Annotated in this window: 112 protein-coding genes, 2 tRNA genes and 1 pseudogene; 64 read left to right on the forward strand and 51 right to left on the reverse strand. The window is 66.3% G+C overall.

What is annotated here, in order from left to right; genetic code table 11:
• The first annotated feature begins 122 nt into the window (after positions 1–122).
• Entirely contained in the window at positions 123–332 is a 210-nt protein-coding gene (locus ACIA76_RS17130) for a GNAT family N-acetyltransferase (protein ID WP_397153061.1), read from the forward strand.
• On the opposite strand, the gene ACIA76_RS17135 is transcribed toward ACIA76_RS17130, so the two are convergent.
• From ACIA76_RS17135 to ACIA76_RS17145, 3 genes are all read right to left on the reverse strand, one after another.
• A complete protein-coding gene (locus tag ACIA76_RS17135) occupies positions 307–1,521 on the reverse strand; it encodes an amidohydrolase family protein (protein ID WP_397152768.1) in 1,215 nt (404 codons plus the stop codon). The two genes, ACIA76_RS17130 and ACIA76_RS17135, sit on opposite strands and share 26 nt — an antisense overlap.
• A gap of 19 nt (positions 1,522–1,540) precedes the next feature.
• Positions 1,541–2,704 (reverse strand): MAB_1171c family putative transporter, encoded by a 1,164-nt coding sequence (locus tag ACIA76_RS17140; protein ID WP_397152769.1) that lies wholly within the window; start codon positions 2,702–2,704, stop codon positions 1,541–1,543.
• A gap of 598 nt (positions 2,705–3,302) precedes the next feature.
• Positions 3,303–3,749: an XRE family transcriptional regulator gene (locus tag ACIA76_RS17145; protein ID WP_397152770.1), complete on the reverse strand. Its 447-nt coding sequence runs from the start codon at positions 3,747–3,749 to the stop codon at positions 3,303–3,305.
• A gap of 653 nt (positions 3,750–4,402) precedes the next feature.
• Between ACIA76_RS17145 and ACIA76_RS17150 the strand changes: the two genes are divergently transcribed.
• From ACIA76_RS17150 to ACIA76_RS17160, 3 genes and pseudogenes are all read left to right on the forward strand, one after another.
• The gene (locus tag ACIA76_RS17150) at positions 4,403–5,602 is read left to right on the forward strand and encodes a cytochrome P450 (protein ID WP_397152771.1); all 1,200 of its coding nucleotides are present in this window, start codon (positions 4,403–4,405) and stop codon (positions 5,600–5,602) included.
• 209 nt (positions 5,603–5,811) lie between these two features.
• Positions 5,812–6,120: pseudogene (locus ACIA76_RS17155) on the forward strand (transporter substrate-binding protein); the annotation flags it as partial.
• A 34-nt stretch (positions 6,121–6,154) separates the two neighbouring features.
• Positions 6,155–6,412: a hypothetical protein gene (locus ACIA76_RS17160; protein ID WP_397152772.1), complete on the forward strand. Its 258-nt coding sequence runs from the start codon at positions 6,155–6,157 to the stop codon at positions 6,410–6,412.
• A 5-nt stretch (positions 6,413–6,417) separates the two neighbouring features.
• Here ACIA76_RS17160 and ACIA76_RS17165 read toward each other — a convergent pair whose 3' ends face one another.
• Positions 6,418–7,092, reverse strand: coding sequence for a hypothetical protein (locus tag ACIA76_RS17165; RefSeq protein WP_397152773.1), 675 nt, complete (start codon positions 7,090–7,092; stop codon positions 6,418–6,420).
• A gap of 229 nt (positions 7,093–7,321) precedes the next feature.
• Here ACIA76_RS17165 and ACIA76_RS17170 point away from each other — a divergent pair, with 229 nt between their 5' ends.
• Together ACIA76_RS17170 and ACIA76_RS17175 are read left to right on the forward strand one after the other, a co-directional pair.
• A complete protein-coding gene (locus ACIA76_RS17170; protein ID WP_397152774.1) occupies positions 7,322–9,508 on the forward strand; it encodes an MMPL family transporter in 2,187 nt (728 codons plus the stop codon).
• Positions 9,441–10,466, forward strand: a complete 1,026-nt coding sequence (locus tag ACIA76_RS17175; RefSeq protein WP_397152775.1) for a polyprenyl synthetase family protein — start codon at positions 9,441–9,443, stop codon at positions 10,464–10,466. Before ACIA76_RS17170 ends, ACIA76_RS17175 begins: the two co-directional genes overlap by 68 nt.
• A gap of 93 nt (positions 10,467–10,559) precedes the next feature.
• Here the strand turns inward: ACIA76_RS17175 and ACIA76_RS17180 are convergent, their stop codons facing one another.
• Positions 10,560–11,219 (reverse strand): hypothetical protein, encoded by a 660-nt coding sequence (locus tag ACIA76_RS17180; protein WP_397152776.1) that lies wholly within the window; start codon positions 11,217–11,219, stop codon positions 10,560–10,562.
• Positions 11,220–11,997: 778 nt separating this feature from the next.
• Here ACIA76_RS17180 and ACIA76_RS17185 point away from each other — a divergent pair.
• Entirely contained in the window at positions 11,998–12,201 is a 204-nt protein-coding gene (locus tag ACIA76_RS17185) for a hypothetical protein (RefSeq protein WP_397152777.1), read from the forward strand.
• Between the two features lie 57 nt (positions 12,202–12,258).
• Here ACIA76_RS17185 and ACIA76_RS17190 read toward each other — a convergent pair whose 3' ends face one another.
• Both ACIA76_RS17190 and ACIA76_RS17195 read right to left on the reverse strand, forming a co-directional pair.
• Positions 12,259–12,729: a cupin domain-containing protein gene (locus ACIA76_RS17190; protein WP_397152778.1), complete on the reverse strand. Its 471-nt coding sequence runs from the start codon at positions 12,727–12,729 to the stop codon at positions 12,259–12,261.
• A complete protein-coding gene (locus tag ACIA76_RS17195) occupies positions 12,729–14,195 on the reverse strand; it encodes a diguanylate cyclase domain-containing protein (RefSeq protein WP_397152779.1) in 1,467 nt (488 codons plus the stop codon). Before ACIA76_RS17195 ends, ACIA76_RS17190 begins: the two co-directional genes overlap by 1 nt.
• 253 nt (positions 14,196–14,448) lie before the next feature.
• Here ACIA76_RS17195 and ACIA76_RS17200 point away from each other — a divergent pair, with 253 nt between their 5' ends.
• The 7 genes from ACIA76_RS17200 to ACIA76_RS17230 all read left to right on the forward strand — a co-directional run bounded on the left by ACIA76_RS17200 (position 14,449) and on the right by ACIA76_RS17230 (position 21,599).
• Entirely contained in the window at positions 14,449–15,627 is a 1,179-nt protein-coding gene (locus ACIA76_RS17200; RefSeq protein WP_397153062.1) for an ROK family transcriptional regulator, read from the forward strand.
• Between the two features lie 18 nt (positions 15,628–15,645).
• Positions 15,646–16,986, forward strand: a complete 1,341-nt coding sequence (locus ACIA76_RS17205) for an extracellular solute-binding protein (protein ID WP_397152780.1) — start codon at positions 15,646–15,648, stop codon at positions 16,984–16,986.
• A 59-nt stretch (positions 16,987–17,045) separates the two neighbouring features.
• Complete coding sequence (locus tag ACIA76_RS17210) at positions 17,046–17,933, forward strand: carbohydrate ABC transporter permease (protein ID WP_397152781.1); 888 nt, start codon at positions 17,046–17,048, stop codon at positions 17,931–17,933.
• A 3-nt stretch (positions 17,934–17,936) separates the two neighbouring features.
• A complete protein-coding gene (locus ACIA76_RS17215; RefSeq protein WP_397152782.1) occupies positions 17,937–18,827 on the forward strand; it encodes a carbohydrate ABC transporter permease in 891 nt (296 codons plus the stop codon).
• Positions 18,827–20,116, forward strand: coding sequence for a 6-phospho-beta-glucosidase (locus ACIA76_RS17220; protein WP_397152783.1), 1,290 nt, complete (start codon positions 18,827–18,829; stop codon positions 20,114–20,116). The genes ACIA76_RS17215 and ACIA76_RS17220 overlap by 1 nt, the downstream gene beginning before the upstream one ends.
• Positions 20,113–21,117: an N-acetylglucosamine kinase gene (locus ACIA76_RS17225; protein WP_397152784.1), complete on the forward strand. Its 1,005-nt coding sequence runs from the start codon at positions 20,113–20,115 to the stop codon at positions 21,115–21,117. Before ACIA76_RS17220 ends, ACIA76_RS17225 begins: the two co-directional genes overlap by 4 nt.
• 239 nt (positions 21,118–21,356) lie before the next feature.
• Complete coding sequence (locus tag ACIA76_RS17230; protein ID WP_397152785.1) at positions 21,357–21,599, forward strand: hypothetical protein; 243 nt, start codon at positions 21,357–21,359, stop codon at positions 21,597–21,599.
• Position 21,600: 1 nt separating this feature from the next.
• Here ACIA76_RS17230 and ACIA76_RS17235 read toward each other — a convergent pair whose 3' ends face one another.
• Complete coding sequence (locus tag ACIA76_RS17235) at positions 21,601–22,803, reverse strand: Ig-like domain-containing protein (protein ID WP_397152786.1); 1,203 nt, start codon at positions 22,801–22,803, stop codon at positions 21,601–21,603.
• 287 nt (positions 22,804–23,090) lie between these two features.
• Here ACIA76_RS17235 and ACIA76_RS17240 point away from each other — a divergent pair.
• A tRNA-Lys gene (locus tag ACIA76_RS17240) sits at positions 23,091–23,163 on the forward strand.
• 280 nt (positions 23,164–23,443) lie between these two features.
• Here ACIA76_RS17240 and add read toward each other — a convergent pair.
• The 6 genes from add to ACIA76_RS17270 all read right to left on the reverse strand — a co-directional run bounded on the left by add (position 23,444) and on the right by ACIA76_RS17270 (position 29,018).
• A complete protein-coding gene (gene add, locus ACIA76_RS17245) occupies positions 23,444–24,433 on the reverse strand; it encodes an adenosine deaminase (protein ID WP_397152787.1) in 990 nt (329 codons plus the stop codon).
• The gene (locus ACIA76_RS17250) at positions 24,426–25,193 is read right to left on the reverse strand and encodes an isopentenyl transferase family protein (RefSeq protein WP_397152788.1); all 768 of its coding nucleotides are present in this window, start codon (positions 25,191–25,193) and stop codon (positions 24,426–24,428) included. Before ACIA76_RS17250 ends, add begins: the two co-directional genes overlap by 8 nt.
• Positions 25,194–25,554: 361 nt before the next feature.
• Positions 25,555–26,655, reverse strand: coding sequence for an amidohydrolase family protein (locus tag ACIA76_RS17255; RefSeq protein ID WP_397152789.1), 1,101 nt, complete (start codon positions 26,653–26,655; stop codon positions 25,555–25,557).
• A gap of 151 nt (positions 26,656–26,806) precedes the next feature.
• Positions 26,807–27,223 carry an ester cyclase gene (locus tag ACIA76_RS17260; RefSeq protein ID WP_397152790.1) on the reverse strand — a complete coding sequence of 139 codons (417 nt, stop codon included), beginning with the start codon at positions 27,221–27,223 and terminating at the stop codon, positions 26,807–26,809.
• A 125-nt stretch (positions 27,224–27,348) separates the two neighbouring features.
• Positions 27,349–28,116 (reverse strand): alpha/beta fold hydrolase, encoded by a 768-nt coding sequence (locus ACIA76_RS17265; RefSeq protein WP_397152791.1) that lies wholly within the window; start codon positions 28,114–28,116, stop codon positions 27,349–27,351.
• Between the two features lie 155 nt (positions 28,117–28,271).
• Positions 28,272–29,018: an SDR family NAD(P)-dependent oxidoreductase gene (locus ACIA76_RS17270; protein ID WP_397152792.1), complete on the reverse strand. Its 747-nt coding sequence runs from the start codon at positions 29,016–29,018 to the stop codon at positions 28,272–28,274.
• Positions 29,019–29,212: 194 nt separating this feature from the next.
• Here ACIA76_RS17270 and ACIA76_RS17275 point away from each other — a divergent pair, with 194 nt between their 5' ends.
• Complete coding sequence (locus ACIA76_RS17275; RefSeq protein ID WP_397152793.1) at positions 29,213–30,058, forward strand: helix-turn-helix domain-containing protein; 846 nt, start codon at positions 29,213–29,215, stop codon at positions 30,056–30,058.
• 154 nt (positions 30,059–30,212) lie between these two features.
• Here the strand turns inward: ACIA76_RS17275 and ACIA76_RS17280 are convergent, their stop codons facing one another.
• Entirely contained in the window at positions 30,213–30,497 is a 285-nt protein-coding gene (locus ACIA76_RS17280) for a TetR/AcrR family transcriptional regulator C-terminal domain-containing protein (RefSeq protein ID WP_397153063.1), read from the reverse strand.
• 273 nt (positions 30,498–30,770) lie between these two features.
• Here ACIA76_RS17280 and pepN point away from each other — a divergent pair, with 273 nt between their 5' ends.
• From pepN to ACIA76_RS17295, 3 genes are all read left to right on the forward strand, one after another.
• Positions 30,771–33,380, forward strand: a complete 2,610-nt coding sequence (pepN, locus tag ACIA76_RS17285) for an aminopeptidase N (protein WP_397152794.1) — start codon at positions 30,771–30,773, stop codon at positions 33,378–33,380.
• Between the two features lie 71 nt (positions 33,381–33,451).
• Positions 33,452–34,324, forward strand: a complete 873-nt coding sequence (locus tag ACIA76_RS17290; protein WP_397152795.1) for a helix-turn-helix domain-containing protein — start codon at positions 33,452–33,454, stop codon at positions 34,322–34,324.
• 77 nt (positions 34,325–34,401) lie between these two features.
• Entirely contained in the window at positions 34,402–35,520 is a 1,119-nt protein-coding gene (locus tag ACIA76_RS17295; protein WP_397152796.1) for a serine hydrolase domain-containing protein, read from the forward strand.
• Between the two features lie 353 nt (positions 35,521–35,873).
• Here the strand turns inward: ACIA76_RS17295 and ACIA76_RS17300 are convergent, their stop codons facing one another.
• Both ACIA76_RS17300 and ACIA76_RS17305 read right to left on the reverse strand, forming a co-directional pair.
• Complete coding sequence (locus ACIA76_RS17300) at positions 35,874–36,233, reverse strand: hypothetical protein (protein WP_397152797.1); 360 nt, start codon at positions 36,231–36,233, stop codon at positions 35,874–35,876.
• Between the two features lie 56 nt (positions 36,234–36,289).
• A complete protein-coding gene (locus ACIA76_RS17305; RefSeq protein ID WP_397152798.1) occupies positions 36,290–37,654 on the reverse strand; it encodes a hypothetical protein in 1,365 nt (454 codons plus the stop codon).
• Positions 37,655–37,707: 53 nt separating this feature from the next.
• On the opposite strand from ACIA76_RS17305, the gene ACIA76_RS17310 reads away from it, so the two are divergent.
• The gene (locus ACIA76_RS17310) at positions 37,708–38,343 is read left to right on the forward strand and encodes a TetR/AcrR family transcriptional regulator (protein WP_397152799.1); all 636 of its coding nucleotides are present in this window, start codon (positions 37,708–37,710) and stop codon (positions 38,341–38,343) included.
• Complete coding sequence (locus ACIA76_RS17315) at positions 38,340–39,005, forward strand: VC0807 family protein (protein WP_397152800.1); 666 nt, start codon at positions 38,340–38,342, stop codon at positions 39,003–39,005. The genes ACIA76_RS17310 and ACIA76_RS17315 overlap by 4 nt, the downstream gene beginning before the upstream one ends.
• 5 nt (positions 39,006–39,010) lie before the next feature.
• Here the strand turns inward: ACIA76_RS17315 and ACIA76_RS17320 are convergent, their stop codons facing one another.
• Positions 39,011–39,820 (reverse strand): SAM-dependent methyltransferase, encoded by an 810-nt coding sequence (locus tag ACIA76_RS17320; protein ID WP_397152801.1) that lies wholly within the window; start codon positions 39,818–39,820, stop codon positions 39,011–39,013.
• Between the two features lie 155 nt (positions 39,821–39,975).
• Positions 39,976–40,239 (reverse strand): hypothetical protein, encoded by a 264-nt coding sequence (locus ACIA76_RS17325; RefSeq protein ID WP_397152802.1) that lies wholly within the window; start codon positions 40,237–40,239, stop codon positions 39,976–39,978.
• 67 nt (positions 40,240–40,306) lie between these two features.
• On the opposite strand from ACIA76_RS17325, the gene ACIA76_RS17330 reads away from it, so the two are divergent.
• The gene (locus ACIA76_RS17330) at positions 40,307–40,960 is read left to right on the forward strand and encodes a TetR/AcrR family transcriptional regulator (RefSeq protein WP_397152803.1); all 654 of its coding nucleotides are present in this window, start codon (positions 40,307–40,309) and stop codon (positions 40,958–40,960) included.
• On the opposite strand, the gene ACIA76_RS17335 is transcribed toward ACIA76_RS17330, so the two are convergent.
• The 5 genes from ACIA76_RS17335 to ACIA76_RS17355 form a co-directional block, all read right to left on the reverse strand.
• The gene (locus tag ACIA76_RS17335; RefSeq protein WP_397153064.1) at positions 40,938–41,843 is read right to left on the reverse strand and encodes a metallophosphoesterase family protein; all 906 of its coding nucleotides are present in this window, start codon (positions 41,841–41,843) and stop codon (positions 40,938–40,940) included. The genes ACIA76_RS17330 and ACIA76_RS17335 overlap by 23 nt on opposite strands.
• 14 nt (positions 41,844–41,857) lie before the next feature.
• Positions 41,858–42,325: a cupredoxin family copper-binding protein gene (locus tag ACIA76_RS17340; RefSeq protein ID WP_397152804.1), complete on the reverse strand. Its 468-nt coding sequence runs from the start codon at positions 42,323–42,325 to the stop codon at positions 41,858–41,860.
• A gap of 71 nt (positions 42,326–42,396) precedes the next feature.
• Complete coding sequence (locus tag ACIA76_RS17345) at positions 42,397–43,092, reverse strand: ubiquinol-cytochrome c reductase iron-sulfur subunit (RefSeq protein ID WP_397152805.1); 696 nt, start codon at positions 43,090–43,092, stop codon at positions 42,397–42,399.
• Positions 43,085–43,648: an RNA polymerase sigma factor gene (locus ACIA76_RS17350; RefSeq protein ID WP_397152806.1), complete on the reverse strand. Its 564-nt coding sequence runs from the start codon at positions 43,646–43,648 to the stop codon at positions 43,085–43,087. The genes ACIA76_RS17345 and ACIA76_RS17350 overlap by 8 nt, the downstream gene beginning before the upstream one ends.
• A gap of 92 nt (positions 43,649–43,740) precedes the next feature.
• On the reverse strand, positions 43,741–44,115 hold the full coding sequence (locus ACIA76_RS17355) for a cupin domain-containing protein (RefSeq protein WP_397152807.1): 375 nt from the start codon (positions 44,113–44,115) through the stop codon (positions 43,741–43,743).
• Between the two features lie 81 nt (positions 44,116–44,196).
• On the opposite strand from ACIA76_RS17355, the gene ACIA76_RS17360 reads away from it, so the two are divergent.
• The 5 genes from ACIA76_RS17360 to ACIA76_RS17380 all read left to right on the forward strand — a co-directional run bounded on the left by ACIA76_RS17360 (position 44,197) and on the right by ACIA76_RS17380 (position 47,967).
• Positions 44,197–44,643, forward strand: a complete 447-nt coding sequence (locus ACIA76_RS17360) for a MarR family winged helix-turn-helix transcriptional regulator (protein WP_397152808.1) — start codon at positions 44,197–44,199, stop codon at positions 44,641–44,643.
• Positions 44,644–44,752: 109 nt separating this feature from the next.
• A complete protein-coding gene (locus tag ACIA76_RS17365) occupies positions 44,753–45,913 on the forward strand; it encodes a sensor histidine kinase (protein ID WP_397152809.1) in 1,161 nt (386 codons plus the stop codon).
• Positions 45,910–46,578: a response regulator gene (locus tag ACIA76_RS17370; RefSeq protein WP_397152810.1), complete on the forward strand. Its 669-nt coding sequence runs from the start codon at positions 45,910–45,912 to the stop codon at positions 46,576–46,578. The genes ACIA76_RS17365 and ACIA76_RS17370 overlap by 4 nt, the downstream gene beginning before the upstream one ends.
• On the forward strand, positions 46,575–46,922 hold the full coding sequence (locus ACIA76_RS17375) for a hypothetical protein (RefSeq protein WP_397152811.1): 348 nt from the start codon (positions 46,575–46,577) through the stop codon (positions 46,920–46,922). Before ACIA76_RS17370 ends, ACIA76_RS17375 begins: the two co-directional genes overlap by 4 nt.
• 19 nt (positions 46,923–46,941) lie before the next feature.
• Positions 46,942–47,967, forward strand: a complete 1,026-nt coding sequence (locus ACIA76_RS17380) for a crotonase/enoyl-CoA hydratase family protein (RefSeq protein ID WP_397152812.1) — start codon at positions 46,942–46,944, stop codon at positions 47,965–47,967.
• 174 nt (positions 47,968–48,141) lie between these two features.
• On the opposite strand, the gene ACIA76_RS17385 is transcribed toward ACIA76_RS17380, so the two are convergent.
• Complete coding sequence (locus ACIA76_RS17385; RefSeq protein ID WP_397152813.1) at positions 48,142–48,603, reverse strand: MarR family winged helix-turn-helix transcriptional regulator; 462 nt, start codon at positions 48,601–48,603, stop codon at positions 48,142–48,144.
• A 61-nt stretch (positions 48,604–48,664) separates the two neighbouring features.
• Here ACIA76_RS17385 and ACIA76_RS17390 point away from each other — a divergent pair, with 61 nt between their 5' ends.
• Positions 48,665–49,630, forward strand: coding sequence for a pirin family protein (locus tag ACIA76_RS17390; protein WP_397152814.1), 966 nt, complete (start codon positions 48,665–48,667; stop codon positions 49,628–49,630).
• A gap of 150 nt (positions 49,631–49,780) precedes the next feature.
• Positions 49,781–50,095 (forward strand): excalibur calcium-binding domain-containing protein, encoded by a 315-nt coding sequence (locus ACIA76_RS17395; protein ID WP_397152815.1) that lies wholly within the window; start codon positions 49,781–49,783, stop codon positions 50,093–50,095.
• Positions 50,096–50,162: 67 nt separating this feature from the next.
• Here the strand turns inward: ACIA76_RS17395 and ACIA76_RS17400 are convergent, their stop codons facing one another.
• Entirely contained in the window at positions 50,163–50,387 is a 225-nt protein-coding gene (locus tag ACIA76_RS17400; protein WP_397152816.1) for a DUF3618 domain-containing protein, read from the reverse strand.
• Positions 50,388–50,486: 99 nt separating this feature from the next.
• Here ACIA76_RS17400 and bcp point away from each other — a divergent pair, with 99 nt between their 5' ends.
• A complete protein-coding gene (gene bcp, locus ACIA76_RS17405) occupies positions 50,487–50,960 on the forward strand; it encodes a thioredoxin-dependent thiol peroxidase (protein ID WP_397152817.1) in 474 nt (157 codons plus the stop codon).
• Positions 50,961–51,043: 83 nt separating this feature from the next.
• Here bcp and ACIA76_RS17410 read toward each other — a convergent pair whose 3' ends face one another.
• Entirely contained in the window at positions 51,044–52,342 is a 1,299-nt protein-coding gene (locus tag ACIA76_RS17410) for a hypothetical protein (RefSeq protein WP_397152818.1), read from the reverse strand.
• A gap of 272 nt (positions 52,343–52,614) precedes the next feature.
• Here ACIA76_RS17410 and ACIA76_RS17415 point away from each other — a divergent pair, with 272 nt between their 5' ends.
• On the forward strand, positions 52,615–53,244 hold the full coding sequence (locus ACIA76_RS17415; protein WP_397153065.1) for a TetR family transcriptional regulator: 630 nt from the start codon (positions 52,615–52,617) through the stop codon (positions 53,242–53,244).
• On the opposite strand, the gene ACIA76_RS17420 is transcribed toward ACIA76_RS17415, so the two are convergent.
• Both ACIA76_RS17420 and ACIA76_RS17425 read right to left on the reverse strand, forming a co-directional pair.
• Positions 53,241–53,666, reverse strand: coding sequence for a holo-ACP synthase (locus tag ACIA76_RS17420; protein ID WP_397152819.1), 426 nt, complete (start codon positions 53,664–53,666; stop codon positions 53,241–53,243). The two genes, ACIA76_RS17415 and ACIA76_RS17420, sit on opposite strands and share 4 nt — an antisense overlap.
• A 175-nt stretch (positions 53,667–53,841) precedes the next feature.
• Positions 53,842–63,141: a fatty acid synthase subunit beta domain-containing protein gene (locus ACIA76_RS17425; protein ID WP_397152820.1), complete on the reverse strand. Its 9,300-nt coding sequence runs from the start codon at positions 63,139–63,141 to the stop codon at positions 53,842–53,844.
• 388 nt (positions 63,142–63,529) lie between these two features.
• On the opposite strand from ACIA76_RS17425, the gene ACIA76_RS17430 reads away from it, so the two are divergent.
• Both ACIA76_RS17430 and ACIA76_RS17435 read left to right on the forward strand, forming a co-directional pair.
• Positions 63,530–63,611, forward strand: a tRNA-Leu gene (locus tag ACIA76_RS17430).
• 340 nt (positions 63,612–63,951) lie between these two features.
• Complete coding sequence (locus ACIA76_RS17435; protein ID WP_397152821.1) at positions 63,952–65,286, forward strand: DUF2254 domain-containing protein; 1,335 nt, start codon at positions 63,952–63,954, stop codon at positions 65,284–65,286.
• A gap of 142 nt (positions 65,287–65,428) precedes the next feature.
• Here the strand turns inward: ACIA76_RS17435 and ACIA76_RS17440 are convergent, their stop codons facing one another.
• Together ACIA76_RS17440 and ACIA76_RS17445 are read right to left on the reverse strand one after the other, a co-directional pair.
• Positions 65,429–66,163, reverse strand: coding sequence for a glycosyltransferase (locus tag ACIA76_RS17440; RefSeq protein ID WP_397152822.1), 735 nt, complete (start codon positions 66,161–66,163; stop codon positions 65,429–65,431).
• The gene (locus ACIA76_RS17445; RefSeq protein WP_397152823.1) at positions 66,160–66,825 is read right to left on the reverse strand and encodes a LicD family protein; all 666 of its coding nucleotides are present in this window, start codon (positions 66,823–66,825) and stop codon (positions 66,160–66,162) included. The genes ACIA76_RS17440 and ACIA76_RS17445 overlap by 4 nt, the downstream gene beginning before the upstream one ends.
• Positions 66,826–67,043: 218 nt before the next feature.
• On the opposite strand from ACIA76_RS17445, the gene ACIA76_RS17450 reads away from it, so the two are divergent.
• Genes ACIA76_RS17450 through ACIA76_RS17470 form a run of 5 tightly spaced genes read left to right on the forward strand, consistent with a single transcriptional unit; the run spans position 67,044 to position 71,877 of the window.
• The gene (locus ACIA76_RS17450) at positions 67,044–68,078 is read left to right on the forward strand and encodes an NTP transferase domain-containing protein (protein WP_397152824.1); all 1,035 of its coding nucleotides are present in this window, start codon (positions 67,044–67,046) and stop codon (positions 68,076–68,078) included.
• A gap of 33 nt (positions 68,079–68,111) precedes the next feature.
• On the forward strand, positions 68,112–68,834 hold the full coding sequence (locus ACIA76_RS17455; protein WP_397152825.1) for a pyridoxal phosphate-dependent aminotransferase: 723 nt from the start codon (positions 68,112–68,114) through the stop codon (positions 68,832–68,834).
• A gap of 37 nt (positions 68,835–68,871) precedes the next feature.
• A complete protein-coding gene (locus ACIA76_RS17460; protein ID WP_397152826.1) occupies positions 68,872–69,618 on the forward strand; it encodes a lysophospholipid acyltransferase family protein in 747 nt (248 codons plus the stop codon).
• Positions 69,615–70,358 carry a PIG-L deacetylase family protein gene (locus tag ACIA76_RS17465; protein WP_397152827.1) on the forward strand — a complete coding sequence of 248 codons (744 nt, stop codon included), beginning with the start codon at positions 69,615–69,617 and terminating at the stop codon, positions 70,356–70,358. Before ACIA76_RS17460 ends, ACIA76_RS17465 begins: the two co-directional genes overlap by 4 nt.
• Positions 70,348–71,877 carry a CocE/NonD family hydrolase gene (locus ACIA76_RS17470; RefSeq protein ID WP_397152828.1) on the forward strand — a complete coding sequence of 510 codons (1,530 nt, stop codon included), beginning with the start codon at positions 70,348–70,350 and terminating at the stop codon, positions 71,875–71,877. Before ACIA76_RS17465 ends, ACIA76_RS17470 begins: the two co-directional genes overlap by 11 nt.
• Here the strand turns inward: ACIA76_RS17470 and ACIA76_RS17475 are convergent.
• Together ACIA76_RS17475 and ACIA76_RS17480 are read right to left on the reverse strand one after the other, a co-directional pair.
• The gene (locus ACIA76_RS17475) at positions 71,861–72,730 is read right to left on the reverse strand and encodes a hypothetical protein (RefSeq protein WP_397152829.1); all 870 of its coding nucleotides are present in this window, start codon (positions 72,728–72,730) and stop codon (positions 71,861–71,863) included. The two genes, ACIA76_RS17470 and ACIA76_RS17475, sit on opposite strands and share 17 nt — an antisense overlap.
• The gene (locus ACIA76_RS17480; protein ID WP_397152830.1) at positions 72,727–73,848 is read right to left on the reverse strand and encodes a glycosyltransferase family 4 protein; all 1,122 of its coding nucleotides are present in this window, start codon (positions 73,846–73,848) and stop codon (positions 72,727–72,729) included. Before ACIA76_RS17480 ends, ACIA76_RS17475 begins: the two co-directional genes overlap by 4 nt.
• Before the next feature lie 115 nt (positions 73,849–73,963).
• Between ACIA76_RS17480 and ACIA76_RS17485 the strand changes: the two genes are divergently transcribed.
• The gene (locus tag ACIA76_RS17485; RefSeq protein ID WP_397153066.1) at positions 73,964–74,833 is read left to right on the forward strand and encodes an alpha/beta fold hydrolase; all 870 of its coding nucleotides are present in this window, start codon (positions 73,964–73,966) and stop codon (positions 74,831–74,833) included.
• A 94-nt stretch (positions 74,834–74,927) separates the two neighbouring features.
• On the opposite strand, the gene ACIA76_RS17490 is transcribed toward ACIA76_RS17485, so the two are convergent.
• The gene (locus ACIA76_RS17490; protein ID WP_397152831.1) at positions 74,928–75,413 is read right to left on the reverse strand and encodes a MarR family winged helix-turn-helix transcriptional regulator; all 486 of its coding nucleotides are present in this window, start codon (positions 75,411–75,413) and stop codon (positions 74,928–74,930) included.
• A gap of 193 nt (positions 75,414–75,606) precedes the next feature.
• Between ACIA76_RS17490 and ACIA76_RS17495 the strand changes: the two genes are divergently transcribed.
• Positions 75,607–76,500, forward strand: a complete 894-nt coding sequence (locus ACIA76_RS17495; protein ID WP_397152832.1) for a M24 family metallopeptidase — start codon at positions 75,607–75,609, stop codon at positions 76,498–76,500.
• A gap of 14 nt (positions 76,501–76,514) precedes the next feature.
• Here ACIA76_RS17495 and ACIA76_RS17500 read toward each other — a convergent pair whose 3' ends face one another.
• Positions 76,515–77,102 carry a TetR/AcrR family transcriptional regulator gene (locus tag ACIA76_RS17500; protein WP_397152833.1) on the reverse strand — a complete coding sequence of 196 codons (588 nt, stop codon included), beginning with the start codon at positions 77,100–77,102 and terminating at the stop codon, positions 76,515–76,517.
• Positions 77,103–77,203: 101 nt separating this feature from the next.
• On the opposite strand from ACIA76_RS17500, the gene ACIA76_RS17505 reads away from it, so the two are divergent.
• Positions 77,204–78,433, forward strand: a complete 1,230-nt coding sequence (locus tag ACIA76_RS17505; protein WP_397152834.1) for a lipase family protein — start codon at positions 77,204–77,206, stop codon at positions 78,431–78,433.
• 29 nt (positions 78,434–78,462) lie between these two features.
• Here ACIA76_RS17505 and ACIA76_RS17510 read toward each other — a convergent pair whose 3' ends face one another.
• Positions 78,463–79,248 carry a DUF998 domain-containing protein gene (locus ACIA76_RS17510; protein WP_397152835.1) on the reverse strand — a complete coding sequence of 262 codons (786 nt, stop codon included), beginning with the start codon at positions 79,246–79,248 and terminating at the stop codon, positions 78,463–78,465.
• A gap of 144 nt (positions 79,249–79,392) precedes the next feature.
• On the opposite strand from ACIA76_RS17510, the gene ACIA76_RS17515 reads away from it, so the two are divergent.
• The 5 genes from ACIA76_RS17515 to ACIA76_RS17535 all read left to right on the forward strand — a co-directional run bounded on the left by ACIA76_RS17515 (position 79,393) and on the right by ACIA76_RS17535 (position 81,242).
• Positions 79,393–79,848 (forward strand): hypothetical protein, encoded by a 456-nt coding sequence (locus ACIA76_RS17515; protein ID WP_397152836.1) that lies wholly within the window; start codon positions 79,393–79,395, stop codon positions 79,846–79,848.
• 107 nt (positions 79,849–79,955) lie between these two features.
• On the forward strand, positions 79,956–80,111 hold the full coding sequence (locus ACIA76_RS17520) for a DUF6131 family protein (RefSeq protein ID WP_397152837.1): 156 nt from the start codon (positions 79,956–79,958) through the stop codon (positions 80,109–80,111).
• 68 nt (positions 80,112–80,179) lie between these two features.
• Complete coding sequence (locus tag ACIA76_RS17525) at positions 80,180–80,395, forward strand: hypothetical protein (protein ID WP_397152838.1); 216 nt, start codon at positions 80,180–80,182, stop codon at positions 80,393–80,395.
• A gap of 34 nt (positions 80,396–80,429) precedes the next feature.
• Positions 80,430–80,690 (forward strand): hypothetical protein, encoded by a 261-nt coding sequence (locus ACIA76_RS17530; RefSeq protein ID WP_397152839.1) that lies wholly within the window; start codon positions 80,430–80,432, stop codon positions 80,688–80,690.
• A gap of 30 nt (positions 80,691–80,720) precedes the next feature.
• Positions 80,721–81,242, forward strand: a complete 522-nt coding sequence (locus ACIA76_RS17535) for a DUF5994 family protein (RefSeq protein ID WP_397152840.1) — start codon at positions 80,721–80,723, stop codon at positions 81,240–81,242.
• 31 nt (positions 81,243–81,273) lie between these two features.
• Here ACIA76_RS17535 and ACIA76_RS17540 read toward each other — a convergent pair whose 3' ends face one another.
• A complete protein-coding gene (locus tag ACIA76_RS17540) occupies positions 81,274–82,557 on the reverse strand; it encodes an NRAMP family divalent metal transporter (protein ID WP_397152841.1) in 1,284 nt (427 codons plus the stop codon).
• Between the two features lie 138 nt (positions 82,558–82,695).
• On the opposite strand from ACIA76_RS17540, the gene ACIA76_RS17545 reads away from it, so the two are divergent.
• Positions 82,696–82,818, forward strand: a complete 123-nt coding sequence (locus ACIA76_RS17545; protein WP_397152842.1) for a hypothetical protein — start codon at positions 82,696–82,698, stop codon at positions 82,816–82,818.
• Between the two features lie 102 nt (positions 82,819–82,920).
• On the opposite strand, the gene ACIA76_RS17550 is transcribed toward ACIA76_RS17545, so the two are convergent.
• Positions 82,921–83,487 (reverse strand): hypothetical protein, encoded by a 567-nt coding sequence (locus tag ACIA76_RS17550; RefSeq protein WP_397152843.1) that lies wholly within the window; start codon positions 83,485–83,487, stop codon positions 82,921–82,923.
• Positions 83,488–83,683: 196 nt separating this feature from the next.
• Here ACIA76_RS17550 and ACIA76_RS17555 point away from each other — a divergent pair, with 196 nt between their 5' ends.
• On the forward strand, positions 83,684–84,058 hold the full coding sequence (locus ACIA76_RS17555) for a Clp protease N-terminal domain-containing protein (RefSeq protein ID WP_397152844.1): 375 nt from the start codon (positions 83,684–83,686) through the stop codon (positions 84,056–84,058).
• Between the two features lie 12 nt (positions 84,059–84,070).
• On the opposite strand, the gene ACIA76_RS17560 is transcribed toward ACIA76_RS17555, so the two are convergent.
• The gene (locus ACIA76_RS17560; RefSeq protein ID WP_397152845.1) at positions 84,071–84,283 is read right to left on the reverse strand and encodes an SAM-dependent methyltransferase; all 213 of its coding nucleotides are present in this window, start codon (positions 84,281–84,283) and stop codon (positions 84,071–84,073) included.
• Positions 84,284–84,585: 302 nt separating this feature from the next.
• On the opposite strand from ACIA76_RS17560, the gene ACIA76_RS17565 reads away from it, so the two are divergent.
• Positions 84,586–85,329 (forward strand): RNA polymerase sigma factor SigF, encoded by a 744-nt coding sequence (locus ACIA76_RS17565; RefSeq protein WP_397153067.1) that lies wholly within the window; start codon positions 84,586–84,588, stop codon positions 85,327–85,329.
• Positions 85,330–85,348: 19 nt separating this feature from the next.
• On the opposite strand, the gene ACIA76_RS17570 is transcribed toward ACIA76_RS17565, so the two are convergent.
• Entirely contained in the window at positions 85,349–85,582 is a 234-nt protein-coding gene (locus ACIA76_RS17570) for an RNA polymerase sigma factor (RefSeq protein WP_397153068.1), read from the reverse strand.
• 275 nt (positions 85,583–85,857) lie between these two features.
• On the opposite strand from ACIA76_RS17570, the gene ACIA76_RS17575 reads away from it, so the two are divergent.
• Entirely contained in the window at positions 85,858–86,499 is a 642-nt protein-coding gene (locus tag ACIA76_RS17575) for a TetR/AcrR family transcriptional regulator (RefSeq protein ID WP_397152846.1), read from the forward strand.
• Between the two features lie 38 nt (positions 86,500–86,537).
• Positions 86,538–87,575: an oxygenase MpaB family protein gene (locus ACIA76_RS17580; RefSeq protein ID WP_397152847.1), complete on the forward strand. Its 1,038-nt coding sequence runs from the start codon at positions 86,538–86,540 to the stop codon at positions 87,573–87,575.
• Position 87,576: 1 nt separating this feature from the next.
• Here the strand turns inward: ACIA76_RS17580 and ACIA76_RS17585 are convergent, their stop codons facing one another.
• The 3 genes from ACIA76_RS17585 to ACIA76_RS17595 form a co-directional block, all read right to left on the reverse strand.
• On the reverse strand, positions 87,577–88,452 hold the full coding sequence (locus ACIA76_RS17585) for a slipin family protein (RefSeq protein ID WP_397152848.1): 876 nt from the start codon (positions 88,450–88,452) through the stop codon (positions 87,577–87,579).
• 9 nt (positions 88,453–88,461) lie between these two features.
• Entirely contained in the window at positions 88,462–89,700 is a 1,239-nt protein-coding gene (locus ACIA76_RS17590) for a fatty acid desaturase family protein (protein WP_397152849.1), read from the reverse strand.
• Positions 89,701–90,126: 426 nt separating this feature from the next.
• Complete coding sequence (locus ACIA76_RS17595) at positions 90,127–90,861, reverse strand: TetR/AcrR family transcriptional regulator C-terminal domain-containing protein (RefSeq protein WP_397152850.1); 735 nt, start codon at positions 90,859–90,861, stop codon at positions 90,127–90,129.
• Between the two features lie 272 nt (positions 90,862–91,133).
• Here ACIA76_RS17595 and ACIA76_RS17600 point away from each other — a divergent pair, with 272 nt between their 5' ends.
• Entirely contained in the window at positions 91,134–91,499 is a 366-nt protein-coding gene (locus ACIA76_RS17600; protein ID WP_397152851.1) for a DUF5994 family protein, read from the forward strand.
• Positions 91,500–91,592: 93 nt separating this feature from the next.
• On the opposite strand, the gene ACIA76_RS17605 is transcribed toward ACIA76_RS17600, so the two are convergent.
• From ACIA76_RS17605 to ACIA76_RS17615, 3 genes are all read right to left on the reverse strand, one after another.
• Positions 91,593–92,036 (reverse strand): Hsp20/alpha crystallin family protein, encoded by a 444-nt coding sequence (locus tag ACIA76_RS17605; protein ID WP_397152852.1) that lies wholly within the window; start codon positions 92,034–92,036, stop codon positions 91,593–91,595.
• 113 nt (positions 92,037–92,149) lie between these two features.
• Positions 92,150–92,290 (reverse strand): DUF6307 family protein, encoded by a 141-nt coding sequence (locus ACIA76_RS17610; protein WP_397152853.1) that lies wholly within the window; start codon positions 92,288–92,290, stop codon positions 92,150–92,152.
• Between the two features lie 15 nt (positions 92,291–92,305).
• Positions 92,306–92,473, reverse strand: a complete 168-nt coding sequence (locus ACIA76_RS17615) for an RGCVC family protein (protein WP_397152854.1) — start codon at positions 92,471–92,473, stop codon at positions 92,306–92,308.
• Positions 92,474–92,663: 190 nt separating this feature from the next.
• Between ACIA76_RS17615 and ACIA76_RS17620 the strand changes: the two genes are divergently transcribed.
• The 4 genes from ACIA76_RS17620 (at position 92,664) to ACIA76_RS17635 (ending at position 95,153) form a co-directional block, all read left to right on the forward strand.
• Positions 92,664–92,879 (forward strand): hypothetical protein, encoded by a 216-nt coding sequence (locus tag ACIA76_RS17620; RefSeq protein ID WP_397152855.1) that lies wholly within the window; start codon positions 92,664–92,666, stop codon positions 92,877–92,879.
• Between the two features lie 124 nt (positions 92,880–93,003).
• A complete protein-coding gene (locus ACIA76_RS17625; RefSeq protein ID WP_397152856.1) occupies positions 93,004–93,402 on the forward strand; it encodes a DUF5994 family protein in 399 nt (132 codons plus the stop codon).
• A 187-nt stretch (positions 93,403–93,589) separates the two neighbouring features.
• Positions 93,590–94,318: a GAF and ANTAR domain-containing protein gene (locus ACIA76_RS17630; RefSeq protein ID WP_397152857.1), complete on the forward strand. Its 729-nt coding sequence runs from the start codon at positions 93,590–93,592 to the stop codon at positions 94,316–94,318.
• A gap of 70 nt (positions 94,319–94,388) precedes the next feature.
• Positions 94,389–95,153, forward strand: coding sequence for a GAF and ANTAR domain-containing protein (locus ACIA76_RS17635; protein ID WP_397152858.1), 765 nt, complete (start codon positions 94,389–94,391; stop codon positions 95,151–95,153).
• Between the two features lie 100 nt (positions 95,154–95,253).
• On the opposite strand, the gene ACIA76_RS17640 is transcribed toward ACIA76_RS17635, so the two are convergent.
• The 3 genes from ACIA76_RS17640 to ACIA76_RS17650 form a co-directional block, all read right to left on the reverse strand.
• The gene (locus ACIA76_RS17640) at positions 95,254–95,970 is read right to left on the reverse strand and encodes a hypothetical protein (protein WP_397152859.1); all 717 of its coding nucleotides are present in this window, start codon (positions 95,968–95,970) and stop codon (positions 95,254–95,256) included.
• A 340-nt stretch (positions 95,971–96,310) separates the two neighbouring features.
• Complete coding sequence (locus ACIA76_RS17645) at positions 96,311–98,275, reverse strand: potassium transporter Kup (protein WP_397152860.1); 1,965 nt, start codon at positions 98,273–98,275, stop codon at positions 96,311–96,313.
• Positions 98,276–98,391: 116 nt separating this feature from the next.
• Complete coding sequence (locus tag ACIA76_RS17650) at positions 98,392–98,640, reverse strand: hypothetical protein (RefSeq protein ID WP_397152861.1); 249 nt, start codon at positions 98,638–98,640, stop codon at positions 98,392–98,394.
• A 31-nt stretch (positions 98,641–98,671) separates the two neighbouring features.
• On the opposite strand from ACIA76_RS17650, the gene ACIA76_RS17655 reads away from it, so the two are divergent.
• Positions 98,672–100,012 (forward strand): magnesium transporter MgtE N-terminal domain-containing protein, encoded by a 1,341-nt coding sequence (locus ACIA76_RS17655; RefSeq protein ID WP_397152862.1) that lies wholly within the window; start codon positions 98,672–98,674, stop codon positions 100,010–100,012.
• Positions 100,013–100,131: 119 nt separating this feature from the next.
• The gene (locus ACIA76_RS17660; RefSeq protein ID WP_397153069.1) at positions 100,132–101,739 is read left to right on the forward strand and encodes an NRAMP family divalent metal transporter; all 1,608 of its coding nucleotides are present in this window, start codon (positions 100,132–100,134) and stop codon (positions 101,737–101,739) included.
• On the opposite strand, the gene ACIA76_RS17665 is transcribed toward ACIA76_RS17660, so the two are convergent.
• Entirely contained in the window at positions 101,721–101,945 is a 225-nt protein-coding gene (locus ACIA76_RS17665; RefSeq protein ID WP_397152863.1) for a hypothetical protein, read from the reverse strand. The genes ACIA76_RS17660 and ACIA76_RS17665 overlap by 19 nt on opposite strands.
• A 208-nt stretch (positions 101,946–102,153) precedes the next feature.
• On the opposite strand from ACIA76_RS17665, the gene ACIA76_RS17670 reads away from it, so the two are divergent.
• The 5 genes from ACIA76_RS17670 to ACIA76_RS17690 all read left to right on the forward strand — a co-directional run bounded on the left by ACIA76_RS17670 (position 102,154) and on the right by ACIA76_RS17690 (position 104,559).
• Positions 102,154–102,528, forward strand: a complete 375-nt coding sequence (locus ACIA76_RS17670; protein WP_397152864.1) for a hypothetical protein — start codon at positions 102,154–102,156, stop codon at positions 102,526–102,528.
• A gap of 93 nt (positions 102,529–102,621) precedes the next feature.
• Entirely contained in the window at positions 102,622–102,918 is a 297-nt protein-coding gene (locus ACIA76_RS17675) for a hypothetical protein (protein WP_397152865.1), read from the forward strand.
• The gene (locus ACIA76_RS17680; RefSeq protein ID WP_397152866.1) at positions 102,915–103,583 is read left to right on the forward strand and encodes a hypothetical protein; all 669 of its coding nucleotides are present in this window, start codon (positions 102,915–102,917) and stop codon (positions 103,581–103,583) included. The genes ACIA76_RS17675 and ACIA76_RS17680 overlap by 4 nt, the downstream gene beginning before the upstream one ends.
• The gene (locus ACIA76_RS17685; RefSeq protein ID WP_397152867.1) at positions 103,568–104,035 is read left to right on the forward strand and encodes a hypothetical protein; all 468 of its coding nucleotides are present in this window, start codon (positions 103,568–103,570) and stop codon (positions 104,033–104,035) included. Before ACIA76_RS17680 ends, ACIA76_RS17685 begins: the two co-directional genes overlap by 16 nt.
• 98 nt (positions 104,036–104,133) lie before the next feature.
• Positions 104,134–104,559 carry a hypothetical protein gene (locus ACIA76_RS17690; RefSeq protein WP_397152868.1) on the forward strand — a complete coding sequence of 142 codons (426 nt, stop codon included), beginning with the start codon at positions 104,134–104,136 and terminating at the stop codon, positions 104,557–104,559.
• Between the two features lie 84 nt (positions 104,560–104,643).
• Here the strand turns inward: ACIA76_RS17690 and ACIA76_RS17695 are convergent, their stop codons facing one another.
• Complete coding sequence (locus tag ACIA76_RS17695; protein ID WP_397152869.1) at positions 104,644–105,387, reverse strand: hypothetical protein; 744 nt, start codon at positions 105,385–105,387, stop codon at positions 104,644–104,646.
• 651 nt (positions 105,388–106,038) lie between these two features.
• Between ACIA76_RS17695 and ACIA76_RS17700 the strand changes: the two genes are divergently transcribed.
• On the forward strand, positions 106,039–115,278 hold the full coding sequence (locus ACIA76_RS17700; protein ID WP_397152870.1) for an amino acid adenylation domain-containing protein: 9,240 nt from the start codon (positions 106,039–106,041) through the stop codon (positions 115,276–115,278).
• Positions 115,279–115,343: the final 65 nt, after the last annotated feature.

Raw genomic sequence — 115,343 nt, forward strand, 5'->3', positions numbered from 1 at the left:
GGTGCCCCGGCCCGCACCCCGCCCCACCTGGCCGTGCATTACCCCCCCCCCCCCCCCCCCCCCCCCCCCCCCCCCCCCCCCCCCCCCCCCCCCCCCCCCCCCGCGACCAGCAATTCCTCCACATCCGCCGGGACTTCGATCGCCGCCACCCGCACGCTTCGCCGCACTGGTACCTGTGCCACTTGGCGGTGCTCCCCGACCACCGGCACCAGGGCATCGGTACCGCGCACGCTGCTGCGCCCACTGCGACGAAACCGGGCAGGCCGCGCATCGGGGCACTCCGGACCCACACGGCCGTTGTCCGGATTACGCGTGGGAGCGGTTTGAGATGATGCGTCCTGCGCAGATTACTGCGTTGACATCGAGTAGGTCCGACAATCGGGCCATCGGGTCTCCATTGATGGAGATAATGTCGGCGTCGTACCCGGGGGCTATCAGGCCTTTACGGTCCCCTACCCCGCATGCTTGGGCTGCGCGGCTGGTCGCGACCGCTAGGGCCTCGGTATTACTGAATCCCAGTTGGCTGCCGAAGTGGATTATGCCGTGCGCTAGACAGCTGTGAGTTTTGCGTGGGTGAACGCCACCGTCTGAACAGCACAGCACGGGTACGCCCTCTTGGTGCATTCGGGCGTAGACGGTGGTTCGTTTGTCCAGACGTCGAGTATCGGCTGTTTCCAGCGAGGTTTCCGGGGGAAGCCACGCCTCTGTGGCGCCAATGTAGATCTGTTTCTGTGCCAGTAACTCGACAGTGTTCCAGTCGGGGACGCAATCGTTCTCGGTGTAGAACGAGGCGTGTTCCACGCCGTCCACACCCGCTGCGACCGCATCGGCGATTCCCTGTGGTCCGTGGGCGTGGGCGGTGATTTTCATTCCCGCGTCGTGGGCTGCATCGACTGCGGTTTTGAGTTCAGCGAGGGAATACTGCGATTCGTGCGGTCCCCATCCCGGTGTGATAACGCCTCCGGTAGCCATAATCTTGACGACGTCAACGCCGCGACGAGCACGTTCAGCTATCGCGGCGCGGATGCCAGATGTTCCCTGGCTTTCCCCGCCCAGAAACCAGCAATGACCTTGGCGCGGAGTGATGGGAGGTCCCGCCGCCAGCACCTCTGGACCGCGCCCCTGCCGGTAGTCATCGCGGAGTTGTAGAGATAGATAGTCCTTGTCGCCCAGGTCTCGAACAGTGGTAATCCCGGCCTGGAGGGCTTGGTTAGCGTGGGTTCGCATGAGGTCTACCAACCCGCCCTGCGCATGCGCCAAGCTTGTCTTATTTTTTTGGTGTGGATCAAATGCCAGGTGCGTATGTGTATCAATCATTCCTGGCATCAACGTGCTCGAGCCGAGATCGACCAATGGTACGGACGAGGCGGGATGCGCCCCAGAGAAATCCACACTGAGGATCTGCTGACCTCTGAGGTATACGACCGGAAAGCCTGAATGTTTGGAATTCCCATCAAATAGGCGCTCCGCACGTAGTGCCCAGTTCATTACTTCTTGCACGTAGGACTCCATTTTTGTCATGCCGGGTTGGAATAGCGCCTCAGGATTTCTCTGTGGAGTTTCCCGGTAGGCGTCGGAGCGCCATGAGATAGTCATCTGTCAGTGTGATCAGGTTGCGAATGTCGCTATGTCGTAGCCGGGTATCGCTATTTTCTTCCGAATCGGCAGGACCATCGGCATCAAGCTTGGACAGCCTTTGCCCACATGCGGCCAGCAGGGCACGGTAACGAGGGGTGGATTGATTGAGCGCAGTGGGAAGTTGAAGTGCTAGAAGCCCGTCCTGAATTTCGATTACCCGACGGTATAAGCGGTACCGAATATCAGTCACATTGAAACTGTCTGCAACCCTACGCTGGGGGGCGGTGAGGGCAATTCCTGGAGTGGTGTCAACCAGGGCGCGCCATAGCGGGTACAGCCTGTGATGCGCTCGGACGCTGATCAGCCAATCGTAGGCTTGTTCGATCGAGGGGCCCCACGAGGGGATCGTCAAGCCGACCACTGTAAGGATAGTTCCGGTCAAGGCGCCGATCGGAACAATCAACTCCCATTGGAGTGGATTGAAATCCAACATTACGAGAAAAACAGCACTTCCTCGATCAAAGATGTTGATCAGATACACTGCGGATCCGGCGCCCATGAGGCGAAGTCCCGAACGTATCCACCGATCGGATGCACGCCGAGAAAACGTGAGAGCCAGACGAATAATTTCCGTTGAAGCGATCAACAGCGCGCCCACATAGATCAGAGAATAAACAGCGACCTCAGGTCTGTGGGCCTCCTGGATGATGTAATGCGGGGACCGTGGCCGATTGCTATCGAAGGCGATCAGCCATAGGCCTACCATGGCGGCGGCAACGAGACCGATGACCAGAAGCCGGTGGCGAGCGATCCTGCGCGCTTGCTTCGGCTCGTACACCCAGAGTACGAGAGTTATCAGCACTGCTCCGCTGAAGAAAATCCCCTCGAACAAGTGGATCAGCAGTGCCCCCAGATTGGGGACTCCAGAATAATCGTCAACCAACTTGGCGACACGTGGCACAGCGAGCGTGTACCCCAAAGCTTTGCTGACAAAGACAGATAAGAGGGTCCAGGAAGCCGTGTCGTTTCTACCGCGATGAACCTGTAGATCACGAAGCTTATAGAGCGCCGCCAGGTAACACAGCGCTGCACATATCGGAAAAACAACGTTCTTAAACTCGATCACAAAACCTCCAGGAGGCGGTCAATTATCGGCGCCCCAGGGATCTCGATATCCGCGCTACAGCCTCTGGTTCCGAGGAGCGGTCTATAACCGCAGGCATAGAAGCGATTCTCAAGAGGATGAAGGATGCAATCATTTCTGCTTCTCGTTCTTCCAATGAGCTGTATTGGGTACGCCCCAGTACTTTCTGAACTATCTTTGGATCCAGGTTGGGTAGCAGAACCCGAGAGAGGTCTTGACTGAAAGTGGGGGCGGATTTGTGTTCGCACAGAATATGGCCGATTTCGTGCGCGATGATATGCTCCTGATGCAGCCGAGTAGTTTGTTGCTGATAAACAATGTAATCAGCGTTTTCTACTGAGACCCAGAGCCCGCACGGTCCATCTTTCGACAACATCAGAGGAAGCAAATTTATGGGACGGTTCCGACGGCGACTGAGGCTACGACACAGGTCTTCGACCGAAAAAGGCGCCGGAATATCGAGACTTTGAACAAGCTTCTCACAGCGTCGGCGTAGCCGTTTTCCCTCCACCGTATCTCCAAAGCTCATATCGTCAAGGCCAGTCCACGTTGTGATGATCATGCGCTGCCTACCCCTGGTTTACTCGGGGTCATCACTCAATAGTTTCGAAGGAAGTCCTTCGAGCTCGCGAACTCGTTCCATTACTTCAAGAATTGAACTGATACTGCTTGGCGACATACCGTTTGCGCGTAGCGCCACCTGCTGCGCACCGATGTCTTTGAGCGCGTGCAGCAGATGTAGGTCGCCGGCTACTCGCATCACGGTGTTGTTGTCTCCGAAGAAATAGGCAGGAGGCACGCCAAAAAACTCGGCAAGGGCTTCGACATGCTTCATCGTCGGATTATCTCGCTGGCCTTTACGCAACAGCCACAGATAGGTAGCTGAGATCGTCGCGCCACCTTGTTGACTGATTGCATCAGCGACCTCGTCGTTGCTGTAAGGGCCACGATTGGGCGGGTGAACAGTGTCAAAAAGATAGTTGAGCCGACCAGCCAGGGTCGCCAGCTCTCCCCGAGACTTATCCATCAGTACACCTCCTTATGGCTAGACCGCCCCCGCAGGGTAGCAACGCCTTAACTCGTGTGGGTCCCGTGGGACGGTAGGTCACATGCTAGTTGCGCACAGTGATGTTCGGTGCTTTGATCGTGTCGTGCCCTCTACTGGCGTGAAGACCGGAGACTGTCGAGTACACAGCAGTTGTCGGACGCCTGGTTCAACGTAGGGGTCTCGATAGGAGACGCGCAAGGGGACGCTGTCTCCCATCAGGCTCAACGTTGACTGTCTTGCGAGGCGCAGAAGGAACACCTTCGGTCGAACGAGGGTCGACCGGGCAGTCAGCCTTGTTGCTGTGTGGTGCGGGTTCCGATCGTGGAGGGGACGATCGGAACCGGCACGCAATCAAGAAGATATGGCATAGTAGGCAGGTTACGATTTCGGTTGTGCCTGCGGGCCATTCGGCGATCAGCCAGGTTTCGGCCACGGTGCCGTTGTCGGCGCGGGGGGGTGTCGCGGTTGGCGGGGTGGACCCGCAAGGCGATGGACCATATCGAGCAACCCAACCAGACGGATGGAAGCCTCGATGGTGAGCTGGATTGGTTGACGATGGTCGCCAAGGCATTACCCATCGGCCGTCGAAATGGTCCACACCCCGCACGCTTCAACCCTCTCGGAGTATCACCTTGACCTCACCCATCGCACCGTTCGATGAGACCTACCTCGCCGACCCGCATCCCGTGCACCGCGCACTTCGCGACGCGGGCCCCGTACAACGAGTCTTGCTCCCCGCCGGGGCGTCGGCGTGGTTGGTAACGCGAGAATCAGATATCCGTCGCCTGCACACCGACCCTCGACTGTCGATCGACAAGCGGTCGGCGACCAACGGCTACACCGGCTTCTCTCTCCCGCCGGCACTCGACGCCAACCTGCTGAATATCGACCCACCCGACCACACCCGCCTACGGCGGTTGGTCTCCCATGCCTTCACCCGCCGCCGCGTCGACAGCCTCAGCGGCAAGGTTCAGGCCGAAACCGATCGCCTGCTCGACCGGATAGCAGGCCGTGAACAAGCGGACCTGCTCGCCGAATTCGCGATCCCATTGCCACTCACCGTGATCGGCGACCTCCTCGGCATCTCCACTGGCGATCGCGATCGGTTCCGCGCATGGACCGACGCCCTCCTGGCCCCTGATCCGGCGCAGCCGAACCAGGCGAAGGAGGCCGTCGTCAACCTCGAGCGGTTCTTCATCGACCTGATCGCCGACAAACGCACCACCCTCACCGACGACTTCGTGTCCGATCTGATCGCGGTACGTGGTACCGACGACCGACTGAGCGAGGACGAGCTCGTCTCCCTGGCATTCCTCATCTTCTTGGCGGGCTACGAGACGTCTGTCCACCTGATCGGGAACTCTATATTGGCGCTACTCGATCACCCGGAACAGCTCGCCACGCTACGTTCCGCTCCCGACGTGAGTGCTACCGCAGTCGAGGAGCTTCTGCGCTACGCACACCCAAACCAATTCGCCATCAGACGCTTCCCCACCGAGGACATCATGATCGGCGGTGTCACCATCCCGGCCGGCGACACCGTCCTACTCGGCAAGGCCTCCGCCAATCGCGACCCACATCGGTTCGACAACCCGGACTCTCTGGACCTCGAGCGGGAAGACAATCCCCATCTCACCTTCGGCCACGGGGTGCACTACTGCCTCGGCGCGCCGCTCGCACGGCTCGAAGCACGCATCGCCATCGGCAGCCTTCTCCACCGGTTCCCGGAGATGCGGTTGGCGGTCCCTCGTGATCAACTCCGCTGGCGAGCATCCTTCCGAGAACACGGACTACAGGCGCTACCAGTGGCATTCGCTCACGCACCGCGATAACGAACCGGTGATCACCCCGGCCGGATAGCCGGGGTGGCTACCCGGAGACCGCAGATGGGCCATGTCCTGTCACGAAACTCCCGCCCGGCCGCGCCGATGATTCATGTCTTGGCCGCGGCACTCATGCTGATCGTGGTCGCCGGGCTCGCCGGAGATCGTGCGGTGCACGGCGCACCGGTCGAACCCATCCGGGTCGGCATTCCCTCACCAGTTCGGTGGCTATTTCCGAGCGCCCGATCAATCGGACGACCCTGCTGGCCGTCGAGGAGATCAACGCCGCGGGCGGGCTGCTGGGCCGTCGGGTAGAGCCGATCATCGTCGACGGGCGTTCGGACTGGCCGACTTTCGCCGCCGAGGCCGAACGGCTCATCGGGCAGGAGCGGGTGGACGCGGTATTCGGCTGCTATACCTCGGCCAGCCGTCGCACCGTCGTCCCGACAGCGTGTACCTGTGGGCACAGGCGGTACGAGCGGCGGACTCGACCGAACTGGAACGAGTATTGCGAACAACAGCGCTAAGGTACTGCTGCGGACCGGCGGGCCGGGAAAGGCATTGGCGCTGTTCACCGAGGCGTCCACCGTGGCCACCGACATCGGCGGCCGACTCGAACAAGCCCGCGCCGCGGAGGGCATCGCCCACTGCCTGGCCGCCCTCGGCGACCACACCACCATCCACCTACGCCGAGCCGTCGACATCTACCGCGACCTCGGCGCATCCGAAACTGCCACCGCGGCAACCCATCTCGCCACTCTCGAATCCTCGCACATCGTTACATTCATTCCATGGCTGCAAATCTTCGAGAAACGATAACGGCGCTAGATACTCTGATCTTCGTCGAGGTCGTCGGACAGTGCCAACGGATTGGTTGCGTTCAGGCGTTTGCGAAGCTGAACCCGTTGGTGGATCAGGACCGAGGCGGTGAATGTGACGACTCCCAGTCCGACCGCGAGCGGGCTGGGACGGGAGGTGACATGGAAAGCCAATGCGCCGACCAGGACGCCTGCGACGATGCTGTTTACGACGCTGACCATGCCCGCGATGGTCAGCAATAGCTGAGTTTGGTTGGATTTGATTCCAGCGGCATACAGAATTGTGGAGATTTCATTGTCGGCAGCGGGTGGTGCGAGATATCGGGATAGGCCGGGTGCCAGCTCCAGGTAGAGCTGGCGGATTCGATTTGCCCGCCGGGCCGCCTGATGATCGTCGATTGATATTTGCAGCGTCCTCTCGAAGGTGACGAGTCCCAAGAAAAACAGGGCCACCAATGTCACCGTGCTGAATACGAGGAAATCGCCTTGATAGTGGGTCGCCTGTCCGGCGAAGCTCAATGCGACCATGGCCATCGAGAGGGTGGTCAGATACATGCTCGCCCGGCCCACAGCTTCCGAGGTGATACTCGCTTGGGTACCCTGCAAGGCGAAATGCTCGGTCGTAACGATCGCAATGACGGTCGAAAGGTCATCGCCAAATGAAGGTTTCCTTTCGCTCATGCCGACACCATATCGGGTGAACTGGTATCCGCCTGTGCGACTCTTGCGAGTGCGGGAACTGTTGCCGCTATCGGGCTGACACCGTCGCTACCGTCGGTAACAGTCACCGTCCGGTTCTACCGCATACGGCCCTCGATCAATCCGCCGCCGCACCCGCGACGAATACGTTCTGTCGGACGAGTGGAGGTCGAAGGGCGACGTGCGCGGTAACTGTTTGTCACGCCTCGCGATGACGATGGCCCGGTATCGGCACCGAGTGTTCGCGGGCTGGCTGATCGCGGTGACGGCGGGGTTGATCGGCCTGCCGCATCTGCTCAGCTCGGTCACGGCTCCGGCGCTGGACGTCTCGGGCTCGGAATCGCAACGGGTGAGCCGGATTCTGGCCGATCAGCTACCGACGCTCGGCGCGGAACAGGCGATCGCGGTACTGCACTCGCCGGTGCGCCGGACCACGGATCCGGCCTTCCGAGCGGCGATCGACGCCGGTTCGAGGGCATTGGCGAACAGCGACAGCGTCTCGGGGGTGCTGCTGCTACCGGTGGCGGGTGATCCCGACCGTCCACTGCCCTTGGGCGACAGTCTCGAACCGCTACGTCCGTTGTTCCATGACGAGCACACGGCCTATCTCTTCGTGGGATTGTCCGGCGACGATCGGCACCGGCAGGAACAATCGCCCGCATTGCAGACCGCCTTCGATCAGGCGGCCCGGACCGCGACCGACGGGAGCGTGCGCGGATATGTGATCGGAGTATCCGCATTCGGCCACCTGTTCCAACAGTTCGCGATCACCGATCTGATGCGCATCGAGCTGATCGCGGTACCGCTCGCGATCGCGGTGCTGTGGTGGGGGCTGCGCAGACCCATGGCGGCCTTGGTTCCCATGATCATCGCGGGCGCGTCGACGGTGACGACGCTGGGAGTGCTCGCCCTGTCGACCGGGGTGCTCACCGTGGACGGCATGCTCCTGGTCGGGGTCAACGCCATCGGCCTGGGAGTCGGCATCGACTACGCCCTGTTCGTGATGAATCGCTATCGGGAGGAGTTGGCGGCCGGAGTCGAACCGGAACACGCCATCGGCACCGCGATCGCCACCACGGGACGTACCGTGCTGTACTCCGGGCTGATCCTGGTGTTGGCGTGTTCGAGCCTGTTCGTCTTGCGCTGGCATGTGTTCACGCAGATCGCGGTCGGAACCATGGTCGCGATCGTGGTCGCCTCGATGGCCTCGGTCACGCTGTTACCGGCCGTTCTCCTCTCGGTGACCGATCGGCTCGAGCGACGGACTCCGCGAGAGCCACAGTCCGGCAACGAGAACGCGCGGCCCGGACGGCTGGCCCGTTGGTCGGAACATCTGATGCGGCATCCCTGGCCGTATGCCGTCGCGATCACTGCCGGGCTGCTGTGTGCGGCGATCCCGGCGGCCGATATGTCATTGGGTCTCGACCTCGAGCGACGCGCGCTGGCCGGCACCACATACCTCACCGGACTCACCCTCGGGGCGCGAGACGTTCCCGGCGGATCAGGTCTTGCCCTCGTTCTGGTGCAACAGCCCGCTGAGGCGATCGGCGACATTCGGCCGTTGGAGGCCGCCCTTCGAGCGGACCCGGAGACTGTCGCCGTCGCCACCATCGACGTCGGCGACGGCATGTCCGTCCTTCTCGTCGTGCCGAATCAGCCCATCGACTCGCCGCCGATTGCCCAGTGGGTGCGGCGAATTCGGACCGACATCGCGCCGACGGCGGCACCGCCCGGCGCCGAGGTCCTCGTCGGCGGGCCGAGCGGCGTTGCGACCGACATCCTCGGGGAGGTCTCGGCGAAGCTGTGGTGGGTGGTGGGTCTGGTGTTGATGTTGATGTTCACCGTGCTGGTCATGGTGCTGCGCAGTCTGCTTCTACCCCTGAAGGCGCTGGCGATGAATCTTCTGGCCACCGGCGCGGCGTACGGGCTCACGGTGCTGGTGTTCCAGCACACCGGAAGCGGTGTGATCTGGCCGCAAGTACCGTTGATCGTTTTCGTGCTGTTGTTCGGATTGTCCACCGACTACGAACTGTTCCTGGTACGCCGGATTCAAGAGGAATACCTGATCACCGCGGACAACCGCGGCTCGGTCGTGGCGGGCCTGCGGAGTACGGCCCGGCCCATCTCACTGGCCGCGGTGATCCTCGCGGTCGGATACGGCAGTCTGCTGATATCACGGCTCGACGCGCTCCGGGAATTCGGATTTGCCATCGCCGCGGCGCTGATCATCGATGCGACGCTGATCCGGCTCGTTCTGGTGCCCGCATTGATGCAGATCATGGGTCGCTGGAACTGGTGGTTTCCGCGGTGGCCCATCCCCGCGGCTGAGCGTGACGAATGCCCTGTTGGAATCACCACCACAGGGCGGAGGGAGATCAATGACGGAACTCTGTATTGATGCGTTGCCGTGTTTGACGTCCGATATCGAACGGGTGCAAAGGCGACTGACGGCAACCTGCACAATTCCTGGTCGACCCGATCTGACGGAAATCATTGCTCATCTGGTCGATGACGTGCCCAAGCTGGTCCGGCCGACACTGACGCTCATGGCCGCATATATCGGAGCGGATCCCACCCGGCCGGTGACCGACGAGGTCATAGATGCCGCCGTCGCGGGTGAGCATGTCCATATCGGCACAATGGTGCACGACGATGTCATGGACGAGGCGGACAGTCGGCGTGGTCGGCCCAGCGTCCATATGCGCTGGGGAAACACCATGGCGATTCTCTCGGGTGACTATCACCTTTCCACCGCGGCCGATCTGTCCTACTCTTTCGCTCGCGAACCCCGCCGAGTACTCGCCAAGACATTGTTGGCGCTCTCCAGCGGTCAAATGACCGAGACCGCGGACCTGTTCGATCGAGGTCGCACGGTGGAGCGATATCTCGAGGCCATCACCGGAAAGACCGCCACACTGTTGTCGACCGCGTGCCGCGTGGGCTCGATTCTGGTCGGCGCCCCCGATAGTATCGTGGCAGCCCTGGGGACCTTCGGGCTGGAATTCGGAATCGCATTCCAAATCCATGACGACGTCCTCGATCTGGTCAGGTCATCCGAAGAACTGGGTAAACCCGCAGGCAATGATATGAGGGAGGGCGTGTACACGCTGCCGACCATCCTCACCATTTCCCGTCGGCCCCAGATTCGCGAATTGCTCACTCGGGATATGTCTTCGGCCGATCTGACGGCGGCCCGAGAATTGATCGTGCAGTCGGGAGCGCTCGCCGACGCGATAGAATATGGGCGCGACCGATTCCGCCGGGCCATCGATGCCCTGGACAGCTCGACAGATCGAGCTCCACACATTGGCGCACTGATCGATTTCGCCAGCGGTATGCTTTTCGAATTCAGCTGATCTACAATCATAAACAACGATCGATCGCCCCGAAAAGGAGAGCGCTGCGCCGACTGAAAGTCGACGCAGCGCGGTGGCGAATACGATCTACTCCTACGCGCCGACGGTGATCGGCTGCGTCGGGTCGGTGACGTTGTTCAGCGCGGAGGTGCCCGTGAGCGTGCCCGTCGTGGCATCCGTCGGGCAGCCGAAGCCGCCGGTGGTCTTGACCGGGGCAGAGGCGTTGGTGGCGGTCACCGTCGACGGGTTGCCGTTGGTGAAGGTTCCGGCGAGCGTGGCCGGGCCGTCCGGGGCGACCACGGTGGTGCACGAGGCCAGGCCGCTGGTCTGGATGACCATGCCGCCCTGCGGAACCGTCAGGTTGCCGATGATCGGCGAGCCGTTCTGCACGGTCACGGCCCAGGTACCGCTGGTGGTCACCGTGGCGTCGACACCGGCCAGATCGGTCGTGCAGTTACTGAAGGTCGGCGCCGAGATCTGCACCGAGATCGGGCCGCTCGGGTTCTGGTTGCCCGGCGCCGCCGGGACTGAGCCCTGCGCGCTGAGGCTCTGGCAGGTGACGGTCACCGATCCGGCCTTGAGGACCTGCGCGCCCTGGCTGGCCGCCGTGACGGACGCTCCGGCGGGACTGACCGAGGTCGAGCCGGCGGGGGCATGCGGCGCGGCCTGCGCCGGACCGCCGACGGTGAACGAGGCCACGGCACAGCTCGCCGCGATCAACGCAGCCCGCGCAAAGAACAGTTTGTTTGACATTACGCACTCCTCCGAGGGGATATGAGAGTGAATCCAATAAGCAATTCGACAGTGAATCGAACTGGACTGCCGATTAAAAGCTACGGGCAATAGCTCCATCGGGGCAATCGCCAGAATGCCAGCTTTTCGCGTTATCGAACCGATTCGAACGGGATGGATAGCGACCGTCGGGTCGGATATACTGAAGAGTTTTCTCTCCCCCGGGATAGTGGTACTTTGCGGCATGTATTTCCAGCTAGAATTAAAAGTGATAAGCTGAACTCTTGTGCTCTATGCACAGCTCCGGAACGACCCTTCCGTCGACCCATCCCATCGAGAGCACATCCGAACCACCGGATCGGACCCCTTGCCGCGCGCTCGACGCGATGGGCACACGCTCAACGGGAAGTTTGAGTGTCTCGGCGCACGGCACAACCCGAATCCCCATGACGGTGACAAATCCCAACCTCGCGACGGAACGCATTGGGTGATATCCCAATTCGTTGACAACGCTAACAATGTTTCCGAGGATGCCGGAAGCTGGCTGGCCGGACACTTCGGGCATTCCGCCAGGGTCCACCACTGCGCAAACGCCCTGGAATTCACCCCTTCCACCTGGAAGATGTGTTATTGCTCGGTTACCCGGCCGCCCGGAAAACCCCTACTCGCATCACGCCGAAATGTCCGACCGAGTGCTATAAATCCCGCGTGGGGGGCAACCAGCCGCTCACCAGCTGGCCCGGCGGCACGCGCTGTCGCCGAGCCTTGGGAATTCGATTCGAAGAGGAATGTGTTCCGAATGAGGAAATTGCGCGTATACGGCGTGACCTGTGCCGCCGTTGCGGGGATCGTCATGGCCGGCGCGGGCGTCTCGGCAGCCGCCACCCCGGTGGGCAGCACCGGAAGCAGCAGCGGCTCGGTGAGTAGCGGGTCGACATCGATCATCATCGACCTGCTGAAGCTTCTGAAGATTCTCGATACCGGCAGCGGCTCCCACAGCTGATCGCAGCGAGAAATGAGAGGCCGGACTCGATATATCGAGTCCGGCCTTCGATTCATCTCAGGGCAGACGACCATCGGCGCAGAGTCCGCGAATCTCCTCGGCATACTCGGGATAGTGCCGGGCCAGCGCATCCGGATCACCGACAGTGGCCGCCTCCGGGGTGAACGGCGGCGCGACGACGACGCTGCTGAGGGTGTGATCACCGAGGGTATGCGCCGCCTGCCACACACCGGCGGGCACCACCAGATGCGGCCGTTGCCCCGCATCGAGATCGGGGCCCAGGATATGACGGACGGGCCGGCCGTCGCCGTCGAGCAGGGTCATCGCCAAGGGCGCGCCGGAGTGATAGGTGAACACCTCGGGATATGCCGTGGCATGCAGCCCGGCGAAATGCTCGGCGGGCAACAGCCAATAGATCACCGTGGAATGGGAATCACGCCAGGTCTCGCGAAAGTACCCGTGGCAGACCGCCAATGGCTCCAACTTCAGTGTGTCGATGATCCGCGCAGCGGTGGTCGTCGTATCCATCAGACATGCTCCTTGTTCTTCCGTTGCTTCGCTCGGTACATGGCGGTATCGGCCAGTTGCAGCAGTTGATCGGTATCGGTGATCTGTTCGGTATCGGACAGCGCGGTGATCCCCACACTGGTGCCGACCGTCAGCGATCTGCCATCGACGAGATACGGCTGGGCGAGGGTGGCCCGCAGGCGCGGTTCGATATCGCTGTGCCCCTGCGTCTCCCGGATCGCGACGGCGAATTCGTCGCCGCCGAGGCGGGCCACGACACCCTCGCTACCGGCGCAGTGCCGCAGGCGTTCCGCGACACCCCGCAGGACGATATCGCCCGTCGTATGCCCGAACTTGTCGTTGACCGTCTTGAAATCGTCGACATCGCAGAAGGCCACCACCACCGGAGAGCGGGTATCGGCGTGCAGCGCCACCAGCCGATCCAGGTGGTAGAGGAACAGGGTGCGGTTGGCCAATCCGGTCAGAGGATCGTGCAGCGCTTGATGTTTCACCTCGCGCAGCAGCCGATCGTTCTCCGCCAGCGTCACGACCTGCCGGCAGATCACCAGTCCCAGTAGCGCCAGCGACAGCGCCTCCTGGAACGGGCTCAGCGTGACCCCGACCGCCAGCTCGGCGGCGAGGAAGATGCCGGTGGCGATCAGCGGCAGATAGGGCACCACCAGATGCGCCAAATCGACCGCGCGGTGCCGCTCCTCGATATCCGTTGCCGGACCGGGATTGTCGGGCGCCACGGCCGCCAGGAAGAACAGCACCGGACAGGCCATGAACCCGGCCTCGAGCGCGGGCGGAACCCGCGTGCCTCCACCATCGACGAAACGCGCGAACAGGGTGCTCGACACCACATAGGAGGTGGCCGCGAGCGCGATGAACAGGATCGGCGCCTCGCGCACACCGGGTCGAATCCGCGCCAGCACCACGGTGGCCCCGACGAGCACCAGATAGGCCAGCGGATGGGCCACCAGCAGCGACACGATAGGACCCGACGCGGCCCAGCTCACCGACAGTTCCCGGCCCAGCGTCACCCACCCGAACAGCACCATCGAGCTGAAGATGATGGCCAGGTCCAGCACGCGCACGATCCGGCGTCTCCGAATCCGCAGCGGCGCACCGTATTCGACGCCCGTCGCCGACGCCCGCACGATCACCGCGAGCAAGGCGAGCACCGCGGTCAACAGAAATCCCGCGGGTCCGAGCGTCTCGGTGGGCAGCGGCACGCCGGCGATCACCTGTCCCCAGCTCCAGGCCGCCAGCCCGATCACGAAACATGCCATCGCACCGGCCATCCACCACCGCCACTGCCGCCGCGGACCCGAACGCATCGCCGAGCGCACCCACGCCAGCAGCGCCACCACCGCGGCCGCCAGCTCCCATCCCTTGTTCAGGGCCATCGAGCCCGACCATCCCAGCACGCCACTGGCGGCAATGCCCACCTCCGCCAGCAGCAACGCCACGGATACGGTCGTCACCGCCCCAAAGGCCCACCCGCGCAGGACAAAACGTCTACCCCCGCTGCCGTCGTCCACAAGACACCGATGGTAGGACCCACCGCCGCACACCGCATCCGAACCGGCGCCATTGTGGACCCGGTGGTGTGAAAGCACGGTTGACACAAGGCCATTGACACCGATGTCACCCGGGCCTAAAGTCTCCACACCACATAAGGAAACTTTCCTAACAGTTCACCGTCGTCACCGCCGGGAGAGAGGGCACGTGGCCGACATGCGACACACCCTCGCCGGGACGCCGAGCCTGTTGCGGGCCATCAACGATCGGGCCGCGCTGGAACTGTTGCTGGCCAACGGCCCGCTCTCGCGCACACAGATCGGGACGCTGACGGGATTGTCCAAGCCGACCGCCTCCCAGCTGCTCCTGCGACTCGAGGCCGCCGGGCTGGTTGTTCCGGTCGGGACCACCGCGGCCGGTGGTCCGGGCCCGAATGCCCAGCTGTACCAGGTGAATCCGGCGGCCGGATACGTCGCGGGCGTCGATGTGACCAATACCGAGGTTCGGATCGCGGTCGCGGATATCACCGGTGCGACGCTGGCCGAACACCAGGTTCGGACGAAGGGATGGTCCGCGGCCACCACCATCGCGCGGGTGGCCGAGGCGGTCGCCGAGACGGTCGGCCTGGCCGGACTCGACCCGGATGCGGTGCGCGAGGTGGTGATCGGCCTCGGCGGGGCGATGGATCCAACCACCGGCACGCTCCGCTATGCCACCCACCTCCCCGGCTGGCACTCCCACCGGCTGATCGCCGAGCTGCGGGCCGCGATCGGCGCGACGGTCTCGATCGAGAACGACGTCAATCTCGCGGCCATCGCCGAACAGACCCACGGCGCGGCGCGCGGCTGCGAGGATTTCGTGCTGCTGTGGACCGCCGCCGGTGTCGGCGCGGCGATCGTGATCGGGGGCCGGCTGCATCGCGGCTTCCACGGGGGCGCGGGCGAGGTCGGCTATATGCCGCTGCCCGGCGTACCGATCGTCCACGATGTGCGCCGCAAGAATTCCGGCGGCTTCCAGCAATTGGCCGGGGCCCCAGCGGTTTCCGCGCTCGCGCGCAGTCATGGGCTGTCCGCGCCCACGGCGGCCACCGCGGTGACCGAGGCCCTCGAGACGCCCGGCGCGGGCGACGCCTTCCTGACCGAATTCGCCGACCGGTTGGCGCTGGGACTCGCCTCGATCGTCGCGGTGGTCGATCCGGAGCTGGTGATCCTGGCCGGTGCGGTCCCATGCGCCGGGGGCGAGCGGCTGCGGGCCCTGGTCCAGGACGCGTTGGCGGAACTGACATTCGCGCGAACCGAGGTGCGCGGCAGCACCGTCCCGGGCTCGACCGTGCTGTACGGCGCGCTGCAGCGCGCCCTGGCCTCCACGAGGGAAGCCGTCTTCTCGACCCATTGATCTCCAGGAGTTTCACCCATGAGTACAGCGCTTCGCGCCCTCGCCGCCGCCACCGCGACCGCCACCCTCGCCCTGCTCGTCACCGCCTGTACCGGAACCACTTCCGGCGGCGGTGACGACGGCTCCGACGCGGGTAAGAACGTCGACATCACCTTCTGGCACGGTTGGAGTCAGGACAACGAGGTCAAGGCCATCACCGACAATGTGGCCGCCTTCGAGAAACTGCACCCCAACATCCACGTGAAACTGGTCGGCAACATCTCCGACGACAAGATCGAACAGGCGCTGCGCGCGGGCGGCCCGGACGCACCGGATGTGGCCTCCTCCTTCAGCACCGACAACGTCGGCAAGTTCTGCTCGGCGGGCGTCTGGGTCGACCTCGCGCCGTTCCTGAACAAGGACGGCATCGATCCGGCCGCGACCTTCCCGGCGTCGATGCGCCAGTACAGCCGATTCGAGGGCGATCAGTGCGCGCTGCCACTACTCGGCGACGCCTACGGCCTCTTCTACAACAAGACGGCCTTCGCCGCGGCCGGAATCACCGCCCCGCCCAAGACATTCGGCGAATTCGAGGCCGACGCGGTCAAGCTGACCCAGCCCGACGGCGAGGGCTATAAACAGCTCGGTTTCCTGCCGACCTACCACGGCTACGAAACCACTCCCGAGCACTACCTCGCCCAGTACGGCGCAACGTATTTCGACCAGAACGGCAAGTCGAACATCGCCACCGACCCCAAGGTCGCCGCGATGTACACCTGGCAGAAGGATCTGATCGCCAAGCTCGGCGGATTCGACCGGCTGGAGAAGTACCGCACCGGCTTCGGCGACGAGTACAGCGCCAAGAACCCGTTCGAGACCGGACAGGTGGCCATGTCCCTGGACGGCGAATGGCGCACCCAGTCCCTCGCCGACGACAAGGTCGGATTCGACTGGGCCACAGCACCGTTCCCGGTGCCGGACGACCAGGCCGCCAGCTACGGCCGCGGCTATCTGTCCGGCACCATCATCGGCATCACCAAGTCCAGCCGAAAGCAAACCGCCGCTTGGCAATTGGTGAAGTACCTGACCACCGACACCGACGCGGTGGTGAACTTCGCCAACGCCATCCACAACGTACCCAGCACCAATGACGCCCTGGCCTCCCCCAGACTCACCGCCGATCCCGCCTTCCGCACCTTCGTCGACATCGCGCGCAACCCGAACTCCTCGACCACCCCGGCCAGCGTCAACGGCGGCGCCTACCAGCTGTCGATGAAGAACCTCGGCTACGACTTCGAGGCCGGTAAACAGCCCGATCTGCCCGCGGGCCTGGTCGCCACGGCCAAGGAGATCGACGAGGCGATCGCCCAGGCGAAGTGATGGACCGGACATACCGCGGTTCGGCCGCATCCAGACGCAGGCGCAACACCTTTCGCACCGTGGCGTTCCTGTCGCCCTGGCTGATCGGCTTCACCGCATTCTTCGCCTACCCGCTGGCCTCGACGGTCTACTTCTCGTTCATGCACTACGACGGGTTCGCCGCGCCGACCTTCACCGGCCTGCGGAACTGGGACTACGTCCTGAACAAGTATCCGTTCTTCTGGCAGGGCCTGCGCAACACGCTGTGGCTGGTGCTGGTGATGGTCTCGCTGCGGGTGATCTTCGGGCTCGGCATCGGACTGCTGGTCACCAAGATCAAGACCGGGCTCGGCTTCTTCCGCACGGTGTTCTATCTGCCGTATCTGGCCCCGCCGGTGGCGGCCACCATGGCCTTCGCATTCCTGTTGAATCCCGGTACCGGGCCGGTCGATCATCTGCTCGCCGATCTCGGCCTGCCGCAACCGGGTTGGTTCAACGATCCGGCCTGGTCCAAACCCGCGCTGACCATGCTGGCGCTGTGGGGCGTGGGCGATCTGATGGTCATCTTCATGGCGTCGCTACTGGATGTGCCGCGCGAACAGTACGAGGCCGCGCGCCTCGACGGCGCGGGGCCGCTGCAGCGGTTCCGCTACATCACGCTGCCCAACATCATGCCGATCGTGCTGTTCGCGGTGGTGACCGGCGTGATCCAGACCATGCAGTACTACACCCAGGCGATCGTCGCCGGAAAGGTCGCCAGCGGCAAGATCGCCGGCGCCGGTGAGCAATTCGAGCCGGGCTATCCGCACGGCTCCACCTGGACGCTGCCGCAGCTGATCTACAACCTCGGCTTCCAGCGCTTCGACACCGGTTCGGCGTGCGTGGTCGCGGTGATCCTGTTCACCCTGTCGATGGCCTGCACCGCGCTGCTGCTGCGCCGCAAATCCGGCTTCCTGCAGGAGGACTGAGCGATGACCGTGACTTCCGCCCCGCCGATACCCATCGCGCTCGACCCGATGCCAGCCCGAACCACCCGGCGCACAACGGTTTTGAACTGGGTGGCCGTGCACTCGCTGGCGATCGCCGCCGCATGCGCGTTCATCCTGCCGTTCGTGTTCGTCTTCCTCACCTCGGTGATGTCGGATCAGCAGGCGCTGACCTCGAATCTGTGGCCCGCGCACTGGCATTGGGACAACTACCTGAAGGTCTGGCGCACCCCCGGCTTCCTCACCTGGTGGCGCAACACCCTGGTGTACGCGTGCGCGGGCACGGCACTGACGCTGCTGTCCAGCATCCCGGTCGCCTACGCGCTGGCCAAGTTCCGGTTCCGGGGCCGCAATCTGGCGCTGATGGGGGTGGTGTCGATGATGATGCTGCCACCGCAGGTGACCGTGATCCCGATGTATCTGGTGTGGGCCAAGCAGTTTCACCTCACCGGCTCGCTGTGGCCGCTGATCATCCCGATGGCCTTCGGCGACGCGTTCTCGATCTTCCTGCTGCGGCAGTTCCTGTTGACCATTCCGGACGAATATCTGGAGGCGGCCCGCATCGACGGCTGCGGTCATCCGCGGATCCTGCTGCAGGTAGTGCTGCCGATGGCCAAACCCGCCATCGCGGCGGTCGCGCTGTTCCAGTTCTTCTACTGCTGGAACGACTACTTCGGCCCGCAGATCTACGCCAGCGAGAATCCGGCGGCCTGGACGCTGAGCTACGGGCTCGAATCGTTCAAGGGCGCCCACCACACCAACTGGAACCTCACCATGGCCGCGACCGTGCTGGTGATGGCTCCGGTGATCATTCTGTTCTTCTTCGCTCAGAAGGCCTTCATCGAAGGCGTCACACTCACAGGGGTCAAAGGCTGATGTCCGCAATCAAACTGGCCGTCGTCGGCGGCGGCTCCACATACACACCCGAACTCATCGACGGCTTCGCGCGCCTGCGCGATGTGCTCCCGATCGATGAGCTCGTCCTGATCGATCCCGCGGCCGAGCGGCTCGAGCTGATCGCGGGGATGGCGCGGCGGATCTTCGACCGCTACGACCACGGCGCCAAGGTCATCACGACAGACGATGTGGCACACGGGGTTCGAGACGCCGACGCGGTGCTGCTGCAGCTGCGCGTGGGCGGGCAGGCCGTGCGCGCCGAGGATGAGACCTGGCCGCTGGAATGCGGCTGTATCGGCCAGGAGACCACCGGCGCGGGCGGTCTGGCCAAGGCGCTGCGCACCGTACCCGTGGTGCTCGATATCGCCGAGCAGATCCGGCGGGTCAGCCCCAAGGCCTGGATCATCGACTTCACCAACCCGGTCGGCATCGTGACCCGCGCACTGCTCAACGAGGGTCATCAGGCCGTCGGGCTGTGCAATGTCGCGATCGGCCTGCAGCGCCGGTTCGCCGGGCACCTCGGTGTCGACCCGCGGCTGATCCGGCTCGATCATGTCGGCCTCAATCACCTCAGCTGGGAGCGCGGCGTGACACTGCTCGACCATCCGGGCGCATCGACCGGACAGGAGGTCCTGCCCAAACTGCTGGCCGATTTCGGCGAGGCGATCGCCGAAGAGGTGCATCTGCCGCATTCGCTGCTGCGGCGCCTGGGCGTGGTGCCGTCCTATTATCTGCGGTACTTCTATCAGCACGACACCGTCGTGGAGGAGCAGCGGGCCACCGGCTCGCGCGCCGCCGAGGTGAGCGAGATCGAACGGCAGCTGCTGGACCTGTATGCCGATCCGACGCTGAACACCAAGCCCGCACTGCTCGAAAAGCGCGGCGGCGCTTACTATTCCGAGGCCGCCGTCCAACTGCTGGCCGATCTGCTCGGCACCGGCGAGGGCACCGACACCCAGGTGGTCGACACCCGTAACGACGGCATTCTGCCGTTCCTCCCCGACGATGCGGTGATCGAGGTGCCCGCCCATATCGACGCCGACGGCGTCTGGCCATTGCCGCAGCGCCCGGTGGAACCGCTCTATGCGGGCCTGATGTCCCATGTGGCCGCCTATGAACACCTCGCGCTGCGAGCCGCGCTCGAGGGCGGCCGGGAGCGGGTGGTCGAGGCGCTGCTCGCCCATCCGCTGATCGGCCAGTGGGATACGGCCGAACCGCTCGCCGATCGCCTGATCGCCCACAATCGCGCATATCTGGGCTGGGCGTGAACGAGCAGGTACGCGGCGTCCTCGCCGTCGACGGCGGTAACAGCAAAACCGATGTGGCGCTGGTCGCCCTGGACGGAACGGTCCTCGGCTCGGCGCGCGGCGACGGTTTCGAACCCCACCGCGACGGTCCGGATCGCGCGGTCGAGAAGCTCGCGCCGCTGATCGACGCGGTCGCCGAACAGGCCGGACTGCGGCCGGACCGGACGCTCACCACCCGGGTCAGCGCCTGTATGGCCAATATCGATCTGCCCGTGGAGGAGCAGCGCCTGCACGCGGCCGTCGCCGCGCGGCCGTGGGGTCTGAGCGCCGCGGTGAGCAACGACACCTTCGGGCTGTTGCGGACGGGCACCGACAGCCCGCGCGGCGTCGCGGTGGTCTGCGGCGCCGGAATCAACTGCGTCGGACTGCTGCCCGACGGCCGGACCGCCCGCTTCCCCGCCCTGGGCATGCTCACCGGCGATTGGGGCGGCGGGAGCGGGTTGGCCGCCGAGGCCATGTGGCATGCGGCGCGGGCCGAGGACGGGCGGGGCGGCCCGACCGCGCTGTCGGCGGCGATCGGCCGGCACTTCGGGATGGCCGGGGCCAATGCGGTCGCCGAGGCGATTCACTTGGGGCACTTGCCCAGACAGCGGCTGCACGAGATCGCCCAGGTGCTGTTCGCCACCGCGCAGGAGGGCGATGCGACGGCGCTGCGGCTGATCGATCGCCAGGCCGACGAGATCACCCGTCTGGCGGTCGTCGCGCTGCGGCGGTTACGGCTGCTCGACGAGCCGACGCCGGTCGTGCTGGGCGGCGGTGTGCTGGCGGCCCGGCAGCCGCTGCTGATCGATAACGTGACGGCCCGGCTCGCGGTGGCGGCACCCCTGGCCGAACCCCGAATCGTCGTCGCCCCACCGGTTTTGGGCGCGGCGCTGCTGGGTCTCGATCATCTCGGCGCGGAGCGCGCGGCCTACGAGCGGCTGCGTGCGGCGTATCCGACCCAGGCGCTCTCGACGGAGTGAATGCCGAGCGAATTCGGCACCGGCGTCCCTCGCGTCCCCTCCGGAGCGCGAGGGAACAGCGCGGCACCGATGTCCATTTTGCCAGAAAGTTGCTGGTCGACTTCGATCCGCGGAGAGCGGGGGGTCGATCCGGCGGGTTGCCGGTACGGCGGAACCGTGGCGCACGACACCCGGGATTCCATACACTTCCGCCTGAAACGGCGGCACTTCACATGTCGCCCGCCAGAGATCGGATATCCGTGAACCGTTGTGCCGCCACGATATTGCTGGCAAGTGCCGTCATCCTCGCCGCGGGCCCGGCCGATTCGATGCTGGCCGCCGGCCCGGGACTGCCCGGCCTCGAATCCGGTTCGGCCAGTACCGGTTCCACGAGCGGGTCGGCCGTGACGGGTTCGGGCGGCAGCCTCAGCTGTGCGGCCATCGGCAGCGCGATGACCGTACTGGGCAATGCCCACCTGGGCTGCGACGCGCTCGCCGGCTGAATCAGCGGTCGGCGTTACCCGCCTTCCATTGCGCCCACGGAATGTTCCAGTCGCCCAGCCCATCCAGGCCCGACAGCGTGCCGCCGACGGTGTTCTGCACGATCGCGATATCGCCGCGCTTGGCGGTCTCGTAGACCCATTTGGCATCGGCGGGACTGAGATTCAGGCAGCCGTGGCTGGTGTTGGAATAGCCCTGCTGACCCACCGACCACGGCGCGGAATGCATGAAGATGCCGCTGTAGGACATTCGGGTCGCCCAGTCGACCGGGGTGCGGTAACCGCCCGGGCCGGTCGCGGCCACACCATAAGTCGAGGAGTCCATGATCATGTGGTCGAACCGGTCGCCGAGGATGTAGACGCCGTTGTCGGTCGGCGTGGCGTTCTTGCCCATCGAGGTCGGCATAGTGCGGATCACCCCGCCGTTGCGCTCGACGGTCACCATCTTGGTGTCGTCGTCGGCGGTGAACACCATCGCATCGCCCACGGTGAAGGCCGCGTGCGCATCGCTGTCGCCGACCAGCCCGTCACCGATATCGCGGCCGTAGGTATCCACATCGACGGTGACCCGGGTGTCCGGCGCCCAGAAATGCTCCGGCCGCCACCGCACCTCACGATTGCTCACCCAGTAGAAAGCGCCTTCCACCGGCGGCACCGTCGTGATCTTGATCGCATCCTGCACGGCGTGGCGATCGGGAATGCTCTCGTCGAACTGGATGGCCACCGGCTGCCCGATACCCACCGTCTGATCGTCGCCGGGCAGCAACCACGGATGCGTCTTGTTGCGCGGCGCCAACGTCGTGAAACTCACTGCGCTGGAGGCGATTCCCCCCAAGCCCACGGCCTCGGCCCGCAACCGGTAGGTACGCCCGAACCCCAACGGCTCGGTCAGCTGCCAGGACCGACCGTCCGGCGCGAACCGCCCCGCCACCTGCTTACCATCCGGATTGAGCAGGGTCACCGCGGACAGCAACCCGTCCTCGACCCGCACCTCCAGCGGATACCCCGGCGAGACCCCCACCGCCCCCTCGGCAACCGGCGTGAACAACTTGGGCTCGATCAACTCCCCGATAGGCCTCCCCTCCGGCACCGCCCCGCCACCACCACCCCGCGACTGACCACATCCGCCCACGACCAGCGCCACCACCGCGACCACGGCCGCCACCCCCAGCACCCTGCCCCGATACCGCCCACGCCATCCACTCATGTCCAACCCCACTCCCTGCCTCGTACGCATCCGAGCCCGCACCGGCTGCGCCGACAACCCCCGCGAACGGAGATCGGTCGAGACCACGCCCACCCATTTTGCCAGCCACCCCACCCACCGAGACGTCCGACACACTCACCCAACTCCCCCAGATCCCCCACCCCCGCCCAACCCACCACCCCCACCCCCAAACCACCCCTGAACAGCCGATTTCACATTCCCCACCCGCTCCTGTTATGGTTTTCCCCGCACCGGAACGGAGCAAAAGCCTCCGCCCGGCAGCACCGGCGCCATTAGCTCAATTGGCAGAGCAGCTGACTCTTAATCAGCGGGTTCGGGGTTCGAGTCCCTGATGGCGCACTTCCCAAAAGAGGCCCTGACCAGCATTTTCTGGTCGGGCCTCAATTCGTTTTCGGAGCGTCAACCGGCCTCGATGTCACGAGCTGTCACAACCGCGCCCAATGTCTTCGCGGCCTCCACCAAAGCATCACGCTGGGAATGGGTGTAGGTGCGCTGGGTGATCCGCCAGCTGGGTTCGTGTGAGCCACCTTTGGACAAATTGTCCGCTCGCGAGGGGTAACAGATCGAGGCGGCCGGGACACGTCGTTGTGGTACCTCGGTCGGTCACATCCACCTGGTCTCAGGTGCCCGGATCGGGTGCGGCCACCCACGTGTCGACGCCTTCTTGCATCGAGCGTTTGACCTGAATCGGAGCGCAGGAGCCGACGATGGACGCTCGTGCGAGGTCGGCAAGCTCCCGGTCGGTCAGGCCCAGCTCGGTTCGGGTGATGCGGTACTGGTCGGCCAAGCCGCCTCCGAAAAGGAGCGGATCATCTGATCCGAGGGCGACGGAAACTCCGGCCTCGAGAAACACACGCAACGGGATATCGGCCGCGGTGGCGACGATCAACCCCGGATAGGACGAGGGACACAGCTCCACCACGACCCCGCGTGATGCGAGCAACGTCAACACCTTTCGGTCGCGCGCGGCGGCGAGACCGTGACCGATCCGGTGTGCCCCTAACAGATTCACACAATCGGCCACGTGTGCGGCCGGCACTACGGCTCCGCTGTGCGGCACGATCCGCAGGCCCGCGGCGGACGCCACGCGACAGGCGGGCGCGAAGTCCGGCACGTGGCCTTGTCGTTCGTCGTTGGACACTCCGAAGCCGACCACACCATCGTCGGCGTAGTCGGCGGCGAGCTCGGCCAGCGCGATGACATGCTCGGGGGCGTACGTCCAACTCGCGGCGATGATGATGCCGATTCCGACGCCGGTGGCAGTCGTGGCGGCCGCGGCGGCGTCCAGCACGATCTCGGTGGCCCCCCGCAGGGATCCGAACCGGTCGACATACGACGTCGGGTCGACTTGGATCTCGATCCACCTCGCGCCGTCGCGGGCATCGTCGACGGCAGCCTCCCCCACGATGCGCCGGATATCGGTCGCGGTCTGGATGACCGCGCGGGCGCCATCGTAGGCGCGCTGAAAACCTGTGGGGCTGCGGGCATCCGAGAGGTCGGGGGGCTCGAGGCCGCGCTGGGCGGCGAGTTCGCGCATGGTCTCTCGGCGCATCGCGCCTGTCAGGTGCAGATGCAGGTTGGCTTTGGGCAACGACGACAGGTCACGCATGGGCCCTCCCGGCGACGATCTCATCGATGACCTCACAACAAGTGTCACGGGATGTGCGACCCGATGTCGACTCGAGAGCGGGGCCAATGGTGTTCAGCGCGCGCAGTTGTCGTGCCGTATGGGCGTGGACGCGGCGGACGAGCACACGCGTCAGCGCGCGTCGGGCGCTCGGAGTAAGGCTGGACTGGTACAAGCTGGCTGGGTCGATGTCCGCACCGGCACACCACTCGAGCAGAGCGTCGAATCCGCTGATCGACCCGATGAAGTCATGCTGTTCCGTATGCCGCCAGGCGCAGCGCATCTCGTCGAGGATAGAGGTGCGGTCTGCCCTGCCGTTCAGAGCGGCGGCCACGCGCCGGGCAACGGTGTCCAGCGAGGCCGCCGGCGGGGACAGCATGGTGACGTCCAACGGGAATCCGAGACCACGGCGGTCTCGGCGCAGCAACGACAGCAGCGAGATCGAACCCCCTTCGGCGAACACGAAATCGTGGTGCACGGCCAGTCCGTTCAGAACGCGCACCAACGCGGCATAGGCGTCTTCGGCGGGGTAGTCGCCGTCGGGGATTGTCCGCTCGTCCAGATAGATACGAGAGGTCCCGGCAATCTGATCCTCGGCCGGACGGGCGCTGGCCGTCGGGATATCAGTGAAGCACTGCAGACGATCGAGCACGACAACCGGCACATCGCTACGGCGTGCGGCCTCGGTTGCCAAGGCAGTCTTCCCGCTTCCCGTCGCGCCCAGAACAAGGTGCACTCGCATCGACACTCCATTGCATGCGATGAGCTTGCGAAGCCCGCGGATCGTATCGGCCGGAACGGCAGTGCTATCCATCATGTGAAGGATGAAGGTATCGGGACAGCTGCGGCGGCGGACGAGCCCGCCATGCGTTTGGCGCGGGGTCCCGGCGACGCGGTCGACTCTGGTCGTCGATCTCGATCCGGGTGGGCGGCCGTGTTTCGGGTTGGTCCACACCGGCCGCCGGTGGCTGCCCACCGAGACTGGTTATGCCAGCGGGTTACCCGCTGACCCGGATGATAGCGGTGGTCGTGGTCGACGATGACTGCGCCACAGCGATGATCATGACCGAGTAATCGAAGAGCCGGCAATAGGACTGGGCGAATCAGCCGAAAACGCGCTTACCGGAACGGTATACAGCGCGTACGTCACTCAATGCCGTCAGGTCATGGCAGAGGTCGCCTCCGACGGCTACCAAGTCGGCGTCGTATCCAGCGGCGATCCGGCCTTTGCGGTCGCCGACTCCGCAGGACTGCGCGGCCACACTGGTGACCGCGGCCAGGGCTGGCGCGCAGGAAAGCTCAGCAAACGCAGCGAACTCGGCCACCCCGTGTGGCAGGCAATCATGAGGCTTCGAGGCAACGACGCCGGCGTCGGAGGAGCACACCAGGCGCACGCCCTCTCGATACATGCGGGGAAGACATCCCCGCGCCTCGAGCACCTGAGGTGACGGCGGAGCCCCGTCGGGCATCCTGGCCGCGGTGACGCCCACGAACACTCCCGCCTCTGCCATCGCCGACACCGTGGCCCAATCCGGTTCGGCCCCTGCGGCAGTGAGAAATGTGCCGTGCTCGATCCCATCGACACCTACCGCGACCGCCGCAGCGATTCCCTCACCGCCGTGGGCATGTGCGGTGACCCACGTACCCGCCTCGTGCGCGGCGGTCACGACTACTCGTAGTTCATCGACGGAGTACTGCGACAGGTGCGGCGAGCTCCCTGGAGTGACCCCTCCGCCCGTGGCCATCACCTTGACCACATCAACCCCTCGCGCAAGCCGTTCCGCGACCGCGGCCCGCACCCCGGCGACACCGGCGGCCTCACCACCCAGGAACCAGCAATGCCCCCTATGGGTGGTAATCGGCGGCCCCGACGCGAGGATCTCCGGCCCCGCCTGGAGCTGCGATGCGCACTCCGATCGGACTATCAGACTGAGATAGCCCCGATCGCCGAGGTCACGCACCGTGGTCACCCCACCCCGTAGCGCCTGCCGCGCATGACGACGCATCCGGCCCAGCACGACCTCATCGCTGTCGCCCTGTAATTGCTCGACTGGATTGCCTGATGGATCGAACGCCAAATGCGTGTGTGCATCGACCAGGCCGGGAAGCAGGGTCACCGCGCCGAGATCGATGACCGGCAACTCGGCGGAAGGGCGTGCACCACTGAGGTCGACATCGACGATCCGGCCCTGGCGCACCAACACCAGTGACGACCTCGAGACGAAGGCATTCCCATCGAACAGGCATCGCGCTCGAATTCCCCACAGCCGCGCAGAGCCCGGCTCCGGCCACCCCGGATTGATCACTTCGCGACCGTACCCAAGGTTCTTGCTTACACGAGCATCCGAGATCCTTCTAGGTGAGCGCACCGGTCTGGCGCAGCAGGGATAGTGCGTCGGCGACGGCCCAGTGCTCGATCAGTTGGCCGTTCTGGAGGCGGACCAGGTCGATGACCCGGAACTCGATCGGATTGCCCGAGGGTGGGACGCCGAACCACGGACCGGTGTGCCGGCCGCGGAACATTTTGTGGGTGGCGACAAGATCTCCGTCCGCGAGGCAATGTACGACCTCCACTCGCAAATCGGAAAATGCCTCGTGCATCGCATGCATTGTTTCCCGCACTCCGAGGCGGTCGTCGCGCTGGCCGGGTTCGGCGGTGCGGTTGCGGAAGTCGGGGTGGACGAAGTCATCGATCAGCTCCAGACGTCCTTGCTGCTGCACCTGCTCGACAAAGGACCGCATCCGGTCCGCATTGGAATCCTGTGAACTCATAGCAGATCATCCTTCTGAATGAATAGTGTTGTGACGGAATAGTTCCGGACTGCCTTCGCCGTGCACGGCGCACAGCTGGTTCTGGGCGGCGCCGTCCTCCGGTGCTCGCAGGTGTCGTGCGTTGGTCAGCGCGCGAACGCGGCGCAATCCCAGATGGCGCGCAGGACCTGATCGGGGGTCTCCAACTGGGGGCAGTGGCCGGTGTCGGACAGCAGCTGGAACCGGGCCAGCGGAATGGCCGCAGCGTAGGCGCGGCCGTAGTCGACATCGGCGATGCGGTCGCTGTCACCCCATAACACCAGGGTCGGGATCTCCAGGCCCGCAAGGCGTTCCGTGAGGGCGGGATCGGTCATCGAGGTGCCCGCGTAGACGGCCAGCGCGGCCCGGTTATCCGCGGCGATGGCCTGTGCGGCCTGGGGCAGCGCAGCCGGATCGATGCGGAACGGGTCCGGGTTGTGGAAGCTGAGGGTGAAGACCTGATCCATGGTCAGGGAGAAGAAGTCAGCGACGGGATGTCCGGGCACGTCGATGCCGACGGCGTCGATGAGCACGACGCCGCTGACCCGCGGATTCTTCAGCAGCGCGATCTCGGCGGCGATCCAGCCGCCGACCGAGTTGCCGATCACAGTGACATCGGCCAGGTCGAGCTGTTCGATCAGCGCATCGTAGAGCGCGGCGAGATCGCCTATGCCGGTGAGCGTTTCGGGGCGTAGGGTGCCGCCGAAGCCTGGGTGGATCGGCGCCAGCACCCGCACATCGTGGGTGGTGGCGAACAGTTCGGCGAAGGCGTTCACCGACTGCGGTCCGGCCCCGCCGTGCAGCAGCAGAAACGGCTGCCCGGAACCGTATTCGATGACGGTCAACTCGACCGGGCCGGACCCGGCGACAGTCACAGTATGAATTGTGTTGGCAGACATGCGATATCTCCTCGAATGCGTCTAACCCTACTGCCGGGCAGGCAGTTCGGGCTGAAATGGCCGCAACAGGTGTGGCACTGAGCGAAGTCGGTCGCCGGTTCGGTGGCGTAGCGGCTCATCGCCTGGATCTGCTAGGCCGCAGTACGTCCTGCGTCGGCCGCGATCACGGCGCCGGTGAGGTAGCTCGAGGACTCGCCGGCCAGGAAGAGGATCACCTCGGCGATCTCTCGCGGCTCGGCCATTCGGCCGAGCAGGCTCAGCCCGGCCAGTTGCTTCTCGCCGCCCTCGCCCAGGACCTCGGCCACCGCCGTGAGCACCGTCTCGGTTCGAGTCGAGCCCGGAGAGACGGCGTTGACCCGAACTCCTGCCGGGCCGAACTCGGCGGCCCAGGTCCGAGTCAGCGACTCCAGTGCCGCTTTCGTCGCGCTGTAGACCGAGAATCCGGGCATGGCGACCGTCGCGGTCATCGAACTGATGTTGACGATGCTGCCGGACTCGCGGGCGATCATCTTCGGAGCGATCGCCGCGGTGAGAAAGTAGGGCGCCCGCAGATTGACCGCGACGGCATTGTCGAACCCGTCGGCATCTTGGGCAACGGTCGGTGCGAGCGGTTGAACACCGGCATTGTTGACCAGCACATCGACCGCACCGGCCGCATCGGCGAGCGCGCGCAGCGAGCCGAGATCGGTCAGCTCGACCGCGACGAATCGCGCCCGGCCCCCGGTTCGCATGATGTCCTCGACGACCGCGGTCCCCCTGTCGGTGTCACGGCCGGACACGATCACCTCCGCACCGGCGTAGGCGAACAGCTGGGCTGTCTCCTTACCGATGCCGGTGGTCGAGCCGGTGATCAGAGCGGTCTTTCCGATCAATGTCATGGTCGGGTCCTTCCTCGAAGTGCCTGGTGCGCCGGGCGTCTGGAATCAGAGTCCCGCGACCGCCGATCCACAGCCAGGGCCGACTTGTCCCACCCACGACCACCGGTCCGGATTTCCATCGCGAACCACGAAATGCCACGGGGTACAGTGGATTTGCCGCAAATACGCGACACGGGACAGACACGGAAACAGTTATGGGGACCTTGCAGAACTTCGGCTCGCTCCTGCGCGAGTACCGCAATCGCGTCTCGCCCACCGATCTGGGTCTGGGCTCCTCGACAGGGCAACGCCGCACGCCCGGCCTGCGCCGCGAGGAACTCGCGGAATTGAGCAGGGTCTCGGCGGACTACATCAAACGCCTCGAACAGGGCCGCAGCCGACCATCCGCATCGGTGATCAACGCATTGGCCCGCGTGCTGCGCCTGTCGCAAGCCGAGTACGAGCAGCTGTGCGCCCTGACCGGGCACACCATCGTGCAGCCCGGAGAACTACCCCACACCGTGGACGCGGCGACACGGCAACTACTCGAACGGTTCGACATGCCCGCCGCGATCTACGACGCCGGCTGGACACTGTTGGCGTACAACACACCCGGCGTTCGCCTGTTCGGCGAGCCCGCACCGTACGGCAGCCACGCCAGCAATATGGCCTGGCGATTCTTCATGGAACCGGCGAACTTCGTCTGGGAAGCCGACGCCCAGGAAAATCTCTTCAAGACCTCCCTGGTCGCTGATCTGCGCGACGCGGCGGATCGCTACCCATACGATGACAATCTCGCGAAACTGGCCGCCGAATTACGCGCCGCGCACGGACAATTCGACGACCTGTGGTCCACCGCGGCGGCCACTAAACTCGGCGGCACCTGCGGCATCACCCACCATCCCGCCGTCGGCTCCATCAAGCTCGACGCCAACGCGCTCGCAGTACCCAACGGCGACCTCAAGATGATCGTCTTCACCACCAAACCCGGCACCCGCGACGCGCACCGCCTCTCGTCCCTCGGCGACGATCACCACCGCGGCCTGCATTACCCCCAATAGTTCGATTTCCCCACCGAATACCGCTCATCATCTCGATGGAGCGCCGGCCGCTCGCCGTGCCCGGTTCTCATGGGCCTACCGCAAGACCACCGGTATCGAGATCGGCCACAACAACATTGAGCATTGCGGGGTTGGGCGAGGTGGCCGTGCTGCCTTACAGGTCGTTGCCGAAGGCTCGCAGAAAGGTTGTGACCGCGTTGTCGGTGACTTGGCGGAGCTCAGCTCGCGAGATCTTCCTTGTCCCCAGACGGGAACGGTTTTCCAAGGGGCCGGTGAGCAAGGCGCCGAAATGCTCGGCAGCGATCCTGCCGCGATTGGCCAAGTTGTCCCTCGGTGCGGTTGTCCGACGAGCCGGATCCCGCACTGCTGCAAAATATCTACGCAATCCAAGCCCGGAAGGTCGAGATGTACCCCGATTGGGGTCGCGAGGTGACAGCACTATTCGCCGCCGCCAGTGCCACGCCGACGAGCCGATCGAAAACTCCAACCAGCCGGGGTTCAGCCGAATGAGCTTGGGAGACTGCGGTTTCGATCAGCCTGCAGATCCCCGCCGACACGATGCCCGTGCGTGGCATGCTGGACATCGCATTGTGCTCACCGGCGGAGACAATCTCGGCCTCCACCGCCGAAAGGGCACAGGCGCACGATGTGAATGGCGCCGCGCACAGACCAGGGGGCGAGGCGTTGTCCTGCGATATTCGAGGAGTCTGTTTTGGCCGCACCGAATCTCACCCGTGAGCAGGCGATCACCCGTGCCGCGACAGTCGAGGTCGAGAACTATCGGATCGAGCTCGACCTGAGCGATCAGCTTGTCGAACCGGGCGGCGGCATCTTCCGGTCCCGGTCGACGATCACGTTCACCGCCAGGCCCGGGGCGGACACCTTCATCGACATCGTCGCGGAGGGGATCCGTTCCGTCGTTCTCAACGCGGTCCCGGTCGAGGTCGTCGGCTACGACGAGGCGAACGGTATCGCCTTGCGCGGCTTGGCCGAACACAACGAACTGGTGGTGGACGCGGACTGCCGCTATTCCCATACCGGCGAGGGCCTGCACCGTTTCGTCGATCCGGCCGACGGCAAGACTTATCTGTACAGCCAGTTCGCGCCCGTCGATGCCAAGCGGATGTTCGCCTGTTTCGACCAGCCGGATCTGAAGGCCGCCTTCGATATCGTGGTCGCCGCGCCCGCCGACTGGGAGGTCGTCTCCAATGGCGCCACCGTCGATATCGAGTACGACGGCGCCGTTGCCACGCACACCTTCGCGACCACCGAGCGTATCTCCACCTACCTGGTGGCACTGTGCGCCGGGCACTACGTGCGGTGGAGCGACAGCTATATCGACGAGCACGGCGTCATCCCGCTGGGCATCCTGTCCCGCGCCTCCCTGGCCGAATTCGTCGACGTCGAACGGTTTTTCGCCGAGACGAAGCAAGGCTTCGGTTTCTATCACGCCAATTTCGGTGTGCCGTACCCGTTCGGCAAGTACGATCAGATCTTCTGCCCCGAATACAACTGGGGCGCCATGGAACATCCGGGCGCGGTCACCCACCCGGAGACCGCTGTCTTCCGCTCCAAGGTGACGCGCGCGGCCTACGAACGCCGCTGCAATGTGGTGTTGCACGAGATGGCGCATATGTGGTTCGGCAATCTGGTCACCATGCGCTGGTGGGACGACATGTGGTTGAACGAATCGTTCGCCACCTTCGCATCGATTCTCGCCCAGACCCGAGCTACCGAATACACCAGCGGCTGGACCACTTTCGCCAGCACCGAGAAGGCCAAGGCATACCAGCAGGACCAGCTGCCATCCACGCACCCGATCGTCGCCGACATCCCGGACGTGGATGCCGTGCTGGTGAATTTCGACGGAATCACCTATGAGAAGGGCGCTTCGGTACTCAAGCAGCTGGTCGCCTATGTGGGGCTGGAGTCGTTCCTGGTCGGCCTGCGCGGCTACTTCGCCGAACATGCTTACGGCAATGCGACATTCGAGGATCTGGTGCATGCGGTCGAGAAGTCGTCCGGTCGTGATCTGTCCCGCTGGAGTGCGCAGTGGCTGAAGACCACCGGTATCAACACTCTGCGTCCCGAATTCACCGTCGCCGACGGTAAGTTCACCTCCTTCACGGTGATCCAGGAGGGCGCCGCACCAGGTGCCGGTGAATATCGCCCGCATCGCCTGGCCATCGGCGTGTATGCCGATCGCGACGGAAAGCTGGTACGCACCAAGCGGATCGAGATCGACGTCGACCCGGCCGAACGCACCGAGGTACCGGAGTTGGCCGGTGTGGAACGTGGTGAGCTCGTGCTGATCAACGATGACGACCTGACCTACTGCTCATTACGGCTGGATCCGGAGTCGTTGCGCGTCGCCATCAGTCGGATCGCCGATATCGACGAGTCCCTGCCGCGCAGCCTGTGCTGGTCGGCGGCCTGGGAGATGACCCGGCAGGCCGAGCTGCGTGCCCGCGACTACGTGAACCTCGTCCTGCGCGGAATCGGCGCGGAAACCGAAATCGCTGTGGTGCAGCGAGTTCTGCAGCAGGCGCATACGGCGCTGGCCCGGTATGCCGAACCCCAGTGGGCATCCGCGGCCGGGTGGAACGCGTTCGCCGAGGGAGTGCTGGAGCTGGCCCGCGGGGCCGTACCCGGGTCGGACCATCAGTTGGCTTTCGTCAATGCGCTCACCGGCGCGATCGGACCGTTCGACGCACCGATCGGCGCCCGTCTGCCGCGGCGGCATCTCGATCTGCTGGCCGCCCTGCTCGACGGTGATCCAGCCGAATACGGTCTGCCCGGGCTCGTCGTGGATACCGAGCTGCGCTGGCGGATCGTCAAGGCACTCGCCGCGGCCGGCCGCATTGATGCCGACGGCATCGAATCCCCGGTCATCGACGCCGAATCGGCGCGTGACGCGACTGATACCGGACGCCGCCACGCGATCGCGGGCGCCACCGCCCGCCCCCAGGCCGCGGCGAAGAAGAACGCATGGGACACCGTGTTCTTCGACGATTCACTGGCCAACTCCACGGTCCGCGCGATCGCCTACAACTTCGCCCCATCCGGCCAGGACGACCTGGTCACCAGCTATCTGGACCGCTACTTCGCCGAACTCCCAGCGGCCTGGGAACGGCACAGCACCGAGGTCGCCCGAACGCTGGCCACCGCCCTCTACCCGCATCTGGTGATCACCGCTGCCGCGGTCACCGCCGCCGACGAGTTCCTCTCCCAGGACTACCCACCGGCCCTGCGCCGCCTGGTCCTGGAAGGCAAAGACGGCGTCGAAAGGGCCTTGCGCGCACAGGCATTCGACGCCAGTTGACGATCAGGAACGCACCGCTGTCGCTGGTGCGTGCACGGTGGCGGCGCCCGCCTTTCCGTAGCCTGGACGTGGTGGGAGCTGTGGACTTGGGTCGCGAGCCTGATGTGAAGTGGGACTTCGCAGGTCCAGCCGACGCGGAGCCTCTGGGTGCCGCGATCATCGGTTACCGCGATGCGGGTGGCGCCGGGTTGGATCTCCGGGTGGCCGGGACAACGGCGGTCACCGTGCTAATAGAGTTCGGGGATCGCGAGGTGATCGTCGACGATGCCATCGGGCAGCGAACACTCGACGGCTTCGTTGCCGGGCTCGCCATCGAGGCCATGCGCGTTCGCAGCAAGCGGGTCGAGTGCATCGAGGTTCGCCTGTCGCCGATACAGGCGTATTCGCTGTTGGGTGTTCCCCCAACTGATTTGGGCCGGGGCGTTGTCGCCCTGGAGGATCTGTGGGGCCGGCGGGCTCGGCGACTGCGCGAACAACTCGCATCCACCAGCACCTGGGACGAACGTTTCGCATTGATGAAATCGTTTCTGGCACAGTGCGACAGGCCGACGCGGACTCCGGACCCGGAGGTGCTCGCCGCCTGGAATCGCATACTCGCTTCCCATGGCCGGGTGAAGATCGGCGAGCTCGCCGAATCCCTCGGATGGAGCCATAAGCGGCTGTGGGCACGGTTCGAGTCCCAAATCGGCCTGACACCCAAGCGGGCGGCAATGCTGGCCCGGTTCCGGTACGCGGTCGACGGTCTGCTGGCGGACCGGCCCGCCGCCGATGTCGCGGTGGACTGCGGGTACACCGATCAGGCTCATCTATGCCGGGACGTGTCGCTCTTCGCGGACCGCACGCCGGGGGCACTGACGGCGCACTATCGGCCCGCTATCGCCCGGCATCGGTACCGAGCCTGGGGAAGATTCGTCCAATACCCCGCGGGCCCGGTCGGTCGATAGTGGTGTCGCCTCGGGTGCGGTCGGTGAGCCGACCGCGACTCGAACCGACACTCATCGACGACGAGAGGACACGTCTCGTGACCACCACCCTCGATCCCGCGAAGCTACAGACCGCCGTGGCGGCCGTCCATCGCGCGGGCATGCCCGGAGTATTCGCCGAGGTGCGTGCTGGCGACCAGATCTGGTGCGGCGCCGCCGGAGTCGCCGATATCGCCACCGGCCGCCCCGTCACGGCCTCCATGCGACACCGGGTCGGAAGTATCACCAAGACGTTCACCGCGGCCGCTGTGCTGCAGCAGGTCGACAACGGCCAGATTGAGCTCGACACACCGATCGGCCACTACCTGCCACGACTGGTTCCCGGCGAACGAGGTGCGGCGATCACGGTCCGGATGCTGATCAACCACACCAGCGGCCTCGCCGAATACCTCCCGCATGCCTACCCGTCCCTCGCGGCCTTCCCTGACATGGCGAAAACAACGCCGAAGAGCCTGGACGACAACCGGTTCACCCGGTTTCACCCGATCGAGCTGATCGAGATGGGGGTCTCGGCGCCCGCTGCCGGGACCCCAGGCGGCACACCGGGTGTGTACTCGAACACCAATTACCTTCTCCTGTGCGAACTTCTGGAATCGGTAACCGGCACCTCGGCGGAGAAATACATCACCCGCAACGTCATCGAGCGCGCCGGGCTGCAGGAGACCGTGCTCCCGGCCGGCTCGCATATCGACGGACCGCACTCACTGCACTACGAGGCGTGGTTCGGCATGATCGATCCGCCGCGCGACTACAGCGTCTACGACATGTCGTGGGTGGGCCCGGCGGCTTCGCTGATATCGACCGTCGCGGACCTGAACCAATTCTTCGGTCTGCTGCTGGCCGGGGAAATCATCAGCCGATCGTCGCTGGCGACAATGCAACGCACCGTTCCGGTCATCTCCTTCGAGGGAAAGACGCTCGACTACGGTCTCGGCCTGCAGAAGATGACGGTGCCCGGCCGCGGCACCTACTGGGGCCATGACGGCTCCGTCTGGGGCGGCGGCGCGATGTCCATGACCAGTGCTGACAGCACCCGACAAATGTCCGTCGCGGTGAACCTGCAGCGATGGAACCGATTCGACTCCTCGCAGAAGCCGCAGCCCCACCCCATCGACGACGCACTGAGGGCGCTCACCCAACTGGCGCTGTGTGGTTGACCTCGGGCGGCCATCGAACAGACCGATGCTTTCGCTGTGCGGCCTCAGAGGTTGAGTAGTTCGGCGAGAGTGCCGCCGAGGATGCGATCGCGCAATTTGCCAGGGACAGTGAGTCGTTCGACGGTAGTGCGGGCGAGGACGGGATCGCCGTAGGGAGCATCCGAGCCGAACAGTGTGCGGTCGGGTATCTCGTCGATCGCAATCCGGACCGCGAATATGACGGTGGCGGTGGATAATTCGAGGTACGTGTTCGGGACTACATTTCGAAGCGCCGCCCTCGCACTCGAACACGTGATAGGCGGCTGCTCGGTTCGCCAGGCTGAATGTGCTGCGATACGGCCGATCACATCAGGTCATATGCCGGCGTGACGAACCGTTACCGCCATTCGACGAAGCCTGTTGCGTACCCGACCGTCGGTATTAGGGGCCAGCGTCAAACCGACTGTATCGGCGATACGGTCGGCGATCGCCACTATCGCGGTCGTATCCGTCCAAATGTGTTCAGCGAACTCTGGTTTGCTCAGCTGCTCGAGGCAGCGGTCCAGCTTATCCACAGCGAACCGTTCTCGACGGAGCAGCAGATCGGCTTGGCCAATGGTGCGCAGGACAGGTGCGATATCGAGCCCACGATCACGGAGACGATTCAGAACCGTTTCCCGGTCAGCGGCTTGGGTTTTGCCGCCGCCGAAGGGCCCGTTGATCCAAAGCAGCATGGCCACAACCCTATTCGACGTAGCACGGGATATCTTTGGTGCAGCAGAAACGCCCCTCACACCGCGACCGCGCAGTTATCCGAACTCCCCCGCCCCAGCACACTCACGATCCCCGCTCTCCCATCACCGAAGAACCGCGTGAACACCCCCGCAGGCCGACCACCGAGCAGCACGGGGCCGAGCACGGGAGCGATGTCGACATTCCGAGGTTCGTCATCGGTGTCGGCGAGGATGGGTAGGCGGCAGGTGTGGGGGTCGATGTAGTCCTGCACGATGCTGGTGTTCGGGGCGGCGGTGGTGACGGCCGATTCCCATTCGCGTTGCGTCGCCTCGCGACCGAGGGTCACCTCCTTGCCGCTCATGCCGAGACTTTCCTTGAGTACCAACAGTTCTCGGTTGTCGATGACGAACTGGACGAGATCGACATCCTTGTCGCCGCGGGTCGTGCGGCGGTCGGACAGGATTCGGGTCCACGGCAGATATCGCTCGACTACCGCGCGCTCGGCGGCGCTCATCCACGGTCGTCCCTCCGACAGCAGACCCATGGTCAGCTTGCTGGACAGGAAGGTCGAGGTCTGGGTGCCGACGAGGAGGCAGCCGTTGTCCAGCGCGGCCTGGACGGGGGCGGTGTCGATGCCCAGTTCGAGCCAGTCGGGGATGGTGAAGTTGCGTAATCCCAACGGGTAGCGCAGATTCGGCGGGCAATCCCAGGCCTCGTGCAGATCCTCGGGTTCGAAGAAGCGCGCGGTCATCCCGTGGTTGTTGAAGTAGTCGATCTCGATGTCGAAGAAGCGGGTCGCACCGCCCTGATCGCGCGCGCTGCCCAGCAGCGCCACCCGGGGCGCGACGGCCAGTTCCGCGCACAGGCTCCGGAACATCTCGACGCGTGCGGCCAGCGGGCTGCGGTAATCGAAGGGCAGGCGGCCGGAGTCCGACGCGTAGAGCCTGCGCCACACCTCCAGGCGGCAGTGCGCCTCCACCGGGCCGCCGAGCGCCCCACTGACGTTGAACTCCAAGAACTTCGGCCCGTCCGGCCCGATCACGACATCGGGGCGGGCCACGCAGTCCGCGTATCGCTCCTCGATGAACCGATCGGCCACGAACAACTGATTCTCGCTGTCCGGCATACCGTATGCCGCGAGCCTGCCGGAGGTGGTGGCCGCGGTCTCCAGTGCGGCGCGGCGCACCAGATCCAGCAAAGCCGCACTGGCACGGAACAATTCGGCATAGGAGGCCCGGGGCAGCGTGATCGGGGCGGCGGGCAGCAGCGGCTGATACGGATAACCGATATCCCGGACCTCGCTGCGCAGCATCTCCCGGATCGTGTCCGGCGGCGCGGCCGCCGGCAACTGGTGTTCACCGAACCACGGATGTCCCGGCACGGTCACCTCCCCCACTGCGCGCGTGTGTGTTTCGAGCATACCGAGCGATTCGAGTCTTGCTCAGGTAAGCAAACACCGTTACCGTTTTGCTCATGCAAGCAAAACCTAGCTTGGATAAGCAAGAACGCACCGTCACCGAGACCGCCCGCCGGGCACAGATCGTGAACGCCGCGATCGATGTGGTCGCCGAGCACGGGTACTCGAACGCCTCGTTCGCGCGGATCGCCAAGCAGGCCGGGCTGAGCAGCACCGGCATGATCTCTTACCACTTCCGGGGCAAGGACGATCTGCTCCGCGAGGTGGTCGCCGAAATCGTGCGCGTATCAACCGAATTCGTCGTCGGCAAACTCGATTCCGAGGCCGATTACTCGGCCGTGCTGCGCGCCTGGTTCGCCGCCAACCTGGCGCTGCTCGACGAGTATCCACGGCATCAACACGCGCTGGCCAGCATCATCGCCCATGCCCGCCTCGACGATCCCCGGTTGTTCGGCCTGATCGAACGGCACCTCGACATCGCCCGCGACGAGGAGCGATGGATCCGAGAGGCGCAGCGGGCCGGGGCATTTCGCGACTTCGATCCGGCGATCATGGTGATGGCCATCCGGGGCGCACGAGAGGCGGCCATCGCCCGCGCCCGCATCGATCCCGATTTCGACACCACGTCCTGCGCCCGCGAGCTGGCCGATCTGTTCGACCGAGCCACCCGCAAGACCGGAGCCGAATCATGAACGACCAGCAGACAATCGCACCCCAGCGCACCACTCAGGAGAAGAACGCCGCACTGCGCCGCCACATCATCGGCCAGGTCGTCTTGGAATTCGCGCTCCCGCTCGGCAGCTACTACGGCATGCGCGCGGCCGGAGTGAATCCGTGGGTGGCACTCGTCGCCCCGGCCGTGCTCACCGTCCCGTTCCTCGCCTACCGCGCGATCCGCCAGCGCCGCATCGACATCCTGGCGCTGTTCACGCTCGGCATCCTCACGCTGGGGACGGTGATGTCGCTGGCGACCGGCGATCCCCGCACACTGCTGGTGCGCGACAACTGGCTGGGCGGCGCCCTCGGCCTGTGGGTGCTGGGCACCCTGTTCACCCAGCAACCCTTCGTGCGCACCATGGCCCGCACGGTCGTGACCGTGAAGATCGGCGAGGTGGGTCATCGCGAGTGGGATGCCCGCTGGGACAACGACTCTCGCTTCCGGAATCAGCTACGCGTGCTGACCGCGGTCTGGGGTCTGACGCTCGCGCTGGATGCGCTGGTCCGTGTCGCGCTGGCCTACAGCCTGCCGGTCGATTCGGTGCCGTTGGTGAGCACCCTGCAGTGGCTGGTCGTCCTCGCCGGCCTGATCACCTTCCAGTACGTCTACGTCACCCGGCACGGCCTGAAGGCCTGAACCGCTCAGGACTCCTTGAGGCCCACGGCGCCGACGTAATTCGCGCGCAGCGCCATCTGATCGTCGACCTGGTTCTCGGGCCGCCAGATATCCAGCGGCACGATGCCCGGCTGCAGGATCGTGTACCCGCGCAGCAGCGTCGCGACATCGTCGACCGTCTTGAAGGCCGCCCCCGGGGTATTGGTTCGCCGCATCACCGACAACACCTGCTCCTGCTGTTCGAGGCTGAGGGTGAAGGCGACCGCGTGCGACATGCCCAGCGCACTGCCCGGCGGGCACGCGTCCCGGTAGGCGGCGACGAGGGCGGCGGGGTCCACATCCTCGAGCAGGTCCAGCACGGCCATCGCGAGAATCGCGACGGGGCGGTCGAAGTCGATCAGATCGGTCACATTCGGCGCACTCAGCACGCTGTCGACATTGCGGAAGTCGGCCCAGGTCATGGACACCTGTGGATGGCCGTCGAGCACCTTCTGGGCGTATTCGACCGCGACCCGCTCCCGTTCCACGTACGCGATCCGGGCATGCGGGTTGTGCCGCAACGCGATCTCGTGCGGATTACCGACGGTCGGCGCCCCGGAACCGAGATCGAGGAACTGATCGATCCCCATATCGCACAGCGCCCGCACCGCCCGGCCGACGAAGCCGCGGTTGGCTCGCGCCCAGAATCGGCTGCCCGGCATGCCTTCCGGGATCGCGTCGGCGGCCTCGCGATCGATCTCGAAGTTGGCGCCACCACCGAGCACATAGTCGTACATCCGGGCGATATTGGGTGTACTCATATCGATCGTCTCGTCCAGCCCGTATCTGGAACCCATGCTGCCGCCTTTCTCCGAAACATCACCGGGCCAGGCGGACCGAACGACCACACAAGCCGCCGAGCCCGGGCCCGAGGCAACTGTACCGTCGGTCATCGTTGCCGGGCGGTCGCCGGAGATTGTGAAATCCCTTGTGCTGCAGCAATATCTGTCGGCTATCGCCGAATCCACGCCTGGGCCGCGTCATCCGGGTTCCACCACGAAACATGGTGCGGATCCTCCGATTCCAACCGCCACGCCGCGTCCGGGCGGTCGACGAACGCGTCGCCGCCGGTCCCTTCGCCCCGGGGCTCCCCGATGTACACCGGCCGGTTGCCGCCCGCCACCTCGAAGCCGTCGAGCACCCGCGGCCGCTGTTCGTCGGGCGGCAGCACCGCCAATTCGTTCCGCCGTCCGGTGGTCAGCGCGAGACCCCTCATACCGCCATTGTCTCGGCCTGCCGTCGCTGCGCGGGACATGGACTCGGATGTGGAACAATCCGCGACCATGACCGATGGCACCAAGTCACAGCGGCACTACGGTGGCCGCAGTGCGGAGGAGCGGGCCGGGCAGCGCCGGACGCGCCTGCTGGAGGCGGCGCTCGAGCTGTACGGGACACAGGGGTACACCGGGACCTCGATCGAGCAATTGTGCACGGCGGCAAGCATTTCCACGCGCAGCTTCTACGACGAGATGGGCGGCCAGGAGAATCTGCTGATCGCCCTCGCCGAGGAGATCACCGGGCGGGCCGCCGTGGCCGCGCTGACCGAGCTGGAGGCCATGACCGAGCTGCCCATCGCCGAGCGGATCGCGGGCGGTTTCCGGGCCTATCTCGCGGTCACCTGCCGGACGACGCAGTCCGCCCGGATCTGCTACATCGAGGTGGTCGGGGTCAGCGATACCGTCGAGCAGTGGCGTCGGGAGTGGCGTGGGCGCATGGGCGCGCTGCTGCGGTCCGAGGCCGAGCGTGCGGTGGCGCGCGGCGAGGCCCGGCCCCGCGACTATCGGCTGTTCGCCCTCGCGATCATCGGCGCGGTCAACTCGCTGGCACAGGAGCTGGCGCTCGATCAGAAACAGGGCCCCACCCTCGACGAGATCTGCACGGAGATAATCACTCTCGTCCAGGGTGGGATCGCGATCACGCCAACTGCTCATCCTTGATCGCGAGGGCGTGCTGTCCCTTTTGGTAGGTCACCTCCCGAATGCCCAGCGCCGCATGCAGTTTGCCCGCGGGCAGGGTCACCGGCTTCGGCGTCGGGCCGTCGCCGGGCTTGGGTAGCGGATAGGCCGTGGTGGTGCCGCTGTAGAAGGTGACGTTGCCCTCGGTCTTCGTGAACAGCTGGTGCACATGGCCGTTCAGGCAGGTGACCGAGGAGAATCGGCGCAGATAACTCAGCGCCTGCGTGGCATCGTCGGTACCCCAGCCCCATTGCGGATACATGGCGAACAGCGGGATATGGCTGAACACCACGATCGGCGTGTCTTCGGTCAATCCCGCCACATCCTTGCGCACGAAATCCAGCTGATCGGGGCCCAGATGGCCGAGGTTCTGCAGATTCAGCGTATTGACCAGCGCGATGACATGCACTCCGGCGATATCGAAGCTGTACCAGCCGTCGCCGCGGGTGCCGCGGCCGAAGACCGAGCGATACTTCTGCCCCGCGTCATCGGTCGAATCATGTTCTCCCGGAACGGTGAACACATGCGGGGTGTTCAGCCCGGTCAGCATCTGCTTGACCTGATCGAACTGCTCGGGCGTGGACAGATGGGTGAGATCGCCAGTGTGGATGACGAAATCGGGCCGATAGCCCAGTGTGTTCACCTGGCCGATGGCCTCGGCGAAGGTGTCCACCACATTGGCGTTGGCCGTGCCCTGGAATCCGATATGGCTGTCGCTGAGCTGGGCGAAACGCAGATCCGGGCGGGTGGCCGCGGATGCGGTCGGCGCGCCCGCCACCTGCGAGACGACCTCCCCGCCGACCACCGCCAGCCCGACGGCCGCGCCGAACCATGCGGAGTGCCTGATCAATTGGCGACGGGTCATGGTGTGCGGATCGTTCACGGTGTCACCACCACGGTGCCGTGCATGAACGGATGAATCGTGCACACATAGTCGTAGGTGCCCGCCTTGGTGAAGGTGAAGGTGTATACGGCGCCGGTGCCCAGGCCCGGCGAATGGAAGCCGCCGTTCTTATCGGCGACGGTGTGCGGTTCCTCGTCCTTATTGGTCCAGGTCACCGCCGTTCCGGCCCGCACGCTCAGGGTGGCGGGCGCGAAGGCGAAGTTCTCGATGCTGACCGCGTCACCGGCCACCGGCGCGGAAGCCGTTGTGGTGCTGGGTGGTTCGGTCATGGCGGGCATGGGCATCATCACGGATCCGCCGGAGAATCCGGGGGTCGGCGAACCGGGCGCGAATACCGGCGTCGGATCGGCAGTGGTCGCGGAGTGCGTGCCGCAGGCCGTCAGCGCGACGGCGATGCCCGCGGCGACACCGCAGGCGCACAATGCTTTCGAGATCTGTGTCATCCGAGTTCTCCATCGTGGGCGGCGACGACCGCAGCGCCCTCACTCAGAGATACCTCCGTGGGTTACATCGGCTACGCGGGTTCGGTCGGCGCGAAAACCTCGATGGCGCCGTCGATCTCCCGGGTCCGCAGATGCGGCAGCGGCGCGGGCGCGATCGGCAGCTGATGGGTGACGACCTGCCCGTCGGTGCCGAAGGAGGTCGAATGGCACGGGCAGCGCAGCCGATCGGCGGGCGCATCGAGCCACAGCTTGCAGCCCTGATGGGTGCAGATCCCCGACAGTGCGTATGCGATCCCGTTGCGGCGGTGCACGAAACCGCGCACGGCGCCGACGTCGAACGCGACGGTCACGCCCTCGGGCACCGCGGAGGCGGCGGCGATCGCGCGCCATGCGCCATTGGTCGGAACCAGATCCTGCTGCGCCGCGGGCGGGGTGGGCTCACCCTTGGACGTCTCGAGCAGAGTCCGGTCGACGATCGCACCGGCGGCCGCGGCAGCTGCCGCGACAGAGGTACCGACCAGCACCTGCCGCCGCCTCGTCGACGGGCCGGATTCGGCGGGGGTGGCCGTACTTTCACCTATCTCACCGGCCAGCCGACGGCCCAGCCCGGTCAGGAATTCCTCACTGGGCGCCTGCGCGCCCGGCCGGGCCGACCGCAGCGCAATGGCCGCGCGCATCTGTTCGGCCTCGGCGTCGTCGGGACGAAACGCATGCGGCCGCCGACCGGCCAGCAGCTCCTCCACATAACGGCGGATTGCCCTATTCACCGCACACCTCCTCACCCGATCCGGCCGCCATCGCCAGCGCCCGGTGCTGCAGCACCTTCGCATTCGCCACGCTGACCCCGAGTTCGGCGGCCGCGTCCCGCACCGAAAGTCCCTGCAGAAAACGCAATTCCAGAATCCGCCGATACCGTTGCGGCAGACGGTCGAGCACCTTGGCGGCGCGTGCGACGGCATCCCCGGGTTCGGAGACCTCCGCCGACTCCGCCGCGAAATCCTCGTCGATAGCGGTGATTTCGCGTCCCATGCGGGCCCGCCAATACCCGGCCAGGACCGTGCGAGCGGTGGCCTTCAGATAGGCGCGCACCTCCGGCACGCTCGCCTCGAGCCGCAGCGGCTTCAGCGCGGCGGTGAACACCTCCGCGGTGAGATCCTCCGCATCGGGGCGGTTGCCGACCTTGGACATCATCAAGGCGTACACCCAGCCCACATTGTCCCGGTACAGCGGCTCCCAGCCGCTGTACCCGTCACCGGTCACCAGCCGCAGCTCCCGGGCCGGCGCATCCTCGGCCCGGCGCCCGGATTCCGGACGTCCGGCCATACCGAGCCGCCTTCCACCGAAACCTTCGGCGCATCATCACGCCCGTCAGTAGATAGCGACTCGGGTTACACCGTGCGCGTTTTCCTCGATTCTCACCTCACCCACGGCGGGCTGATGCGGGTGCCGTCGACCAGTTCGGCGCCGAAGCCGACCGGAACGGTCACCAGCAATTCCGCCCGCTCCCGGCCGGGATTGTCCAGCCTGATCGTGGCGCCGGCGGGAGCCAGCGCGGCATCGCCCGGGGCAAGGGCGGTGGATTCGCCGTCGATGGTCAATACCGCTGTGCCGGTGAGCGATACGAACACCTCCTCGCGCAGCAGGCGATGCTGCTGGCCGACGGATTCGGCATCGATCTCCACGCGCCACTGGCAGATATCGGTGCTGCCGGTGCCGGGCCGGACATAGGAGATGAAGCGGGCGTTGTGCATCTGATGGACCTGGGCCTCGTCGGCGCGGATCACGGGCATCGGACAACTCCTAACTAGTCAACCTTCTTGACTATATAGTCAATCTACTTGTCTTCTTTTGTCAAGTGCCAAGATGCATCCATGCCCACCCGCGCCCAGGATCTGCCGCTGTTGCTGTTGGCCGCCGCCGCGGAGGTCACCGAGGCGGTGCACGCGGGTGTGGTGGCGGCCGGATTCGACGATGTGCGGCCCAGTCACGGCTTCGCGTTCGTGCGCATGGCGCCCGACGGTGCGACGGTCGGTGAGATCGCCGAACATCTCGGCGTCACCAAACAGGCGGCCAGCCAGCTGGTCGAGGAGTTGGTGAACAAGGGCTACGCCCAACGCAATCCGCATCCGCGCGATGCCCGCGCCCGGCTGATCACCCTCACCGAACGCGGCTGGGCGGCGACCCGAGCCGCCGATGCGGCATTCGCCGGATTCACCGCCAGATGGGCCGACAGTCTCGGCGGCACAACGGTTTCCGAGCTGCGCGATGTGCTGGCGCGGGTGGTGCGGCCGGGCCGGGTGCGACCCTCGGCCTGGTGATCGCGCTCCGGCCGATATCTCCACCCTCGATCTCCACCCCAGGATGGTCTGCGCGACGAATCACCTGCGACGAGAATGCCCGCAGGATGCGAACACCCCGAGGAGGATCATGCGGCAGCGGCTGCGCGCCATCGGGCGGCGACTGATCGGCGGCGATCCGGAGAACAGCCCGCTCATGCGGATCATCGCGGGCGTGCTGCTGGCGGTGAATCTGGTGTACAACCACATCGGGCCCATTCCGGTCTGGATGTGGGCGGCCTCGATCGTCGCCTATCTGGGCATGGCGACGTTCGCGATCCTGGACCACCGCCGCCCTCGCGTCGCGATCTCCGCACTGATCGCCGCCGCGCTGATCAGCGCGGCGATCACCGGCCCGGCCACCGATTCGGCCTCACTGATCATGACCTGCGCGGCGATCAGCGTGATGAGCCAGCAACTCTCGGCGAGTGCCCGGATCATCATCGCCGTCGTCGCGGCGGGCGGCGCGACGCTGGCGGTGAGCGAGCTCCTGGCCCGGCATCCGGCCCGCGACCTGCCGACCCATCTGGCCATTCTGTGCGCGTTGATGCTGCTGGGTCTGTATCGGCGGCAATTCCGGCTGCGGGTGCGGGAAACGGCACTGCTGCTCGAACAGACCCGCCGCGCCCAACACGAACAGGCCCGCGCCGCCGCACTCGACGAACGCGCCCGCATCGCCCGGGAGTTGCACGACGTGCTCGCGCATTCCCTCGGCGCGTTGGCCGTTCAGCTCGATGTGGCCGAGGGGCTGTTGAGCGAGAAGAGCGATCTGCCGGGCGCATTGGCCCGGGTGCGGCGCTCGCGGCGGCTGGCCGCCAACGGTATGGCCGAGGCCCGCGCGGCGGTGGCCGCGCTGCGCAACGATATTCCGCCACTGGACGAGGCGCTGCGCGGCCTGATCGACGGATATCGGCGCGACCATCACATGACCGTGGACTGCCAGGTGACGGGCACGCCGCACGCGGTCGAGTCGGCCACCGCGGTGTCGCTGCTGGGTACGGCCCGCGAGGCGCTCACCAATGCGAGCAAACATGCGCCGGGCGCGCCGGTTTCGGTCGTGCTCACCTTCGATGCGGATCGGGTCCGGCTGTCGGTGCGGAATCCGGCCGCCCGGAACGGGAACTCGCATTCCGAGGGCGGGTACGGTTTGACGGGGATGCGCGAACGCATCGCACTGGCCGGCGGCAGCCTGTCCGCCGGACCGGGGCAGGACGGGCGGGGATGGTTGGTGACGGCGGAGGTTCCGGAGTGAGTGAACAGACCATCGACGCACCGATTCGGGTGCTCGTGGTCGACGACCAGCAGGTCATGCGCGAGGGCCTGGTCGCCCTGCTGGATCTGGTCGACGGGGTGAGCGTGGTCGGCGCGGTCGGCGACGGTGCGCAGGCCGTGCACGCGGTGGCGGATCTGGCGCCGGACGTGGTGCTCATGGATCTGCACATGCCCGTCCTCGACGGCGTCGAGGCCACCCGACAGATCGCCGAAAAGCATTCCAGCACAGCGGTTCTGGTGCTCACCACCTACTCCGACGACGAATCGATCCTGCGCGCGCTGCAGGCCGGGGCGCGCGGATATCTGACCAAGGACGCCGGGCGGGTGGAGATCGGCGCCGCGATCCGGGCCGCCGCGGTGGGACAGTCCACCTTCGACGCCACGGTGTCGCAGCGGCTGGTGGCCGCGCTGACCCACCCCGAACGCCCGCGGCCCGAGACCGAACGCGACGGCCTCACCGCCCGCGAGGCGGAGGTGATCGGGCTGATCGGCCGGGGCCTGAGCAATACCGAGATCGCGGGCGCGCTGTTCATCTCGGAGACCACCGTGAAGACCCATATCAACAACGCCTTCGCGAAGATCGGCGCCCGCAATCGCGCCGACGCCGTCCGCTACGCCTACCGCCACGGACTGGCCGAACCATGACCGATTACGCCCACACCGACCACGCGTCCAAGGGCCGCGCGGAGAAGGCCCGCCGCCTGGCCGCCTACGCCTGGCAGCGCGGCATCACCGGCGCGGAACTACTGGCCCTCCCCGCAGCGACCCGCCGCAAACTGGCCCGAGCCGCCGATACCAATCCCCCCGGCACCGAGGAGACCTGGAGCCTGGTCGCCCAGCTCCTCGACGATAAGGACATCTGGGCCGCCCGCAACCCCAATCATGCTGCGGCACAACGGGAATACTCCGAAGAGAAGATCCTGTGGGTGAAGCCCCCGGTCAAACCGTGGACCGCGGGACCGGATCCCACCCTTGACACCAAGAAATGAACCGGGGTTCACTTCTTGGGTGACCACCGATTACGAGCCCCATTCCGGTACCCGGCCCGCGGCGTGGCGGGAGGGCCTCACCTCCGGTACGGATTCGCCGTTCGCCGAGCGTCCGGCGCCGCCGGATGAGGTCTCCTATCCCACGCTGACCTATGCGGTGACCGGGCGGATCGCGCGGATCACCTTCGACCGGCCCGAGCACGGGAATGCCATCACCCCGGATACGCCGATCGATCTGGCGCATGCGGTCGAGCGGGCCGATCTGGATCCGCGCGTACATGTCATCGTGGTGTCGGGGCGGGGTAAGGGCTTCTGCGGTGGTTACGATCTGTCGATCTTCGCCGAGAGCGGCTTCGCGCCCCCGGATTCGGCGCAGCCGACCACCGGCACGGTGCTCGATCCGGCGGTACAGGCCCATAATCACGATCCCTCGGGCACGTGGGATCCCATGATCGACTATCAGATGATGAGCCGCTTCAATCGCGGCTTCGCGAGCCTGCTGCATGCGAACAAGCCGACGGTCGCCAAGTTGCACGGGTTCGCGGTCGCGGGCGGCAGCGATATCGCACTGTTCGCCGATCAGATCATCTGCGCCGACGACACCAAGATCGGCTATCCGCCCACCCGCGTATGGGGCATTCCGGCCGCCGGGATGTGGGCGCACCGACTCGGCGATCAGCGGGCCAAGCGGCTGCTGTTCACCGGCGACTGCCTCACCGGTAAGCAGGCCGTCGAATGGGGCCTCGCGGTCGAATCCTGTCCCGCCGACGAGCTCGACGAGCGCACCGAGGATCTGCTCGAGCGCATCGCACGGATGCCGATCAACCAGCTCATCATGGCCAAACTGGCCCTCAACAGCGCGCTACTGGCCCAGGGCGTCACCAACTCCGGGATGGTCAGCACCGTCTTCGACGGCATCTCCCGGCATACCCGCGAGGGCTACGCCTTCCAATTACGTTCGGAGACAGTGGGCTTCCGCGAGGCCGTCCGCGAACGCGACGAGCCCTTCGGCGACTGGAAACGCCCCCGACCCAGCAGCGAATAACCAAACGCCGCACCCTTTCCCGCACTTCGCACCCTCTGTGGGCGCCTGAAACGGGTGCGAAGCACCACAAAGGGTGCGGCGTTCCCCGCACCCCACCCGCCGCACCCTTTCTCGCGCTTCGCACCTTCTGTGGGTGCCTGGAGGGGGTGCGAAGGGTCGGAAGGGGTGCGGCTGTCAGGTCAGGGTGGTTGTGTGTTCGGCTGCGGTTGTGACCTTTTCGGCGAGGGTTCGGACTGCCTTGGCCTCGTCGTCGGTGAGGTCGTCGATGAACAGGCGGCGGACCAGGTCCACGTGGTTCGGGGCGGCGCGTTCCAGTGCGTGGCGGCCTCGGGCGGTCAATCGGACCACTATTCCGCGGGCGTCGTCGGTTGCGGGGGTGCGGGCGACCAGGCCGCGGGAATCCATTCGTGCCAGATGTTTCGAGAGTCTGCTCTTGTCCCAGCACATCTCGGCCGCCAGATCGCGGGCGCGCAGGCAGTCGCCGGGCGCGGCCGACAGGGCGACCAGGATCTCGTAGTCCGGCATCGACAATCCGTCGCGGGCCAGCCCGGCCGCCATGGCCGCATCCAGACGCTGTCGCATGCGGATGAACGCCGACCAGGTCGTCTGTTCATCCTCGCTGAGCCATCGCACCATGGGAATGATCCTAATCGAGATTTGGTTGACATGGACACCAAACGCGACCGAGGAGGTCCCGATGCCCGCCATCACCGTCGACAACATCCTGGTGCTGCCCCGACTGCCCCGCCCGGATCTGACCGAGCGACAGCGGCCGGTCGGGTCCGTCGTCACCGCGACCACCCAGCGCGAGGGCGCGGGCTTCCAGGTACACCGTCCCTTCCCGAGCCTCGAGCTGCGCTATGCCGATCCGTTCATCCTGCTCGATCAGATGGGACCGGTGGCGTATGAGCCGTACGAGGCCAAGGGTGCGCCGTGGCATCCGCATCGCGGCTTCGAGACCGTCACCTACATGCTCGACGGGACCATGGTTCATCACGACTCGAACGGCGGCGGTGGCGCCATCAGCGAGGGCGACACCCAGTGGATGACCGCCGGATCGGGCATCCTGCACGATGAGCTGCCCGCCGAACCTCTGGTGATCTCCGGCGGCCTGTTCCACGGCATCCAGCTGTGGGTGAATCTGCCGCGCGACAAGAAGATGGCCGCGCCGCGCTATCAGGATCTGCGCTCGTCGGAGCTGACGCTGGTCAGCTCGCACGACGGCGGCGCGCTGGTGCGCATCATCGCGGGCGAACTCGGCGGATTCACCGGCCCGGGCTCGACCTATACGCCCATTTCCTATGCGCATGCCTCGATCGCCCCCGGTGGCCGCCTGGAAACGCCGTGGCCGCAGCACTTCTCGGCCATGGCGTATGTGCTGGCGGGCAGCGGAACCGCCGGCGCCGAGGGTCGGCCGGTGAGCGCGGGGCAGCTGGCGGTGTTCGGGCACGGCGAGGCGATCACGATCACCGCGGACGCGCGACAGGACACGCCGACGGGCGACTTCGAGGTACTGCTGTTGGGCGGTCGGCCGATTCGCGAGCCGGTGGTGCAATACGGCCCGTTCGTCATGAACTCCCGGCACGAAATCATCGAGGCCATCGAGGATTTCGAGGCCGGGCGGATGGGTCGGATTCCGGCCGAGCATGCGACTGGGAAGTGACTGCGAGTATGCGCGAGGATCGGCCGCGCGGTTGACAACGACACTTCCCATCAGAAAGGTAGACGCAGCGGTTCCCGGGCTGTGACACAGCGGGGAGTGCCGGCCGGACCGGACCGCGGCGTACACATCGCAGCTGACAACGAGGAATACATGAACGTTCGCAGGCTCATCGTCGTGACCGTGGGCGCGGGATTGGTCACCCTCGCCGCCCCGCTCGCTCCGACCGCTTTTGCCGACCCCTTCATCCCCACCGGCTCGGCGGGCACCGGATCGTCAGGTATCGACGATGTCATCGGTGCCACGGGATCGGCGGGCCTGACCCAGACTGGTTCGGCGGGCGGCCCTGTTTACAAGAATTGCGACGAGGCGCGAGCAGCCGGGGTGGCCCCGCTGTTCCGCGGCCAGCGCGGCTACTCCCCCCACCTGGACCCGGACGGCACCGGGATGGCCTGCCCCACGGTCTGATACCCCCGTTAACAACGACACCCGGTGCGGCGCAATGCCACACCGGGTGTTTCGCATATCCGCAGGCTCAGCGACGGAAGACCTTGACCAGCACCAGCACAACCACCAGCGCCCCCGCACCGATCAGGCTGTACTTCACCTTCGGCTCGTTCACCTTCGCGATCATCGCCTGCTTGGTGTTGTCGGCGATCCGCTGCGGATCGGCCCGCACCGCGAGTTCGTCGAGTGTGTTCGCGAGCCGGTTACGCGCGGTCTCGATCTCCCGCTCGATACGCTCGGTATCCCTCGCCACGTTGTCTCCTGTAGTCGATGTGCGTCGCTGAAGCCTCGAGTCTATCGGTCGCCGGGATGTGCCGTCCGATGCCGTAGGCGTCGATTACCGTGCTTGGACATGACCGAGAATCACCGCTTGAATGTCGGCGATACCGCGCCCGAGTTCACCCTCCCCGATGCCGAGGGCAAGGAGGTGTCGCTCGCCGACTATCGCGGCCGGAAGGTGATCGTGTACTTCTATCCGGCGGCCAGCACCCCCGGCTGCACCAAGGAAGCGTGCGACTTCCGCGACAACCTGGCCGAATTGAACGGCTCCGGGATCGATGTCATCGGCATCTCTCCTGATAAGCCCGCCAAGCTCGCGAAGTTCCGTGACAACGAGAAACTCACCTTCCCGCTGCTATCCGACCCGGACCGCGAGGTCCTGCTCGCCTGGGGCGCCTACGGCGAGAAGACCATGTACGGCAAGAAGATCACCGGCGTCATCCGCTCCACGTTCCTGGTCGACGAACAGGGCCGAATCGCACTGGCCCAATACAATATCCGCGCCACCGGCCATGTGGCCAAGCTGCGTCGCGATTTGGCTGTGTAAACAAGTTCCCCCGGCTGCTTCGCAGCCGGGGGAACATATGTGGCACTACGGGAGCCGAGAGTCTTCTTCGCTCCCCGCTCGAATCACGTTCGGGGCGCGACCTGAGAGACCCACTGCATCACCAGATGCCAATGGTTGTCCCACCATTGGCTGAATTCGGGACTGGTCAGATCGGGCGGGGCGGGCTCGCCCGGAAACAGCAACGCGCCATTCGGTGCGCCAGTCGGTGTGGTCGGTGAGCCGCCCGGGGTGGCCAGTGCCGCTCCGGCCGAGCCGGTTTCGGGCAGGGCCGACGGCGCGGGCGGCTTCGCTCCCTGCTGGTCCTCAGCGGTCGGCGGTTTGGACTGGGTGTCCTGGCGCAATTCGAGCCGATGGGTGCCGCCCGGACCCCAGGCCATGGTGGCCGGATCGAGGGACACCACGGTCGCGGACGCGCTGGGCAGCGGCACCGAATCGGAGTCGGCCACCAGGGGGAGGCCCGGCTGCCCGTCGGCGGCCGCCTGATCCGTATCGGTCGGCAGCGGCCGCTCCGCCGGGCGGGTGCGATGCGAATCCGCGGCAACCCGGGCGTCGGTGAGCATCGGGGTGCCGTCCGACCTTGTGCGACTGGTCATCTCGTACACCCCGCCCGCGACCAGTCCGCCCGCCAGCACGCTCGCGGCGGCGAACAGGGCCGCGGTGCTGCGGGTGAACCGCGCGTGGTTACCGATCGCGATCACATCCGCGACCTCCGGCAGGGCCACCAGCGCCGCGCCGATGGCCGCGGCGGCCACGGGCACCCGGGACGGGACGATCGGCACACCGAATCCGGCCGCCAGGGCGGAGGCCACGGCCGGTTCCTCGGCAGCCGAACCGATCAGCACCACCGCGTCCGGGCGCACACCGGCCGCATCGAACTGATCCCATGCCGCCGTCACCGCCGGGCGCATGGTCTCCTTGTTCACCACCGCGCCGGACGAGGCGATCGACGACACCACCCGATCGCGCTCGGGCGAGATCAGCGAGAACGCTTGATAACCCGGAACCGCCTCACAGATCACCAGATGATCGAATTCGTCCACCCAGCTCATCGCCCCGGCCAGCGCCAGATGCGCCGACTTGGCCGAAACCAGCGAGGCGTCGTGCCAGGGCCCGGCCGCGAGGCCGCTGACGATCGCCCGGCGCTCGGCCGCGTCGCGATAGGTGACGGCCGCGCCGACGATTTCGTGATCGGGTCCGATCTCATCGGCGAGACTTTCCAGTGCCACCCCGACGGCCTGCACCAATTCTGATTTACCGTCGCCGCGGATGCGGACCGATCGTTGGACCAGCACCCGTTCGGGCAGCCGGCCGCCGTCGTCCGACAACGCCACCGCGTGGACGGTGCCGCGTTCGGTGGACACGCCTAGGGTCACCGCAGATCGAGCCACAGATCACGCCTCCGATGCACTGAGTCGACACGTCTCGAGGTACTCCCACTCGGTATGTGTTCGTCACCACATCCGGCGCGGATGGGTTATGGGAGGCAACGAAACGGGACACGGTCGGCGCAGCCGCGTGTCATCCGCGTGTCGCTACCGCTAGCCTGATAGTTGTGGTGGAGACGCGTGGGGCAACGAGGTCGAGTAGACGTCCTGACCCCGCGTTGGAGTTGCAGGACGACCCGCAGGAGTTGATGCCGCGCCGCCGCCCCACCCAGGAGCGCAGCAAGCGCAAGTTCGACGCCCTGTTACAGGCATCGCGGGAGTTACTGGTCGAGGTCGGTTTCGAATCGTTCACCTGCGAGGAGGTCGCGGCCCGCGCGGAGGTGCCGATCGGGACGCTGTACCAGTTCTTCGCCAACAAGTACGTCATCGTCTGCGAGCTCAATCGCCAGGATCTGGTGGCGGTTTCGCAGGAACTGGCCGACTTCCACGGTGAGGTTCCGTCGATGGACTGGCTGCGACATATGAACAAGCTGGTCGATCACCTGGCCGATCTGTGGATGACCGATCCGTCGCGGCGCGAGGTCTGGCTCGCGATGCAGTCCACCCCGTCCACGCGGGCCACGGGCGCCATCCACGAGAAGGAATTCGCCGAGGTCGTCCAGCAGATGCTGCGGCCGCTGATGCCGCGCACGCCCCGCGGCCGCCGGTCCATGATGGCCCAGGTGCTGGTGCACATGGTGTATTCGATGATGAACTTCTCCGTGCAGGACGGCCTGCGCCACGAGGACGCGGTCTCCGAGCTGAAGCGCTTGATGGTGGCGTATCTGCTTGTGGCCGAGAAGGAGTCGCGGATGGGCGGCCTGCGGACCGACGTTTAGCCGCCCGCGATCAGATCGGCCAGTTCGCCCGGATCCTCCAGCACGACCATCGCGGCGGCCACATCCCCGTCATGGGTCAGCGACAGATGCACCCGTGCCCGCGGCAGGAATTCCGCCGCCAGGCCGTGCAGTTTGATACTGGGCCGCCCCCAGGCGTCGTTCACCACCTCGATCAGCGGATAGGGGTTGTCCCCGATCTGCGGACTGCGCGCGAATCGCGAGGTGGCCCAGGCCTTGATGACGGCCTCCTTGGCCGCCCAGCGAGTCGCGTAACTGCGCGCCGGATCGGTTCCCTTGCTCTCGCAGTAGCGCCGCTCCCCCACCGTGAAGCTCTCCCGCAGCATGGTGGTCCCGGTGCGCTGCAGCTGCTCGGCGAATTCGGAGATGGTCACCAGATCCAGCCCGATCCCAAGAATCGTCACAGCGCCCCTCGATGTTGTGCGGCCCCGAAACCAACCGCATGCCAGCCGAACTCGGCCATGCTAACCCCATCCCCGCCTTCGGCGGGGACCAGATGAGAGCTACTCACGGGGAACATAGGGCAGAAAGCATTCGGCGGTGCCTGCTCGTGAGCAGGCACCGCCGAATGGGGTGGGACTACTGGCAGCCGGTGCCCGGAACCATGTACACGCCGTCCGCCAGACGGGCCTCATGGGCGAGCAGCATATCCGCCTCCAACTGCCGACTCTGCTTGGCCGGGGTGCCGTCGCCGCCGAGGCGGCGGTCGGCCGGGCGCTCGTAGAGCGGCGCCCCGCCGCACATGGCCTCCACGAGCCGCTGGCGGCCGCTCAGGCGGCGCCCTTCGGCCCGGCGCAGGTACTGCTCGCGGCGCTGCGGGTCGATCGCCTCGATGAACGCCTGCGGGTGGACGACCGCGACCAGACCCGAGACATGCCCGAAGCCGAGCGAGGTGACCAGACCGGCCTTGAGCGGGAAACGATCTCCCATCCGCAGCGGCTCACGCAGCCACACCAGATGCGGATAGTCGGCCATCTTCTCGTCCACGCAGTCCAAGCTGCGGTTGGGCGGGATGACGCCCTGTTCGAGCACCTGGCACAGGCCGATCATCTGGAACGCCGCCGCACCGCCCTTCGCATGTCCGGTGAGGGTCTTCTGCGAGACCACGAACAGCGGAGCGCCGTCCGACCGGCCCAGCGCCTCGGCGAGCCGCTCGTGCAGCTCGGACTCGTTGGGATCGTTCGCGGCCGTGGAGGTGTCGTGCTTGGACAGCACGGCGATATCGTCGGCCGTCACGCCGAGCTTGCGCAGCTCGTTGGCCAGCCGCGACTGCGCCCCACCGCGTCCCGCGCTCAGCGCGCCCAAACCCGGTGCGGGAATGGAGGTGTGGACGCCATCGGCGAAGGACTGCGCGTAGGCCACCACACCGAGCACCGGCAGGCCCATCTCGACCGCCACGCTGCCGCGCGCCAGCAGAACCGTTCCGCCGCCCTGCGATTCGACGAATCCACCGCGCCGGCGGTCATTGGCCCGCGAGAAGTAGCGATCGCTGATTCCCTTGGCGCTCATGGCAGCCGAATCCGCGGTCGCCGACATATCGCCGAAGCCGACGATGCCCTCGATGCCCAGATCGTCGTAACCACCGGCCACGACCAGATCGGCCTTGCCCAGCTTGATCTTGTCGACGCCCTCCTCGACCGACACCGCCGCGGTCGCGCACGCCGCGACCGGATGGATCATCGCGCCGTAGCTACCGACATAGGACTGAACCACATGCGCCAGAGCGACATTCGGCAGCGCCTCCTGCAGGATGTCGTTCGCCCGCGGCTCACCCAGCAGATTGTCGATGTAGAGCGAGCGCATCGACGACATGCCGCCCATACCCGTGCCCTGGGTGTTGGCGACCATCGCCGGATGCAGCCAGCTCATCAGCTCGGCCGGGGTGAATCCGGAGGACAGGAACGCGTCCACGGTGCAGACGATGTTCCACAGCGCCACCCGGTCGATCGATCCGGCCATATCCGCCGAGATACCCCACTTGGTGGGATCCCAGCCCGTCGGAATCTGACCGCCGACCGTACGCGACAGCTTCGCCCGCCGCGGCACCCGAATCTCGGTGCCCGCCTTGCGAATCACCTGCCAGTCGCCGGAATCGGCCACCGGCACGATGACGGTCGAGTCCGGGTTCGCCGCATGGAACGCTCGCGCCTCCGCCTCGCTGTTGACCACGAAGCTCAGGTCCTTGTCCAGGAACACCGAGGTGAGCAGCGGCGCGCTGTTATCGGTCATGGCGCCGTCGTCGCCGTAGCGGCGGACGCCGCAGCGCTCGACGATGGCATCGTGATACCGCTCGGCCAGCTCGGATTCGTCGACGTAGTCACCGGTTTCGGCGTCGTACCAGCCCGGCTTGGGATCGTTCTCCCAGGTGACCATGCCGGTCGTCCAGGCCAGTTCGAGCACGCCCGCGGCGGACAGCCGATCCTCGACCTCGACCTCGAACCGGGTCCGCGCCGAACCATAGGGACCGAGCTCACCCGCGCCGACGATCACGACCATATCGTCGAGATCGGCGGTGACGGAACCCCATTCGGGCACCGGCAGCGCGGAGGTCCGCGTCGGGGGCGCGGGCAGCGCCGCGAGGGTCCGGACCTCGGATTCGGTGGCCTCGGCGTCGTCGTCACCGGAACGATCGACATCCTTCATCAGGGCGGGCAGATCCAGCTTGGCCCGCGCCAGACCGCCGGTGAGGTCGATCTGCTGCGGTCCCTGCGCGGTCACGACGCGAGCCCGCGAGGTGCACCACTTGAGCAGTTCGTCGGCCATCTCCTGGGTCGACCAGGTCTGCACGCCCGCCTTCTGCACCGCGGCCACCAGCGGATCGTTATGGCCCATCAGCCCGGTACCGCGCACCCAGCCGATCAGCGCGTGCACCAGCGTGACCCGCCGCGCCCACGACTTCTCCGCCCGCCAGCGCGTGACCACGGCATCCAGCGCGGCCTTGGCCTCGCCGTAGGCGCCGTCGCCGCCGAACAGGCCGCGGTTGGGCGAACCCGGCAGCACCACATGCAGTTTCGAATCCACATCGTGGTCCGCGCCGAGCACCGACAGCCCGCCGATCAACCGCTCGACCGACCACAGCAGCACCCGCATCTCCATCTCCGCGCGGGCACCCGCATCGGAGAGGTCACCGGCCACCCGCGGCGCGGCGAACGGCAGCAGCAGCGTCGGGGTCATGGCGGGCTTGACGAGAACCTTCGCGCCACCGGCGTTATCGGTCTGCTCGTTGCCCACCCAGTCGATCAGTGCGTCGATATCCTGATAGGAGGCCATATTCGCGGGCACCACCCACAGCGCGGCGCCGTGGCGCGCATGCTCGCGGTAGAGCCGCTTGTAGAAGCCCAGCCGCGTATCGTCCAGTCGCGAGGTGGTCACGACGACGGTCGCGCCGCCGCCGAGCAGTCGGCCCGCGACCGCCGCGGCGATGGAACCCTTACTGGCGCCGGTGATCACGGCCGTATCCGAGGACCAGATGCCGACCTGCTCGGTGTCGCGCGCCGCCTCGGCGATGCGCCCGTACAGCCCGGCCAGCACCGAACGGGCCTGCGTCATGGACCGCTTCCGCCACCAGTCCGCCTGTGTCGCAACGGCTTCCCCGGCACCGGCGAATCCGTTCACCGGCAGCTCGGCCACGTGAGCGTCATCGGACAGCCACAGCCGCGCGAGATCCTCCCGCGCACTGGCCCAGCGATCGTCGATCAGCACCGCCTGGCGACCCTCGAAGACCGGGGCGACCAAACGCGGCCAGTCCGAACCCAATTCGGCCGACACCAGATCGACGAGCGAGGTATCGCTCGCCTCCGGCGCCGACACCTGCTCGCTCAGGCCCAGCTGCTCGAGCATCACCCGGGCCGTGGTCGCCAGCACGCCGTCGCGGCCGGTGATCTGCTCGGTGAACTCGCCCAGTGCCGCCGCGTCGACGGTCGCGCCGCCGCCACCGCCGGCCGCGGGCAGTGCCACGCTGATCCCGCGCCGGGCCGCCAGTGACTGCACGGCCGCATCGATGGCCGCGTCCACCGCGGCGCCGTCGCCGAGCGCGCCGGATACCAGCCCGCCCAGGTCGCCGCCGCGCACGCTGACGCCCTCGCGGGTGCCCAGCGACACCTCGGCGGTGACGTGATGCGCCCAGCCGTCGCCGAGCTGCCAGACCTTCTTGATCCGGTCGGCGACCGCGGCCGGACGCTTACCGGACGGGCCGAACACCTTGCGCAGGTGGTCGCCGATGGCGTCGGACAGCACCGAGCCGAACGGCTTGTAGGTACGCGCCAGCCGATCCACGGTCGCCGACAGCGCACCCATATCCGCATCGGCCGCACCGTCGATCGCGCCCAGCGACAGCTCCGAACCCAGATCGACCAGCAGCTGGTTGCGCCGCGAGGACACACCGTCGCACAGCCCCTCGATGGTGTCCACCGGGCCGATCTGATCCATCCGCAGCTTGGTCCACAGCGCGATCAGCACGCGGGTGGCGTCGGCGGCACTGAAGGGGATGTCGTCCGGGCGGGGACCACCGGTGGGTGCGGGGGCGGGCACAGCGCCGGTCACCGCCGCCGCGACCGCGGCTGGGGCCGCTTCGGCCACAGTCTCTTCCGGCTCATCCACCGGAGCCGGATCGGTATCGGTCGAGTACACGACCGCGGCCTCGCGCTCGATGTTGAGCACCTCGACCTTGGTGGTGCCGAACTGCGGCAGCTTGAGGGTGTTGGCGGCCAGGTTCGCCACGGTCGGCGTTGCGGCCAAACCGATTTCGACGAAGCGCTCCACCTCGAGCCCGCCGTTCGCGGCATCGGCGAACAGCAGATCCTGGGTCTCGATCCAGCGCACCGGGCTGGCGAACTGCCAGGCCAGCAGCTCGATCAGCACGACCCGGCACAGATCGTTCGGCCGCGCCGCCCAGCCGTCCCAATCGGCCAGCACCCGCGCCAGTGGCTCCGACGGCACGTAATCGGCGATCTCGGCGACGAATTCGCGCTCCAGCGAGAACGGCCGCGGCACCAGGTTCGGAATGTAGCGTCCGGCAAGGACTTCCGGATGCAGATCCGCGGGCAACAGCTCGTCGAGCTTGGTGCGGAACTCCGGAACACCCTCGCGCAGCACGGTGGAGTGGAACGGCACATCGATGCCGGGCACGATGATGAACGCCCGCTTGCCGCCGAATTCCGCACGGCGACGCTCGATTTCGGCCTCCAGCTCCTCGAGCCCCTTGACCGTGCCCGCGATCGCGTACTGCGCGCCGCGCAGGTTCAGGTTCACGACCTCGAGGAAGGCGTCCGCCCGCTCGGCGATCTCGGCCACGAAGCCGACGACCTCGGCATCGGGCAGGCCGATCTGCGACGGGCGGATGGCGGCCATCCGATAGTCGCTGCGGCCCTGGGCATCCCGGGGCACCAGCTCGTGCATGGCCGAGCCGCGCTGGAACACCACCTCGAGCACCGCCTCGAGCGGCAGCACCCCGGCGACGGCGGCCAGCGCGTTGTATTCGCCGACCGAATGTCCGGCCAGCATCGCGCCCTCCACGAAGGCGCCGGCCTCGCGCAGCTCCGCGACCTGGGCCACGCCGAGGGTCGCCATGGCGACCTGGGTGAACTGGGTCAGATGCAGAACCCCTTGCGGGTGGCGGTATTCCACGCCACGCGCCTTGAGGTAGGTCGGGTTGTCGCGCACCACGGCGAGGATCGAGAAGCCCAGCGCCTCGCGGGTGTGCTTATCGGCGCGGTCCCAGATCTCCTTGGCGGCCTTGGAGCGCGAGCGCGCGTCCAGGCCCATGCCCTTGGTCTGAATGCCCTGTCCGGGGAAGGCGTAGACGGTCCGCGGGGCCGCGGTCCGGCCGGTCGCGGTCATCACCAGATCGCCGCCGGTGCGGCAGGACACCTCGACGATCTCGCTGCCACGGTCCACCGCGATCCGCTCGACCCGCACATCGATCTCCGCGCCGGGGCGCACCATGCCCAGGAAGCGGGTCGTCCACGCGGTCAAAGTCCGTGCCGGAAGCGGCGATCCGGGATCGATGGCCGATACGGCGTGCGCAGCGGCGGCCGACAGCCACATACCGTGCACGATCGGGCTGCCCAGCCCCGCCAGTTTGGCGGCGGAATCGCTGGTGTGGATCGGGTTGTGGTCGCCGGAGACCTCCGCGAACGCGGCCATCGCGCGCGGCGCGGTCAGGGTCAGATCGCGACGCCGCCTGCGGGGCGTATCGATCGCCTCGTCGGATACCGAACCCGCGGCGCGCGGCGGATCGGTCAGCTCACCCGCGCCGGTGCGGCCGCGAATCGCGAAGCGCTCCACCAGCTTCGCCGCGGTCGGCGTCTCGATCCCGTGATCGCGCATGACACCGACGGCGACGCGCACCTCGACCACCCGGCCCAGATCGGTGTCGACCACCGCGCCGGATTCCGCGCGCACGGACAGCACCGCGTGCGTGTCGGGCAGTTCGTGCACCAGCTCGACCTGGTGATCCAGGTGCACCAGATCCAGCATGCCCTCGATCACGCCGAGTCCGTCGGCGGTGCGGGTCGCGCCCAGCACCGCGAAGACGGCGGGCCAGCAGGCCCCGACGAGCACATCGGGCACCGTCCGGCCGATGGTGCTCAACGTCGTCGGCAGACCCGATCCGGTCACTCCGGCATGGTCGGCGTTCAGCTCCGGGGTCCAGGCCAGATTGACATGGGCGATATGAGTTCCGTTGGCGGAGCGGACCTCCGGCAGTTTGCGTCCGGCGGCCACGGCCAGCAGCGCCGACATGGCGGCCTCGGCGTCGCCCTCGGTGATCACCGGCGCGCCGCCGTTGTACACCGAGGTGGGCACGGTGATCCGGATGCGCACGACCTCGCGGCCGAGCAGCGGCACGGTCAGTTCCACATAGGCGTGATCCTCGGGACCCTCGGTCGCGACCAGCGTCGCCCCGGTGCGCGGATGGACCGCGCCCTTGTCGTCGATGGTCCACTCGTGCAGATCGCCCAGGCGGTGAATGGGATTGACGGTGGTGCGCCCGGCCCACTGCACATCGGGGGCGGCGAGCACGATATCGATCGCGCCCTCGGTCACCCCGACGCGACGGCGGCCGTCGACGGCCTTGGGCGCCGCACCGCCGCGGATCAGCGAATAGGCGGCGTCCTGCTCGAAGCGGTCGAGCAGTTCGCCGACGGGCTCGTCGGCTCGAGTGATGCCCGCGACCGAGACGGTGCCCGGGATGACGCAGACCTGATCGGCCGAATAGCGCGGATCATGGGCCTGCCACAGCGAATCCGAGCGCCACCAGCGACGCACGTCGGCATCGACGACCGGCACGAAGTTCACCGGCTTGCCCGGGGTCTTGCACAGCGAGACGAAGAACGGCACATCCGCCGGATGCAGCACCGTCTGCGCCGCGGCCGGATAGACCTCGCGCATACGGCAGATCGCACGCACCGGCTCCTCGAACGCGGCATCGTCGGCGAACAGCGAGACGATCTCGCCGCGGTCGGTCGGATGCAGCCGGGATTCGGTGCGGCGCATCATCTCCGCGAACCGATCGCGCCAGGTGATGTCCAGCCACACCGAGCGGGTGACATCGGCGATCGCGTCGCCGAAGTCGGTGCCGCAGTCGAAGTCCTTGCGGAGGTCCAGGCCCACGGCCAGCTCGACGTAGCGCTGCAGCCAGTCCAGATAGGTCATGGTGGTCAGATCGCCGAAATACGGCTTGGCCGTGCGATCGAGCGCCTCGATGATCTCCGCGCGGCGCGCCGCGACCGCCTCGGCATCGCCCGCGACCTCGTCGAGCAGTCGGCCGGTACGCGAGGCGGAGTTGTCGATCTCGTGGATATCCGCGCCCAATTGGCTACGGCCCGAGGCCATTCCGCCCGTCGCGGTGCCCGCGCCGACCCAGTTCGGGGTGCCGGGCGTCTGCACCAGCAGCTGCTTCACCTCGGGCGCGGTGGTGGCCTCCAGCGTCGCCATCGCGGCCGTGCCGACCAGCACGCCGTCCAGCGGCATCACCGGATGGCCGTGCGCCGCCGACCATTCGCCGGTGAGGTATTCGGTCGCGCGCTCGGGGGTGCCGATGCCGCCGCCGACGCAGATGATCACATTGCCGCGGTTACGCAGCTCGGCATAGGTCTCGAGCAGCAGATCGTCGAGGTCCTCCCAGGAGTGGTGGCCACCGGCGCGGCCGCCCTCGATATGCATGATCACCGGATAGTCCGGCACGGCGTCGGCGATGCGCAGCACGGCCCGGATCTGGGCGACCGTGCCGGGTTTGAACGCCACATGGGTGATGCCGGCCTCGGTCAGCTCCTCGATCAGCGCCACGGCCTCGTCGAGTTCGGGAATGCCCGCGGTGACGACGACGCCGTCGAACGGGGCGCCCGCCGAACGCGCGCGCTGCACCAGCCGCCTACCGCCCAGCTGCAGCTTCCACAGGTACGGATCCAGGAACAGCGAGTTGAACTGCACGGCGCGGCCGGGATGCAGCAGCGTCTTCAGCTCGGCCACGCGGTCGGCGAAGATCTGCTCGGTCACCTGACCGCCACCGGCCAGCTCGGCCCAGTGGCCCGCATTGGCCGCGGCCGCAACGATTTTCGCGTCCACGGTGGTCGGAGTCATACCCGCCAGCAGGATCGGCGACCGGCCGGTGAGGCGGGTGAACGAGGTCTCGACCACGATGCGGCCGTTGGGCAGGCGCACCGGCTTCGGTGCGAAACTCGACCAGGCCGGGGCCACCTCCGGGGCCGCGCCCGGGGTGAACAGGCTGCGCTGGCCGGACCGGGTGGAGGCCGCCACGATGCCGACGCCGGTGCCCTTCAACGAGCCGACGGTCAGGCGGGTGAGCAGATCACCGGGGCCCAGGTCCAGCATCCAGTGGGTGTCCCGGCCCACGACGTCGTCCACGGCCGCCACCCAGTCCACGGGCTCGACCAGGATCCGCCGGGTGAGCTCCACGGCGAGCTCGCCGTCGATACCGCACTGATCCGCCCATGCCGCAACGAGATCCACGGTCTCGGCCAGCGCGGGATGATGGAACGCGACCTCGACCTCGACGTCCTCGAATACGGGCGCGAACACCGCGCCGCCGCGCTTCTTCGCCTCGCGCTCGCGGGTCTGTTCGGTATGCAGCTCCGCACAGCGCAGGCGCACCCGTTCCAGCTGCGCGACGGTGCCCGAGAGCACCGCGCGGCGACGGCCGTTACGGATCGAAACCACCGCGGCCACAGCCGGATCCACGCCCTGGGATACCTCGGCCACCACCGCGCGCAACTGCTCGGGATCGACATTCGACACCGCCACCATCGGCGAGCGCTCACCGACGGGGATCAGGCCGCGGCGACGGGCGACGAGAGTGGCCGCGGCGCCGATCAATTGGGCCAGCGCCAGCAGTTCGGCGTCGCGCTCACCGCCGGCGCGCGCGGCCTCGGCGGCCAACAGCCCCTGGGAGTGGCCGACAATCGCGACGGGGGCGTGCGCGGCGGGATCGAGGCCCTGCAGCCGCAGCGCGCGCAGCGCGGCGATCTGGGCGAGGAACACACCGGGCATGGAGATCGCGGCCGAGCGCAGCACCTGCTCGGACGGCGCGGCCGACACCTCACCCGGCTCGGTCAGCTCGTCCTCGAGCATCCACGCGATCGGATCGAAACCCACGGGGCGCACCATGAGCAGCTTCGCCGCGACCGGGTCCAGCCGGGCGGCCGCCTCGTTCACCAACGCCGTCAGCTCCGGCTCCAGCGCGCTGTCGCGGCCGATCTCCTCGAGCTCGCCCAGCCAGCTCGCCCCCTGTCCGCCGAAGGCCAGGGCGTACGTCTCACCACCCAGCAGGCGATCCAGCAGCGACGACTTCACAGCCCTATCCGTAGCTCCCCCAGCCACCTTCGCGCTCGATCCGGTCTCGGTGCTCTCGTTGATCGTCAAGACGTATCGACTTCCTTCTCCTGGCGGCTCGCCCCTCGTGGGGGCCGCTCCTCCGTGCGCAGGTGTCCCTCGCCCCTGAGGACCTGATGAAGGCCGAGGATCGCACAAAATCATGAGGATTTCCTCATGTTCGGTCGGCCAGGCAAGGGTTACCTTCGAGTATTTCGGTACGCCAGTACAAGAATATCCCAGAACATGACCCTCCCTCACGTTTCGAACCCGCTGGTCCCACCCCGTTACCCACGCGTAGGAAAGCTGAGGGTCCCTCACATTGGCCGTTACTCAATTGTTATAATCCCAGGTGGTGTTACTCACCAGTACAAAACACCCGTCCAGTGCTTCGCGAACCCGGTCAAGCCCGGTAGAGTTTGGACGGTCGTACCATCACGCGCGAGTGGCGAAATTGGCAGACGCGCTGGATTTAGGTTCCAGTGTCCTCGGACGTGGGGGTTCAAGTCCCCCCTCGCGCACAAAAACCTGACAGATCTGTCAGGATCCGCGTCGGCGTGCTCGCGGGCATTTGAACACGCGGTGCCAGCTGCAGCCATGCGACGTCTCCTCGGTCGTAGGCTGGCGCGTTTGCCGATTTCCGGCGACTCGGTGGCCCTCGGCCCGCGGGCGCGACATCGAACGTGCGCTCCGCCTACTCGCGGTGCAGGGCTTGGTCTGCTCGAACGGCGACAACAACATCGGGGCTCCCACCCGGCAGCGCCGAGCAATCGGAGCAGCTGCGCGGTGTAGATTTCACCGTGGAGAGCCGGGAAGTCTGGTCGGCGCGTTTCAGCCAAGACGAGACCACCGAGAGGCATTGTGGCCGGGCCCTATCTCGAATTCGATCGCCGCCGTGAGATGTTGCGGACCAATCTCTGGTTCGTCCCCACCCTCGAGGTGGTGGCGGCCGTGGGGTTGTTCGTGATCACCTATGGCCTCGATCGTGCGGTTTACCGTGGCGCTCTGACGATTCCTTCGTGGATCATCGGCGGCACACCCGATGCGGCCAGGCAGGTCCTGACCGCGATCGCGGCGGCGATCATCACCGTTGTCGGCGTGGTCTTCTCGATCACGATCGTGGCGCTGACGCTCGCGTCGACCCAGTTCGGTCCGCGCATGCTGCGCAACTTCATTCGCGACCGGGGCACTCAGATCACGCTCGGCACCTTCGTCGCGACCTTCGTGTACGCGATCGCCGGGCTGGTGTCGGTCGGCGCGGATTTCGTGCCCCACATCTCGACGACAGTCGCTATCGCCTCACTCGTCGTCGACCTCGCCGTGCTGATCTACTTCATCAACCACATCGCGACGGTGATCCAGCTGCCGAACGTCATCGCGGAGATCGCCGCGGAGGTCTCGACCGCGATCCAGGCCAATCAGGACATCGCGGTGCCGCTGTCGCGGCGTGGCCTTTCCGCGGAGGAGTTGCTGGCCCGATTGACCGAGGGCGGCGGGCAGGTCCGGACCGCCGGAAGCGGGTATCTGCAGTACATCCGCTACGAGAAGTTGGTCCGGATGGCCACCGCCGCGGATGCGGTCATCTATCTGCCCTACCGGCCCGGCCATTTCCTCACCGAGGGACAGGTCGTGGCACTCGTATGGCCCGCCGAGGCCGCCGACCGGGTCACGGAGAGCTTCGCGCGCGGACACGTCGCCGGACCCACGCGCACGCTGACCCAGGACATATCCTTCGGCATCGACCAGATCGTCGAAATCGCCCTGCGCGCACTGTCCCCCGGCATCAACGACACGTTCACCGCATTGACTTGCATCGACTGGTTGGGTGACTGCCTGTCGAGAATCGCGGCCACCTGGGATCCCACTCCGGTGCGCCGGGACAGCGACGGCTCGATCCGGGTCATCGCCACGCAGGTGAGTTATGAACGCCTGGTCCAACGAGCTTTCGAGAAGATCCGCCAATCCGGGCGCGGCATGCCGGCCGTCATGATCCGCCAACTCGACGCACTGACCGAAATCGCCGATCGCACCACCGATCCGCACCGGCGTCGCGTCCTGCTCGACCAGGCCGCGATGATCGAACGCTCCGCCCTGGAGTCGGTCCCCGAAGAGTCCGACCGCGACGACGTCCTGCGCCGCTATCGAACCCTGATCGCCAAGCTCGTGCCCGACACGCTGGCAGGGATCATCGAATAGGCCGATGATCACCACCAATCCTTGAAGGTCGCCAGGGCCACTTTCTCGTTGTGGCCGTTGCGGTTGACCGTGTGGTGCAGCGCGGCGACGAAGGCGGCGGTGGATTCTATGGGCACCCCCCGTACCGGGACGACCAGCCGGGTCACGCCGCGGTGGGCGAGATGCGCCGAGATCCAGACGTCGTCGTGCCAGCGGACTTCGGCGGGCCAACCACTGAAATCGTGTACCCCTCGTCCAGCGATCCGGGTGGAATGAGGTAGCCCCACATGCCCATCAGTACGTCCACGGCCCGTGGCTGCCGCAGCGCCGTCCCGCAGACGTGCGGGAAGTTGTCCGGGTTACTGCCGTTCTGCGCGTAATACCCGCGCAGTCCCACCGTCGAAGTGGGTGCGCTCCGGTGGGCCGCCAGGAGGTCTTCCAGAAAGGTATCCGGATAGATGTGGTCGTCGTCGACGACAACCACGACCGCATCCGGTTCGGCGCGCAGCGCGGGCAGCAGCTTCGTCGCCGGGCCTTCGTCCGCGCACCGGATGACCTCCACCCCGGCGGGGATATGCGGCAGTCGCGGATACGGTTTCAGGGTTCGCAGCGAATGCTCGGGCCAAGCCAGCACGATCCGATCCGGCGGGCAGATCTGATCGACCAGGCTGCGCAGCGTCGGGACCAGATGCGAGCGACGATGCGGCACGCTGGACAGCGTGACGACGACGCGTTCGGCACGTGCGGGCGCCGGCCGGGGCTCCGGATCCCGGATCATCAGCCGCGCGGCGCGCGCGAAGTCATGTGCCGCTCCGGCGAGCGTGGCTTCGGCGATGCGTTGCCGGAGATGATTCGCATTGGTGAAGCCGAGTCTGGCGAGATGGAGGGGGGAGATCATGCCGCACCACCTTTCTCCGTCTCGTTCCACTCGCCGCGGACCCGATCGCTGGGCAATGCCGGAGGGAATTCGGCCAGTTCGACCGGTCCCGCCCCGCGCATCGCAGGTACCCAGTAGGGGTCGAACACCGCATGCGACCGCCACTTCGGACCGTAGCCGGACGTCAGATAGCGCGTCGCGATCGCGGGCGGCGGAGCCGTCAATGTCAAAGGACCGAAACGATATTCGTGGACGGTCCCGAAATCCGCGCCCTCGAAGAACTCGCCCGGATACCTCTGCCGCAACGGCTCCGCGGCATAGTTCCAGCGGTCGGGCGCTTGGTGTCGCATCGGGAAGATATCGACATGAGGGAACCGTCTGCGGTACCACGGCCACTGTTTCGGCCCGGACAACGGGAACACCCGTAGCGGCTCCCACCACTTACCCTGCGCCAGGCCATATCCGGCCCGCCCGAGGAGATCGCCCGATCCATCGAGCAGGCGAGTCAAATCATCGTCCCGAATTCCGATGTCCCCGTCCACATCCCAGGGGATCAGCCCACCATGACGCACAGCCCCGAGTAATGTGCCCGCCACGGCGAAATACGGAATATCCAACCGGCGCATCATGATATCGACAATGCGCAGGGTGGAGTAGAGGCGATCGACTGTCTCCTGTGCCACGGTGGGAAATGGCTGTCCGGATGGCTGGATCATCCGCGATGCCCTGGCAAAAGCGACGGAACCGGTGACTTTCACTGTGCCCCCTGCAGATTCAGACATTACGGTAGTGCAACGGCGTCGATGCTATCTGAAATGCTAAGGTGTGCAACATTATACGATTGTCGCAGCGTGGCCGGTGCGGGATCCGGCGAGACGACCGGACGAGAGGTTTTCCAGCTATGGCCCCACGCACAGCAATCATCCTGGCTGCCGGATACGGTCGTCGACTCGGGTCCGGCGGACCGAAATGCCTGGTCCCGGTGGATGGCGAACCGATCCTGCACCGTGCGATCCGCAATCTCGCGGCGGTGGGCGTGCGGGATGTGTTCGTAGTGGTCGGGCACGGGGCCGAGGAGATCATTGCCCGGACCGGCGACCGTCTCGCCGAAATCTCTGTGCACTATGTGCATTCCGATGCCGCGGAGTTCACCAATAACGCGTACTCGCTGTGGCTGGCCCGCGCCCACCTCGATGGTGACGTCTTCGTCCTCGACGGCGATATCGCGTTCGATCCGGAGATCCCGGCGCTGCTCGCGGCACAGGCGGCACCGGCTGTCACCGCAGTGGCGCCCTGGGGCGCCGGGATGAACGGCACCGGCGTCGTCCTGGACGACGGGCTCGTCGTGGAAATCGTCCTCGCAGGCGAACAGCCCGGTGCGGCGGCGCCCCCGTTCGAGACGGTCAACATCCACCTGCCGCGCGCGGACTACCTGGCCACGGAATTCCTGCCCCGGCTCGAGGCACTGATCGCGCGTGGCGAGTGGAATGCCTTCTACGACACGGTGCTCGCGGAAACCGTCAATCAGGCGCGAGTCCCCATGCGGGCGGTCGACTGCCGGGATATCCGTTGGCAGGAGATCGACGACCGCACCGATCTCGCGGCCGCCGACTGGCTGTTCATGACACCCGCCGACCGGCTGAACCGGCTGAACCGGCAGCACGGTGGGTACTGGCGGCACGAGGTGACCGATCACAGTCTGCTCTACAACGCCCACTTTCCCTCTGAGGGGTTGTGGGAGCGCCTGACCGCGAATCTCCGGCCCGCGCTGGCCAATTACCCGGTCGGACAGGAAACTCTGTGCGAACTACTCGCCGCGGCGATCGGGCAGCCGGCCGCGCGGCTGGCCGTCGCCAACGGCGCATCGGAGCTGATCAAGATCCTGGCGCAACTGCTCGACGATACGGTGTTGCCGGTTCCTGGTTTTCACGAGTAACAGGCGGCATTCGGTTCCGCCCGTGCGCATCTCGTGGAATTGCCGGGCCCGGCCTTCGCCTTCGACACCGACCGCGTCTATCGCGCCGTTGCCGACACCGGTGCCCGCAGCGTGATCATCACCTCGCCGAACAATCCGACGGGCAGGGCGGTTCCGTCGCACGATGTGCTGCGCTTGGACAAACTCTTGGTTCCGCACGCGGCGACCGTCGTCGTCGACGAATCCTTCGTCGATTTCTCCGACGACGAGGCGAGCCTCGAGCCATTCCTCGACGATTACCACAATCTCGTCATCGTCAAGAGTATGAGCAAGGCCTATGGTGTGGCGGGCTTGCGCCTGGGGTATCTGGCCACGGCCGACGCCGAACTCCTGAGACGCGTTCGCACGGCCCTCCCGATCTGGAACATCAATGGTGTGGCGGAGGAATTCCTGCGTCACCTACCGCATTTCGGCGACGACTTCCGGCGCAGTCTCGATCGGGTCCGTCAGGCTCGGCATCGCCTCATCGCCGACCTCGCCCGGCATCCCGGCCTGCGCGTCCTGGAATCCGACGCCAATTTCGTGCTCGTCCACGTGGCACCGCCGTGGACGGCGACCCGGCTGGTGGCAGAACTGTTCTCCCGCTACAACATCCTGATCAAGGACTGCAGCGGTAAACCGATGGCCGACAGCGCCCAGTACGTGCGCATCGCCGTCCGAACCGAGCCCGAGAATCAGCGTCTCGTCGCGGCCGTGTTCGAGATATGCGGTGCGTGATCCGGGATCAGGGAGCCGTCGGCTAAGTTGTCACAGTATGGGTGAGATTGGCTATCCCGCAGTATGTTTCGCTGCCAAGGCTGTTTGTCGTGCCCTGGGTCTGCGGGTTCGGATCGAAGGCGATACTAATATCCCCGCGGCGGGTGGTGCGGTGCTGGCCGCCGATCACGTGTCCTACCTCGACCCGTTCGCCGTCCTCCTCGGCGCGGACGCGGCGGGGCGGAGGGTCCGGTTCCTGGCATTGCAGACGCTGTTCGAACATCGGATATACGGACCGGTGGTGCGCGAATTGCGGCAGATCCCCATCCGGTCCGGCGGTGGTGGAGCCGCCTTCCGCGCGGCCGTCGATGCCCTGCGGGCAGGGGAGATCGTGGGGGTGTTCCCCGAAGCCACTATCGCGCAGTCGTTTACCGTGCAACAGCTCCGCACGGGCGCGGCCAGGTTGGCGAGCGCGGCGGGAGTGCCGCTGATACCGATGGCGGTCTGGGGCACACAGCGGCTGTGGACGAAGGATCGACGCAACATCGTTCAGCCGATGCTGCCGATCACCGTCCTGATCGGCGAGCCGCTGCGCGCGACGTCGGAGGATGCGCCGGAGCAGCTCACCGAGCGGTTGCGCGCCCGCATGCAGGAGCTGCTCGACCGAGCGCAGCGCGAGTATCCGGACGCCGGGGCCGGGCAGTGGTGGCAGCCGGTGCATCTGGGTGGCACCGCACCCACTGCCGAGGAAGCCGTGGCACGCGACGCCGCGGAGAACGCCGCGCGGGCGGGAGCCGATTCGTGAGTTCGACCCGGGTGTTCTTGCACGCCCATCCTGACGATGAGGCGCTGTTGACCGCGGGCACCATGGCGCGGATGGCCGCGCAGGGGCAGCGGGTGGTGCTGGTGGTGGCCACCGACGGCGAAGCGGGGCTGGCGGATTCGAGTGCCGATCTAGGGCTGCGGAGGCGGGCGGAGACCTTGGCGTCGGCGCGGGCGCTGGGGTGCGCGCGAGTGGAGTTCCTCGGTTACGGCGACTCCGGAATCGACGGCGGCGCACCGGATTCCTTCTGCGCGACGCCGGTCGACCAGGCCGCGGAACGGATCGCCGCACTCCTGGTCGAAGAACGCGCGGATCTGGTGACCTCCTACGATCCGGCCGGGGGTTACGGGCATCCCGACCATATCCAGCTGCATCACGTCGGCGCACTCGCCGCACGCATGGCACGCACCCCGGTGCTACTGGAAGCCACGGTGGACCGCGACCTGTTGCTGCGCGCGATACGGGCCGCACAGCGTCTGCGACTGGCACCGACGGACGTGCGCGCCGAGCGATTCCTCGATAGTTATGTGCCGGGCAGCGCGATAACGCATCGGGTGAATGTGCGGCGCTACGCGGCACAGAAGCGAGCGAGCATGGCGGCGCATGCCAGTCAGGCATCCGGTGGTGCGGGCGTGCGGACACTGGCCGCGCTGCTGCGGTTGCCGGCGCCAGTTTTCCGGCTGGTTCTCGGTACGGAATGGTATGTGCGGCATGATCTTTGATATTCGCGTCCAACGAGATCTGCGAATCCCGATGGCCGACGGCACCGATCTGCTCGCCGACCGCTATGTTCCTGCCGCGGGGTGCGCCGCCGCGACCATACTGGTGCGGTCGCCGATGGGGCGTCGTCCGCTCGGCATTCTCTACGGTGTGTACTTCGCCCGGCACGGCTTTCAGGTGGTGGTGCAGGACGGCAGAGCGGATGACGACGCGCTCCCCTTGAGTACCGAACGCGAGGACGGGCTCGCCACGGTCGCCTGGCTGCGCGGGCAGCCCTGGTTCGACGGAACGCTCGCATTGCACGGGATGAGCGCAATGGGGTTCGCGCACTGGACGATTGCGACCGAGGTCCCCGAATTGAGAGCGATGTCGGTGCATGTGGGGGCCTCGTCGATCGCCGACGCGATCTTCACCGGCGGGTCGACGGCGCTGGAGTCACTGCTCATCTGGTGCTCGAACCACAGCTTCACCACAGCACTCATGGCGCCCCGGCGGGCACGGCGAGCCATCGCCTCCGGCGCGCCGACGGCCGAACTCGACAGGCTGACCGGCGGCGCGACGGTGCCGTTCTACCAGGCCGCGATCGCCGGGGACGGAACGGGCAATCCGGTGCGGAGGGCGTTGGACCACAGCCATGCGCCGCGGGAGACCGTGGCGCCCGTACATCTGGTGGGCGGGTGGTACGACATCTTCCTGCCGAGCTTGATTCGCGACTATCTCGCCCTGCGGGCCGCGGGGGTGGCGGCGCATCTGACCATCGGGCCGTGGGGGCATTACCATCCGCACCAGTTCCTCACCGCGAATCGCGAAGCGCTGCAGTGGTTCCGCGCACACCTGCGCGACGATCGCGCCGCCCTGCGCGCGCTGCCCGTACGAGTATTCGTGACCGGGGCGCGGCAATGGCGTGAATACTCCGACTGGCCGCCACCGGGAATCCGTTCGGCCGCATGGTATCTGCACTCGGCCGGACGATTGTCGCCGCACCCGCCCGACACCTCGGGCTGCGACCGCTATCGCTACGACCCCGCCGATCCCACCCCCGCGCCCCGGGGCCCGGTGATCGTCGGCCGTTCCCGGCCGGAGGACAGCCGCTGGGTCGAAAGCCGCCCGGATCTGCTCACCTACACCAGCGAACCACTCACCGGCGCTACGGAAGTCATCGGGACGGTCACCGTGCACCTGCATTTCCGGTCCGGCCGATCGACGGCGGACGGCCCTGCCGCACCGGGCTCGACGACGGATTTCGTTGTCCGACTGTGCGATGTCGGTCCCGACGGCCGGTCGTTCAACATCTGCGAGGGCGTCCGTCGCGTCGATATCGACGATACCGGCGCCGTCGATGTCGAGCTGTGGCCGATCGCCCACCGATTCGCACCCGGGCACCGGTTACGCGTGCACGTCTGCAGCGCCGCAGTACCGCGCTATGTACGCCACCCCGAGGCCGTCGAGCAGAGGATCCTTCGCGGTCCCCGCACCCCGTCCGCCGTGACGCTGCCGATCCTCGTCACCACCACTGCGTGAACGTCTCGAACGCGACCGCCTCGTTGTGACCGGAGCGATTCACGGTGTGGTGCAATGCCGCAACGAACGCACCGGTGGATTCGATCGGCATGCCACGGACGGGTACCACCAGCCGGGGCACCCCGCGCCGCGCCAGATGCGCGGAGATCCACACGTCGTCCTGCCAGCGCACCTCGGCGGGCCAGCCGGAGAAGTCGTGCACCGCATGGTCCAGCGAACCGGGCGGGATCAGGTACCCCCACATCCCCATCAGCACGTCGACCGGGACGTGGTCGAGCACGGCCGTCCCGCACACGTGTCCGAGATAGCGTGGGTCGCAACCGAATCGAACGTGTTGTCCGCGCAGGCCGAGTGCCGCCGTGGGAACCTGCCGATGGGCGGTGAGCAGGTCTTCGAGGAAGGTATCGGGGTAGATCGCGTCGTCGTCGACGACCACCAGCACCGCATCCGGCTCGGTCCGCAGCGCGGGTAACAGCTTGGTCGCCGGACCTTCGTCCTCGCAGCGCAGGATCTCCACCCCGGCGGGCAGCCGGGGCGGCGCCGGATACGCCGAACCCGAGCGGCGGGAATGGTGTGGCCAGGCCAGCAGGAGCCGATCGGGCGGCACGGTCTGGTCGAGCAGGCTGCGCAACACCGGACGAAGGTGACCGCGGCGCTGGGGCACGGTCGACAGCGTCACGACGACGCGCTCGGCGCGGGCGGGGACCGTGCGCGGCGCCGGATCCCGCCGCAGCAGCCGCGCCGCCCGGGCCAGGTCGTGCGTCACGCTGGCGAGGGTGGCATTGCCGAACCGCTTCTGGAGGTGATCCACGTTGCTCCAGGCGATTCGGGCCAGATGCACGGGCGAGATCATGCGGTCTCCTTTGTCGTGTGGGACTTCCCGGACGGGGTCGGGCGGCGCGCGTCGGGCGGCGCTGCCCGGCGTACCGCGTCGTCGTAGCAGTCGTGCAGTCGATTCAGCACGGCCGGCCAGCAGTAGGCGGTCGGCGTCACGGTGCGGTTGTGTGTGGTGATGCGGTGGCGCAGGTGGCCGTGACGGCCCAACGACACCAAGGCGGTGACCAGGTCCTGCGTGGTGTTCCCCAGGAGACCTTCGCGGCCGTGTTCGACGAAATCCGTGACCCCCGTGCCGGATCGGGCGATCACCGGCAGACCTGCGGTCCGGGCCTCCAGGGTGGCCAATCCGAACGCCTCGCGCCTGGTCACGTTGAGGTAGACATCCGCGGTGGCCAGGATTTCGCCGATAGTGTGCTGATCCTGCGCACCGGCCAATCGCACCCAGGTCATATCGTGACGCCGAAGGTACCGGTACATCGCCTCCCGCCACGGCCCCGTGCCGACAACGGTGGCGCGCAGGGCAACCTCTCCGGCGAGCCGAAGGTGTGCCAGCCGAAGGACTTTCAGCAGCGTCAGCGGTTGCCGACGGGCCGCGAGCCGCCCCACGGAGACCACATGCAGATCATCGGCCTGTCGAGATACGCTGTGCCACAACGTCGGCGAGACCGCATTGGGCACCACGACGGTGGATGCCTTCGGCAGCGCGCGGTCCACCTGGGCTGCCACCGCCGTGCTGACCGCGGTGAGCACCGCCCGTTGTTGCCAGTCGCCGCGCCCCCCGAACATTCGATAACCGGTCCGGACCGGCGCGTCCCACATGCTGTGCACCGTGACCACGGTCGGAATATGCAATCGGTGCGCCTCGCGTACGGAACTCAACGCGAACGGCGAGTAGACGCTCAGATGCACGTGCGCCACCCGCGGCCGCAGCCGAAGCAACAGCGCGCGAAGGCTTTCCCCGCGTGTGAGGCGGTGCACTCGGTACGGCAGTCCCCCGTCGCCGTCGGCTCCACCGGTCGCGGTGACCACGTGCACCTGCTCACCCGATGCCGTCTGCGTGCAGGCCAGAGAGTCGATCTGGACCTCGATTCCGCCGATGCGCGGTGCGAAGACATCGGTAATGTGCACGATCACAGCTCACCCCTCAATCGGTACCGGCGCATACCCCATGCGCTATGGACCCACGAATGCTACTGAGGTAATACAACATTCGCGACAGATGGCGAGAATGAGGTGCTGGGTGAACGAGATGCGGGTGCTCTGCGACGACGGCGTCGGACTACATGTGGAATTCGATGGTGACCCGGACGCACCGGTGGCCATCGTCTTCGTCAACGGGATCAATACCGGACTCGTCTACTGGAGTCGGCAGCGGAATACCCTGGGCGACTTGGGAACCACCGTCCTGTTCGACCACCGCGGCCATGGCCGTTCCGATGAACCCGAGTCGGGGCACGCCACCGTCGCGCGGCTCGCCCGCGATATCGCGACGGTGCTCGAATCCGCGGTGCCCGGCAGGCCCGTCGTTGTCGTCGCACATTCGATGGGCGGTATGGCCGTCTCGGCGCTCGCCGAATGCCGGCCGGACCTGTTCGGCACCCGCATCATCGGTGTCGCCCTCCTGGATACGGTGCCCGGCCGATGGGCCGACATCGCGCTGCGCCTCCCGAGTGTCGTGACCCGCCGCGTCGTCGGACTGCTGTGGCGAGTGGTACCTCCACTGCGGCGACTGCTCACCGACACCAGTACGCGGCGGCACCCGGTACCCGGTGCGCGACACCCGCGAACCTCGAACGAACGATTGTCCCGGCTCGCAGGCGTTCGGCGAGCCCGACGGCTGATCACCTCCGCGCGAACCCTCACACTGCTGGCATTGATCGCCGACGCCGCCGTATGCGATCACAGCCCGGGCCTGGCCGCACTCGGGGCGGTACCCGTGCTGGTGGTCGCCGGCGACGACGACCGATTCATCCCCCTACGGCACAAAACCCGTGCGGCAGACCGGATTCCCGGTGCACGACTGGTGATCGTGCCGGGCGCCGGGCACCTCAGCTCCATCAAGAAACCCGATAAGGTCGACCGCCACCTACGCGCCTTCATCACCGGTCTGAGTCCGTAACTGTTTCCTTCCGATCAACACGATCAGTCGTCGGGTCGGGTCGGCCAGTCCGGCGCCCAACGCCGCGGGCAGTGGTTCCAGTTATCCGCTCAGGTCAGATGTCGTCGATCAATTCGGTGAGTCGCTCGAGGAGTTCGGTCATGGCGGCACGTTGATCGGGCCGGAAATCGCGGTAGGTCTTCAGCTGGCGTTCGCGTAGCCGGGCGCTGTACTGGGTGAGCAGGGTGGCGCCGGAGTCGGTGAGGGCGATCTCCACTCGGCGTTCATTGCCCTTCGCGCGGGTGCGGGTGACGATGCCATCGCGTTCGAGCTGCTTGAGCATTCGGGTGGCCGTGGGGACGGCGACGCCCGCGTGCTCGGCGATCTCGCTGACGCCCAGGGTGCCGTGGTCGATGAGCGCCTCGAGCAGCTGAACCTGTGACAGCGACAGGGAAAGTCGGGTTTGCCCGGCGAGTCGCCCGCGGGAGCGGCGTACCGCGCCGAGCATCTCCTGTACGGCCCGGGTGAACGCGAGGAACTCCGGGTCGTCGGCCTGCGGCAATCGGCCGCCGGCGGGAAGGTCTTGCGGTGATGAGGGCATGATCTTACGCTATCACCTAGCTAATGCTTAGCTTGCTAAATATGCCACTCGGAACTACGGCGAGTCCCCTGCCACCGACTTCATGAGGTGAACAGCCGACAATCTCTGGACATACGTCCGAATATCCATAATACTCTGGACAAACGTCCAATCTATCCGGGCGTGCCACCTCGATGCCCTGGAGGACCGACCCATGCCACGACTCACCGATCCGCTACCCAGGGACACCGATTTCCTGACCAGCTGGTTATCCGGCCGCCGGACGGCGTCGGCGAATCTGTTGACGGCCGGGGAAGTCGAGGGGTTTCGTCGGGCTCAGCGGCTGAGCTTCACCTGCGCCCAGGCCGCGGCCAAGGAGATGCGGCCCGGCTGGACCGAGGCCCGGACCGGCCAGTGGATGATCGAGTGGCTCTACGACCACGGTGTGAAGACGATGCTGCACAAGCCGATCGCGGTGTTCCGCGAGCGGTCGATCGCGTCCGACGGCGAGTGGGGCCCGGTCACTCAGGGAACGGGCGCGACACTGCGGGAGACCGATGTCGTCATTCTGGACTGCGCCCCGGTCGTCGACGGCTACACCGGCGACATCGCTTACACCGCTACGGTCGGGCATGACCCGGCGGTCGAACAGGCGCAGGACTTCCTGGCCAGGCTCCGCGCGGAGATTCCCCAGCACTTCGCCGACCCGGAACTGGCGCGCGGCGTATTCGAGTGGGTCGACGATGAGATCCGTGCCGCCGGCTACGGTAATGCGGCTGCGGGCTACCCGGAAAACGTACTGGGACACAGGGTTTACCACCATGGCCGACTCAACGATCGGCTCCCCTGGTTCCTGCCTGAGCGTGCAGTCGGCTACGTGCTGAGCTGGCACGGCCTCGGGTTCCTCGGCACCCAGATCCGGCGCATGGTCTTCCCGGAGGTGCTGGGCCCCAAGCATCGCGGGCCGAAAACCGGCATCTGGGCCATCGAGCCGCACGTCCGCGCCGACGGATTCGGCGCGAAGTTCGAGGAACTGCTGGTCGTCGAGGAGAACCGGGCCTACTGGCTCGACGACATCAGCCAGCAGCGGATCGTCATCGACGGATAGCGAATCGGGCGGCCCTAGCGGACGTACGCGTGCACGAGGGTACGCATGGCCGTCGCCAGCTGCGCGCGATCATCCGCGCCGCGCGGCCAGGCGAACCGCTGCAGAGCAAAGCCGTCGATCAGTGCGATCAGGGCACGGCCTGCCGGATACGGATCGGTCGCACCGACCGCGTGCAGCAGTTCCTCCGCCGAGCGTTCGAAACCGCTCATCATCCGATGGGCCAGATCTCGCAGCGCCGGCTGATGCCGGCAGTGCACGTAGATCTCGAATTCGGCGGCCAGGAAGGTCTGCGGCACGTTGAACAACAGGTCCACGTAGCGGTCGACCATCTCGTCGACAGTCGAGCCCACGATCTCCCCCCGGGCGGCGTCTATCCGGGCGATCAGCCCCTCGGCCGCCAGTTCCATTGCGGCAGCGACCAATTCGTCGATCGATGCGAAGAAATAACTCGTCGTCGAGAGCGGCACCCGCGCGCGTGCGGCAATAGCGCGGTGCGTCGCGCCCGCTACCCCGTTCTCGGCAATGACCTCGACGGCCGCGTCCAGAAGGGCGGCGCGACGGGCCTGTCCGGCGGCGCGATGAGTCGGTGGGCGAATCGGCACAGTACTTATCGTAACAATCTCTGGACAATGGTCCGAACTATCGGCATACTCTGGACAAATGTCCGAGACTTGGTCCGGCCGTCCAATCGAAGGACCATCGAATGAATCTCAGTAGCTTCCGACTCGAACGACGCCTGTTCACCGTCGCGACCGTCGCGGCAGTCACCCTCGCCGGACCAGCGACTATCGCAGCGGCGGAACCGACTCCGGTCGCCGATGCGGACTCCTTCTATACCGCGCCCACGAATCTCGCCGAACTCCCCAACGGGGCTTTCCTGCGATCACGGGAGATCAACCCCACCGGGCTGTTCCTCACGATGCCGGTCAAGGCATGGCAAGTGCAGTACAAAACCCTCGACTCCAACGACGTGCCGACCACCGGCGTCGCGACCATCCTGGTCCCGCCGACGCCCTGGACCGGGCAGGGCACGCGTCCGCTGGTGAGCCACCAGGTCGCCGAGGACAGCCTCGGCCCCCATTGCGCCACCTCACGCAATGTCGTGGCCGATCCTCTCGCGGGTGTGACCACCGCCCAGCCCGAATCGGCGCTGGACATTGCCGCACTGCAACAGAACTGGGCCGTCGTACTCTCGGACTACGAGGGACCGCAGGAGCGCTTCCTGGACCAAAAGCTCTGGGCGCACAGCGTGCTCGACGGAATCCGCACCGCGCGGGCTTTCGCGCCCGCCGAGCTGACCCGATCACCGGTCGCGCTGATCGGTTATTCGGGAGGGTCGATGGCCAGCATATGGGCGGCAGACGAGCAACCGGCTTATGCACCCGAGCTCCCGCTGGCCGGCATGTCGGTCGGAGGCATCCCCGCCGATATCGGCGCGGCCTTCCGTGCGGTCAACGGCACCTACTCCGCAGGGCTCGGCATGCTGGGGCTGGAGTCGATGGACCGGCTCCACCCCGAGGCCGATATCCCGGCGCTACTCAATGATCGAGGCAAGCAGGCATTCACCGAGGATGCCAACCTCTGCGACGACGACTTCCTCGCGAAGTATCCGTTCCACGACCTCGACGACTACACGGTCGCGCCGAACATCACCGACGATCCCCGGCTCACGGCGATCGCGGATACGCTGCGCCTGGACCGGCAGACTCCCCCGCTGCCCACCTTCGCGTGGCATTCGACCGCGGACGACGTCCTGCCGTACGCGAGCACCGCGGCGCTGGTCCGAACCTGGTGCGCCGCCGGCGCCCAAATCACATTCCTCACCACCAACACCCCGACCCACATCCCAGCCGCCTTCCCGGGCATCGCCCCCTCGATCGACTATCTGAGCCAACGATTCGCCGGAACACCCGCTCCGGCGGGGTGCACATAATTCCCGATTCCGCGGATTCCCGGGACGGGTCACGGCCGGGGCCGACCGCGCTGTCCCGGGTCGCTTCGCCAGATCAGTCGCTTCACCCGGTCCCGCGGTATTGCGTTGCGGAGGGGTTTGAGCACGATGACGGCGCCGGTGACGGCCATCCAGGTCGGTAGCGGGTAGAAGACGAGCCGTTCGGTGATTCCCACTTGCAGGCCGATCGTGAGCAGGACTGTGCCGGTCAGTCCGGTGGAGGCGCAGAAGGCCGACCATATCGCGGCGAGGCGGCGTTGTTTCCACAGCCAGATCGCGAGCAGGATCAGCACGATGTGCCGGGATACGAGGGCGGGCATGACGGCCAGGCCGTGGATGATGATGCCGTCATTGGACGGGAACACACCGGTGGCGGCGGTGCTCGCGCCGACGACGACCGCGAGCGCGACGATCGACCATTGGCGGTGTCCGTGGGGAAGATAGTCGCGGAATCCGATGGCGCCGATGATCGTGAGCAGGCCGAGGGCGACGAAGGCCGCGTTCATGAGCAGATGCAGTGGTGAGCACATCTTCGGCGTACATGCGGTGATGCCGAGATCGCTGATGGTGTCGTAGCGGAAGCTGTAACCCGTCTTCCAGGCGAAGGCGGTGACGAACTCGGCGGCCAGATACGCGAATGCCAGCGCCCATGCGATTCCGGCGATGAGGTGCCGGAGTCGTCGTGGCCTCCCCCGAGCGATCTCACCGATTCCTGGTCGGCCCGGGTTCACCGGTGCCGGATCCGACGGTACCGATCCCGGCGCGGAGTGGTCGTCGGGGTGATCGATGATGCTCACGCGGGCGCCGTTCGTAGGTGTTACCGATGGGTCGACCCGTCCTGGCCATGCGTGGTCAGGCGGCTGATGGCGCGCGCTCGTTCCGTCGGCGCGGTCGTTGTTCCAAGTGTAGACCTACAGTGTTGACATGAGGTGTTTATCGGCGTGTACTGGAAGGACCAACAGATCCGAGGGATCGCCATGATCGTCATCATCGGACTCGTCATCCTGCTCGCCGCCGTATTCATCGGTGTCGCGGGAGTATTCGCCAACGGCGGCGCGAATCACGCACTGACCGATCACTTCTCGACATTGGGCTATCACGTCACCGGATCGACCGGTGTGCTGTTCCTCTACGGCATCGTCGTCGGCGGCATCGGAATCGCCGGACTGGGCCTGCTCCTGTCCGGTGCGCGCCGTACCGCCCGCCGCGGACACGCCGCCCGCCGGGAGCTGAAAACCACCCGCCAGGACACCCCTGTCAATTACGGCCGCACCGGCACCACCGATGTCGCCATCGACGCACCCGGCATCGCGGCCGGGCCGGAAACCGGCAGCCAGGCCGCACCCCGTGCACGCAGCCTGGGCAAGCTGTTCGGTCACGCCTCGGCCGATCGGTGATCGGCCGAGGTATCCGCGTGGCGGCCACCGCGGCTCACCGCGCTCGCGTCGGCGCTCGCCGATTGCCACATGACAATTCACGCTCATCCGAAATCAGGTAACCCGTCATGATCATCGTCGGAGTTGTTCTACTCCTCGCCGGATTCATCCTCGGCTTCCCGCTACTGGTCACCGCCGGAATCATTCTGCTGATCATCGGCCTGGCACTGATGATCGCGGGCCGCACCGGCCACGCCGTCGGCGGCCGACGCCACTACTACTGACCGGCCCAGCCGCACGACATCGACTGCGCCACAACCCCGCAGCCTCACCCCCACCTTATGGAGCCGTCATGCTCATCATCCTGATCGCAGGCATCGTCATCGGCGTCGCCGTACTGATCCTTCAGTCGCCAGGTGGCCGGCGATCCACTCTCGGCGGCGGGGTCCGGCGGCTGCTGACCCGATCGCGTCCTGAAGAGAACGTGATCAGCCGTGATCTCAACGAAAACTCCGGCGGCTCACGGCATATCCCCACCCAACCGATCTGGCGAGACCACCTCGAGTAACCCCACATCAACATTCACTACACGGAGATCCGACATGAGAACCTACGCCTACGACAGCCGGATGCGGGGAGGCCGCCGCTCGCGACTCACCAGCATCATCGTCGTCCTGGTGTTCGTCTGGCTGGTCGTCGGCGCCATCGCCGGTGCCCAGCGCCACTACTACACCAGCGCACCCACCAGCTGCGCGAGCACCGGAACCATCGCGGCGACCATCGCCGCGGGACCCCTCAACTACCTCGGCATGAACCCGAAAGTCGGGAACTGCCACGTCGATATGCCCCAGCCGAGCCAATAGTCACCGGCATCTCGGAAGGAAGTGCCCCACATGACCATTCAACCGACCCTGCCCGACATCGGGCGAGATCCCCCCACCACATCGGGTCCACGGTTACGACTGCGACCCGGGACCAGAACACCAGACCGTATCGACGGCGCATGGTGGCCCCACAGCAACAACCTCGCCGCGGAGCTGCCCGATCTGCTGGCCACTCTGCGGCCGCGGCTCGGCCCCATCCACCGGGTGACCTACAACCTCACCGAATGGCCAACCACACCACCACGATTCGCCGATGCCGGGCGTCGCGTCCGGCTCGACGGATACCGGTTCAAACCCGCCCACACTCTCGACGTCCACGGCGTCAGCGGCGATCGAATCGCCCTGTTCATCGTCGCACCGAACACGACTCCGGATATCGCGAACGCGACCATGAACGCCACAACCGCCGCCGCGAGCCCGCCCACACTCGGCGAACTGCTCACAAGCAGCGCACGAGCACCCAGCGAACACACCGAAAGCGCAGCCGCAGAACACAATTGGGACTCCGAAGGCGGAGCACCACTCGGCTGAACCACGGTCCAGGCGATCTCGCTCCGGCGGGTTACCAGTGCAGCGTGCCCGGAATCATGTACAGCCCGAATCCGATGACAGCGGCGCACAATACCCATGTCACGTATCGATGCGGTCCGCGCATTCGCCATTGCGGCGGCAGCGCCTTGGCTTCGAGCATCAGCAGCAGTCCCAGCACCAGCGGCAGCAGCAGTGCGTTCATCACCTCGACGTCGACCGCCAGATCGACCAGATCGAGACTGGCCAGCACCACCGCGGCCCCGATGAGATGGGCCAAGGCATAGGTCAGGTAGAACTTCGCCGTCTCGCGGCTGGGGCGTTCATTGAGAGTGTGTTTCCAGCCGAATACCTCGGCCAGGCCCCAGGATCCGGCCAGTGAGGACACGATCGCGGCGACCAAGGCGGCCCCCAGCATGCCCAGCCCGAACAGCACCGTTCCACCGAACTCACCGAGGAACGGCGTCAACGCATGAGCGATGTCGCCGACGGTGTTCAGGGACGCACCGGAATTCGACAGGCCGATGGTCGCGCCTACCGCGACCACGACCGAGATCATGATGAGCTGGGTCAGTACCGCCCCGACCGCGGTGTCGTGACGCGCTTGCCGAATCACCGTGGTGGACAACTTCTTATCGATCACCGCGCGCTGCTGATAGAACACCATCCATGGCATGATGACCGCGCCGACGTTGGCGGCCAGCAGTTTCAGATAGTCCGGGTCGTGCAGTGGCAGCGACGCCATGCCGTGGGCGAGGTCGCCGAGATTCGGCCTGGCCATCACCATGGCGATGAGGAAGGCCAGCTCCGCCAGTCCGAGCGCGATACCGATGCGCTCGACTCGCCGGTAGCTGCCGGTGAGGGCCAGCGCCAGGAGGAAGACCGTGGCGATCGGGATGGTGATCCATTTCGAGATCCCGAACAGCTCGCCGACACCGGACACACCGGCGAATTCGGTCAGTAGCGCGCCGATCACCGACAGGAACAGCGTCGTCGACGACAGATACGCCCATCCGCGCCCGAATCGCTCCCGGATCAGGGCCCCATGCCCCTTCCCGGTGACGATGCCGAGCCGAATGGTCATCTCCTGCACGACATAAAGGATCGGCATGAGGATGACCTGCGGCAGGACCATCCGGTAACCGAACTGCGCACCCGACTGCGACGCGGTGATCAGCGAACCGGCATCGGTGTCGGCCAGCATGACGCACAGGCCAGGACCCCACACGGCGAAGAACCCGAGATGAATCCACCGACGACGCCGTGGCCCGCCGGAGTCGGGTGCCGTCGAAGCAAGAGCGGTCGAACCGACGTCCATGACGTAAGGTTAGCCTCACTTTCAGTGTTGGTCATCGCCGACAAGACCATCGAATGTGACGTAAACGGTGCAGCACAATCCGAAGCAGGCCCTGCAAACCGACGGCGACATCGCACAGCCACCCACAGCCACCCGGGTATGAGCTCGATCGAATTCGCCACGACCGCCCGCACGGGCCCGCCCACGCTCGACGAACTGCTCACGAGCACCGAACGAGCATCCAGCGAACACACCGAAAGCACAGCCGCAGAACGCAATTGAGACTCCGGAGGCGGAGCTCCATTCGGCTGAATCAGGCCCGGGGTGGCGAAACGGTTGTGACGCAGTCGCTCTGGTGGGCGGCCGTCGTTCAGGCGTGCGTGGTCATTCGCCTGTCGCGGGTCCGTCCGGGTCGGTGTGCGGCTGTTCCCTCGTCGGCCACATGCGGCGGCGTGTTTCGGCCACATTCCGATCAATCTCGGCCTGTTGCAGGTATTCCCGTGAGGTGCTGCGCCGCAACGCGGCCTCGCTGCGATCCAGGCGCTCCATGCTGGCGGCCAGCAGAACGCGCGCCCGCGCGATCGCCTCCCAGCTGGTCTGCTTGGCGGATTCGACAGAATCGTATGTGCTTCCGGCCAGCCGCCGCTGCTTGGTATCGAGTTGCTCTTCGCGGGCATCGGCGGACGCCTCACGCCGATCGGCGATCTCCTCACGCGCATCGGCGGCGAGTTCACGCCGATCGACGAGCTCCTCACGCGCATCGGCAGCGAGTTCACGCCGATCGGCGATCTCCTCGCGTGCGTCGGCGGTATTCTCGCGCCGGCCCAGCGCCTGCTCGCGCTGCTGCCACTGTTCGCCCCCGTGCGCCATCCCGGGCTCACCTCCGACCGCGGGCTCGGGACGATCGCTGCGGGCTGCTTCACTGTCGCGCTGGTCCTGCTCGGCTGCCACATATCGATGGTTGCACCTCGGGCGCCCCGCGAACAGGTGACTGGGACCCCGAACCGGCCAACGGCCAAGACCACCACTCGGGCCGCGATCGGTTCGAACCGGTCAACCTGCCGCGATCGAATGGGAGTACTGTTCGAATGGTTCCTGAGTCCCGTAGGCGGCTCGCGAGTTCCATCCGCGATGCAGGAGATCCGCCATGACCGGCACCGACCCGACCACTTCAACCCACTCGGCTGCGATGCACCATCGTGATGGTGCCGCACGAGGGACGGCCCATCCCGCGGGTTCGGCCGGTCTCGCCGACGGCGACAACGGGCGGACACCTCGGATGCGACTCTCACCCGCGGACGATGCTGTCGGTGTCGACGAGTTGATGACCGCGGAAGTCGAGGAGGTACTGCGGCGCGCGGTCGACCTCGCTAATACCTTCGGGCATCGGCAGGTTCGTGTCGAGCACGTCGCGCTCGCACTCCTCACGGATCCGCATTCATCGGTCCGGCGGGGGTGGCGCCGCGCGCTGACAGCGCCGCAGTGGCAGCAGGTCCTGCTCGCCGCCCTGCACAGCCGCTGATTCCGCCCGTGATCAGGGTTTGCGGGCCACGCCCGCGTAGCCCGGCACCTTCGCATCCCAATCCTTCGGCAGCTCGGTCCCGGCCCGCCACCGATGGATGGGCACCACACCGGGTTCGAGCAGTTCCAGCCCGTCGAAGAACCGGGTGACCTCGGCCTGGTCGCGGGGCCGGCAGTGCAGTCCACGCGCCCGGTACACCTGCATCGTCGCTGCAATCGGCTTCACGGTTGATCCAGCTCGACGTGGCCGCCAACCCGTCCCACCGCCGGGATGGTGCCTGCTACCCTGAATGAAGGGCACGGTTTCGCACTCAACACCGTGTACTTCAATTGATTTGCTGTCCTTGACCCCGGCAGTCGTACCGCATCAACGCGACGACAGAGGGTGTCATTGTGCGCACCGCGTTCGAGTCCGTCGACAACAACCGTAGGGCGATCGGGACATCACAAGTTCGGACCGGTCCGGCGACGCCGCCTGTTTCCGCGCGAGCGTCGCGCAAGAATCGCGGCGGCGACAGCTACGACAACATCGAACCGTTGTTCGCCGAGCTGGCAGGGTACGACGCTACAGATCCGCGCCGAATTGCTTTGCGGGAGAGGGTAATCGGGCGCTGCCTTCCGCTGGCCGACCATATCGCCCGGAAGTTCGCCGGGCGCGGGGAGAGCTTCGAGGATCTACTGCAGATCGCTCGTCTGGGACTGCTGTACGCGATAGACCGCTTCGACCCCGCCTATGGTTCGACATTCCTGGGCTTCGCGGTGCCGACCATTATGGGCGAGGTCCGCCGCCACTTCCGCGACCACACCTGGGCGGTGCGAGTTCCCCGGCGAATCAAGGAAATCCAGCAGATGCTCGGCCCGGCCACCGAGGCGCTGATACACCGGCTGGGCCGCCTGCCCAGGGCCAGGGAGATCGCCGAGGAACTCGGCATCGATCTGACCGAGGTCACTCAGGCTCTGATCGCCAACAACGGCTACGAAACCTCCCCCATCGATGCCGTAGCCGACACCGAAAGCGACAACGCGCCACAGTCTTTACTCGACCTGCTCGGTGCCGAGGAACCCGAATACCGCATGGTGGAGGACTATCTCGCGGTGGCGCCGTTGATCGCCGCACTGCCCGAGCGAGAACGGCGCGTACTCGTCATGCGTTTCTTCGAATCCCAGACCCAGGCCCAGATCGCCCGGCGGATCGGCGTCTCGCAGATGCAGGTCTCACGCATCCTGGCCGGTACTCTGAACACATTGCGCGATCAGGCATTACGCGACTGAACGACCTGCTGCCGCTCGGTCACCCTCGGCCCAGATGTGTTCGTATCGCATGCAGGCCGTCGTGGAGTTGTTGTTTGACAACAGATTCGGGGACTCGGGTGGCCGCGGCCGCCTGCGGACAAGAAAGATGTCCGTAGCAGATCAGCACGAGGATACGGCGTTGCGGACCCGGCAGCGCGGCAATCGCATTCGCCGTTGCTATCGCAAGATCCGGATCACCGGCTGTTCTCGCCAAGGCGCCACCCATCCTCATTCCCGTCTCCGAGTGGATTGCGACGCAGCGGATATCGACCGGCTGCGTCGGAATCGGTAGCAGCGTGCTGCAGTGCACCGATGAGCTGTCGCGGGTCGAGCAAGCCTTCACCCGGATCCGCCGCTCCTCCAAGTACACGCCGGCAGACCTGCGATGTCAACGGCGTAGACCTACACTCATCGATAACCGGACACGACCCATCCTTGATGGCAACGAATGCAACACAATCATCAGTATGTGTTGCATCGGTTGAACGAGGACCTTAGGCTGAGGACATGAAGCAGAGCATCGCGGCTCTCCTTGCCGCCGGGATTCTCGGCGGCAAGGACACCGACGCCGATCGGACCGTAGAGCGAATTCTCGATGCCACCGTCATGGAGGCGGCGTCCTCGGGAGTCTCGCGATTGAAGATCGATGCCGTCGCGCGGCGGGCCGAGGTCAACAGGACCACCGTGTATCGCCGCTTCGGTGATCTCGACGGCCTGATCGCGGCGGCCACCATGCGCGAGGGCGGCCGCATGGCCGATACGGTTTTCCGCGCGGTCGAGGGCGTGGACGATCCGGCGGGCAGGCTGGTGGAAGGTTTCGTCGCATGCATGCGGATGGCTCGTGAACATCCGGTCATCGCGCGCACCGCGGCGCTGGAGCCGGATCGGCTCATCGCCGCGGGCCTGGCCGACGACGCCGCGCTACTGCGGCTCGGCAGCTCCGTGGTCGCGCAGCTGATCCGAGAGGCCCAAACCGAAGGTCACGCAACACATTTGGATGCCGACGAGGCCGGCCAGACCGTTGCCATGATGTTCGCGGCCTGCGTGCTGATGCCGACCGAGCACGGGATCGATCTGCGCACCGACGAATCCGTGCGCGCCTATGCGCAACGCACGGTGGCACCCATGATTCTCGGGCCGAGCGCCTAGCTCGACACCGCCCGAACATCGAGCGAGAAAGGCATGCGATGAGCAACCACAACGAGGTGGTCCCGCACGAGGATTACGGCTTCTTCGGCCCGGATTCGGTGTCCTGGAAGGTATTCAGCTATCCCACCGCCCTGTCGGTCGGGTTCCAGCGGACCGTCGTCACCGAGATGTACGAACCGTACCTGCTGGCCTCGGTGAACGACACCGGCGCGGTCCGCAAGCGCCCCTCACTCCGTTACGACCGGACACTGCAGTACATGGCGACCGTCACCTTCGGCGACAGCACCTCGGTGCTGAAGGCATCGGACATCCTGGTGAAGATCCACTCCAAGATCACCGGCACCGAACCGATCAGCGGATTGCGTTACGACGCCAACGACCCCGAAGCACAGCTGTGGATCCATCTGACCGCATGGCATTCGGTGCTCTACACCTACGAGAAGTTCGGCCCGGGCAAGCTCGGTCCCGAAGAGGAACAGCGGTATTGGGCCGAATGCGCACTCGCCGCGCAATTCCAGACCATCAACATCGACGACGTACCCCGCTCTCGCGAGCAGATGCGCGCCTACTACGAGCGCATGCGGCCGATCCTCGCGGCCACGGAGGCCACTCAGGAGCATGTCGAGTTGCTGTTGAACGCCGCGGATACGCTCCTGCCCGACTCCGCGCTGCTGTGGCCCGTCGCCAAGCTCACCCAAGCGGTGTTCCGGAGGGCCACCATCGCGACCCTGCCGCGGTGGATGCGCAAGATGGGCGGAGTGCGGCAATCGCCGGTGACCGATGCGCTGATTACTGTCACCTTGCGGATGTTCTTCCGGATGATCGCGCACAGCGTTGCGGCACAACGATTCGTCCTCCGCACGGCCAGTCCGCTCACGGTGCCGGTCCTCGATCCGATCCTGTGCGCGGTGCCGCCGAACAACCCGATGGTCTGGACACCCGAGCAGGCCCGTGCTCGGCACGGCATGCTCACGCCGGCCGAGCAGTACGCCCGCATCCGTGCGGCCGACGCGCAGGAGCCGCTACCCGATCACGCGGCCGCTGACGGTAGCCGACCGCTGCTCGCCTTCGGATAGGTCAATTCGGGAGCGCCCCGACCTTCACCGAGTCGGGGGTGTTGTCGAGTGTCGATGCCGCGCCGGGTGCGGCCGCAGGCGGTGATTGGGCGGCGTGCAGGGCCGCGGAGGCGGTGGTCTCGCGGGCGAAGAAGGTGCCGATCTCGCCGATCGCGCTCATCAGCGGCGCCGGGAACACGACGGTGGTGTTCTTGTCCACCCCGAGCTCGATCAGGGTCTGCAGGTTGCGTAGCTGCAGGGCCAGTGGGTGCGCCATCATCGTGTCGGAAGCGTCGCCTAACGCCGCGGCGGCCAGCGATTCACCCTCGGCGGCAATGATTTTCGCGCGCTTCTCGCGTTCGGCTTCGGCTTGGCGGGCCATGGCTCGCTTCATGCTGTCGGGCAGCTGGATGTCCTTGAGTTCGACCAGGGTGACCTCGACGCCCCATTCCAGGGTGGTCCTGTCGAGGATCTGCTGGATGTCGGCATTGATGCTGTCGGTTTCGGAGAGCGCTTGATCGAGGGTGTGCCGGCCGACCACCTTACGCAGGGTGGTCTGGGCGATCTGATCTATCGCCGAGTACACGTTTTCGATAGCGACGACCGATTTCTCGGCGTCGACGATGCGGAAGTAGGCGACGGCGGAGATATCGACGCTGACGTTGTCGCGGGTGATGATGCCCTGCGACTGGATAGGCATGGTGATGATGCGCATCGATACCCTCGACAGTCTGTCGATGACCGGAATGATGAAGTTCATACCGGGTTGCCGGACCGCGATCACTCGCCCGAGCCGGAACAACACACCTCTCTGATATTGGGTTACCACCCGAATCGACAAGGCCACCAGTATCAGTACCACCACGACCACGGCGATCACAACGGCGACTACGTTCATGACTTCTCCTCAGGGATGCGCGTATATACCGGCGGTCGCGTTCGCCGCCGCCGTGCGAAGCGCGGTGCGCAGGCCGCGCCTTCCGGATAACCGACGGGCATCGACGACGTCGATCGCGTTGCGGTCGTTGAATTTCCGCTCCGAGGCGGTTTCGGGGGCATCGTCGGAACTCGCGGTCAGGAAGCGATCCGGCAGGGCCAGTTTGTGGATGGTGCGCATGACCAACAGGTACTGGTGCAGTAACGAGCCGGTGGTGTAGGGCAGATCGTATTCGTCGCAGAGGGCGCGCACCCGGCGAGCGATCTCGGGGTAGCGGTTGCTGGGCAGATCGGGAAACAGGTGGTGCTCGATCTGATGACTCAGATGCCCGCTCAGGAAGGCCAGCACCGGCCCGGCGTCGAAGTTCGCGGTGCCGAGCATCTGCCGCAGATACCATTCGGACTTGGTCTCCCGCTCGACGACCGCGGGGGTGAATTTCTCGGCGCCGTCGGGGAAGTGGCCGCAGAAGATCACCACATACGCCCAGACATTGCGGAGCGCGTTCGCGGTGAGATTCGCGGCCAGGGTGCGGCGCCAGCGGCGGCCACTCAGCGCCGGGAACAGCAGGTAATCCTTGCCGGTCTGCCGGGCGATCTTCTCGATCAGGGCCTTGGCCTGCGCGGCCTTCTCCTCGCTGGTCGTATCGCGGGCACGTTCGGCATCCATTCCGTGTATCGCGATGCCCCATTCGAAAGCCGCTGCCAGCACGAGATTCTGCAACGGCTGCAGCAGCATGTACGGGCGCCAGCGCTGATCACGGGTCACGCGCATCACGCCGAAGCCGATGTCGTCGTCCATGCCGAGGACGTTGGTGAACACGTGATGGCGATAGTTGTGCGAATACCGCCACTGCGACGACAGTCCCGCCATATCCCATTCCCATGTGGTGGAATGGATTTCGGGATCGTTCATCCAATCCCATTGGCCGTGGCAGACGTTGTGGCCGATCTCCATGTTCTCGATGCTTTTGGCCACCGCCAGCCCGGCGGTCCCGACAAGCCATCCGAACCGGTGGCGGCTCAGCGCGATCGTCAGCCGGGCCGCGGCATCCAGAACTCGCTGGAATGCGATCGTGTGGCGGATGTAGTTCGCGTCGCGCGTACCGCGCTCACGCTCGACGTCGGCGCGGATCCGGTCGAGTTCGCTCCCGAGCGCCTCGATATCGGCCGCGCTCAAATGCGCGTAGACAGCAACTTCCGTGATTGCCAAATTCGTTCCTCGAATTCCTGTGGGGCGGTGTCGTGGACGTACCGATGGGCGGATGCCCGAGCGACGATGCCCTGTGCGCGTCCAGGATTCGGGTCAGCGCGCGACTCGTTCGACGCCTCCGCGGGTGCCGTCACCGCGGAGGTGTTTCCCCAGGTTCGCCTTCGCTGCCCGAACCTGCTGCACGAACTTGCTCTCGATGGCCATCGTGGTGATCCAGTCTCCGGATGCACGGCATCGGCCGGTACGGCCGAACGCTCTACAGTCCGGACACCACCAGCATAGGCCGACTTACAACGTATGTCTACGATGTAGAATTACACCGTTGACCAGGACAGGAGCACCGATGATGATCCCGCGAACAGACCGAACCAGCCCCGATCTCGAGGTATCCGCCGCGGAGCAACGGTGGGAATCCGAGGGCGGCGCCTACCTGGACGGTCCGGTCGAATTCTCGGCCAGGCCCGTCAGCAGGATGTCGAGACCGCGTTCGAGTTCCGCGGCGCCGTCGTAGGCGGCCAGCACCGGCGCCAACTCACGCAACAGCGGGAACTCGCCGATCGGCAACCGATACAACCCGAGCCGCAACAGGGCGTCGGTTTCCTCGGGCCGTTCCACGATCTCCTGCAGCTCGTTGAGAACATGCCCGGAGAGGAATCCGAACAAGACCCGATAGACATGCAACGCATCGGCACCGGAGAATCCGGCGCGAGTGAGTAGCGCGAGAATATCTTCCAACGGCCGCAGCACGGCCTGCGACCGCAATCCCAGCGGCGTCGCCAGCGGCCGGGTCACCATCAGCGGGACAGCCCGCGGGTGCTCCAGCGCCAGCTTCCGGAAATCCCTTGCCACAGAGCGCAATTGGGCCATCCAGTCCGGATCGGTGACGTCGACCGACAACTGCGCGAACACGACCTCGGCCACACCATCGAGCACCGCGGCCTTATTCGGCACATGACGGTAGATCACCATCGGATCCCGCCCGACCGCATCGGCCAGCCGCCGCATCGACAGACCGTCGACACCGTCCCGATCGACGATCTCGAGCGCCGCGGCCAGCACCGTCTCCCGCGTCACCGGAGGAGTTCCACGGCCCGAGGCCGGGCGATCGGAACGTCCTGTCCCGGATCGGGCAGTCTTGCGGTTGATCGGCTGTTCGGCCATCGCGCGAGCTCCGTTCCTTCGGAAAGTCCACTGCTCGTCGGAGAGTGGACCGATATATCGTAGGGCAACTGTATCAATCAGCGTAGACCTACATTGTTGACATCGGGCTCCGCGCGGCGTGTACTGAGGAAGTCAATTGATCAGAGGATCCCCCGAGTCTCGATGATCATCGTCGCCCTCGAGTACCAGACTCAGGAGTAAACACCATGGCGGCACCGCAGATTCACCGACGCTCCGCCCGGCATCGTGTTCCGCCTTCTTACACGCCGCGATTGCGGCTGAGGCCGAAGGCCGACAGCGACGAATACCTCGACGGCGCCTGGTGGCCACGATCCGGTGACCTCATCGCCGAACTACCGGATCTGCTGGCCGTGCTGGCCGTTCGACTGGGCCCGGTCCGGCGCGTCGTATACGACCGCGCCAGCTGGTCCCGAACGCCCCGGCAGATAATCATCGACGATCGCGCGGTTCCGCTCGACGCCTACACCTTCGAACTCGGCAACACGATGTACATCTTCGGCAGTGCCGGCGCAGTCATCGTCCTGCGAGTCATCCCGTCGGTCGCCGACCCCGGCATGGCCCATTCGGCCTTGATGGCCATGGTCACCCGGGAACCGGCGACCACCCCCTCCGAATGACGGGAGCGGATCTTTCGAGGGATCTTTCCACTCACAGCACCGCGGCCGCCCGGAAACGGGCGGCCGCGGTGTTTCGAGTGTCGAGCTGTTCGATCAGCTCGACGAGCCGGTCTTGATGCTCTTCTTCGATGACATTCCGGAGACCTCGATGCGGCGCGGTTTGGCCTTTGCCGCGGCCGGGATCGTGACCGACAGGACGCCGTCCTGATAGGTGGCGCTGATCTTATCGGCCTCGACACCCTCACCGAGGGTGAGCTGGCGCATGAATCTGCCGGCGAATCGTTCGGATGCGATCCATTGCACACCCTCCTCGCTCGGCACACTGCGCTCCGCGCGCAACGTCAGGATGCCGTTTTCGACGCTCACCTCGACCGACCCGGGATCCACACCGGGCAGATCGGCATTGAGTACGTAATGGTCACCGGCTTTGAACAGATCCATCGGCATGAAACGTGGAGCCCGAGCGGAACCCGCGGATTCGCCGAGTAGTTGACGTGCGACTGTGTCGATGTCATGGAACGGATCGAACCTCAGCACAACTATCACCTCGATTTCGAGTGGCGACGCTTCGCCAAGACGGCGGACGCCGGTGGTTGTGCAATTCCCATGTTACCACTCCGGTGATGAAAATGGCTGCATCCGAACACTTCTCAGCGTACTTTCTCGGGAATCGTATCGAGCGCGTGCAGCATATGCACCGCGAGTTCGGTCGCGGCGTTGTCATCGAGTTTCGAGTATTTCAGCACGACATCTCGAACACGGGCCACGCGCTGCTCGTAGAGCGTTTCCATTGTCATTTTCTGCTCCTACCGGTAATAGAGTTTCTCTCGATCGACCGAACGGGCACAGACACATTCACGATCCAGACCACGTGCCGTCGTCGCGAAACAAAATCTGATTCCTATCGGGTCGTGGACTTCCCAGGCATGCGGGCATGCCGCACAAGAGGATTCGGGCATTGCGGGGTAACGCATCCCTTCGAAGGCAATCGCCTCACAGTGATGGCACCTGCCAGCGTACGCTCTCGCCGCCCGAAAATCGAATGTAGACGTTCAATGTAGCTCTACACTGTTGACACCGGCTCTTCGGGGGCGTGTACTGGAACAGTCGAGATCACCATGCTGCTCATCGGCGCAGTGTCGAGGGTCGCGCGCAGGAGTTCCCATGATCATCTTCATCGCCTTCGTCGCCGGAATCCTCCTCGGCGCAATCGGAATGGCGGTACTGAACCGCCTCGGAACCGGTGTCGGACACCGCCTCCCGCAAGCCCTGCTCGGCCGTCGGTCCGAGGACACCGCGGCAAGCCGGGATATCCGTGAAAACGCCGGCGGCTCCAGACATATCCGCACCCACCCGAGTTGGCGCGACCGACTCGAATAACCATGACGATGAGCATCGGACGGGCTTCTGGCCTCGACATCCTGATCATCGGCCTCACCACAACATGCCACCGGCCGCGGCACGGCCGAGATCAGGAGCGTCCATCATGACAAGGCAGTCGATCATGACCAGGCACACGAACGGAATCAGCGATTGGCGGCACGCATCGTTTACCCATCAGCTGCGGCTCGAGCTCAATACCGTCACCACCGGGCCCGTCGACGGGTTCTGGTGGCCGTACAGCCGCAACCTCGCCGACGAACTTCCGGACCTGCTCGCGACGCTCGAGCTCCGGCTCGGCTCGATCTATCGAGTGATCTATCACCTCGACGAATGGGCTACTGCCCCTGGAGAACTCGACTTCAATGGGCGTCGTCTCCGGCTGGACGGCTACCGGCATATACCCGCCCGCACCCTCGAAGTCCTCGGAGTCGGCCTCGACACCCAGCTGACGCTTCGGATCATCACCCCGCTCGACGAGCCCGAGAAGATCGGCAGGAGACCCCTTCTGCTGTCGCGTTGATGCGATTCGACCGCCGGGATCAAGGGCAGCAAATCGACTGAAGTACATGGCATCACGTCGGAACCGTGCCTACGATTCACAGTAGCGGGCGCCACCCCGGAGACGGGAGGCTGAGTCCGCATCACAAGGTCAGACCGACCCGACCACCTCAAAGGTGCGCCGATCGACGCCCGGGAGGCGGTGGTCGTTGAGTGATTTCGACCCGATGAGCAATTCGGCAGGCAAGGCCCGCGACGCTCTACTGTTCGCCTTGGGCGACAGCGACAGCGATGTGGACGTGGTGGCTCGGATAGGCCGGGTATGTGTGGAGCTGCTGCCTGTCGACGGTGTCTCGGTCTCCCTGATGACCGGTACCGATCAGCGCGAAATACTGTATGCCAGTGATGAAGTCGTCGCCCGGATCGAGGCGGTGCAGTTCAGTCTCGGTGAAGGGCCGTGTTTCGAGGCGTTCGAGACCCGCCGACCGGTACTGATCACGGACCTGCGAGGTGCGACCATCCCGGCATGGCCGATGTTCGCCACCGAAATGGCCGGTCAGCCGGTGGGGGCGATCTTCGCGTTTCCGCTGATCAGCGGCGCGATCAGCCTCGGCGCGATGGATCTCTACCGCGAGCACACCGGCTGGCTGTCTACCGCCGATATCGCCATTGCCCTACAGGCCGTCGATATCGTCACGATCGCGGTGCTGGACCTGCAATCGAATTCCTCGGATACCCCGTGGTGGACCGCACTACCCACACATCGCGCGCAGGTGGACCAGGCGATCGGGATGCTCATCGCGGCATTCCGCATCTCCGCACCACATGCGCTCGCACGGCTGCGCGGTTACGCCTTCGCCACCGGACGTCTGGTCGACGAGATCGCCGACGATCTGGTGGCCCGCCGATTGGCCCCCGCCGATCTGGATCAGCCGTGAAGCCGATCGCCCGAACCCCTCGCACCGACAGCCGACCTACCCTGACGATTTGGAAGGAAGGAGCATCACGATGCCCTCCGTACCCCTATCCACCGCAGAGCGAGAATCCAAACTCCTGGATGCGTTCGTACAGATGGCAGACACGCTGGTCGACGACTACGACATCGCCGACGTCCTGCACGAACTCGTCTCCCACTGCGTTCGCCTGCTCGGCTTCGCCACGGCCGGAATCCTGTTGTCCAACCAACGTGGCGGTCTGCAGGTGGTGGCCTCCTCGACCGAACAGACCCGCATGCTCGAGCTGTATCAGATCCAGACCAGCGAAGGACCGTGCTGGGACTGTGTGCATTCCGGCGAACCGGTTTCCGCCGCCGACCTGGCCGCCGAGGCAGACCATTGGCCGCTGTTCGTCCACCACGCACTCGACCTGGGATTCGCCGCCGCGCACGCGATACCGATGCGGCTACGCCACGAAACCATCGGCGCGCTCAACCTTTTCGGCCTCGAGCCGCAACCCCTGCCCGAACAAGATCTTCGGGCGGCACGAGCACTCGCTGATACCGCGACCATCGGAATCCTGCAGGAACGGGCGATCCACCGCGGCGAGGTACTCACCGAACAACTTCAGGTCGCCTTGATCAACCGCGTCGCCATCGAACAGGCCAAAGGCATTCTGGCACAAGCGGGCAACCTCGATATGGACCAGGCATTCCAGGCATTGCGCTCCTACGGACGCCGCCGCAGCACCCGACTGTCCGATATCGCCCATCAACTCGCCAGCGGTGTGATCGGCCCCGACACCGTCCTCACCGATCGACGCCGCGACGATTCCTGAAACCCGACCACCTACCGAACCGCCGGAGCAGGCGACCGGCCACACCGCTGACTCGCGGTGTGGCCGGATTCGTTTCTCGATCAGACCTGGCTAGGCCGTATCAGCAGTTGCCGCTGCCGGTGCCCGGATGACCGGGAGCGCCCTTGACCAGACCGGCTCCTCCTTGGCCGCCGGGGCCGCACTGGCCGACAACGCCGGTGCCGGTTTTGGCTCCCCCGTTGCCGCCACCACCGCCGGCTCCGCCGGTCCCGAGGACACCGGTGCCACCGTTCCCGCCGTTCCCACCGGCCCCGCCGCTGTTGTCGGCGCCGGAAGCACCGCCGCCGTTACCGGCTCGGCCTCCTGCCCCGCCCGTGGCGACGCCCAGGGCATTGCCGCCGATCCCACCGGCCCCGCCCGCGGCACCGGCACTGCCCGCTCCCCCGATGGCTCCGGCACCGCCCGCGCCCCCGACTCCGCCCGCGCCGCCGGATCCTGCACCGGGACCGCCGGTTCCGCCGAACCCGCCGCTGCCGCCGATGCCGAGGGGACCGGTTCCGCCGTTCCCGCCGTTCCCGCCCGCTCCACCGGCGCCACCGCCGAATGCGGCTCCGCCGTTGCCGCCGCTACCGCCGGGACAGTTCGCGGTGCCGGGGCTACCGTTGCCGCCGACGCCTCCGGCTGGGTGGGAGGCCGTGCCCGCGGCACCGTCGGCGCCGTTGATCGGCGCACAGGCGGCGAATGCGGGTGGGGCCACGACGATCATGGCTCCGGAAGTCAGTACGAGGCCGCCCAGGACGGCGGCGATGCGGGTACGCGTAGTACGAGTTCTTGTCATGGTGGTGCTCCCAATGTGTTGATGAGCAGATAGGCGCGACACGCGTTCGCCGTCTTCGTCAGCGTTGCTGGAGACTGAAATTCGAACTGTGGTCGCCGCTGAGGCCCGGAAATGCCGGGCCGGACGGTGCTACCGAGAATCCGCAGGAACGAGTCTCTTCGGTGAGAGCTATCAGGAACCTCGTGCGGCTCGGATTGTTACACCTCTATTACACGCCCTCGTCAACCAAGTGTCAACACTGTAGGTCTATGACAGAGATCTACAGTGATTCACTCACCTCGAGGGCTTGAATGCCAAGCGGCAGTAGCTGTCTCGATGTCCAGGGACTCCGGGCGCAGGTCTACACCTCGATCTGCGAGCCCAGGCTGATGGTGCGGTTGCGGGGTAGGCCGAAGTATTCGGCGGCGTCGGCGGTGAGGTAGGAGGTGGCGATGAACAAGCGTTTGCGCCACGGTGCCATCGACGGGGCCGGCCCACGGCGAAGTTCGATGGTGGACAGGAAATACGAGGCGTGGTCGAGTTCGAGCGATCCCTCGGTGGCCGCCGGGTCGACAAGCGCCAGCGCCGTCGGCACATCCGGGGTTTCCATATAGCCGTAGCGGGCGGTGATATGGGTGATGCCGTCGTCGACGGGCCCGAGATGATCGATCGCGACGCGTTCGTCATCGGGGACGCGGGGTACGGGTTCGGTGTGGATCGACATGATCACGATGTGTTCGTGGCGGACGTGGTTGTGTTCCACGTTGGCGCACAATGCGAGTGGGGCGGATTCCTTGTCGCTGTCGAGGAAGACGGCCGTCCCTGGAACGGATACGGTCGGTGGGGTACCGGTGGCGAGGCCGTCGATGAACTGGCGCAGCGGTTCTTCGCGGCGGGCCCGCTCGGCGGTGACGATCTGGCGTCCGCGTTGCCAGGTGGTCATGACCGTGAACGCGGTCAATCCGATCAGCAGCGGCAGCCACGCGCCGTGCAGCAGTTTCGTGAGATTCGCGGCTACGAACAGCAGGTCGACCACCAGCAGCGGGACCGCACCGAGCGCGATCAGCCAGCCCGGGGTATGCCAGCGCGCCCGAGCGATGTAGAAGAACAGCAGCGTGGTGATCGTGATGGTTCCGGTCACGGCCATGCCGAAAGCGAAGGCCAGCGCGGTCGAGCTGCGGAACGCCAATACGAGGGTGAGCACCGAGACCATCAGCAGCCAGTTGATCCAGGGCACATAGATCTGACCGATCGTCGACTCCGAGGTGTGCACAAGCCGCAACCGCGGCAGATATCCGAGCTGCGCGGCTTGTGAGGCAACCGAATACGCGCCGGTGATCACCGCTTGGGAAGCGATCACCGTCGCCGCGGTGGCCAGCAGCACCAGGGGCAGCCGCGCCCAGCCGGGAGCGAGCAGGAAGAAGGGGCTGCCGATATTCGCGGGGTCGTCGAGAATCAGCGCCCCTTGGCCGAGATAGCTGAGCACACACGCCGGAAACACCAGCAGCAGCCATGCCCTCGTGATCGAACGCCGCCCGAAATGGCCCATATCCGCATACAGCGCCTCGGCACCGGTGACCGACAAGACGATCGCGGCCAGCGCGAAGAACGCCGTCCCGAAATGCCCGGCGAGGAAACCCAGCGCATACGTCGGCGACAGCGCCTCGAGGATGCGCGGATGGCGCACGATACCCGCCGCACCGCAGGCGCCGATCGTGGTGAACCACACGATCATCACCGGACCGAACAGGCGACCCACCGCCGCGGTTCCGCGCCGCTGCACCATGAACAACGCGATGATGATCACCACCGTGATCGGTACGATCAGATCCTTCAGCGACGGCTCCACGACCTTCACCCCCTCCACCGCCGACAGCACCGAGATCGCCGGGGTGATCATGCTGTCGCCGAAGAACAAGGAGGCGCCGAAGATCCCGAGCGCCGCCAATCCGATGGCGGTCCGTCGCCCGTGGCCCGGGTTCGATCGGCGAAGCAGCGTGATCAATGCCATGATCCCGCCCTCGCCGTCGTTATCGGCGCGCATCGCCAGCAATACGTAGGTGACGGTCACGATGATCATGACCGACCAGAACACCAGCGACACGACACCGAACACGTTGTCGCTGCGCACCGGTACCGGATGCGGATCGCCGGGATCGAACACCGTCTGCAGGGTGTAGATGGGGCTGGTGCCGATATCACCGAACACCACCCCCAGAGCGCCGATCACCACCCCCCACCGCACGGTATCGGGCACGCGAGGCTCCTCGGACCGGCTCACCTCGAACGCGGGCCCACCACCGACCGTGCCGCGCACCTCAGCCATCGCGCTGCCTCCTCCGCACTCGACCCGCGAGTGTCGCTACTCGCGGGACATACCGCCGGCCGCCCTCGAATTGTCCTGTGCCGCAGTCGGGTTCACGGCGGCCGCGCGATGCGGTGTCAGGATTTCTTCCGTGGAACGACGATAACCACGATCAATGTCAGGATGCCGAAGAACAGGCCGAGTATGCCCCACCCCAGCGGATTTCGTCCTTTGGCGGCGGCGATACCGGCGCAGATAGCCACTACCCCGGGGATCGAGCGGCAAACCACGACGTTTCCGTGGGCGATGCTTGTCGTTCGGCGATCGTTCTCGATCATTGGCGTCGATGCGGCGGCGGTGCGGGTGCAGGATTGGACGAACGACACTCGCAGTCCGTCGGCTACCCAGGAGTTGCGTATGACTGAGCCCGCGCCGGTGTTACCGGAGACGACGGTGACGACCGTACACCTGTCGCAGGTGTTGAGATCGCCCGTGGTGGCGCGGTCCGGGCAGGTGATCGGCCGCGTCGACGACCTCATTGTCCGGTTGCCGGGTGGGGATGCCTACCCTCCGGTCTCCGGCGTGGTGGTGAGTATGGGCGGTCGCCGCGTGTACGTATCCGCCGACGATATCGCCGAGTTCGGCGTGGGCCGGATCGTGTTGTCACGCAACAAGGTCGACCTGCGCGGGTTCGAGCGCCGCGACGGTGAGGTGCTGCTGCGCGCCGACATTCTCGGCCATCGGCTCATCGATGTGGCGGCGGCCGAGCTGATCCGTGCCTATGATGTCGAACTCGACCATATCGGTGACGCTTGGGTGCTCGTTCGCCTCGATACCCGTCGTCCCGCACGGCTTTTCGGTCTGCTCAAGTCCACCGGCGGGCATGCGGCGCGGGATTGGAAGGCGTTCGAACCGCTGATCGGGCACACCGATTCGATCACCGTGCGCGGTCTGAGTGGGCGAGTGGTCGGGTTGAAGCCGGCGCAGCTCGCGGATCTGCTCGAGGAGGCCGATAAACGCGAGCAGGGCGAGATTCTCGATCGAGTGCACGGCGATCCCGAGCTGGAAGCCGACGTATTCGAGGAACTGGACCCCGACGAGGCGCGCCGCCTGCTCGGCGAGAGGTCCGACACCGAGGTGGCGGCGCTGCTGGGTCGAATGCGTGCCGACGATGCCGCCGACGCGATCATCGATCTGCGGCAATCGCGGCGGCGACGGGTCCTGGATCTCATGCCGCCGGGACAGCGCACCAAGGTGATCACGCTGATGGGGTTCAACCCCGACAGCGCCGGTGGGCTCATGAATGTCGACATCGTGTCCTGCTCCCCGGAAACAACCACGGCCCAGGCTCTTTCGTCGATCGCCGCCGCGACGACCATGCAGCCCGAGGCGTTGTTGAAGATCCACGTCCTCGAGGAGTCGGGGCGGCTGGCCGGGGTGGTCTCGGTGATCACCCTGCTGCAGACCGATGCCGGTACCGCGGTGCGGGAGCTGATGGACCGTGACCCCGTTCGTGTCGCGGCGAGTACGGATCTGACCGATATCGCGCTGCTGATGGCCGATTACAACCTCTACACCGTGCCCGTCGTCGACGATAACGATCGTGTGCTCGGCGTTGTCACCGTCGACGACGTGCTCGAGGCGACCATCCCGGAGGATTGGCGTCGCCGCGAACCCGCGCCCCGTCCGCTCCGCGAACCCGAACAACGCTCGGCCCCCGGGTCGGCAACCACCCCGGACGGCGTTACGCACCCATGACCAGTAACGACGAAAACCGCACCACCCCCGCACATCTCACCTCACCCGCCATCCGAGACTCCGACACCCCACCACCAGCGGACACCCTCGCCACCCCGGCCACCGGCACCCCCGCACCGATGCCCTCCTCGGCGGTGCTGGATTCGGCGCACCTCGGTGATATCGAGGGCGCGTTCGGCCGGATCAGCAGCACCGACACCGATCGCCCCCGCACACTGCGTACACGCCTGCTCACCTTGGCCGCGATCATCGGGCCGGGCCTGATCGTGATGGTCGGCGACAACGACGCGGGCGGTGTCGCCACCTACGCCCAAGCCGGGCAGGACTACGGCTACAGCCTGCTCTGGGTTCTCCTGCTGCTGATCCCCGTCCTGATCATCAACCAGGAGATGGTGGTTCGGCTCGGCGCGGTCACCGGCGTAGGACACGCCCGGCTGATCAACGAACGCTTCGGCCGCGGCTGGGGCTGGTTCTCGGTGGGAGACCTGTTCGTCCTGAACTTCCTCACCATTGTCACCGAGTTCATCGGCATCAGCCTGGCCGCGGACTACATCGGCATACCCAAATACGTCGTCGTGCCCGTCGCCGCGGTCGCGCTCATCGCGATCATGGCCACCGGCAGCTTCCGCCGCTGGGAGCGGGCGATGATGGTGTTCATCCTCGTCACCCTGCTGCAGATCCCGATGTTGCTGCTGTCACATCCCCAATGGGGCCACGCCGCACGCGATTTCGTGGTCCCGGGGGTGGAGGGCGGGTTCACGTCGAATGCGGTGTTGCTGATCATCGCGATCGTCGGCACCACCGTCGCACCGTGGCAGCTGTTCTTCCAGCAGTCCAACATCGTCGACAAACGCATCACCCCCCGGTTCATCGGCTACGAACGCGCCGACACCACCCTCGGCGCCTTCGTCGTCGTCATCGGTGCGGCCGCATTGATGATGACCGCCGACTACGCCGCCCGCGCCACCGGCACCAGCGGAAAGTTCACCGACGCCGGAGAAATCGCCCATTTGCTCGGGCAGGCCGACCACATACTCGGCCCGATCTTCGCCATCGTGCTGCTGGATGCCTCCATCATCGGCGCCGCCGCGGTCACCCTGGCCACCAGTTACGCCTTCGGCGATGTGTTCGGGATCAAACATTCGCTGCACCGCGGCTTCTCCGACGCCAAGCAGTTCTATCTGTCCTACATCGGCATGGTGGCGCTGGCCGCGGCGATCGTGCTGATTCCCGGCGCGCCACTGGGTTTGATCACCACCGCGGTGCAGGCGCTGGCGGGTCTGTTGTTGCCGAGCGCGAGTGTGTTCCTGCTGCTGTTGTGCAACGATCCGCAGGTGCTCGGGCCGTGGGTGAACCGGCTGTGGCTCAACGTGATTGCCGGGCTGATCGTGGGCGTGCTGTTGTTGCTGTCGGGAATCCTCATGGCCACCACCCTGTTTCCGGATCTCGACGTCATCCGCACCGCCGAATACCTGGCGGCCGGGCTGCTCGTACTCGCCGGCGTGGCGATAGTGCTGCTGCGATGGCAGCAGCGGCGTACCCCGCCGATACCGAAGATGGTGGTGGCCGCATCCGAGAAGGACCGGTGGCGGATGCCGCCGCTGACCCTGCTCGAACCGGTCGTGTGGTCACCGGGAACGCGCCTGGGTATGCTTGCCCTGCGCGTCTATCTGGTGATCGGTGCGATCCTGTTGCTGGTCAAGGCGATTCAGCTCGGGCGAGGATGACGTCGGTCGCGCTGCCGACGCCGCATCCGCCACCGGCGCTCGCGTACGAGTGGATGCCTGGCGAAGAGCAGGCCGACCAGGAGCGCGAGCAACACCGCGATCAGTATCGCGGAACCGATCCACACCTCGGTACGACTGTAGAACGGCACATGCCGAGGCGGCGTGCCGACCGCGACCACGACCGTCACCGCATCGAGCATCATCACGACCGACCCCTCCTTCGCACATTCGAAGCAGAGCAGTTCCCTGCCCGACAGCATAGGACCGCACCGGTGGTTCCCCGCCCGTTGCCCGACGCCACGGCATCGGACTTCGACGAATGGGCACGAGCGTAGACTCTTCCCAAAACCATGCGTATCGACTCCGAGTCCTGAAGCGCGGCTCCGGACCTCACTACCGACTCAGGAGAACGCCATGGAGAAAGTTACGCCGTCTGCGCTACCCGGCGATTCGATACCGGATGCGATGTTGCCGACGCACCGGTTCTACGACCCCGTCCCAGGGCTGTCCGGAGAGCATGCCGCAGCGTTCGCCTACTCCAGCGACCGACTGGTACGACACCTGTTCGATGTCGGCCTCCAATTACGCACCATGCAAGCGGTATTCGACCGCGACCACGCCACACCCGAAGAGATCCGTGCCGCCAGCGACACCGTCGGTGCGGTACTCAACGACTTGAACGTGCTGATCAGCGATGCCGGACTGGCGATGCTCGCACTGAATTCCGCGACCACCACGACCGGCTCCGGCAACGGGCAGACCACCCACCGGCGCAGGCGCCGCCGATGAGGCCCGGCTCGCTGCAGCGTGTTTCGATTGCCGTGTCGGCGAGCGGGTGTCATAGTTTCGGGGTCATCGGTGGGAGTACCCAGGGGGTGTTCGGTGCATCTGTCTCCCGAGCAGTTGCGGGATGCGGCGGCGGTATTCGATCGGATGGCCGCGGGGGTGGCGGAGTTGCCCGCGGTTCATGCCAGGGAGGCCGCGGCCGGATTGACGGGTAGTGCCGTGGGCGCGGCGCTCGGCGAGTCCGATCCGGTCAGTGTTCAGGCCAAAGGTGTTATGGCGAGCCGGTTTACCTCGTTGTCGAGTTCGCTGACCCGGATCGTGCGGGACTTCCAGGACAGCGACTTCGAGAATGCCGCGCAGATCGCGGCGCGACTCGATGCGGGGCGTGGATGAGCTTGCCGTCCAGATCCCTGGTGATCACGTGGAGCCTCGCGCCGCTGCGGACGACCGGACAGAACGCCGATACCCTCGGCGCGGCCATCGGTCCCGACAACGGGAACGGGGGTGGGCTGTCGCTGCGGACCTTCACTACGATCGCCGGGCTGAACTGGTCCGGCGTCGCCAAGGACAGTGCCGATGATCGCGCGGCGGCCGAACAGCGGGAGCTGCGGACGCTGGCGGCGGCCTATCAGGATCTGGGTGCGGCATGTCTGGGCGCATACGACGATATGACCGGGCCGTTGACCCGATTGCAGGGGTTGATCGGCGCCTACGGCAAGGTCGTCGATATCGGTGACGATTGGTCCGTCACCGGGACGCCGCCGGATATGACGGCCGCGGAGCTGCGCGACGAGCTGGTACGCAATGTCCGCGGCCTTGCCGCCGCCGATGCGAAATGGGCGCCCAAGATCATCGCGGCCAATACCGATATCGCCCGGATAACCTCGGCGGCAACGACTCCCGCCGCGGCTCCCGCGGGTGCGCTGGCCCATACCGGCAATCCGTGGCTGGATCTTCCCGGCAGACTCGGCCAGCCCGCCTGGAAGATCATCAGCGATTCGGGCACGCTGACGGCGGAACTCGCTCAGCTCTCCGGCGACGGGTGGAGCATCGAATAGGCGATCCCGGCAAAGGCAGTTATACCGATAGGCAGAGCAAGAAGATCGTCATCGACAGCACAGTCCGCGACGATCCCGTGACGACGGTCGAGCTGCTGTCCCATGAGGCCGGACACGCGTCGTACGACGGCAAGACGATCGGGCCATACTCCTCGACGAACGAATGTGTGAACGATCACCTCACCGACGAGGGCGCCGCGACCCTGAACAACATCGTCGTGGAACACGAGATCACGGAGAATCGCGGCCCGGATATCGGTGTGGCGGGCGAGAATCCGGATGTGGCGCCCTCGTGGAATGCGGCATACGACGATTACCGCAAGGCGGGGTCGACGCCGGAGGCCTACCAGCACGCGATTGCGCGGATCGGCGCGTACTACGGCGATAATCTCCATCCCTCGACGGCGCCCGATAAGACATACCGTCAGTACTATCAGGATTCGTGCAAGTGACCTGGCGCGCTGTGGTGGCGGTCATGGCCATGGCGCTCGCGGCGGGATGCACGGCCGGGCACGGAACAGATCCGAGAAGCTCCACGGAAGCGACGACGATGACAAATCATCCCACCGACATGTGGAGCCTGATCGATGCGGCGGCGGCCCGGGCCCCGCTGACCGCCGCCACATTGAATGATCTACTCGGCGTGAGCCTTTCCCCCGAATCCGGTCGGCAGACCGCGGGCCCGGCCCGACTCGGTTCCAAATTCACCGTCCAGCAGGTCGGCACCGTGAGCCGACCTGATGGCGCGTGGGTCTTCTCGTACTTCGATTTCGATACCCCGCCGTGCGTCGGTCTCGACGAGGTGAAGGGTCGCCATCCCGATATCGTGCGGACGGCGATCCCCTCGGGACATTCCCTCGAGGAGAAGTTCGTCTGGAGTTCGAAGCGGCCGTGGGGCGTCCTCAACTTCGGCTTCCGCGAGCGCGATTACTGCCTGGTCACCGTGAGTCTGCACAGCCCCGGCGACTGGGGTTAGGTCCCGAATGCACCGATCCCCCGCCCGGGACGGGGCGGGGGATCGGCTGTCCCCCCAGCGGCATTCCGCCGGGTCTGCGTCGGCCTACTTGGCCGGCGGCGTGAAGGGCTGGTTGATGGTCGTGAAGTACTGCGCGGCAGCGAGAATCGCGACCGGCGCGGTGACCAGCAGCTGACCCGCGAGGACACCCAGGGCGCCGATGGCGAAGATGCCGGCGATGCAGCCGCCGACGGCGCCCGGCACCAGACCGAACATGGCCGTGACGGCAGCGGCCGGCACGCCACCGGCGGCACCACCGAGGATGCAGCCCACGGCCGCGCCACCGATGCCACCGACCAGGGTGCCGATGGTCGCACCCATGGAGATGGTGCTGGTCATACGGTTCCAGGCCGCCTGCTCACGGTCGTACGGGGTCTTCCACGGCGCGGTGTCCTCGTACGGCAGCGCGATCGGCTTGCCCGCGGCGTCGACCGGCTTGGCCGCCGCGTCGAGCGGCTTGTAGGACGCGTGCTCGACGTCGAACTGCGGGGTCAGGGTCGCCTTGCGATCGGAGATGTCAGCGGCGATCGGGAATTCGAAATCATCGACGCGGAACTTGAGATCCGTTCCGGCCAACACGGTTCCGCTGGCATTCTTGATCTTGAAAACGCCATCCTCCACGACCATCGATCCGGCATCGGTGGCAATGATGGTGGACTTGTCGGTGGTGGTGGACTTGTAGAAGACCGCGTCACTATCGGCGGCGGGGGCGGCGTTCACAGTCCCGGCAGTGACCCCGAGCGCCGCAATCAACATCGCGGAGGTCGCCGCGACTTTCCTCATCAACATGCTTTTTTCGATCCCTTGGTCTGTTGTCCAGTACCGCCGTATCGAAGCCAAGTCCGGAAAACACCAAATGTCCTGTTCGGAACTTCTGGATGAAGACTTAGAACTGGCTGTGAATCGGCGGTGAGCACCCTGAGATGGTGCCACATCAACTCCCACACCGCTAGGTATGGAAATCCACTGCCGCCCAGACCATCTCGTCCGGCGCGCGAACGCGTCCCTCGCCACGGGCGTACCGGCGCATGGTGAATGGCTCGCTAATACCCCGCCAGAGGTATTGCGGCCGATCGGTCGGGCGGTGATGATTCCGCTGTGAAGTATCACCCTTTCAGAGCTATCGCCGCGCCGCGTGCCCGACATAGCCTGCCCGACCAGGCGCTCTAGGGACCTCGCTCGACGCCCGCCCGCGCGGGCACGGCCGCGACGGGTCACACCGGCAGCGTGTGCGACGGGCGGTCCGAGCCATGGTAAATCTACTTCCGCCGAAAAGTAATCAAGAAGTAATGTCTCCTGGTGGCGTCGTGTGGTAGCGACCGCCGGTTGCGGTGAGACGAGCGAGACCGAGGGGGACGACCGGTGCCAGACCGGATTGTCACAGCACGCCGACACAGGCCCGATACGCGCAGGACGTCCGCGCGCACACTCCCATACCTGTTGGCGACCGCTGTCGAGCGCGACCCGTCGGCGCCCGCCCTGCGGTCGGGTCGACGGATGCTCACCTATGCCGAACTCGACGAACGGTCCACGCGCCTGGCGCGGGTGCTGATCCAGCGCGGCCTGGGGGCGGAGGATCGCGTCGCGATGGTGCTGCCGCGCTCGATGGAAGCGGTTGTCGCCCTGTGGGCGGTGGCCAAAACCGGTGCGGTCTTCGTACCGGTGGATCCGCATGATCCGCCGGAGCGGATCGCGCGGCTGCTCACCGAATCGGGTGCGCGCCTCGGGCTCACGTCGGCGGATCGGGTGGCCGGACTCGGCGATGGACTCGCCTGGGTCGCACTCGATTCCGACGACTGCGATACGGAATTGGCGCTGGTCTCCGCGGAGCCGGTGTACTTCGGCGACCGGGTACGGCGGCTGTATGCCGATACCGTGGTCTGCGAGCTCGACGGTGTGTCCGTCACCCAGGACGGCCTGATCGGGCTGTGCGCCGAACAGATTCGCCGATTCGGCGTGAATCCGGACTCGCGCGTGCTGCACCTGGCCGCGCCGGGTTCCGGCGCCGCGATTCTCGAGCTGTTGCTCGCGACCGGTGCGGGCGCGACGACAATCATTGCGCCGCAGGAGAATCGGGGCACGGCGGCGCTGACCGTCCTGTTGCGGCACGAGCGGGTGACCCATGTCTTCCTCACCCCCGCCATGCTGGCCGAGATCGAGGCGAAGGACCTTCCGGATCTGACCGTGGTGCTGGTCGGCGGTGCGGCGTATCCGCCCGAGCCGATCGCGGACTCCCCCGCGGGGCGTTCGATCTTCCGGCTGTTCGGGACCGTCGAGACCTCCGTCGCGGCCGCGGTCGGCACCGCGGTCGCACCGGCGCAGACGGTCGGCGGCCCACTCCCGGGCGTGACCGCGCGGGTGCTCGACCGATTGCTGCGACCGGTGCCGCTCGGTATGGCGGGTGAGCTGTATCTGGCGGGATCGGCGATGGCGCAGGGCTATCGGAATCGGCCCGGCCCGACCGCATCCCGGTTCGTCGCCCATCCGACCGGTCGCATGTACCGCACCGGAGAGATGGTGCGGTGGGTGACCGGTGTCGACGGTGTGCCGCGATTGCAGTTCCTCGGCCGCGCCGACGGTGCGGGCCGCGGGGTGCGGACGGAACCGGGCCGGATCGATGCAGTCCTGGCCGCCGACGAATCCGTTTCCGCCGCAAGGACTTTGCGTAGACGACTGCCCGGCGGCGGCGATGTGCTCGTCGCGTATGTGGTGCCCGCGCCCGGCGCGGCCGCGGATGCGGTCGCGTGGGCCACCCGGGTGCGCCGAGAGCTGCCGCGATATGCCGATCCCGTCACGATCGTGACGATCGACGCCCTTCCGCTGATGCCGGACGGCACGGTCGACGAGGGCGCGCTGCCACTGCCCCAGCGGATGACCGCGCGGTATCGGGCCCCCATCACCCGCAGCGAGCGGATCGTGGCGGCCGCGGTGGCCGAACTGCTCGAGATCCCGCGCGCCGGCATCGATGACGACTTCTTCGATCTGGGTGGTAACTCGCTGCTGGCGGCCCGGTTGGCGGCGCGGGTGGGCGCGACCGCCGAGGTCTGGCTCGCCGCGCGCACGATATTCGAGCACACCACCGTGGCCACCCTCGCCGCGGCACTGGACCGGTTGCGGCACACCGGAACTCGCATTGCGCTGCGCCCACGGGAGCGCGGGGAGCGGGTGCCGATGGCCCCCGCGCAGCAGCGGATCTGGCTCCTGGCGCAGCTGGATCCCGAATCGGCCGCGTACAACATTCCGATCGCTCTGCGCCTGTCCGGAGATCTGGACGTGACCGCCCTGCGGGCCGCGTTCGACGATGTCCTGGAACGGCACGAGATCCTGCGCACCGTATATCCGCAGCATGCGGGCACCGGATATCAGCACATCCTGCCCGTCTCGCGGGTGCCGCTCGATCCGACGCCGGTCCGCAGTACGGAAGCCGCACTGCCGCAGCAAATTACGGCGCTGGTCGGCCGGGGATTCGATGTCACTTGCGAGGCCCCGCTGCGCGTGGGGCTGTTCCAGGTGGCCGAGACCGAATTCGTGCTGGTCGTGGTCCTGCATCACATTGCGGCCGACGGGTTTTCGATGGGTCCGCTGACTCGGGATGTGATGACCGCCTACTACGCGCGGGTGGAGGGTGGCGAGCCCGCGTGGCAGTCGTTGCCGGTGCAGTATGCGGATTTCGCGTTGTGGCAGCGTGAGGTGCTGGGTCGTGAGGATGATCCGGAGTCGGTGATCGCGCGGCAGATCTCGTATTGGGGTGCGAGTCTGCGGGGGTTGCCCGAGCAGTTGGATCTGCCGTCGGATCGGCCGCGTCCGGCCGTGGCGTCGGGTCGCGGGGCCACCTATTCGTTCCGGATCGATGCCGATACTCATGGGCGGCTGGCGGATCTGGCCCGTACGCGTGGTGCGACGTTGTTCATGGTCACTCATGCGGCGTTGTCGGTGCTGCTCTCGCGGTTGTCGGGTGAGCGGGATATCGCGATCGGTACGCCGATCGCGGGTCGTGGTGAGCGGGCGCTGGATGATGTGATCGGGATGTTCGTCAATACGTTGGTGTTGCGGACCGAGGTCGAGGCGGGGACGACGTTCACCGATTTGTTGCGGTCGGTGCGGGCGGGGGATATCGCGGCGTTCGGGCATGCGGATCTGCCGTTCGAGCGGTTGGTGGAGATTCTGAATCCGGCGCGGTCGCGGGCGCGGCATCCGTTGTTCCAGGTGATGCTGGCGTTCCAGAACCTCGGGCAGACCTCACTCGAGTTGCCGGGTTTGACGGCCAGTGGCGTGGATATGCCGATCGATACGGCGAAGTTCGATCTGCAGTTGGTGCTGACCGAGCAGCCGGGTGCGGGGGTCGAGGCGCAGTTCATCTATGCCACCGATCTTTTCGATGCCGGGACCGTGGCCGTCTTCGCGCGGCGGTTCACGCGTCTGCTGAAATCTATTGCGGCGACGCCGGATCGGCCGGTCGGGGATATCCCGTTGTTGGATGCGCAGGAGGCGTTGCAGGAGCTGCGGGGCTGGAACGCGACGGCGCTCGAGCTGTCGGCGGGTGGCACCGTGGTCGAGTTGTTCGAGGCGCAGGTCCGGGCCACCCCGGACGCGGTCGCGGTCGTCGACCGGGAGGCCGGGCAGAGTCTGTCCTACGCCGAGTTCGCGACTCGTGTGCATCGGCTGGCGCGGCATCTGGTCGAGTCCGGTGTCGGGCCGGAAACGTTGGTGGCTTTGGGTCTTCGGCGGTCGCTGGACCTGGTCGTGGCCATCTACGCGGTGCTCGAGGCGGGTGGCGGGTATGTGCCGCTGGGTCTGGACCAGCCTGTCGAGCGGATCGCGTATGTGCTCGAGACCGCGCGGCCGGTCGCGGTATTGACCACTGCGCGTGATGGTTTCACCGTGGACGAGTTGCCGGTGCTGATCATCGATCGACTCGAGTTGTCGGCGTATGCGGACATTGCGCTGACCGATGCGGAACGCCGTGCACCGCTGCGTGCTTCGAACCCGGCCTATGTGATCTTCACGTCGGGTTCGACCGGCCGCCCGAAGGGTGTGGCCGTCCCGCATTCGGCGGTGGTGAATCAGATCCGGTGGATCACCGGTCAATACGGTGTCGGCGCCGAGGATGTGGTGCTGTTCAAGACGCCCGCGACGTTCGATGTGTCGGTATGGGAGCTGTTCGTCCCACTGTCGGCCGGCGCCCGGATGGTTGTCGCCACCCCGGACGGGCATCGCGATCCGCAGTATCTCGCCGACGTGATCGCGGCCGAGCGGGTCACGATGACCTCGTTCGTGCCGTCGATGCTCACCGTATTCTCCACGAGCGCCGACACCGCGACCCTCTCATCGCTGCGCGCGCTGCTGATCGCCGGTGAGACATTCACCTCCGACGCGGTACGGGCATTCCGCCGCGTCAGCACCGCCCGGCTGCACAACCTGTACGGCCCCACCGAATTCACCGTGCACGCCACCCACGCACCCGTCACCGACGACGTGCGGGGAGCCGTGCCCATCGGCCTACCGGTCTGGAACGCCCAGGCCTACGTGCTCGACGGCCGCCTGCATCCGGTCCCGCCGGGTGTCCCGGGCGAGCTGTATCTGGCGGGCGATCAGCTCGCGCGCGGCTACTTCGGCCGCGCCGACCTGACCTCGGACCGCTTCGTGGCCAACCCCTTCGGGCTACCCGGAGAGGCCTCTCGCATGTACCGCACCGGCGACCTGGTCCGCCGCACCGCGGATGGTCAGCTCGTGTATCTGGGCCGCACCGACTTCCAGGTGAAGCTGCGCGGCCTGCGCATCGAACTCGGCGAGATCGAAACCGCCTTGACCACAGACGAATCCGTGGCCCAGGCCGTCGCGCTGGTGCGCTCGGACGAGCGAACCGGCGACCAGCTCGTCGCCTACGTCGTCCCGGCCGAGAGCGATATCGACCCCGACGCCCTGCGAGCCCTGCTGGCGCGACGACTCCCGTCCTATATGGTCCCGGCGTCGATCATGGCTCTGGACGCCATGCCCTTGAACCCGAACGGCAAACTCGACCGCCGCGCCCTGCCCGAACCCCCTTTCACCGCACGCGAATTCCGCGCCCCGTCCACCCCGGCCGAGGAGACCGTCGCCGCGACCTTCGCCGAGGTCCTGGGCCTGACCGCCCCGGTCGGCGTCGACGACGACTTCTTCGAGCTGGGCGGCAACTCCCTCATCGCGACCCAGGTCGTCGCACGCCTGGGCGCGGCGCTGGGCACCCGCGTGCCGATGCGGCTGATATTCGAAGCACCGTCGGTGGCCGCGCTGGCCGCACACGTGCACGACCTCATCGGAACCGGCCACCGCCGCACACTGGCGGCCCGGCCACGCCCCGACCGGATCCCGCTGTCGCTGGCACAGCAGCGCATGTGGTTCCTCAATCGCCTCGATATCACCAGCGCGGTCAACAACATCCCGCTGGCCGTCCGCCTGTCCGGCGACCTGGACACCGACGCGCTCCACGCCGCCGTCCGCGACGTCCTCGACCGCCATGAGGTCCTGCGCACCGTCTACCCCGAAACCACCGACGGCCACGGCGCCCAGGTGATCCTGCCCATCGGCACGAATGCGACGGCCCTGGAACCGATCCCGGTCACCGAACCCGACATCGTCGAACGCATCGGTGTCCTCGCCCGCACCGGCTTCGACGTCACCACCGAAATCCCGATCCGCGCACAACTGTTCCGGCTCACCCCGACCGAACACGTCCTGGCGCTGGTCGTACACCACATCGCCGCCGACGGCTTCTCCATGGGCCCGCTGACCCGGGACGTGATGACCGCCTACGCCGCCCGCGCCGAAGGCCACCCACCGGCCTGGCTGCCGCTGCCGCTGCAATACGCCGATTTCGCCCTCTGGCAGCGCGAGATACTCGGTGCCGCAACGGATTCGGATTCCCTCCTGTCCGCGCAGGTGCGGTTCTGGCGGGAGACGCTGGCCGGGCTGCCGCCACTGCTGGAGCTGCCGGCCGATCGGCCCCGGCCGCCGGTGGCCGGTCAGCACGGCGCGGCCCAGGGTTTCGAGGTGGACGCGGAACTGCATCGTGCGCTCGAGGCGCTGGCCCGCGAACGCGGTGTCTCGCTGTTCATGCTGATCCATGCCGCGCTCGCGGTGGTACTGGCCCGCATCTGCGATACCGATGATGTCGCCGTGGGTGCGCCGGTGGCCGGGCGTGGGGAACGCGAACTCGACGATCTGGTCGGCATGTTCGTCAATACCCTGGTGCTGCGCACACGGATCGATGCGGCCGAACCCTTCGCCCGGCTGCTCGAGCGGGTGCGGGAAACCGATCTGGCCGCCTTCAGCCATGCCGATCTCCCGTTCGAACAGCTCGTGGCCGAACTGGATCCGCCCCGGTCCCAGGCCCACCATCCGCTGTTCCAGGTGGCGCTGGCCTTCCAGAACTTCGGCGCGCAGGCACTGCGGCTGCCCGGGCTGACCATCGCCGCCGTCGACTCGGGCGACGAGGTCGCCACCGTCGACCTGCAGTTGACCGTGGTGCCACCGCAGCCGAATACCCCTGCGGGACTGCGATGTTCGTGGCGCTACGCGACCGATCTGTTCGACGAGCCGACCGTGGCCGCGCTCACGAGGAGGCTGATCACCGTCCTGCGCACGGTGGCGACGGATCCACACTGTGCCGTCGGAGACCTGCCGCTGACCGACGATTCCGAACCGACGGCCGCCCTCGGGGTCGAACGCCCCGTACCGCACCGGCTGCTGCTGGACGCCTTCGACGAGCAGGCCCGGCGACGCCCCGGCGCCCCGGCGCTGACCTGCGACGGGGTATCGCTGACCTACGGCGAGCTGGCCAGCCGGGTGAACCGATTGGCGCGGCTGCTCATCGCCCTCGGCGTCGGACCGGGTACGACGGTCGCCCTGGCGATGCGTCCCGCACCCGAACTAGTCATCGGCATGTACGCGATCGCGCGAGCGGGCGGCGCCTACGTGCCGATCCATCCGGACCATCCCGCCGACCGGCGCGCCGAGATGCTCCGCACCGCGGCACCGCTGTGCGTCGTGACCACCGCGCGCGACGGTATCGATATCGCGGACCGCGCGGTACTGCCGGTCGATCGACTGCTGAATTCCGGTGTCCTGTCCGGCTTCTCGGATGAGCCGCTCGCCGATGCGGAGCGGACGCGCCCGGTGCGCGCACAGGATCTTGCCTACATCATCTTCACCTCCGGCTCGACCGGGCGCCCGAAGGGCGTGGGCGTTCCGCATGCGGCGATCGCCAATCAGACCGCATATCTGTCCGCCGAATATCGACTGACGGACTCCGGCACCTTCCTGCAGATGGTGCCGTTCACCTTCGACGCCTCGCTGATCGGGTTCGCCGCACCGCTGTCGGTCGGCGCCCATCTGGTGCTGGCCTCCGACGACGGACAGCGCGATCCCGGATACCTCGCCGCGGCGATCGAACGATACGGAGTGACCGCCACCAATACCGTGCCCTCGCTGCTGGAGGCACTGCTGGACCTGGCCCCCGCCCACGCACTGGCGACACTGCGGACGGTATGGGTGGGCGGTGAACCGTTGCCTACCAGCACGATTGCGCGATTCGCCACCGTGGGCGGTGCGCGGCTGCACAACCTGTACGGGCCGACGGAGGCGACGGTCTCGATCACCGCCGCCGATGTCACCGAGATCGGCGACGGTCCGGTACCGATCGGAGATCCGCACTGGAACTGCCGCGCCTACGTGCTCGACGCCCGGCTGCGTCCGGTACCGCCGAACACCCCGGGCGAGCTGTATCTGGCCGGGCCGCAACTGGCCCGCGGATATCTCGGCGAATCCGCCCGTACGGCCGAACGTTTCGTGGCCGAGCCATTCGGCGAGGGTTCGCTGATGTATCGCACCGGCGACCGGGTGCGCCGCACCACCACCGGTGCGCTGGAATACTTGGGCCGCACCGACTTCCAGCTCAAACTGCGCGGTCTGCGGATCGAGCCGGGCGAGGTGGAGGCCGCGCTGCGCGCACATCCGGCGGTCGCCGCGGCGGCGGTCGTGGTGCGCGGCGAACAGCTCGTCGGCTACGTCACCGCCGCCGACGAGGACGCGATGAACACCGCGGACGTGCTGGAGACAGCACGAAAGCTGCTGCCGGACTACATGATTCCGGCACAGGTGCTGGTCCTGGAGAACCTGCCCCTGGGCGCGACCGGCAAGCTGGATCGGGCGGCCCTGCCCGATCCGCAGACCGCGATCCGCGAATTCACCGTCCCCGCAACCCCGGACGAGCAGATCGTGGCGGAGGTCTTCGCCACGATCCTCGGTGTCGACCGCGTCGGCCGCGACGACGACTTCTTCGCCCTCGGCGGAACCTCGTTATCGGCCATCAGGGTTCGCGCCGCACTGACCGAACGGCTCGGCTTCGACGTCCCCCTGCGCCGGCTGTTCAGCTATCCGCGGATGAGCGATCTCGCCGCGGCGCTACGAGCCGAACCCGCGGCCGTCGCCGATGCCGCCGATCCACGGGCCGACGCGATACTCGACCCGGCGATCGACATCATCGACCGCACACCGCCACACCACGGCGAACCCGCGGCGATTCTGCTCACGGGCGCCACCGGATTCCTCGGCGCGTTCCTGCTGCGCGAACTGCTGGAGCGCACCCCGGCCACGATCTACTGCCTGGTCCGAGCCGCCGACGACGATGCGGCCCGCGCCCGGATCACCGCCACCGCGCAGCGATACCGCATCGATCTCGCCGCGTACGACGCCCGAATCATCGCCGTACCAGGCGATCTCGCCCTCCCCCGCCTCGGCCTGGACCCGGCGCGATTCGCCGATCTGGCCGAGCGGATCGATACCATCCACCACAACGGCGCGCTGGTCAATCACCTGGAACCGTATGCCCGCATGCGGGCGGCGAATGTCGGCGGCACCGTGGAGGTGCTGCGGCTGGCCACGACGACACGCGTCAAACCGGTGCACTACGTCTCGACGGTCTCGGTGCTGGCCGGGGTCACCGAGGACGGGGCTCCCCCGGCGGGTGTGCCGGACTATGTGGTGACCAAATGGGTTGCCGAACAACTGATCCGGGCCGCCGCGCAGCGCGGCGTCCCCACCGCGATCTACCGGCCCGGGATGATCACCGGCGACTCCCGCACCGGCGTCGCCGGCACCGACGACGCCTGGTGGACGATGCTGCGCGCGATGGTGATCCTCGGCCTGGCACCGGATTTCGCGGGCGGTGCGGTCGAGATGGTCCCCGTCGACCATGTGGCGGCCGCGATCGTGCGGCGCGCGGGCGAACCCGGCGACGCGGGCGCGGCATATACCCTCGCGCCGCCGCATCCGACGCCGCTGCGCGCGCTGGTGACCGAAATCCACCGCCGCGCTTACCGTTTGGAGCTGGTCGAGCCCGAATACTTCCTGGAGGTCCTGACCACCGTCGCCCAGCAACGCGCCACCACCGGCGATGACATGCTGTCCCGCGCCGCGGCCCTGAGCATCAACTTCGCCGGCGGGGTCGGCGGCGACGAACCGGCCCCGGATATCGCCGAACCCGATCCGGCGCCCTCGACCGTGTCGTGCCCGACCGTCGATGCCGCGACGCTCACCCGCTACTTCGACTACTTCGTCGAGGTCGGCTTCTTCCCGCCCCCGTCGGCCGAGCCGATCCGGCCCGTCACCACGCCGCCGCCCGCCATGGCCGAAATGCTATGATGGCGGCGCGCCGGCTGGTGAGTGACTCCCATGGTCGGAAAGCGGGATCCCGTAATAGGGCAGCT

It is taken from the genome of Nocardia sp. NPDC051570 (genome assembly GCF_044454005.1).
Taxonomy (GTDB): domain Bacteria; phylum Actinomycetota; class Actinomycetes; order Mycobacteriales; family Mycobacteriaceae; genus Nocardia.

Coding starts and splice junctions, on each gene's coding strand:
- ACIA76_RS17135 (WP_397152768.1), bottom strand. CDS start 1,521: ATGACAAAAATGGAGTCCTACGTGCAAGAAGTAATGAACTGGGCACTA.
- ACIA76_RS17145 (WP_397152770.1), bottom strand. CDS start 3,749: ATGGATAAGTCTCGGGGAGAGCTGGCGACCCTGGCTGGTCGGCTCAAC.
- ACIA76_RS17165 (WP_397152773.1), bottom strand. CDS start 7,092: ATGAGCGAAAGGAAACCTTCATTTGGCGATGACCTTTCGACCGTCATT.
- ACIA76_RS17170 (WP_397152774.1), top strand. CDS start 7,322: ATGACGATGGCCCGGTATCGGCACCGAGTGTTCGCGGGCTGGCTGATC.
- ACIA76_RS17180 (WP_397152776.1), bottom strand. CDS start 11,219: ATGTCAAACAAACTGTTCTTTGCGCGGGCTGCGTTGATCGCGGCGAGC.
- ACIA76_RS17185 (WP_397152777.1), top strand. CDS start 11,998: ATGAGGAAATTGCGCGTATACGGCGTGACCTGTGCCGCCGTTGCGGGG.
- ACIA76_RS17190 (WP_397152778.1), bottom strand. CDS start 12,729: ATGGATACGACGACCACCGCTGCGCGGATCATCGACACACTGAAGTTG.
- ACIA76_RS17200 (WP_397153062.1), top strand. CDS start 14,449: ATGCGACACACCCTCGCCGGGACGCCGAGCCTGTTGCGGGCCATCAAC.
- ACIA76_RS17205 (WP_397152780.1), top strand. CDS start 15,646: ATGAGTACAGCGCTTCGCGCCCTCGCCGCCGCCACCGCGACCGCCACC.
- ACIA76_RS17215 (WP_397152782.1), top strand. CDS start 17,937: ATGACCGTGACTTCCGCCCCGCCGATACCCATCGCGCTCGACCCGATG.
- ACIA76_RS17220 (WP_397152783.1), top strand. CDS start 18,827: ATGTCCGCAATCAAACTGGCCGTCGTCGGCGGCGGCTCCACATACACA.
- ACIA76_RS17235 (WP_397152786.1), bottom strand. CDS start 22,803: ATGAGTGGATGGCGTGGGCGGTATCGGGGCAGGGTGCTGGGGGTGGCG.
- add (WP_397152787.1), bottom strand. CDS start 24,433: ATGCGTGACCTGTCGTCGTTGCCCAAAGCCAACCTGCATCTGCACCTG.
- ACIA76_RS17250 (WP_397152788.1), bottom strand. CDS start 25,193: ATGCGAGTGCACCTTGTTCTGGGCGCGACGGGAAGCGGGAAGACTGCC.
- ACIA76_RS17260 (WP_397152790.1), bottom strand. CDS start 27,223: ATGAGTTCACAGGATTCCAATGCGGACCGGATGCGGTCCTTTGTCGAG.
- ACIA76_RS17270 (WP_397152792.1), bottom strand. CDS start 29,018: ATGACATTGATCGGAAAGACCGCTCTGATCACCGGCTCGACCACCGGC.
- ACIA76_RS17275 (WP_397152793.1), top strand. CDS start 29,213: ATGGGGACCTTGCAGAACTTCGGCTCGCTCCTGCGCGAGTACCGCAAT.
- ACIA76_RS17300 (WP_397152797.1), bottom strand. CDS start 36,233: ATGCTGCTTTGGATCAACGGGCCCTTCGGCGGCGGCAAAACCCAAGCC.
- ACIA76_RS17305 (WP_397152798.1), bottom strand. CDS start 37,654: ATGCTCGAAACACACACGCGCGCAGTGGGGGAGGTGACCGTGCCGGGA.
- ACIA76_RS17310 (WP_397152799.1), top strand. CDS start 37,708: ATGCAAGCAAAACCTAGCTTGGATAAGCAAGAACGCACCGTCACCGAG.
- ACIA76_RS17315 (WP_397152800.1), top strand. CDS start 38,340: ATGAACGACCAGCAGACAATCGCACCCCAGCGCACCACTCAGGAGAAG.
- ACIA76_RS17320 (WP_397152801.1), bottom strand. CDS start 39,820: ATGGGTTCCAGATACGGGCTGGACGAGACGATCGATATGAGTACACCC.
- ACIA76_RS17325 (WP_397152802.1), bottom strand. CDS start 40,239: ATGAGGGGTCTCGCGCTGACCACCGGACGGCGGAACGAATTGGCGGTG.
- ACIA76_RS17330 (WP_397152803.1), top strand. CDS start 40,307: ATGACCGATGGCACCAAGTCACAGCGGCACTACGGTGGCCGCAGTGCG.
- ACIA76_RS17335 (WP_397153064.1), bottom strand. CDS start 41,843: ATGACCCGTCGCCAATTGATCAGGCACTCCGCATGGTTCGGCGCGGCC.
- ACIA76_RS17340 (WP_397152804.1), bottom strand. CDS start 42,325: ATGACACAGATCTCGAAAGCATTGTGCGCCTGCGGTGTCGCCGCGGGC.
- ACIA76_RS17350 (WP_397152806.1), bottom strand. CDS start 43,648: ATGGCCGGACGTCCGGAATCCGGGCGCCGGGCCGAGGATGCGCCGGCC.
- ACIA76_RS17355 (WP_397152807.1), bottom strand. CDS start 44,115: ATGCCCGTGATCCGCGCCGACGAGGCCCAGGTCCATCAGATGCACAAC.
- ACIA76_RS17360 (WP_397152808.1), top strand. CDS start 44,197: ATGCCCACCCGCGCCCAGGATCTGCCGCTGTTGCTGTTGGCCGCCGCC.
- ACIA76_RS17365 (WP_397152809.1), top strand. CDS start 44,753: ATGCGGCAGCGGCTGCGCGCCATCGGGCGGCGACTGATCGGCGGCGAT.
- ACIA76_RS17375 (WP_397152811.1), top strand. CDS start 46,575: ATGACCGATTACGCCCACACCGACCACGCGTCCAAGGGCCGCGCGGAG.
- ACIA76_RS17385 (WP_397152813.1), bottom strand. CDS start 48,603: ATGGTGCGATGGCTCAGCGAGGATGAACAGACGACCTGGTCGGCGTTC.
- ACIA76_RS17390 (WP_397152814.1), top strand. CDS start 48,665: ATGCCCGCCATCACCGTCGACAACATCCTGGTGCTGCCCCGACTGCCC.
- ACIA76_RS17395 (WP_397152815.1), top strand. CDS start 49,781: ATGAACGTTCGCAGGCTCATCGTCGTGACCGTGGGCGCGGGATTGGTC.
- bcp (WP_397152817.1), top strand. CDS start 50,487: ATGACCGAGAATCACCGCTTGAATGTCGGCGATACCGCGCCCGAGTTC.
- ACIA76_RS17415 (WP_397153065.1), top strand. CDS start 52,615: ATGCCGCGCCGCCGCCCCACCCAGGAGCGCAGCAAGCGCAAGTTCGAC.
- ACIA76_RS17440 (WP_397152822.1), bottom strand. CDS start 66,163: ATGATCTCCCCCCTCCATCTCGCCAGACTCGGCTTCACCAATGCGAAT.
- ACIA76_RS17450 (WP_397152824.1), top strand. CDS start 67,044: ATGGCCCCACGCACAGCAATCATCCTGGCTGCCGGATACGGTCGTCGA.
- ACIA76_RS17460 (WP_397152826.1), top strand. CDS start 68,872: ATGGGTGAGATTGGCTATCCCGCAGTATGTTTCGCTGCCAAGGCTGTT.
- ACIA76_RS17470 (WP_397152828.1), top strand. CDS start 70,348: ATGATCTTTGATATTCGCGTCCAACGAGATCTGCGAATCCCGATGGCC.
- ACIA76_RS17475 (WP_397152829.1), bottom strand. CDS start 72,730: ATGATCTCGCCCGTGCATCTGGCCCGAATCGCCTGGAGCAACGTGGAT.
- ACIA76_RS17485 (WP_397153066.1), top strand. CDS start 73,964: ATGCGGGTGCTCTGCGACGACGGCGTCGGACTACATGTGGAATTCGAT.
- ACIA76_RS17490 (WP_397152831.1), bottom strand. CDS start 75,413: ATGCCCTCATCACCGCAAGACCTTCCCGCCGGCGGCCGATTGCCGCAG.
- ACIA76_RS17495 (WP_397152832.1), top strand. CDS start 75,607: ATGCCACGACTCACCGATCCGCTACCCAGGGACACCGATTTCCTGACC.
- ACIA76_RS17505 (WP_397152834.1), top strand. CDS start 77,204: ATGAATCTCAGTAGCTTCCGACTCGAACGACGCCTGTTCACCGTCGCG.
- ACIA76_RS17520 (WP_397152837.1), top strand. CDS start 79,956: ATGATCATCGTCGGAGTTGTTCTACTCCTCGCCGGATTCATCCTCGGC.
- ACIA76_RS17525 (WP_397152838.1), top strand. CDS start 80,180: ATGCTCATCATCCTGATCGCAGGCATCGTCATCGGCGTCGCCGTACTG.
- ACIA76_RS17530 (WP_397152839.1), top strand. CDS start 80,430: ATGAGAACCTACGCCTACGACAGCCGGATGCGGGGAGGCCGCCGCTCG.
- ACIA76_RS17535 (WP_397152840.1), top strand. CDS start 80,721: ATGACCATTCAACCGACCCTGCCCGACATCGGGCGAGATCCCCCCACC.
- ACIA76_RS17540 (WP_397152841.1), bottom strand. CDS start 82,557: ATGGACGTCGGTTCGACCGCTCTTGCTTCGACGGCACCCGACTCCGGC.
- ACIA76_RS17545 (WP_397152842.1), top strand. CDS start 82,696: ATGAGCTCGATCGAATTCGCCACGACCGCCCGCACGGGCCCGCCCACG.
- ACIA76_RS17555 (WP_397152844.1), top strand. CDS start 83,684: ATGACCGGCACCGACCCGACCACTTCAACCCACTCGGCTGCGATGCAC.
- ACIA76_RS17570 (WP_397153068.1), bottom strand. CDS start 85,582: ATGAGGATGGGTGGCGCCTTGGCGAGAACAGCCGGTGATCCGGATCTT.
- ACIA76_RS17575 (WP_397152846.1), top strand. CDS start 85,858: ATGAAGCAGAGCATCGCGGCTCTCCTTGCCGCCGGGATTCTCGGCGGC.
- ACIA76_RS17580 (WP_397152847.1), top strand. CDS start 86,538: ATGAGCAACCACAACGAGGTGGTCCCGCACGAGGATTACGGCTTCTTC.
- ACIA76_RS17585 (WP_397152848.1), bottom strand. CDS start 88,452: ATGAACGTAGTCGCCGTTGTGATCGCCGTGGTCGTGGTGGTACTGATA.
- ACIA76_RS17595 (WP_397152850.1), bottom strand. CDS start 90,861: ATGGCCGAACAGCCGATCAACCGCAAGACTGCCCGATCCGGGACAGGA.
- ACIA76_RS17610 (WP_397152853.1), bottom strand. CDS start 92,290: ATGGAAACGCTCTACGAGCAGCGCGTGGCCCGTGTTCGAGATGTCGTG.
- ACIA76_RS17615 (WP_397152854.1), bottom strand. CDS start 92,473: ATGCGTTACCCCGCAATGCCCGAATCCTCTTGTGCGGCATGCCCGCAT.
- ACIA76_RS17620 (WP_397152855.1), top strand. CDS start 92,664: ATGATCATCTTCATCGCCTTCGTCGCCGGAATCCTCCTCGGCGCAATC.
- ACIA76_RS17625 (WP_397152856.1), top strand. CDS start 93,004: ATGACCAGGCACACGAACGGAATCAGCGATTGGCGGCACGCATCGTTT.
- ACIA76_RS17635 (WP_397152858.1), top strand. CDS start 94,389: ATGCCCTCCGTACCCCTATCCACCGCAGAGCGAGAATCCAAACTCCTG.
- ACIA76_RS17640 (WP_397152859.1), bottom strand. CDS start 95,970: ATGACAAGAACTCGTACTACGCGTACCCGCATCGCCGCCGTCCTGGGC.
- ACIA76_RS17645 (WP_397152860.1), bottom strand. CDS start 98,275: ATGGCTGAGGTGCGCGGCACGGTCGGTGGTGGGCCCGCGTTCGAGGTG.
- ACIA76_RS17655 (WP_397152862.1), top strand. CDS start 98,672: ATGACTGAGCCCGCGCCGGTGTTACCGGAGACGACGGTGACGACCGTA.
- ACIA76_RS17660 (WP_397153069.1), top strand. CDS start 100,132: ATGCCCTCCTCGGCGGTGCTGGATTCGGCGCACCTCGGTGATATCGAG.
- ACIA76_RS17670 (WP_397152864.1), top strand. CDS start 102,154: ATGGAGAAAGTTACGCCGTCTGCGCTACCCGGCGATTCGATACCGGAT.
- ACIA76_RS17680 (WP_397152866.1), top strand. CDS start 102,915: ATGAGCTTGCCGTCCAGATCCCTGGTGATCACGTGGAGCCTCGCGCCG.
- ACIA76_RS17690 (WP_397152868.1), top strand. CDS start 104,134: ATGACAAATCATCCCACCGACATGTGGAGCCTGATCGATGCGGCGGCG.
- ACIA76_RS17695 (WP_397152869.1), bottom strand. CDS start 105,387: ATGTTGATGAGGAAAGTCGCGGCGACCTCCGCGATGTTGATTGCGGCG.